Raw genomic sequence first — 110,903 nt, forward strand, 5'->3', positions numbered from 1 at the left:
AGTTATAAAACATAGTTTTAAAGCTTTGGCTAACATAGGAAATAAAGAAGCTTTCAAAAAAGAACAGAAAGAAGTAGGTATTTATAAGGATGCTATAACACATGCTAAAAATACTAAACAAACACTAGAACGCATAAGGGCTACTTTAACAAAAATAAATCTCCCCTTCTTCATTTCTTATTACTACTCCTAAGAATATATCGCAAAAAAGCAAGCGAGGATCTGTAGAAAGATAAATAATAATTACTCGAAGCTGGTAAATGTATCGATAATCGTTCACTAGGGTATGCCATTAACCGAAAACCAACAAGCCGCCTTAATCTCGTTTATTTTCAACTGCGGGGCTGGGGCATTTCAAGCATCAACATTGCGGCAAAAGCTAAACCGAGGTGAATATGCAAACGCTGCTAACGAGTTACTGCGATGGATGTGTGCTAAAGGCGGTCTTAAGCTGCAAGGCTTAGTGAAATGTCGGCAACATTATAGATTATAATTATTACTAATTATTAAAACTTCTGATTATTTCCTGTAATTCTCTAATAATACGCAATTTTATAATTTTTGCTGAGTGTCTTAAACTAAGAGATATTACAGGAAACCTGCTATAAATATTTATCAATTAAGCAGACATCACCGGAGAAGGAGCAAAAGATTTTGTCGGATAATTTCCATTTGCTTTCTCCAATTTTGCAAAATGAAATATACCAAATCCAATACTTGTTGGAATCATAATAATTAATACTCCCCAGTTTCCAAAGGTTTTTATTAAATGAGGAAAATCAAAAGAGCTAATAACATACATACAAGCAGCTGATACAGCATATGTAAGGAAGTAAAGTGTTTAAAGATTGGAAAATGTCTAAAACAATTTGGTACAGCCGGCATAACATTAAGGGCAAAAGCCATGATAAGTGCTTGAATATAAATTAATAATATTTCCTAATACCTAATTACAAATCAGAGGAATATCTAATATATTAGACCAAACTTTATCCCAACCTTTTGCATGAGAAATATTAGGCAAAGTTTGCTTTTTTACACACGGTGAGTTACTTGTTTTTAAGTAAAGTGCTGCTATGAAAGGTGGGACTCTTTTGTCATCCATACCGGAGAGATGTAATTGAGGGATATTATTAACCTGTTTTGCATAATTTATCGGGTTTAAGGATTTAACTAAGTAACCACGATAATTATGATATTTATCAAACTTTTTAGTATCTAAATTACCGGCAATCGTTATAATATCTTTAACATTACTATTTTGAGCGGCAATTAATATTGTAAGCCCGCCGCCACCGGAGAAGCCGACTAAGCTAAATTTTTGTCCGTTATTGATAATATTTATGACATTGTTAATTGAATCTACGACTTCCTGCCCCATTCTTTTATCTAACCAATAATCGCTAATGCATTTTGAGTTCATTTCTAAAGGAGTATATTGGCAAGGTCTTGCTATATAGACAATATTCGGTCTTTTATCCATTGTAGCAAGCTTTAAGAGCATAGGATTAACGGGAGTAGGGTTGTCGGAATTAGCAGATCCATCCGTAAGATGTCCATCTCCCTCAATATAGAATACAAAAGGTAGGTTACGGTCGGTAATACGCTGATAAGTCGTAAGAGTAAAATCACCACCGTTTACTAGCCTCATCTGAAAGTTATTTTGAGTTGCTATATATTGCGAATGCTTCACCCTGCTAGCTACATCATGAGTAGTAGAACACCCTGAAAGAAATATTGATTAAAAATATTATTGCCCAAATAAAATTTTTCATAACAATTTTGATTAAAACGGTATTTCGTCGTCTAAGTCGCTATGGTCAAAGGAATGATTTTTAGTTTCAGGATGTTTATATTCGCTATGCCCTGAATCTTGAGTATGATTATTAGAGTTTTTACTATCTAATAATATTAATTGTGAATTAAAGTTTTGTAACACAACTTCTGTGGTATATTTTTCTTGACCTGAGTTATCATTCCACTTACGGGTTTGCAATGAACCTTCAATATATAATTTGCTACCTTTTGTGACATAGCGTTCTACAACAGATACTAACCCTTCACTAAATATCACTACTCTATGCCATTCAGTTCGTTCTTTTCGTTCGCTGGTAATGCGATCTTTCCAAGTTTCGGTTGTTGCTAAGGAAAGATTAATGATTTTTTTCCCTTCGCCCGTAGTTCTCATTTCCGGATCACGCCCTACATTACCTATTAATATTACTTTATTTAAACTACCTGCCATAGATTACTACCTACTTTAAAATATTATTATTGCAATAATAAAATAAAAGGGCCTATAATACTACAGGTTTTTTAAAAAATATCTCAAAATTTTTATAGTGAAGTGATTATGAACCAAGAATATATTAAGGTACGCGGTGCTAAAGAGCATAATCTAAAAAATATAAATGTTAATATTCCAAGGAATAAATTTGTTGTTATCACCGGTCTTAGCGGTTCAGGCAAGTCTTCTTTAGCGTTTGATACTATTTATGCAGAAGGTCAAAGGCGATATGTTGAAAGTTTATCTTCATATGCAAGGCAATTCTTACATTTACAAAATAAACCTAATGTAGAATCTATTTCCGGATTATCGCCTGCTATTGCAATTGACCAAAAAACTACTTCCAAAAATCCACGTTCTACGGTTGGAACTATAACGGAAATTTACGATTATCTTAGGTTATTATATGCAAGGGTGGGTATTCCTTACTCTCCGGCAACCGGTCTTCCGATACATAGCCAAACAGTTTCCGAGATGGTAGATATAATTAATGAACTACCTAAGGGTACGCAAATATATTTACTCGCTCCTATTGTTAGAGGACATAAGGGAGAGTTCAAGCGTGAAATTATGAATTTGAAAAAGCAAGGCTTTCAGAAATTAATAGTTAACGGGGAAGTTTGTGAAATTGATGATTTACCGAAACTTGATAAAAATAAGAAGCATAATATAGAAGTGATCGTTGATAGAATAGTTCTAGACGAAAGTTTAGGTAATAGACTTGCAGATAGCTTAGAGAGTTCATTAAATCTTGCCGAGGGTATTACTTATTTGGAAATTGTAGAATTACCGCCGGCAGTTAAGAGCGAGTTTGAAAAAAATCAGCGTATTACTTTTTCCGAGCAATATTCTTGTCCGGTATCGGGTTTTCAGCTTACTGAAATAGAGCCTCGAATCTTTTCTTTTAATAGCCCTTTTGGAGCATGTCCTAAATGTGAAGGGATAGGTAAGGAGTTTTTCTTTGATAGAGATTTAATAGTTCCGGATCAAAGAATTGCTATTAAAGACGGTGCAATAGTGCCTTGGGGTAGTACAGCTTCTAAATTTATCCTAGAGACATTAAAGGCTCTTGCCAATCATTATAAATTTTCTATTGAAGTACCTTTTGTAAGTTTATCACAAAATGTTAAGGATATTTTATTTGAAGGTTCAGGAGAGGAGGCAATAAAGTTTGAATTTCACGATGGTTCTAAAACGCAAATAATAAAACAACCTTTTGCCGGTATAATACCAAGTTTGCAAGAAAAGGACCGTACTATAGAATCGGTTTTAATTAAAGAAGAACTAGCTAAATTTAAGTCAGAGCATAAATGTACTGCTTGTTCAGGGTTTAGATTAAAAGACGAAGCATTATGCGTTAAAATAGCAAATTTTCATATAGGCGAAGTAGCAGGTATGAGTATTGCAGACTTGCAAAAATGGTTTAGTCACTTAGAAGAAAAATTAAATAAAAAGCAATTATTTATTGCTGAGCGTATACTCAAAGAAATTACCGAGAGATTAAAATTTCTTATGAATGTCGGGCTTGATTATCTAACGTTATCACGAGAAGCAGGTACTTTATCGGGGGGGGAAAGTCAACGTATTCGTCTTGCATCTCAAATAGGTTCAGGACTGAGCGGTGTTTTATATGTACTTGATGAGCCGTCTATTGGTCTTCATCAACGAGATAATACAAGATTAATTGAGACACTAAAAAGGCTTAGAGATTTGGGTAATACCGTTTTGGTAGTCGAGCATGATGAAGAAACAATATATGAAGCAGACCATATTATTGATATAGGACCGGGAGCCGGTATTCACGGCGGTCGTGTTATTGCGGAAGGAAATGCTGAAGAAATAAAGAATTTTGAAGAAAGTATCACAGGTAGGTATCTAAGCGGTCGTCAAACAATCAAAGTGCCGTCTGAAACAAGAGTAGGGCATGATCATAGGGCAATTGAATTACTTGGGGCGGTTTCCAACAATTTAGATAATGTTGATATCAAAATTCCGCTTGGTACTTTTACCGCTATAACGGGAGTATCGGGAAGCGGTAAATCAAGTTTGATGATTCATACTCTATATAAAGCGGCTCTAAAGCATTTAGAGCCAACTAGCAAAGTATTTCCCGGCAAATATAGAGAGTTAAAAGGACTTGAATATATTGATAAAATTATCGATATTAATCAATCTCCGATAGGTAGAACTCCTCGTTCAAACCCTGCGACTTATACAGGTGCCTTTACCCATATTAGGGATTGGTTTGTGGAATTACCTGAATCAAAAGCTAGAGGGTATAAAGTAGGCAGATTTTCGTTTAACGTTAAAGGCGGTAGATGTGAAGCATGCCAAGGTGACGGGCTAATAAAAATAGAGATGCATTTCCTACCTGACGTATATGTAAAGTGTGATATTTGTAATGGTCACAGATATAATAGAGAAACGCTTGAAATAAAATATAAAGGTAAATCTATTGCCGATATTTTGATGATGACTGTAGAAGATGCGATGCAGTTTTTTGAAAAAATACCGTTAATCTATGAAAAATTAATTACCTTAAATGAAGTGGGTCTAGGCTATATTAAAATCGGTCAGTCTGCTACTACTCTTTCAGGTGGTGAAGCACAACGCGTTAAGCTTGCTAAAGAATTATCAAGACGTTCAACCGGTAAAACGCTTTATATACTTGATGAACCGACTACGGGATTACATATCGACGATATCAATAAATTGTTAAAAGTGTTACATAAACTTGTTGATATGGGAAATACTGTTTTAGTTATCGAGCATAATTTAGATGTTATAAAAACTGCAGATTATATTATTGACGTCGGTCCTGAAGGTGGCGACAAAGGCGGTAAGATAGTTGTATGTGGCACCCCTGACGACATCGCTGCCTGTGAGGAAAGCCATACCGGTAGATATTTAAAGCAATATTTGGTGTGATCTAATATAAATAGCAAGTTACTCTATATAATTTGCTATTTGATGTATTTCTAAATTATCCTTAACACTCATCCCTTGATTTCGTTAAGAAAAATTAATCTAATCCTTGCTATTTTCTAAAAAATTATCATATTTTATGGTTATTACCATGTTTTATGGTTTTCTGTAGAATAATTATAAAAGAAGAAATTAATTTAGAAAAGGCCATAACAACCTTAGAAGAAAATGCTAAAAGTAATACCATGACTTTGAAAAAAGCTGGAATAAACCAAGACGATGCTGAAATATTATTGGCAAATATTCATTTATTATATAAAGAGGGTTTTAATAAAAAGTCTGTTTTTGAAAAAATACATAAGCAATATTTAAGTACAAATACACGCCTTAAAAAAATCTTATTAGTAAAGAACTATGTAAGGAAGTATTGCCATATTGTCGAAAATTGCTAACTTATATACGGAGAATGGCGGTTTAAATTCTTTAGAAATGGCTAAAAAATTATCTACTTACTTTGGAAATTTAAACGATATAAAAAGTTACTTAAAAACTGTTAATTATGATACAAAAGCAACAATAGAATTGAGTTTTCAATTTAATTTACCACAAACATTGTCTTCCCAAACATTAGAATTTTTTCAAATTTTAAATAAATCTGGAAGAGACTCATTATATATTTTCAGTAATGCACACTTACTGGAAAAAACTGAAAAATTTCAAAAAATTCTTAAAGAAAATAAATTAAATGATTTTCAGCGGATAACTAAAAATGATTTAAATAATTAGTAAATCAAGTAACTGAAATAGTAATTAAAGAATCTTATAAGTACAACGAAGAAGAATTATCAGAAGAAAATAAATTACATGCAAAAAATTTAGCTAATTTTTCTTTAAAAGGAAAACTAGATAATAATAGTTTTCAAAAAGCATTGAACTTTATAAAAGAATATTATGGTAAATTTAGTAATTCTTGCCAATCTATAGGACATGATTCCGAAAGATGTATTTTAGACGGTATGAGTAAAGCAAATGCCGGTTTTTATATAATTACGGATGATAAAGGAAATATAAGAGCTCAGTCATATGCTTGGCTTGCTGGAGAGGGAAAAAAGAATGAAGAAGCCACTTCTATGGTACTAGATTCATTTGAGCATTTAGGGAAAGAAGATAAATTATTATTTGTACCTATAATAAATAAATTGAGAGAAGCATTACAAAAACAAGCATTAAATTTATATGTAGGATGTGGCGGAAAAACTCCTAAACTTGATATAAACACTATACATCCAAAACCAATGGAGCAAGATTTTATATATGGCGATGCAACAAATGTTTATCCTATTACAAGAGAAGTACCAACAATAGAATTAAACTTAGGAAAAAATGCAAATGCTAATAACCAGGTTAATCAATATTCTACTATTGAAGAGCTAAAAACTGATAGTAAATTACTACAACAAATTATAATAAGTAAGCAAATTAACCGAGATTTAACAGAAGAGGAAATATCTTTGCTTAACATAGGTTTTACTTTTGCACAAATTTCGAATATAGAAAACGATAAACAAGAATTCTTTGTTGAAAATGACGATAATATAAAAAGTTTGACTGACGCCGGTGTTAGTGTGAAAGAATTACTTGCAATGGAACCAAGTCAGCAGAAACTCTTTATTGAAAATAGTTATAAGGTAAAAAGCTTATCTAAGGCCAGGCTCACTACGAAAGAATTGTTTAATGTGATAACATGCCAACAAGAATCAGGTAATACAAATGAAAATGATTGAACTCAGTTTGATAATACGGATCACAATGCATTAAAAGTAGAGGTGATAGGTGATGCTACAGAACAAGCTTAGGTGAGCGTGGAATACAATTCAAGTATAATAGAATTCTTGCATAACATAGCTAATAAGGAGAGATCCTTTTGGAGACAAATAGGTTATGCAATAATTCTAATGCTTATGGTCATGGTGGTGGGTATAGAAGCCTAGAGCAGAAAGTGCATTTGAGAATTCAGAGTTAGGAGTTATTTCATTTGGTATTCCGCTGCAACATATGTGACCGTTTAAGCATATCACTTGATCGGAATTTTTTATTACGGTAAATAAATCATGAGAAATCATAAAAACCGTAATATTGAGCTTTTTACGAATCAAATTAATAAGCTGATAAAATTCTTGTTGGCTTGTTACGTCTAAAGACTGTAATGGTTCATCTAAAATAATTAAGTCGGGATTATTAACTATTGAACATGCAAGAACTACCTTTTGAAACTGCCCTCCTGAGAGCTTAGAAATTTCTTGATCTTTTATATGTTCCAAATCAATAAATGAGTTAAGCTCTTTAATATTGTTATTAAAATTACTCGGTGCTAACAACTCTAAAAATTTTTTTACTGTAATAGGTAAATCAGGGGTTAATCCGAACTTCTGCGGTACATATCCAATTTTTAGTTTGGGATCAATTATAATCTCGCCGCTTGTAGGTTTTTCAAGTCCAAGCATTAATCGTACTATGGTAGTTTTACCTGCACCGTTAGGTCCGATTAAAGTAGTGATATTATTTTTTTTGACAGTGAAACTAACGTTATTTATCGGAAATTTATTACCGAATTTTTTAGATACGTTACGAAACTCGATTATAGGTTTTTGCATGTGTCAGTTCACTTCTGTCATCCCGTGGCTTAACCACGGGATCCAGTAATAAATACTAAAGTTATTAATGTTTTAAGTTATTTTTCTAGATCCCGTGGTTAAGCCACGGGATGACACAGTGGGCAATAAATAGCATTCATTAAATAGAATAAATGCCGATTAGTGCTGCCTCGGCAAGTAAATGTTTTTGCAGGGCTAATACTAAATCTTGCTTGCTAGCATTCTCATCAAGCTCAAGATAATCATTTAGAGCATATAGTTTAAAAAAATAACGATGAGGTTTGCTGGCAAGTGGACAAGGACCGCCGTATTTTTTTTCTTGCCAGCTATTATTTAAAATTTTAATACTACTATCTATTTGTCCTTCTGAAAGCTTAGTAATAGAAGCAGAAATATTATATATTACCCAATGATCCCATATACCGTGTGGCGGTGCTATTGCTACCGGTGCATCCGGATCATCCATTATAAGTGCAAAAGATTTAGTATCTGAAGGAGCATTACTCCATTCTAGATGCGGTGAAACATTTTGTCCTTTACAAGTAAATTTATCAGGAATGCGATCATTATGTTTAAATGCCGTACTATTATGAAAGTCATAGGTTGCTCCTTTTGTTATAACGTCATTGTGAGCAGCTATAAGCTGCGTGGCAATCTCATGAAATAATAAAATTCCTGAGATTGCTTCGGCAATTACTTTGTAATTTTCTTCACAATGACGTTTTGTCTATCAATTCACAACTTGCCATTGTCCGTCAGGTTGGCGGCATGCATTACCGTATGCTTTTTGTTGTTTTCCGCCTATTACAACTGTTTGAGTGTACTCACGGCAATATTGACCAGTGCTATTTCTATAAGTTTTATTAGGTGTTACGTAACCGTAATTGCCGTTATCCGGATTACGCCATTCTACGTTACTACCACTAGGAGCTGTTTCTAAAGCTCTCTGTGAGGTAAGCTCTGCAAGTCTTCTATCCTGCTCATCCATACCTGCACCGATTTGTCCACCAAGAACTGCTCCAAGTAATGCACCTACACCTACTCCCACAAGCTGTCCTGTGCCCTTACCGAATTGAGAACCAAGTAATGCGCCGCCAGCACCGCCAAGAAGTGTTCCTGTACCTTGTTTATTCATACCGCCCGGACCGTTACAGGCTTGTAACATAGAAGTTGCAAGAGCTATAATCATAATTTTAGATAATAGTTTCATATAATTCTCTCTATTAATATATAAATTAATCAGTATATGGTTTTTAGAATTTTGTAAAGCTAAAACTAGATTCTGTAAACAAAATTTAAATTATTTGTATTTTAAAATATTATTTTTAATTTTGTTCACAGAACCTCATTATAATTGAATTTTATATTTTCTTTGTTAAACTACAAATAAATTGGAAAGATTTGTCATGGATACTAATAGCCGTAATCGGTTAATAAAATCGGCATCTTATTTATCGGTTACTACGGCATTAATTATTTTAAGTATAAAATTATATGCTTGGGTTGTTACCGATTCGCAATCAATCCTTGCTTCTTTAATTGATTCAATGCTTGATATAACTTCTTCCTTTATTAATCTAATAGCTTTAAGATTTGCCCTGCAACCGCCGGATCATCATCATCGATTCGGGTATGAAAAAATGCAGGATTTAACAATTTTTTCTCAATCGATATTTTTCTTTGCTTCAGCTTTTTTTGTAGGCTTTTCTTCGGTTAAATCTTTATTTGAAAAAACAAAACCGGAGAATATTAGCGACGGTACTACTGTAATGTATGTATGTATATTCTTAACAATTATTTTAGTGCTTTACCAAACTTATGTAATTAAAAAAACAGGATCGGAAATAGTAAAAGCCGATAAGCTTCATTATTTCACAGACTTACTAACTAATGTTATAGTAATTATCTCTATAAATTTAAGTGATTATTTTTGGTTTGTTGACCCATTATTTGGTGTAGTTATTTCGTTATATATATTTCACTCTTCTTATTCTTTATTTAAAAAGGCATTTAAAAATTTAGTAGATCATGAATTACCCGAACAAGATAGACAAAAAATTATCTCGATAGTTAATAACCATTTAGGGGCAAAAGGTATGCACGAAATGAAAACTAGATATGCCGGTCAAAAAGCTTTTATCCAGTGCCATCTGGAAATGGACGGCAATATGTCGCTTTATAATGCTCATAAAATTAGCGATGAGATTGCCTTTGAAATATTGCAGGAATTTCCGGAGGCTGAAATAATTATCCACCAAGATCCTTTTGGAATCGAAGAACACGTAAATTACCGTGAATATATTGTTAGATAAAGAAGCTAATTTTAATAATTTTTTCATGGAGCAAGCTTTAAAACAAGCCAAGATTGCTTTTGATAAAAAGGAAGTCCCGGTCGGAGCGGTAATTGTAGATAGGTTAAATCAGAAAATTATTGCTAGTACCCATAACAATACGGAAGAAAAAAATAACGCTCTTTATCATGCTGAAATTATTGCTATTAATGAAGCATGTAATCTTATATCTTCTAAAAATTTAAATGATTATGATCTTTACGTTACTTTAGAACCTTGTGCTATGTGTGCGGCAGCTATAGCTCATAGCAGGTTAAAACGTTTATTTTATGGGGCTTCTGATTCCAAGCACGGAGCAGTCGAAAGTAATTTGCGATATTTTAACAGTAGTGCTTGTTTTCATAGACCGGAAATATATAGCGGAATTCTTGCCGAAGATTCGGGGCTATTAATGAAAGAGTTTTTTAAGAGGATAAGAACTGTTATTTCTAGCCACAGAATGACATAGAGGATTGCAAGAATGACATAAAGAAGTAAGAAAACATGCTAAAACTATTAACCCCCTATTATTTTAATAAATTATCAAAGGTTATAATACCTATATTAGCTATATCTACTTGCGTAATGATGATTATAGGTCTTTATTTAGCCCTCATAGTTTCGCCGGTAGATTATCAGCAAGGTGATTTTGTACGCATTATGTATGTTCATGTCCCTGCCTCTTGGATGGCTCTTGGTGTTTATGTTTTCATGGCAGCATGCAGCTTTAGCTGTTTAGTATGGAAAACTACTATTAGCTATTTGCTAGCTGTAGCTTCTAGTTACGTTGGGGCTACTTTTACTTTGATTAGTTTAGTAACAGGTTCTTTATGGGGAAAACCTATATGGGGGACATGGTGGGTTTGGGATGCAAGACTTACCTCCATGCTCATATTATTTTTATTATATTTAAGTTATATTATTATAGTGAATAGTGCGGATAATATAAGAAAGGCACAAAATCCTTCTTCTATTATTGCTCTTATCGGACTGATGAACATACCGATAGTAAAATTCTCGGTAAATATTTGGTATAGTCTGCATCAGCCTGCTAGTGTGTTAAGGCTAGGGAGTCCAACTATTCACTCTTCAATGCTAAAGCCTTTAATTATCATGTTTATTAGTTTTATATTATATTTTTTATTAGTATTACTTTTAAGAACTTCTATATTAATCGACAAAATCAAAAACAGATAATAAAATGACTTATGTTGTAACCGATGAATGTGTAAAATGTAAATATACCGATTGTGTTGAAGTATGCCCTGTAGATTGTTTTTATGAAGGTGAAAGGGAAGATGATTTTATGTTAGTCATTAATCCCGATGAATGTATAGATTGCGGCGTTTGTGTTCCTGATTGTCCTATAGGTGCTATTAAACCTGAATCACCGGGGTTAATAGAATGGGTAGAACGTGCAAAAGATTTTATAGAAAATAAAGGATGGAAAAATATTACCAAAAAAAAACCTGCTTTGCCTGATGCCGATAAATTTAAAGATGAGAAAGATAAGTTTAATAAATACATAGGTTCTGTGAAGATTTCTAATTGATTTGTTATTTTGAGATATTTTTAAGCGAAAATTAATAAGATTTTTTTGAAATAGGATTAACTATTCCTTCAAAACTCTTATTAATTTTCGCTTAAAAATATCTCAAAATAACAAATCAATTAGAAATCTTCACAGAACCTAAAATAACATGAATTAACTATATGTGTTTATTTTATCACAAAACTTAATAAAAGCTTTATTATTATGAATCTAGTTGCCAATTAAATATAGAACTAAAAAATATAATATGTTATATATGCCATTAAGATAATGTTTAATTATTTAATTTGAGGTGCTAATCATGAAAAAATTACTTTTAATAGCTGCTACAAGTGCAACAATTTTATCTTCTAGCGTATCATTTGCTGAGGGCATGGATCATGAGTGGTATTTAAGAATAGATACCGGTGCAGCAATGTTTAATGAAGAAAAGGATAAGGCAACCGGTGTTAAATTAAAATCTAATACAACTGTTCCAGTTGATTTAGGTATCGGTTATTATATTTCCGAAAACTTTAGAGCCGATTTAACTTTAGGTACTATAATCGGTGGTAAGTTAAAGAAATCCGGAGCTGCGACTAATGCACCTTTTACCGGTACTAATGTTTCAGCAAGCCATAAACCTACTATTACACGTTTACTTATTAACGGTTATGTAGATTTAACTAATTTTGATATGTTCGATGTTTTTGCTGGTGCCGGTGTTGGTCCTGCATTAGTTAAAGAAAAAATTACATATAATGGGATAACCGGTCTTTCATCTAACACTAAAAACAGAACTAATATTTCTTACAAGTTAACTTTAGGTACTTCTGCACAAATTGCCGACGGTGTTAAAGTAGAACTAGCTTATAGCTGGATAGATGATGGTAGAACAAAAAGTAAGAATGTAATTTATCAAGGAACAAGTGTACCAACCGGTGGTATGCGTTATCAAAGCCATAACTTAACAGCCGGTATAAGATTGGATATATAATGAACAAGAATATATTAATAGTTTTAGGTAATAACCTAATAGCATATCGTGGCTTAACCACGGTATCTAGAAATACAAAAAAAACTGGATCCCGGTGGTTAAGCCACAGAGTGAAATTAGATGACAACTCAGAAATGTCACTTAAAGCTGTTTTTTATCGAATTTAGGTAAAAATTGTAAAATTATTATCTAATATCGTTTTTACTAACAACTAATAAAATTTAAAGGAAAAATTTAACAATATGAAAAAATTACTTTTAATAGCAGCTGCAAGCACAGCGCTTTTAACTTCTGGTCTTTCATTTGCTGATTGCGATATGAATTCTTCTGTAGATTCATCTACTAATTCATCGATGTCATCATCTGTGGAAAATCAATGGTATTTAAAACTTAATGCCGGCGGTGTGATTTTTAACAAAACAAAACCTAAAGGAGCAGATTTTAAGTTAAAGTCTCATATAAAGTCTAATACAGGATTTACAGGTGAGATCGGTGCGGGTTACTATATCATGGATAATCTAAGAACCGATTTAACAATTGGAACGGTAGCAAGTAGTCATTTAAAGAAATCAAAAACTTATCCAGACGGTAATTCTTTCTCAGTAAAAAATAAACCTACTATTGTAAGTTTATTACTTAACGGTTATGTTGATTTCGTCGATTTAAGCATGTTTAAAGTATTTGCAGGTGCAGGTGTTGGTGCTGCTTTTGTAAAGGAAAAAATTAACTCTAAAGATATTAAAAATGGTGTAACTGACACTTTCAACGGTACTACTAAAAACAAAACTAACTTTGCTTATCAATTATCTTTAGGAACTTCATTTGAAGTTACACAAGGTGTAAAAGCTGAACTAGTTTATAGCTGGAGAGATTACGGTAAAACAAAAAATACCACCAAAACTATTGACGGGGATAAAGTTAAATTTGGCGGAACCCATTATAAAGGTCATAACTTAATGGCAGGATTAAGATTTGATATGTAATTAGTCTTAAATCTTTTTACAAGCTATTAATACGAAAAAGGAGTCTTTAATAAAGACTCCTTTTTTTGTTTGTATGTCTTGGTATTGCCTACGTGGATACTGAGACATCATGAGCTAAGCGACTGCAAGGTATTATCGCATGATTCAGCTTTTTCGTCATTGCGAGGAAAATTACGAAGTAATTGACGAAGCAATCCAGTCAAAAATTCTGATTTACAGCATTTTTATTATTTTTCCTAGATCCTACGGCTGCGGAGTTGTTGTATGGTTCGAAAAGCCCGTACGATATCATTCCCGCGGAAGCGGGAATGACATAAACTGAGCCAGGCAACAACACCTACAAGTTTGCGGAGTTATAGTAGAGATGGCATTGATATTCATGCCAACAAACTCTTAATCTAAAGACTCTTTTTGCCTTTATAAAACGTTACGTTCATTTTATGTATTGCTGCAAAGCCTAAATAAATTTTAATACGTTCTAGAATAATATCTTGATAATAAGGTAATTCTGCTGCAGTAGCATTATCTTCAGCTTGTATAAACAGCGTATTAATCTTTTGTTTTTTATAAGTATAGGTGGTGATTTTTAAAGGTAATGCTTTAGTGCTGAAGTTAAATCCGACTATTTTATTCCAGTTAATCATGATTTCAGGCAGCAATGGATGTTGTTTAGCAAATATACGTCTAACTATTTTATCGATATCCTCTTTAATGAGCTTCATTTTAATAAACTCTGCACTGTTAAAGTTATGACGGCTAAAGCAAGCATTATAGATATTACGGGAAAATGTAAAGATGTAACCGATATGATCATTAAAAATATATTACAAACTGCTATAATCGATACTACTTGTTTATGAGATTTACCTTTTTGTACTGCTTTTTGAAAAAAATGCTTTAAATGAGGCTGCCAAATTTTTTCTTTATTGAGTAGCCGAATTAATATGGTTAGCACTGCATCAGTGATGTAATATAAGCTAGCAATAGCACAAGCTATAAATAAATTAGTGCTTGTAAGAGCCAGCAGGAGCAAACAAAGACCCGTTAAGAATCCAAAACTAATACTTCCCACGTCTCCTAAAAATATTTTTGCCGGATGCCAATTAAATATTAAAAAACCACAAGAACAACCAAGAATAATAACATTTACACTAGCTATAAAATATGGATTATTAATAGTCGGAAATTGTAAAAAACATAATATAAGCATAGTGCTAGATAGATGGATAGATTCCACACAACTCATACCGTCTATACCGTCCATAAAATTATATATATTAATAAAACCGCTTAAAGCTATAACTAAAATAGAATATATTAGTATATGTACAGAGTTTAGCTGCGAAAAAAGAAAAATAGCAAAAGCTGCACAAATTAAGTGAACTATTAAACGAATTAGAATAGGTACGGCTTTTAAGTCATCTAAAAAGGAAATCGAAGCAATTGCCAATAATAACGGTAATATTTTTATTGAATTAACAAAGTTATTACTCATTATATATTCAAACCCGCTCAAAGCAATCATTACAACAACTACAATAGCAAGACCGCCGCCGCGCGGTGTTATCTTATCATGAGAACGACGGTTACTTGGTATATCAACTAAACCGATAGTAGGAAGATATTTAGTTAATATATATGTTAATATAGCGGTGGATATAAAAGAAAAAATAAATAATGTGCTGTAGCTATTTATATTCATAGGAACATATTAGATTTAAAACTATAATATTTACGGTTTGGCATTTCTCTACTATCTTATTTGTCATATGAATGTTGACTTTTGAAGGTTCAGGGCTACCGCTTGGATGATGATGCACAAGTATAAGGCTGCTTGCTTCTCGTTAAATAAAGCTCGTTTAATTATCTCACGTGGATATACCGCAGCTTGGTCTATAGTTCCTTGACTTAAAACCTCATCAGCAATTAAAATATTTTTCTTATTCAAAAATAATATACGCAATTGCTCGAGTCGCATATTGCTCATATTAACTGTTAAATAATCAATCCAAGAACTCCAAGAAGCACTAATATTTTTATTTATTATTTTTTGTTTCAATACTCTAATTTATTAGCTCAAGTAGAGCAAAATTGATATATAAATTTTCATTGGTGCCTTTAATACTAAGTAGCCTTTCCTTATCAAGGTTAATTAAATCCGTAATATCAAAATGATCAAGTAATTTTTTAGCAAGAGGTTTTATGTCTTTACGAGGGATAGCCGAAAATAACATTACTTCAAGTAATTCGTAATCAGAAAAATGTTCTGCTCCAGCGGCAACGAAGCGTTCTTTTACTCTTTTACGGTGACCTATATAATGATGCGTATCTATTTCATCATTACTAAATTCTAACAAATTATTTTCTAACATTCTTTATGTTTATTCAAATTATAAATAAGTAAAATGTTGCTGATGTCATTCCTAGCTAAAAGCAGGAATCCAGTAATCTTTAATGTCATCCTAGCTAACTTGATCACGGGATCTAGTCTTTTTTAATGCTTTTTGGATCCTGTGGTCAAGACACGGGATGACACCGAGTGCGTTTTTTGATCCACGCAACAATGTCCCGCGGGAATGACATAGATAGCCATACAACAAAATCAATTTTTATCCTACAGTTTAGTATGGAGGATAATCAAGTTTTTTAGGTGATAACGTAAATATTTCAAAACCGTCTTTAGTCACGCCTATAGTATGCTCAAATTGAGCCGATAATGATTTATCACGTGTAGTAACTGTCCATCCATCTAGTTTACTTAATATAGTGTCATAATTACCGGCATTTATCATAGGTTCAACGGTGAAAAACATCCCTTCTTCTAACGTTAGACCCGTGCCGCTGCGACCGTAATTTAATATTGATGGTTCGTCATGAAAAACTCTTCCGATACCGTGACCCGTATAATCTCTAACCACAGAATAATTATGTTTCTCGGCATAGCTTTGAATAGCATGTCCGATATCACCGAGTTTAGCACCGGGTCTAACTACTTCAATCCCTTTCATCATTGCATCATAAGTTACTTGAATAAGACGCTTTGGCTTAATTGCTACGTCACCGACATAATACATACGGCTAGTATCACCGTACCAACCGTCTAAAATTACCGTAACATCAATATTTACTATATCACCGTTTTTTAACGGTTTATCGTTTGGAATGCCATGACAAACCACATGATTTATAGAAGTACAAATTGATTTCGGAAAGCCTTTGTAATTTAACGGTGCAGGAACGGCATTATGAGAAGTAATAAAATTATGACAAAGGCCATTTAAACTATTAGTAGTGACATTCGGTTTTACGTGATCAGTAATAAAATCGAGCGTCTCTGCAGCTAATTTTCCTGCTGCCCGCATCTTTATGAAATCTTTTCCCGTGTGGATTTTTATGGTCATGAATTTTGGTTACCTTTCCCTCAAAAAAAAATATATTTTTCATAATACAAAATGGCTCTTTTAATGTAAATAACTTATCCTATTATTGAGAAGTGCTGTTATGTTACTTGATGTAGGTTTTGGATATTATATAATTGCTAATATAATTATTATTTAACATAATGGGTGTAGTTAGGTTATTTATTATTTGCTCTTTCTGTTATGGCTGCACATTCAACTCCTCATCCATTGCTTAAATTTATAGGTACAACAATTGCAGTACAATCTTTTTTCATGATTTCCGGCTTTTATATGGCTATGATTCAGAGCAATTATACAAGCAAAATAAAATTTTGGAAACGTAGATATTTAAGGCTTCTACTTATATCTTTTGTATTTTAGTTACTTTCTTCTTGCAGCAAAAATTTTCTTTTTTAAGGCAATTGTGTAATCTTCCATGAATTATTCTTAGTTTAATGGATTTATAGGAGATTCTTGGTCTTATAGATTCTTTCCTTCTGAACTTGCAGTTTTCTTAATTGGTAGTCAAGCATTTTATATTTATTCTAATCAAGAAATAAACGAAAAAAAGTCTTGGCTTAGTCAATTACTCTATTTATATATTATATTAATAATTATTACTTTTCCGTTTATCCCAATAGAGCCTCAACTAAAAAAATTACTTTTTTATTGTTTATTTGCTCTATCTTTAGGAAAAATATTTGACTTAACCAAAGATAATAAGTTAGACAAATTAATTGCTTTACTCTCTTACTCAATATATTGTTGTCATTTAATTGTCTTGTATAATATATTACCTGCTATTTCATATTGGGCTGATAATGGGATATTTCTTAATACGTTGGTTACTTTTATAACAGTAATAATTATTTCTTTATTGAAAAGCCTATAGAGTATTGTAGAAAAAGATATAAAACTCATAATTTAGCTTAATATTTAAAACTATGCTATATTACATAAATAAAATTCTTTCAAACAATAAGGTACAAGCGGTTATCTTAGGGATAATCGGGCTTGGGATTGTTACTGTTCTCACGTCATATAATATAGACGATCCGTCGTTTAACTCGGTCACAACAGATTACCATAGTAATTTAGTCGGAATTTTTGGCTCTTATTTATCGGATTGTTTATATCAATTTTTTGGGTTGGCTGCTTTTATCATACCGCTTGCTTGCTTTGTTTGGGGGAGAAATTGTTGGTATGGGAGATATCGCGGCTCATTTATCCGTATGTTTGTAATGTTGCTTGCTCTCGTTAGCAGTAGCACATTATTATCTAAGATTAAGCTAGAATTCATACCGGCAAATGCAGGTGGAGCTATCGGAATAATAGCTTCTAATTTTTTTGAGCGATTTACAAATCAACTATACTTATTATTAATATTTTTTACCTTTATTATATTAGTTGTTTTATTTGAAATTAAATTTACTTCTTTAAGTAATTTTATTATTAAGCTAGGTAAATTTTTAATCTATCGGATACAATCTTTTTTACATAATGTATTTTCAGGATTGTCGTCGATAAGATTATTCCCTACTAAAAACAATGATAAGATAAATATAACTTCTTCTTACCAAAAGCCTGTAAGTGAAAAAGTAAAATTTCCTGAAGAAGCGAGATCCGTACCTGCAAATCCTATAAAATTCTTTAGCAAACCTGTTAGTCCTAAAATATCTCAAAGCGAAATAGCAGAATTGCCGCCTATTTCGTTATTACGTGATCCTGAAAACCATCATGTAAAAGGAGCTTCTTCCTCAGAGCTTAAACAAAAGGCTGAAGAGTTATTAACCGTACTGAATGATTTTGGAGTTAAAGGGCAGATAATTAATATCAATCAAGGACCGGTGGTAACTCAATATGAATTTGAGCCGGCAGCAGGCACGAAAACATCAAGGGTAGTAGGATTATCTGACGATATAGCACGCTCACTATCTGCTTTATCAACAAGGATAGCAGTCATACCCGGCAAAAACGTACTTGGTATTGAGCTTCCTAATAAGCAGCGTGAATTCTTTTGCTTAAAAGAACTTATAGAGACCCCAGAATACCAAGACAAATCAACTTTATTGCCGTTAGTCTTGGGTAAAGATTTAGCAGGTAAGCCGCTGATTGCCGATCTTGCTAAAATGCCTCATTTATTAGTAGCAGGAACCACTGGCTCAGGTAAATCCGTCGGTATTAATGCAATGATTGTGTCGCTCTTATACCGCTATACTCCCGAAGAATGTCGCTTTATCATGATTGATCCGAAAATGCTTGAATTATCGGCTTATGATGGAATACCGCATTTGCTAACTCCCGTGGTAACCGAGCCTTCTAAAGCGGTAGTTGCTCTTAAATGGGCAGTTAAGGAAATGGAAAACCGTTATAGAATGATGAGCAATATCGGTGTTAAGAATATCGCAGGTTATAATGCAAAAATCTTAGAAGCGGTTAAAGAGAAGAGAGTAATTGAGCGTTCGATTCAAACTGGTTTTGACCCTGAAACAGGTAAGCCTATTTACGAAACCATTACAATGAACATGGAAAAACTGCCTTACATAGTGGTTATTGTTGATGAGATGGCTGATTTAATGCTAGTTGCCGGTAAGGATATTGAAATGCTGATTCAAAGGCTTGCTCAGATGGCAAGAGCGGCAGGCATCCATATTATTATGGCAACGCAAAGACCTTCTGTAGACGTTATTACTGGTGTCATTAAAGCCAATTTTCCAAGTCGTATTAGTTTTAAAGTTACCTCTAAAATCGATAGCCGAACGATTTTAGGAGAGCAAGGCTCCGAGCAGTTACTCGGTATGGGTGATATGTTATTTATGGGGAGTACTTCCAAGATAAGTAGGGTACACGGACCGTTTGTTAATGAAGCCGAAATTGAGCAAATTACGGAATATTTGAAAGAGAGCGGTACGCCTGAATATATCTCTGCCGTTACCGAGCAACCTGAAGAGGACGATAGTAGCATTGATATCGGTGACGGTACCTCTGATGAAGTGCTTTACAAAAAAGCTGTGCAGATAGTGCGTTACGAACGCAAATCTTCCATTAGCTATATCCAAAGGTCGCTTAGAATTGGCTATAACAAAGCTGCCAATTTAGTTGAGAAGATGGAGAAAGAGGGAATAGTCTCACCACCGAATCATACAGGTAAAAGAGAGATATTATTGCCTGAGAGGTAGGGTATTTTTTCGTCATGTGCTACGTAGCTGTAGGTGTTGTTGCATGGCTCTTATGTCATTCCTGCGAAAGCAGGAATGACATAAGAGCCATGCAACAAGGCCAACGCCGCTACGGAATGACATATAATCTATACATAACAATATCATCCTAAAATTATTAATTATAATAGACATATTAAAAAAGTTGCGTTAGAATTATAACACTTTTTAAGTGATTTAATTTTTATTAAGGTTTACATATGGCAAATATTTCTCCAAAATTATTTCAAAAAGCAATACAACAAGGTCTTAAAGCCGCTTTATTCACCACCTCAACCGCAGCGATAATGCTGAGTAGTAGTGGGGCACTCGGTGTTGCTGCAGGTGTTATTGCTACTAATAATGATGCAGCATTTAGTAATGATGTTGCTGCCAATAATTGGAATGAGATAACGGCTAGAGGGGTAGCTAATGGTAATCCTGCTGGCGGTCCTCAAAACAATTGGGCATTTACTTACGGTGGTGATTATACTATCACTGCAGATGTAGTCGATTGTATTATTAAGGCTATAAATGTTGCGGGTACTACTCCCGTAGGTCTAAATATTGCTCAAAATACCGTCGTTGGTTCGATTATAACGGGAGGTAACTTGTTGCCTGTTACTATTACTGCCGGCAAAAGCTTCACTTTAAATGGTAATAATGCTGTTGCTGCAAATCATGGTTTTGATGCTCCTGCCGATAATTATACAGGTTTAGGAAATATAACTTTAGGGGGAGTGAATGCTGAACTAATTATACAATCTGCAACCCCGGCAAAGATAACACTTGCAGGAAATATAGATGGAGGAGGTATAATAACTGTCAAGACAGATGCTGCCATTAACGGAACAATAGGTAATACAAATGCATTAGCCACGATAAATGTAGGAGCAGGTACAGCCACATTAGGGGGAGCGGTTATTAAAGCTACTACGACTAAATTAACAGATGCTGCGTCGGTATTAACCCTTACAAATGCAAATGCAGTATTAACAGGTGAGATTGATAACACCACAGGCGGTGATAATGTAGGTGTCTTAAATTTAAATGGTGCATTAAGTCAAGTAAGTGGGAATATAGGTAATACAAATGCATTAGCCACGATAAGTGTAGGAGCAGGTACAGCCACGTTAGGGGGAGCGGTTATTAAAGCTACTACGACTAAATTAACAGATGCTGCGTCGGTATTAACCCTTACAAATGCAAATGCAGTATTAACAGGTGAGATTGATAACACCACAGGCGGTGATAATGTAGGTGTCTTAAATTTAAATGGTGCATTAAGTCAAGTAAGTGGGAATATAGGTAATACAAATGCATTAGCCACGATAAGTGTAGGAGCAGGTACAGCCACGTTAGGGGGAGCGGTTATTAAAGCTACTACGACTAAATTAACAGATGCTGCGTCAGCAGTGACATTTACGAATCCTGTAGTGGTGACCGGAGCGCTAGATAATACCGGTAATGCAAATAATGGTATAGCAACGTTTACCGGTAATAGTACAGTAACTGGCAATATAGGTAATACGGCAGCATTAGCAACAGTGAATGTAGGAGCAGGTTTGCTACAAGTACAAGGCGGAGTGGTAAAAGCGAATGCAATAAACTTAACGGATAATGCGTCAGCAGTGACATTTACGAATCCTGTAGTGGTGACCGGAGCGCTAGATAATACCGGTAATGCAAATAATGGTATAGCAACGTTTACCGGTAATAGTACAGTAACTGGCAATATAGGTAATACGGCAGCATTAGCAACAGTGAATGTAGGAGCAGGTTTGCTACAAGTACAAGGCGGAGTGGTAAAAGCGAATGCAATAAACTTAACGGATAATGCGTCAGCAGTGACATTTACGAATCCTGTAGTGGTGACCGGAGCGCTAGATAATACCGGTAATGCAAATAATGGTATAGCAACGTTTACCGGTAATAGTACAGTAACTGGCAATATAGGTAATACAAATGCATTAGCCACGATAAATGTAGGAGCAGGTACAGCCACGTTAGGGGGAGCGGTTATTAAAGCTACTACGACTAAATTAACAGATGCTGCGTCGGTATTAACCCTTACAAATGCAAATGCAGTATTAACAGGTGAGATTGATAACACCACAGGCGGTGATAATGTAGGTGTCTTAAATTTAAATGGTGCATTAAGTCAAGTAAGTGGGAATATAGGTAATACAAATGCATTAGCCACGATAAGTGTAGGAGCAGGTACAGCCACGTTAGGGGGAGCGGTTATTAAAGCTACTACGACTAAATTAACAGATGCTGCGTCGGTATTAACCCTTACAAATGCAAATGCAGTATTAACAGGTGAGATTGATAACACCACAGGCGGTGATAATGTAGGTGTCTTAAATTTAAATGGTGCATTAAGTCAAGTAAGTGGGAATATAGGTAATACAAATGCATTAGCCACGATAAATGTAGGAGCAGGTACAGCCACGTTAGGGGGAGCGGTTATTAAAGCTACTACGACTAAATTAACAGATGCTGCGTCGGTATTAACCCTTACAAATGCAAATGCAGTATTAACAGGTGAGATTGATAACACCACAGGTGGTGATAATGTAGGTGTCTTAAATTTAAATGGTGCATTAAGTCAAGTAAGTGGGAATATAGGTAATACAAATGCATTAGCCACGATAAATGTAGGAGCAGGAATAACATTAAAAGCTGGAGGAAGCCTAGCTGCGAATAATATAGATTTTGGAGCCAGGAGTACTTTAGAGTTTAACGGACCTCTTGATGGTGGTGGTAACACAATCCCTTATTATTTTAAAGGAGCTATAGCAAACGGCAATAACGCTATATTAAATGTTAATACAAAGTCACTTACGGCATATCATTCAACTATAGGAACAGTTGCAGAAATCAATATTGGAGCCGGTAATCTTTTTGCAATTGATGCAAGTGCTGGTGATGTTACTATATTAAATGCTCAAAATATTAATTTTGGAGCTCTAGATTCTGCTTTAGTACTTTCTAACTTAACCGGAGTCGGAGCAAAAAATATATTATTAGCAGCTGATTTAGTAGCTCCCGGTGCTGATGAAGGTAATGTAGTCTTTGATGGTGGGGTTAATGGCCTGAATATTGGGAGTAATGTAGCAGGTGCCGCTAGAAATATCGGTGATGGAGGCGGTAATAAATTTAACACTTTATTTATTTATAATGCCGTTACAATAACTGACGATGTAAATTTAGAAGGTATACAGAACGTGCGTATTGAAAATAATGCAGATTTTACTAGTAGTACAGCATTTAATGCTGGTATTATACAAATAAACGATGCTACTTATACGATTGATGCAAATAATGGTAATTTAAATATACCGGCAGGAAATATTCAATTTGCACATGCGGATGCTCAATTAATATTACAAAATAGTTCAGGAAACGACCGTACGATCACACTAGGTGCGAATATAGACCCTGATAATGACAATGAGGGTGTAGTAATATTAAATTCTGTAACTGCAGGAAAAAAATTAACGATAGCCGGAGGCAAGACGTTTGGTGGAGCTCATAAGTTACAAACTATAGTTTTCAAAGGAGCGGGAGATTGCAGCGCGGCAGGTACCACTTTTAATACAACAAATATAGAGCTTGATATTACAGGTAAATTAGAACTTGGAGCTACTAAGGCAAATGTAGTTTTATTTAATGATGCTGTTCAATTAACTCAAACCGGTCATATTGGTGGTTTCTTAGATTTTAATGCAAAAAACGGTACGGTAACATTAAATAACAATGTAAGTGTTACGGGAGCAGTCCAAAATACCGGCGGTAACGGTACGTTAATAGTTTTAGGTGCAAGTAATCTTAATAGAGTAAACGGGATTGCTATGTTAAAAGTAGGTGCAGGAAATGTAACTATTGCCAAAGGCGGTAACGTTAAAATCGGCGAAATCCAAGGTACAGGCACAAATACTTTAACATTACCTGCAAACTTTAACTTAACAGGCAGCATAAATAAAACCGGTGGTCAGGCTCTGAAGCTAAACTTCACGAATGGCGGTAGTGTTAAAGGTGTTGTAGGGACTGCGGCTAATTCGGTTGGTGATATCACAACGGCAGGTGCTACAAGTTTTGCAAGCAGTGTTAACGCAAAAGGTACAGCGACACTTGGCGGTACTACAAGTTTTGCCAATACATTCACTAATACAGGTGCGGTTACTTTAGCCAAAGGTTCTATCACTAGTTTTGCTAAAAATGTAACAGCTACCAGCTTTGTAGCTAACAGTGCTACTATTAATTTCGGCAATAGCCTAGCCTTTAATAGTAATATAACAGGTAGCGGTACTACAATTACTTTAGGTGCAAATCACGTAACATATACTGGCACCGGTAGCTTTACCGATACACTAACCTTAAATACTACTTTTGATGGAGCAGCTAAGTCAGGTGGTAATATCTTAATTAAATCAGGTAGTACTCTTGATTTATCAGGGGTTTCAACTTTAGCACTTGTTGTTACTGCTACTAATTTCGACATGAATAATATAAGCCCAGATACAAAATATACGGTAATATCTGCAGAAACAGCAGGTGATTTAAAGCCTACTCCTAAAGAGAATGTTAAAATAACTATTAATAATGACAACCGTTTTGTTGACTTTACTTTTGATGCATCGACTTTAACGTTATTTGCAGAGGATATAGCTGCAGATATTATAGATGAAGATTTTGCACCGGGTGGACCGCTTGCAAATATCCCAAATGCTGCAAATATAAAGAAATCGCTTGAGTTAATGGAGGATGCTCCCAATGGTTCAGATGCACGTCAAGCTTTCAATAACTTTGGTCTAATGACACCGCTACAGGAAGCAGATGCTACAACTCATCTCATACAAGATGTTGTAAAACCTAGCGATACTATAGCTGCCGTTAATAATCAAGTTGTAGCGAGTAATATATCAAGTAATATAACTGCTCTAAATGCTAGAATGGATAAAGTACAAGTAGCGAATAAAGGTCCTGTTTCTTCCGGTGATGAAGATATGGATGCTAAGTTTGGTGCGTGGATAAGCCCGTTTGTCGGTAATGCAAAGCAGAAGATGTGTAACAATATAAGTGGTTATAAGTCTGATACAACTGGTGGCACTATAGGTTTTGACGGCTTCGTTAGCGATGATCTAGCACTCGGACTTGCATATACAAGATCCGATACTGACATTAAGCTAAAAAATAATAAAACGGGCGATAAGAATAAGGTAGAGAGCAACATCTATTCTTTATACGGTTTATATAATGTACCTTATGAAAATCTCTTCGTTGAAGCTATAGCATCTTACTCAGATAATAAGATAATAAGCAAATCAAGACGTGTTATTGCAACGGCACTAGAGACTGTCGGTTATCAAACTGCAAACGGTAAGTATAAATCCGAAGGCTATACAGGTCAGTTAATGGCTGGTTATACCTATATGATGCCTGAGAACATTAACTTAACACCGCTAGCTGGGCTTAGATATTCGACTATCAAAGATAAGGGCTATAAGGAAACCGGTACTACTTACCAAAATCTTACCGTTAAAGGCAAGAACTATAATACTTTCGACGGTTTACTCGGTGCTAAAGTATCAAGTAATATCAATGTCAATGAAATAGTGCTAACACCTGAGCTTTACGCAATGGTCGATTATGCATTCAAGAATAAAGTTTCGGCGATTGATGCAAGATTACAAGGTATGACTGCTCCTCTCCCAACCAACAGCTTTAAGCAAAGCAAAACAAGTTTTGATGTCGGTGTCGGTGTTACTGCTAAGCATAAAATGATGGAATACGGGATTAACTACGATACCAATATCGGAAGTAAGTATTTCACTCAGCAAGGTAGTGTAAAAGTTCGTGTTAATTTTTAATTAACCGTTCTATAATCATAAAAAAAGCCTATATAGTTTGACTATATAGGCTTTTTTGCTTTATAATGTAGTCTTGAGAAACGTCATTGCGAGGAGCGAAGCGACGTGGCAATCTCGTCAAATATCCTGAGATTGCTTCGTCACTTACTTCGTAATTTCCTTGCAATGACGATAAAAACTTAAATAAAAAATTATGTTAGATAATATTAGAAAAACTGCCGATAGTTTTATAATGCGGGTTTTATTCGCAATGATAGCTTTTGCTTTTGTCGGCTTTGGTATTAAAGATGTATTAAATGGAAGAAGAAGCGGCGATATTGTTACTTTTTCTCATGTGAAAAATATCTCCCAGGAAGATTTTTTGAGAGCAAAATCTTTAGAAATTAATTCTATAAGTAAGCAAACGGGAACAAGTTTAACGGATGAAGAAATAGCACAGTTAAATATTGATAACCGAATCCTAAAAAGGCTTGTTTACGATAATGTCTTAGATTATTTAGTGAGTTATTATGACTTAGATCTCAGTGATGATACAGTTAAAATTTTAGTTAAAGAATCACCGGTTTTTAAAAATGAGCAAGGTGTTTTCAATATAAAAATTTTTAAAACTTATTTTAGAAATTCTTATATGGATGAAGAAAAATATTTATTAAACTTCAAAGAAAAAGCTCTAAAAAATATTTTTGTTGGTACTTTTATAGAAAGTTTCTATGTTCCTAAAGTTATGACTGACAATATAGTAGATTATATGGCTGAAAAAAGAGAAGTAGAATTAATACAAATAGATTTACAAAATAAACCGAAAGATTTCCAAATCCCTACTCCTACCGGTCAGCAATTAAAGGATTTTTACCAAGATAATAAAACCGCGTTTGAGGTACCTGAGAAACGCAGCTTTTCTTATATTAAAGCTAATATTAAGGATTTAAAAGTCTCAGTTACTCAAGATGAGTTGTTAGAATTTTATAATGAAAATAAAGATGAATTCGGTGATCAAAGTTTTGAAGCGGTACAAAAACAATTACATGATTTATTAAAGGCTCAAAAAATCGACATACTTAATATGGAGTTTGCTAAAAAGCTGGAAGATGAGACGGCAGCCGGTTCTAGCTTAGTTGAAATTGCCGAAAAATATAAGCTACCGATACAAAACGTTAACTATATCAGTTATGCAGAGCTTATTGAAGATAAAATAATTGCTGAAAATGCCGATAGTATTTTTGAGCTTTCGGAAGGTGAATTATCTTATCCTATAGAAACAGAGGATAAAAGCTATCTTATATTGGTGGAATTAAAATCTATTCAGCCGGCAAAAATACCTGAATTTGATGCTATTAAAGAGCAGGTAAATAAAGCTTGGATAAAGCGGAATATTGCAGATGTAAACTTAAAAATTATCAAGGATTTAGCAAAGGAATATAATTCAGATCAAGAGAACATAAAAGAGCTTAAAGCTACCGGAATAAAAATAAGCAAAAAAAGCTATATTAGATCCGAGATGGAAAATGATCTAACACTAACTCCTGAAATATTATTATCAATTTTTAATACTACAATAGGAAGTAATACGCCTGTATTTCAAGTAGGTGATGAAGTATATTTTGCACATATTAAATCTAGCAGTGTCGATGAATTAACAGCTAAAAATATTCATGTCAATTCAGAAAAAAATATAATATATAATATTAAAAATTCTGTAATTGACGAGCTAATTAACTACACAATCATTCAGAATGATATGCAGGTAAAAGCTAATTTTAGTAAGTAGCGAAAATCCATCAGGTCATACCGTATCGTCATTGCGAGGAAATTACGAAGTAATTGACTAAGCAATCTCAGGATCTTTAATGAGATTGCCACGCAGCCTATGGCTGCTCGCAATGACGATAAAATAAGCCGCACATTATAAACAAAAAAACTATGAGCTTTAAAGATTTACCGGAGTTTTTAAAATTTTTAGAAAAAAACGGTGAGTTAAAGCGTATTGCTCTTGAGGTTAAAACTAACTTAGAAATTACTGAAATTAGTAGAAGAGTATTAGCACAAGGCGGACCTGCATTACTTTTTGAAAATGTTATAAAAGTCGACGGCATTAAGTCCGACATACCTGTTCTAACTAATCTTTATGCTAGTATAAATCGTATTTGTATGGGGCTTAAACTTAAGTCACCCAAAGAATTAAGAGAACTTGGCGTTTTACTAGCATTCCTTAAACAGCCGCAACCTCCTGCATCTTTTAAAGACACATTGTCAATGTTACCGCTTGCTAAGCGTATATTTGCTATGTCTCCTAAAACCGTATCAAAAGCAGCTTGTCATGAAATCGTCATTGACAAACCGAATATCAATATATTGCCGATCCAAAGATGTTGGCCGGATGATATTTCGCCTTTAATTACTTGGGGTATAGTATTTACTAGAGGTCCAACAAAAGATAAAATCGATAATTACAACCTTGGCATATATAGAATGCAGGTTATTTCAGAAAATAAGCTATTGATGCGTTGGTTAAAGTTACGGGGCGGAGCAGAGCATCATAAACGTTGGAAAGAAGCAAAAAAAGAACCTTTTCCTACTGCTATCGTTATCGGGGCAAATCCAGCGGTAACTTTGGCAGCAGTTATGCCGATACCTGAGAATATCTCGGAGTATAATTTTGCTGGTTTACTCGGTAATAAAAAAGTAGAGTTGGTACAATGCAAAACTATTGACCTCAAAGTACCTGCACATAGTGAAATAGTGCTGGAAGGCTATGTAAGTTTAGAGGAGTATTTACCTGAAGGTCCTTTTGGGGATCACACCGGATATTATAATGATGTTGAGGAATTTCCTGTATTTACGGTTACCGCAATAACGATGAAGAAAAATCCAGTATATTTAAGCACCTATACAGGAGCACCGCCTGATGAGCCATCAATCTTAGGTGAAGCATTAAATGAAATTTTTATTCCTATATTGCAGCAACAATTTCCGGAAATAGTCGATTTTTGGCTTCCACCTGAAGGTTGTTCATATAGAGTTGCGGTAGTATCGATTAAAAAATCCTATCCCGGTCATGCTAAAAGAATAATGCTTGGGATTTGGTCTTACTTACGGCACTTTATGTATAGTAAGTTTGTTATAGTTGTAGATGACGATATTGATGTTCGTAATTGGCAAGAAGTAATTTGGGCAATAGCAACAAGAAGCGACCCAAGGCGTGATACGAGCTTTATAGATAATTCCCCGATAGATTATTTGGATTTTGCATCTCCTGAGTCAGGCCTTGGTAGTAAAATGGGAATAGATGCAACCGATAAAATATACCCTGAGACAAATAGAAAATGGGGTAAAAAAATAGAAATGAGTCAGGAAGTTATCGACAAGGTTAATAGTATGTGGAATAGTTTAAAGATATAAGGTATACTCGTTTAATTTGAAAAATTGGCGTCGTTGTTTCATATTTTTTGATCCTCACGTACTAGTGTACGATGCGGTCCAAAAATATGAAACGCCTTGCTCTTTTCCAAATTAAACTTCGTCTACTGTTTATATTAATAGTGTTACTTTCTTTACTACTTTGCTTGATTATACTAATCCAGGCGAGCTTGGAATATTTTTTAATGAAGCTACGATTAACTACATTAAGGAAGATATAAAACTAAAAGGCTATTTTGATGGGTAATATTTATCAAATAGCTTTAGTTTACTAAGGGCTAATGATTTAATTTGGACGTTTTTTGTCAATAATTACTTACTCGGTAAAAAACAATGCCTTTTGATTTGCTATATTGGAATGCGGATCCTACTAACTTGCCGGCAAAAATGTATTAGGAATATTTACAAAATACATATTGCAATAACTGGCTAAAAGAGTCTAATAAAGAGGTACTCGGAACAAAAATAGCTCTTGGAAAAGTTGATTGTAACTCTTTTTTCGTAGCCGCAAAAGAAGATCATATAGCTCCATGGCGTTCAATATATGATGGAGTAAAATTATTAAACGGACATAAGATTTTTTGTTTCACGGATTCAGGGCATGTAGCAGGTGTAGTTAACCCTCCCGCTAGTGCTAAATATAAATATCGGTTTAATGACGACTTAAGTTTAAGTAGTCATGAGTGGCTTATGAAAGCTACGGAATATAAAGGCTCATGGTGGAATTATTGGCTTATAAAAAATAATGATAATAAGCTAGTAGATTCTTTAGATTATCAGAATCTAGAGGCTATTGAAGAAGCTCCAGGAAATTACGTAAGGAAGTAGGTGTTGTTTGTGGGGATACTAAATCGTCATTGCGAGCAGCCATAGGCTGCGTGGCAATCTCATGAGATTGCTTCATCAATTACTTTGTAATTTTCCTCGCAATGACGGAAAAGCCGATCTATGCAACGCCTAAAATATAAATAAGTCATGAAGAGAAAAAATAATAAATTTATAGAAATATCTATTGCCTTTATCTTGGGAATGGCTTTAGGTATTTATGGACAGAATCCGGATTATTTTACTAATCTAATAAGTCAAAAATCATTAGCTTTATCTACTCTGCAAATAAAGCATTACAATATTTCAGAGCTTTCAAGAAGTAAAGTTAGTACATGTTTTACTCCGCCTGCCGGTTGTACTAAGTTTATAGCCAATCAGATAGATAAAGCTGAAGAATCTATTTATATGCAGGCATACGGTATGAGCGATGCGTTAATTACTACTGCACTTATTAATGCACAAGCGCGAGGAGTAAAGGTTAGAATATTGCTTGATCGTAGTAATTTAAAGCAAAAATTTTCTAAATTACATGAATTACAACGAGCAAAAATTGATGTAGGTATAGATAAAGTACCAGGAATCGCTCATAATAAAGTTATAATTATTGATAAAAAGAAGGTAATAACCGGTTCGTTTAATTTCACGGCCGCTGCCGATAAACGTAATGCTGAAAATGTAATTATTATAGAAGATCAGGAGCTAGTAGAATCTTATTTACAAAATTGGTTAAACAGAAAGGCGAGCAACTGAGAGGAAATTCCACTATCTCATTCCCGCGAAAGCATGCATCTAGTAGCTAAAAGATATAAATAGATTTTAAACATTTTTGATGACATTCACTAGCTTGTTTGAAATCTTTAGAAGTTGCTGCTTCTTTAGTAGTATTCAAAATAGTATTAACATTATTTTGTATAATTTCGGAATTTTTCTTAAGCAAAGATTGCATGCTTTCTGTAGCAATTTGGTTAGTTATTAAAAGAATATTCATAGCTCTTTGCATTGTATTTGTGATAGATGCAAGATCTACACTAGGGATATTTTTCATAGAACAAATTCTGGATTCATATAGGATTTCATTAAATCTAAAAATTGTGTATTATTTCACATTATTCATTCTCCTAAAAAATTTTTTATGTTTTATAGGTTACGTATATGTAAACATAAACCCTCAATTCATGCTAACATTTATAAAATTATGAGTCAATAATTGTTAGCATTAAGAATAATATTAAAAATAGTTAAGTTTTTATAAATGTTAGATACATCAATTCAAGCATTAATAAATAAGTGGCAAAAATACCTCGTTTTGCAAAGAAATTACTCTAATCATACAGCAATTTCTTATAATAATGACCTTAAGCATTTTCTTGAGTTTATGAACTATTATAATTCAGAGCTTGTAACGATAAATCATATTAAAACCGCAGATATAAGATTAATCCGAAGTTGGCTTGCAAAACGTAACTGTGATAATTTTACCGCTTCTTCAATTTCACGTGGTTTATCTGCAGTAAAAAATTTTTATAGGTTTTTAGAGAAAACAACACAATTAAATAGTCATATAATTTTTTCTATAAAATCTCCTAAAAAGACTAAATTGTTACCAAAAGCTTTATCGGAAGATGATGTAGTAATATCACTTGAACATATTGAAGAATACGGGAATGTTAAGTGGGTAGAACTTAGAAATAAAGCCCTACTTGTCCTTATATATGCTTCAGGTCTACGTATATCGGAAGCATTATCAATTACGAAACTTCATCTACAAAATCTAGAATTTATAAGAATAATAGGTAAAGGTAGTAAAGAAAGAATAATTCCGTGGTTACCGATTGCTAAAAATTTAATTACCCAATATTTAGAATATTGCCATATAAGTTAGGTGATAATGAACCCATATTTAGAGGAAAGCAGGGTAAGAAATTACAGCCACCGGTATTTAATCGTGAATTAATTAAATTAAAGCATTTTTATGGTTTACCGCAGCATTTAACTGCTCATTCATTTAGACATAGTTTTGCTTCACATTTGCTTGAGCATGGTGCAGATTTACGCTCTCTTCAAGAGCTATTAGGTCATAAAAGTCTATCTACTACACAAAACTATACTAAAACAAGTATAAAACATTTAGAAGCTGTCTATACTACCGCATATCCAATTAAAAAATAAAATATATTAATATTCATAATCTTCTTGCATTAATTTTAAGTTATATATTATTTTAAAAACCTTATAAACATAATATATTAAAAATATATTAAAGTTAATATTGAGATATTAATATGCTAGAAATACCTAAATTACCTATGGGATATAAACCTTCTCAAGATGAAGAATATATGTGTCCTAATCACCTAGAATATTTTAGACAAAAACTTTTAAGATGGAAAGAGGATTTATTAAAGGAATCTCAAGAGACTTTAAATAATTTAAAGGAAGAAAATTTAAAAGAATCCGATCTTAACGATTGTGCTACTCATGAAACAGAAAGAGCTTTTGAGCTTCGTAGTAGAAATAGATATTGTAAATTAATGAGTAAAATAGAAGAAGCATTATCACGTATTAAAAATGGGGAATATGGTTACTGTGAAGAAACAGGCGACCCAATAGGTATAAAAAGATTAGAAGCACGACCTATTGCTGCATTATGTATTGAAGCTCAAGAGCGTCATGAAAATTATGAGAGAAGTCATTTGGATGAGCCTGGGAATTAAGTAGTTAGGTAATTTATGTGCGTGGATCGCAGGAATCCAAAAACATTTAATGCCACCCCGTGGCTTGACCACGGGGTCTAGAAAAACAAATTATTATATTAATAATTTTAGTATTTTTAACTAGATTCTGTGATCAAGTCGCGGAATGACAATAATTCATTTTTGCCGGCATGACACTTGAACATCTAAAACCTAAAGAAGTTAGAGCATTTACTGTTTCAAATAAAGGTAATCCCATAACATTTGAATATGAGCCGGAAATAAATGAGATAAAAGCTTCTGCATAACCGGAAATTTTACATCCGCCTGCTTTATCTATGCCCTCATCCAAAGAACAATAAAAATTAACCTCTTCCTCACTTAATTTTTTGAACTTAACAATAGTCTGAACTATTTTTTGTCTAACTGTAAGCTGATCATTCTCTTTTTTGATAATACATAAACCGGTATAGACACGATGACGACGCCCGGATAACATCTTAATACAATTCTTGACTTCTTCATAAGTAGTAGCTTTCGGCAATATTCTTCTACCTACTGCCGCTACGGTATCGGCAGCTATAATTATAGCTGATTCCTCTATTTGAGATGCAATTTTTATAGCTTTTTCGTAAGCAAGTCTCATGGCTAAGGGAGCGGGTAATTCACGCAAATTAGGTGTTTCGTCTATATCTGCCGGAATAATTTGTGAAGGGATAATCTTGATTCTGTTTAGTAACTCAATTCTTGCAGGAGATCTTGATGCTAATATAATCGGTAGGTTTTTTCTGTTCTGCTTCATACTTATAAAGACTAGTGACGATGAATCACACGACCCTTAGTTAAATCATAAGGAGTCATTTCTACCATCACTTTGTCTCCTAGTAATATTCTGATACGATTTTACGCATCCTACCGGAAGTATGAGCAATAATTACATGATCATTCTCAAGCTTTACTCTGAAAGTAGCATTAGGTAAAAGTTCAAGTACTGTACCTGTAAACTGAATGAGGTCGTCTTTTGACATTATAATTTATGTTTTTATGGTCGGGGCGGAGAGATTCGAACTCCCGACCCTCTGGTCCCAAACCAGATGCGCTACCAGGCTGCGCTACGCCCCGATCATTAATTATGCCTATATTATATACTCTATTATTCGTAGCAAATCAATTTGTTTATGTAAAAATTTATAGATTTTACCTAGAAAAAGTGGTTTTGTTAGGTTCTAAGCTTCATTGTGTCAGTCCTGTGGCTTTGTTGTATGGCCCTTATGTTCATGCCCGTGGAAGCGGGAATCCAGTCTTTTTTGCTGTCATACTGTGACTTGACCCCGATCTTGTATAACAGACTGTGTCCTGAGGTCCCGCAATCAAGTTGCGGGATGACATTAAAGATTACTGGATTCCTGCTTTCGCAGGAATGACTGTGCCAAATAACATAACTCTTGGACCGGTTATACCTGTTGATCTTACTAAAGAAAATGTCGGGCGCGTTGTAGATGTCCCTAACGCTATAAACATCACTTTAACAGGTACACCAGTTACAAATGCACAAGCACTTGCAACGGTTCCTCCTTTTGTTCCAGGACCAGGAGAAGCACCAGGGAATACTTACTATTTTAACAGCTTTAATTTTAACGATTTAGCTAGTACTTTGATTTTTCAGGCTAACATCACTTTTTCCTCCTACTGGTGATAATAGAATCGCCTTTATCTCAGGTCCAGGTAGTATAGTAACTTCTGTTCAAGGCCAGGCAGATCTTACATTACAGATTGACACTGACTTTCAATTTAAACATCCAAGTTGGATTAAGGCAAAACTTTTAATAGTGCAAATAATCAGCTACTTAATTTTGTTACTGATACTTCACCAGCCGCAGGTCTTTACGTTAATGAAGTTATGGATATACAACCTATAGAAAATAGTATCAAGTTTGGCGGCCAAAATGCTACTTATGACGTAAGTAATGAATCGCCAAATGCTGAAGAATTTGTGGCTAGCTTCAACCTAGTTCCAGCAAATGATGTAGATGGTCAATTAAGAGTACACGTGGATTCCGGTAGCCGAGAAATTGCACTTAATGCAGATAGCGGTAATGGAACAGGAGAGACAATTTAACACAACAGTTATTACAGGACAGACTGATTTTAAAGGGTCTGCAGGTACGGTTAACGTTAATGATACCGGTACTTTAGCAGTAGTGACAAGTAGTGCAGCAACTAACAGTAATTTAGTATTTTTAGGAGGCGGTAACGTTACCGGAGTCATAAATAATATTGGAGCAATTACTGTTAATGCAGCAGGTAATAAAACGGTTATCTTGCAAAAAAGTATATCCACTACTTCTTTAACACTTGGTAACAATGCTGTGGCGAATTTACAAGACTCGCTTACAACAAGCGGTAACGTGGATTTTACCAATGGCGGTGTTTTAGAGTTTTCGGGAGCAAATCCTGCAGGTTATTTACTTAACAGCCAAATCAAAAACGGGAACACAGGAACATTAAACGTTTATACTACCGGTACTACTTTAACGGCTACTGATTCAAGTATAGGTATGGTAAACACAATTAATATCGGGCAGGGAAATGCAGTTGCAGCATTTACGATAGATGTATCTAACAAGGCTTTAACGCTAGGAAGTGCTATTAATTTGAATAATACTAAATCTGTATTTGGTTTAACTACTAGCAAAAATCAACCTTGATGCATTAAACGGTGATTTTCCATTAGATGCACCAGGTGTTACATTCGTGAATCCCGCATCTGTTTTAAAGTTAATGACTACCGTAGCTAGTGGCAAGAACAGTACTATAGAGTTAACAGGTAATATAGAGCAAGTTGTTCCAAATACCGGTGTAGTTGAGATAAATGCAAGAAATGCTAATACCAAGTTAACAATAGATGGTATGGCTAATAAGTATGATATCGGAACAAAAGCAAATCCGGTGAGTACAGTACAACTTACAGGGTACGGAACACTGGTAATAACTGCTCTTAATACCCCAAATATCGACGTATCCGTTGCAAAAGTTGCTATAGGATCAGTTTGGATCAAATGTTTTTTTCTCGACTCCTTCCGGTCCTATTAATAGCGAGCTTGGGGCTGTATTGACGGTAATATGAATTGCCAAAATAATGCCGGTACCGTAATATTTGCTAGTGATATAGAAAATAATATAACATCAGCTATTACCGGTAATATAACAAGTACCGGAGGTACTAACGGTACTATAGGTACAGTTGACGGTAACGGAAACTCAACGAATACAATTACGAACCTTGCAATGTTAAAAGCGGGTGTTGACAACAACACCGTTACGATTAACGCCGGCGGTAATATGTCAATTGCTGAAATCCAAGGAACCGGCACGGGTAATATAGTGTTTACTCAAGTAACTAATTTGGTGGTATTAACATCACATGTGGTAAAGCTGTGGATTTAATGTTTACCGGTCCAAGCAGCGTTAGTGGAGCTATAGGTAGTAGTACTTCAAAAGTGGGTGATATAACTATTAGCGGTGATGTATTAAATTGTACCGGAGGTATTAATGCAGGATATGTAATATTAATAAATGGTGGCGACATAAAATTTAAGGGAACAACGAATAGTTTAGATATTGCTGAAGGATCAAGATTTTCTCTTTTTGCTTTTAAATCCTAAGGATAGAGCATGGTAATTTTTGATGAATTTACCGCTATTACTTATTCCGGTAGTATAGGTACTAAAGGAATGGTCGATATAGTTCAAATAGACGGGGGTGATGTTACAATTCAAGGTACCGTGAAAACAGGCTCGATTTCATTTACTACTGCTCCGTCTGCAACTTTAAGCCTTAATAATACAAGTATAATAAATGAATCAATTACGACCACAGGTAATAAAATCCATACTCTTGCAATATCAAATGATTTAACAACTGGAGCTAGCGGTAGTGGTTCAGTAGGTTCAGACTCAAATTACCTTAAAACCGTTCAGTTCAACGGTGTAGACAGTAAAATCACAATCGATAGCAAAGATTTTTTCTCGAGTATAACAACCAAGACTAAATAATCAAGGTACGGCAATATTTAACGCTAATAATGGTTTGACCGATGATTTAGGCGGTGAGAATTTAAACCTTAAACTAGTTCAGTAGTAATAAAGGCACGGTAAAAGGGGATAGCTATGCTAAAGATATTACTATTGATGCCGGTAAATCAGCGGTATTTACCGGTTATAACAGTAGAAGTTTAGACATTCCGTCAGCCACGGTCGGCGGTGTTAAAGTGCCAAGAGCAACAACAAAATTTCATTACAAAACAAAAATCGTTTCAGAGAACTTCAAAGGGAGCAGCAGCAACTCTTCAGCGGAATACACTAATGCTGCACTTGTACAAGCACCGATTAACTACGGTAGTCATAAATTCAATGATGATGTATGGTTACAAAAAGCGGTAATAGGCACTAATGCTGTTACTTTTGCACCGAAGAAAACCGCTTTTATTGCATCGGATTTAGGAGCAAATACTATAAGTTGCCGATCAAGCAACAATGATGTTTACCTGTGATAATACTAGCGTAAATGTCGGGGGCAATATCTCAGGAAGTAATATAACTTTCGATCTTGGTAATAATAAAGTTACTTATACAGGCTCTGCTACTCCTACCGGTGAGCTTATTATAAATGTCTTCTATGATACTATAAATGCAGGGCAAACAGGCAATGCTAATAGCGGTCAAGTAGTTGGGGGTTATAATGATCTATGGAAAGAACTTCATTTTCACCGATGGCAGGAATCAGGCTTACTAAGATTAAAGATTCCGGTTATCAGGAATACGGTACTGCTTTCCAAAACCTAACTATTCAGAAACGTCAATATAACAAGGTTGAAGGTATACTCGGCGGTGAAATTAAGACAACCTACTATAAGGATGAATTCATAATTAGACCGCAAATTCATGCCTTTATTAATTACGATTTCAAAGGTAAAACACCGGCAATCGTTGCAGATCTTAACGGTTTTAATGAGCCTCTACCGGTACCGCCACCTAAACCTACTAAAGTACTATATGATTTAGGGGCAGGTGCAGTAATTAAGAAGGGTAGAATGGAGTACGGAGTGCATTACAGTCGGAACTTAGCTAAAAAATACCATGCCCAGTTCGGTACGCTAAGACTTAAAGTAAACTTCTAAAAACCCGCATCAATTAAGAATAAGGATTTTAAAATCCTTATTCTTAATTACACACCGAATAGCGGATTACTATATAATCAGCTGTTTGCATAAAATTAAATAATTAAGTTGAATTTATATAAGGATTATTATATTAATATTTGTAATTATTTTTCAGGAACTGCGATAGTTTTTATGGTAATTGCATGTAGTTTTTTATTTAATATTTCAGACAGGGCGTTTTTTACTAATTTATGTTGATTAATTAAAGAAAGTCCATTAAATTGAACGTCTGATATTTCTAAGGCATAATGGTCTTGATCTCCTACTAAATCAGTAATTTTCATTGTACTGTTCGGAAATGATTCTTTAAGTATTTTTTCTAACTCTTCTACAGATATTGCCATTATTTTATCAATATTAATTTAAGTATTAATTAAAGTTTTTTTGCTTAAAGTAAAGCTTTATGTGAATTTTTATTATAGAATTTTAAACATTCATTGATAAAATCGACTCTTATGCATATAATAATTAATATTATTATGTCATTTATTAGTTATTATGAAAAAAGAAACTGAAGAATTAAAATTATTTATCTTAGAATGTTTAAGTGAGAAAAAAGCAGAAGATATTGAGAAAAAAGCAGAAGATATTGAGGTAATTGATTTAACAGGAAAACATAAATTAGCCGATTATATTATATTTGCTAGCGGTCGTTCGACTAAAAATGTTGGAGCAATTGCTGAATATGTAGCTTTAGAATTAAAAAATAATGCTGGTATAAATAGTAATATTGAGGGGCTTGGTAAATCAGAATGGGTACTAATAGATGCAGTACTATTTTAATTAATATTTTTTATCCTGAAGTACGGGAGCATTTTAAGTTAGAAGAAATTTGGAAAAGATGAACGATCATATTCTTATTAACGTTATAATTTTACTCGGTACTGCGGTTTTTATCGTGGCTATACTTAAGCGTCTTAGATTAAGTCCGGTACTTGGTTACTTAATTGCCGGAGCTACAATAGGTGATCACGGTTTAAAAATCGTAACATATGACCAAACTAAGTTACTAGGTGAACTTGGTGTAGTATTTCTATTATTTGCGATAGGACTTGAGTTATCCTTCGAGCGATTAAAAGCTATGAGACGATATGTATTTGGTCTCGGTAGTTTGCAAGTTTTAACAACCGCTATAGTAATTGCCGGTGCAATGGTGCTTATAGACGGCAATAGTAGTGCGGCTATTATTACCGGCGGTGGTCTGGCCCTTTCATCTACGGCACTTGTTATGCAGGTTATTGAGGAAAATCGTAGTCAATCAACGCAAATAGGAAGAGTTTCTTTAGCTATTCTGTTACTACAAGATTTGGCCGTAGTGCCATTGCTTGTGATAGTTCCGTTACTTGCCGGTAACAATAAAGCCTCGCTTGCAGCGGCTCTTGGTATTGCACTCTTAAAAGCCGTAACGGCCTTACTTACAATATTTATTGTCGGTCGTGTTTTTCTTCGTCCTGTATTTTCATTCATTTCATCAGAAAGTAATAATGCAAGCGAGTTACCTATTTCGATGACTTTGTTAATAGTACTTTCTGCTGCTTGGGCTACCGAAACATTTGGTTTATCTTTAGCTCTAGGAGCATTTGTTGCCGGAGTATTAGTTGCGGAAACTGAATTTAGATTGCAGGCAGAGGAAAGTATTTATCCTTTCAAAAGTTTATTTTTAGGATTGTTTTTCATGACCGTGGGTATGAATATCGATGCCCTAGAAATGTATGAAAAAATATCTCATATTCTTACTTTATCTATTGCTTTAATAGGTATAAAAACCTTAATCATAACGGCTTTTTGTATTTTATTCGGTTTTAATAAAGGAGTTGCTTTTTATTCAGGCTTATTATTATCGCAAGGTGGAGAGTTTGGTTTTATATTATTCAGTTTAGGTAAAGATAGTGGAGTATTAGAAGAAAGTACTGCCGATATATTATTACTCGTAGTTACTTTTACTATGGCACTTACTCCATTACTCGCAGCTTTAGGACAAAAGATTGCCGAGAAAGTTGATAAAGGACTTGGTAAAACTCCGACTCAAATGATTGAGCTTGGGGCAAGAGATTTAACAAACCATATTATTATTGCCGGACTCGGTAATACCGGTAAAATGGTAGCAAGAGTTTTGGAAGCGGAAGGTATAAGTTACGTAATACTTGATTTAGATGATGATAGAGTAAAAGAAGAGCTATCAAACGGTTTGCCGGTTTTTAAAGGTGATGTATCGCAAGCCGATACTTTAAAGGCATTAGGTACGGAAAGAGCATTCGCTATAATACTTACTATGAATAATCAAGTAACTATCAAGAAATCGCTTAAAACAATTAGCGGTAATTATCAGGATATACCGGTTGTCGTTAAGTTAAAAAATTTAAAAAATGCTAGAGAGTTTTATGATTTAGGTGCCACAACTATTATTCCAGAAAGTTATGAGACTGGATTACAAATAGGTGGAACAGTCCTAAAAAATATAGGTATTAGCGAGCAGGAAATTAATAGAATAAAAGTACAATTTAGGCTTGGTAATTATATAATAGAAAAAAAAGAGGATGCTTTATCTGAAGCGGAAGATAATGATTAAAATTCTTATTACTTTAATTATTGTAATATTATCAACAACAATTAATGCTGATAATAAAAAATTGCCTATTCCGAGATTTGTTTCAATAAAATCTAATGAAGTAAATGCAAGGAGCGGACCAACTACTAAATCTACCGTAGAATGGGTTTTTGTTAAAAAAGGCGAACCGGTAGAAATAACTGCAGAGTACAAGCAATGGCGACAAGTACGTGACATTAACGGTGAAGGCGGTTGGATACATTCAAGCGTTTTATCAGGTAAAAGATCAGTAGTTATTACTTCTGATAAGGAAATAGAACTTACCAAATCTGCAGGCCCTAAAAGCCGAGTTATAGCAAAATTAATGCCAAAAGTTCGTTGTAGTTTAAAAAAATGTAAAAAACAATTCTGCCAAATTACATGTAAGGATTACACAGGTTGGATTTCCAAGAAAGTAATTTGGGGAGTGTATGATGATAATGATAGGTATTAATAGGCTTCTTGCATAACCTCCTTCTAAAGGTAATTTGTACGTCAATCCGGTACTCGCATCCTCACGTACTTTTATGTACGCTACAGTGCTGTGTTCCGTGTTTTCTTCAAGTTCCTCTTTATTAAGATAGGTGATGCAAGAAGCCTAGTACCGATAATAAATTGTAAAAGTAATTTACTATTTGAAGTTAATTTGCTATGTATAAAAGTTTACCAAAGATATAATTATTTATCCAAAGATATTTAGATGGTACAAATGATGTCGCATTTAAAAAATTATTTAGCGCTAAAGTAAAATTAATAAATTTATTGAACTCTCTTCTTAGGTTATTGCAAGGAGATAGAATCATAGATTTAAGCTATATAACTACTGAACAGTTACCTTTATTTCTTGAAGGGCAAAAAAGTTTGTTCGATCTACAAGTTAAAGATGAAACTGGTAGATGGTATATAATCGAGATGCAGCGTAAAATGGAGAAAGATTATCTTAATAGAACGCAGCTTTACAGTTGTTATACCTACGTTAGTCAAATTAAGAGGGTATGAAACATAAGGATTTATTGCCGGTAGTAATAATTTCTATCATAGGAGCAAAAGCTTTGCCTGATGAATTGCCGTATATTAGCTATCATCATATAAAAGAAAGTAATACCCATAAACAATATTTGTTTTCATTAACTTATGTATTTAATTGAACTAGGGAAGTTTAAAAAAAATGATCTTAAAGATGATACCGATGAATGGTTGCATTTATTAAAATATGCTTCGCAAGAATAAGAACCACCAAAAGAGATTAAAAATGAAATTGTGTTATCGGCATATACAAGTTTAGAGCAATATAAATGGACAGAACAGGAGCATGATGATTATTTTAGAGCTGAAATGGCTATATAAAAAGAAATAGACAAGTTTGAAGAAAAGTTTAATGCCGGGATGGAGAAGGGCATAGAGAAAGAGAAAATTGAAACTGCAAAAGAAATGCTAATAGAGAATGAACATATAGAGAAAATAGCACGATATACTAAGCTTACAATAGAAGAAATAAAAAAGCTACAAGCAGAAAAATATAAAGTATAGATATTTAAAGCAAACCACCTTACCCGAACGTTCTCTTAAAATTAGAGCAAGGCTTAATTGTATAGTGCAGCAGGTTTTAGATATTGCACAGGAAAAATCGCTATGATTATCTTGTACGGCTCTTTTGCTGGAGGAGATTGGGTACGTGATCTACCTTACGGCTATCATAGCGATACTGATATAATTCTGAAAAAAGGTAAATATAAAGTATACACTGTTTTAAGATTAAAAGATAATATAATATATATATAAGATTAGAAAACACAGGAATAATAAACCCTAAGCAAATTATTCCGTATGATTCAAGAATATCGATAATTCTAGAGTCAATAGAGGAAATAAGTAGGCAGTTAGAAAAAGGACGTTATTTTTATACCGATATAAAAAAAGAAGGTATTCTTTTATATGATAGCGGTGAATTTATACTTAGCGAGGCTAAAGATTTACCTTGGAGCGAGATGAAAGACATCGCTAAAGATTATTATGAATATTGGTTTGGTAGAGGTAAAGGTTTTTTAAAAGGGGCAACTACTTATTTAAACGATTTGGAGTATGTTTTTTATCAGCCTTTGCCCTTTATCAAGCTACGGAAAGTCTTTACAGTACTATTTTATTAGTTTTCTCAAACTACAAACCTAAATTACATAATTTACAAGAACTAGGTAGCATGGCAGGAAATTATGACAATGAATTATGGAGTGTATTTCTTCAATTAACCGAAGAACAAAAAAAGTGTTTTGAGCTTCTTGAAAAAAGCTTATGTTGATGCAAGATATGATAAAAACTATAAAATTACTAAAGAACAGCTGCTTTGTCTTATTGAAAGAATAGAAAAATTAAAAGAAATCACCGCAAGAATCTGCACAACAAGAATTAATCCGTAAGGATTGAGTGTCATTCCTAACTCAGCATTACCTGCGTGGATACCGAGTCATCATTGCGAGCGACTGCAAGGAGTGTGGCAATCTAGCAAAAATAATAAAAATCTAAATATTAGCATTTTTAACTGGATTGCTTCGTCAAAACTTGCAGTTTTTCCTCACAATGACGGGGGCTTTTAAAGATATCTATAGTTATTGAGCAATGCCCATCAAGGTTTTAGTTTAAAGATTGATATAAATATAGTATAATATAAAACTTTTTATAGTATATTCGATGAACTGCAAAAATTGGCTGAGTCGTTCTACGAGAGCTTCGGTTCTCGTGTATTACGTTATACGCAGCTCATCTTGCTTTGTGAACTCTTCGCTCTTTTTGCAGTTGATCTTCGTATACTAGGCTTTTAGTTTAATAGATAGATATATATATATAAAATTATGAGTAAGAAACTTTATATTAAGACCTACGGATGTCAGATGAATGTTTATGACTCCGTTAAGATGCAGGATTTGCTTTATCCCTTTGGCTATGAACCTACTGAAAATATTGAAGAAGCAGATGTTATTATTCTAAATACTTGTCATATCAGAGAGAAAGCAGCCGAGAAAACTTATTCTGAACTCGGTCGTATTAAGAAACTACAAGATACCAGAACAAAACAAGGTTTAAGTTCTGCAATAATAGTTGTATCCGGTTGTGTTGCACAGGCGGAAGGGGAGGAGATTTTTACAAGAACTCCTTATGTTGATATTGTTGTCGGTCCGCAATCTTATTATAACCTACCGGAATTAATCTCAAAAGTCGTTAGACACGAAAAGCACTTAATCGATCTTGATTTTGTTGAAGAAGCAAAATTTGATCAGCTACCTGAGCAATTATATCCGCAAGGAACAAGTGCCTTTATATCGGTACAGGAAGGGTGCGATAAATTTTGTACTTTCTGTGTAGTACCTTATACTAGAGGTGCTGAATTTTCAAGAAATGTAGAGCAGGTTTACAGAGAAGCACTAAAAGTAGTTAGTAGCGGTGCTAAAGAAATTATGTTACTTGGACAAAATGTCAATGCATATCATGGTAAAGGTCCTGCAGATAAAATATTTAGTCTAGCCGATTTACTCAAACATCTAGCACAAATTCCCAATTTAGAGAGATTACGTTATACCACCTCACACCCGATAGATATGAATGATGATCTAATAAAGCTGCACGGCACCGAACCTAAATTAATGCCGTTTCTACATCTACCGGTGCAGTCAGGTTCAAATAAAATATTAAAAGCCATGAACCGCAAACATGATTGGGAATATTATTTTGATATAATTAATCGCTTAAGAGAAGCAAGGCCCGATATAGTTTTATCCTCTGATTTTATTGTCGGGTTTCCCGGTGAAACAGATGAAGATTTTGAGGATACGTTAGATTTGGTCCGCAGAGTAAAATACGGTCAGTGTTATTCGTTTAAATATAGCCCACGTCCCGGCACACCTGGTGCAACTAGAACCGACCAAATACCTGAACATATAAAATCAGAGAGATTAACTATATTACAACAAGAACTCATGGCTCAGCAACTAGCTTTTAATGCAAGTTGTGTTGGTAGTACTATGAAAGTTCTATTTGATCGCAATGGTAAATTCGACGACCAGATAATAGGTAAAACTCCATACATGCAGTCCGTATATATCCAAAACCCTAATAAATCTTTACTTGGTAAAATCATTGATGTAAAAATTACTAAGGCTTCACTTAATAGTTTAACCGGCGCAATATTATAAGTCATGTATAAATCTCTTCTTTTTTGTTTAAAAATTTTTGTCTTCCTTATTTTAGTAGGTTGCGGGATTACTGCTTATATAATATACCACTATTCACGTGATTTGCCTGATTACTCACAGCTTGCACGTTATTACCCACCGTCGGTAACGCGTATTTATTCCCGTGACGGCAAATTAATGGAGGAGTACGCTTTTGAACGTCGTGTATTTGTACCGATTAATAGCGTACCGAGTTCGCTAATAGAAAGTTTTATTGCAGCTGAGGATAAGAATTTCTATAACCATCCCGGCGTTGATTTGCTTGGAATAGTTAGAGCGGCATTTTTAAACATATCTAATTATTTACATCATAGGCGTATGGAAGGAGCGTCTACCATTACTCAGCAAGTGGTTAAAAATTTTCTGCTAACTAACGAAGTTTCTCTTGAACGTAAGATTAAAGAAGCGATTCTTTCTTATATGATTTCAAGAGTATTTACTAAGGATCAAATTTTAGAATTATATCTTAATCAAACATTTTTTGGTCGTGGTGCATACGGTGTTGCGGCAGCTGCACAAAATTATTTTAATAAATCCGTAGAGGAACTTACTATTGCAGAATCAGCGTTTATTGCGGCACTGCCTAAAGCTCCTTCCGAACTTAATCCTAAGAAAAACTATGCTAGAGTAAAAGCTCGTCGTGATTACGTAATAGCACGTATGTTTGAAGATGGTTATATAACAAGAGACGCTGCGAAAGAAGCTATGGATAGCCCGATAGTTTTACGTAAACGAGCTAAGGAAGAAACTGTTACGGCAGATTATTATGCTGCACAGGTCAGAGAAGAAGTAATTAGGATGTTAAATAGTAAGGAAGAATTTTATACCGGAGGTCTTACTATCATTACTTCTTTAGATGAAAAGATGCAGCAATTAGCTGAAAACTCTCTAAGAAAAGGTCTAAGGGAGTTTGATAGAAGGCGTGGTTTTAGAAAGCCTATAGCTAATATTTCTCTTGATAATTGGCAAGGAGAGCTAAAAAAACTACCGACTCCTCCATCGCTTTTAGAGTATAAATTAGCTGTAGTTCTAGATGTAGCTGATAATCATGTAGAGATTGGACTTATAGATGGCAGCAAATCTAAGATGCATATTGCTGAAATGAAATGGGCAAGAAGTAATCTTAAATCAGTTAAGACCTTGCTTAAAAAAGGTGATGTGATAGTGGTTGAGGCTATAAAAGAGGGGTATGCTCTTCGTCAGATTCCTGAAGTAAACGGTGCTATTATGGTTATGAACCCAAATACCGGACAGGTACTTGCAAGCGTCGGCGGTTATGATTTTTCCACAAGTAAATTTGATAGAGTAACTCAAGCACTGCGTCAACCCGGTTCTTTGAGTAAAACCTTTGTGTATTTAGCAGCTCTTGAAAACGGTGTTAAGCCGAATCAGATTTTTAATGATGGACCTATTGAGATTTCGCAAGGTCCAGGGATGCCTAGTTGGCGTCCTAAAAATTATGAGGGTAAGTTTTTAGGTGAAATCACTATGCGTACTGGTCTTGAAAAATCTCGTAATCTTATAACCGTAAGAGTTGCAACTGCCGTAGGACTTACAAAAATCGTTGATATAATTAAGCGTTTCGGTATTAATAATGAACCAAAAAAAGTTTACTCTATGGTACTTGGTTCAATTGAAACCACACTTAGCAGAATGACTAATGCTTATGCAATTATTGCTAACGGCGGTAAAAAAGTGGAGCCTCATTTTGTAGAATTAATTAAAGATCGTAACGGTAAAATTATTTATAGGCGAGATGATAGAGAATGTCTTGCTTGTAATGTTTCGGATAGTAATTTAGATACCGCAATATTAGAAATACCGAAAGAATATATCTATAGAGTTACGGATGAAGCTAGTGATTATCAAATTATTTCGTTTTTAACCGGAGCAATAGATAGAGGTACCGGTTATGCTGCGAAGAAGTTAGGGAAAATTATCGGCGGAAAAACCGGTACTAGTAACGATAGTAAAGATACATGGTTTATAGGTTTTACACCCAAAATAGTAGTCGGCAGTTATGTGGGTTATGATACACCGAAAGAGCTTGGCAAAAGAGCAACAGGTTCAAACGTAGTATTACCGATTTTTATTGATTTTATGAGTAATGCTTATAAGGATAAGCCATCGCTGCCTTTCAAAGTTCCAGATTCAATTAAGCTGATCGCCGTAGATAGAGCAACTGGTAAAATTACACCAAGCGGTACTGTTATAGAAGCATTTAAAGTAAATAATGTTCAGATGCTTGAGAATGAAGATATGATTGATAATCAAGATAATAATGATATTTTTGATTATGTACCGAGTAAGGAAGATCAATCTCAGGAAATTTACTAAACTGTATAATTAGTTTAAGCCAATGTCATTCCCTGTGCTCGATGTCATGCAACAAAACCACCTATTTTTATTTTTTAACCTATGAAAAAAATTATTTTATATCTCACTGCCCTAATATCACTTATTATACCTTTTATAACTCTTACCTTTTAAAAAAGGATATGCTGACTATCTTGAAGTTTGGAAACAATCCCAAACACCTAAAGATTGGATGAAGAATAGCTGTGTTTGGTATTCTCAGATTATTACTAAAGAATTAGGTATTGAAAAATTTCGTGATTATGTAACATAATTTGATTATGGTAATCGTGATATTTCAGGAGGAGATAAAGAAAAGAATAACGGTTTAACTAATGCATGGTTTTCTAGTTCTTTAAAAATTTCACCGTAAGAACAATTAGCTTTTCTTCAGAAACTAGCAGAGAATAAATTGCCTGTAAGTGTTCAAGCCCAAGAAATGACTAAAAATATTTTGTTTATTGAAGATTTTGTAGATTGTTGGAAGCGTTACGGTAAAACCGGCAGCGGTAATAAACTTAGCCAAGATAGAACTGTAAAGTTAAAGGATCGTAAAATCGGATGGTTTATAGGTTGGCTAAAAAAAAATGACAGAACAGTTTTCTTTGTACATTTCATTGAAGATAATAAAAATTATGATTCTTATGCAGGGCAACGTTCTAAAAAAGCAGCGAAAGAAAAGCTAAAAGAATTGATAAATAAAGAATTGAAATAAATCTCAATTTTTATTTTCGAGGAACAACCAACAGTGAATTTGCTATTGGTTGTTGATTAAAAAGCAATACTATAGGTTATCTATACTAAAGTACCTTCTTCTTCATAGGAGACTCCGGTCATATCTACCACAGCATGATCATTATCAAGTAGAGTGTTATTTTCAGTAGTAACATCTTCATTAATTTCAGCAGCAAGTTTTTCAGCTTCAATTTCATCAATATATTGTTTTAGTTTAGCTTTTGTTGCGTTTTTATTTCTAACATACCAAGTTACCCCTACACCTATTATAACAGCTATGGAGGCAACTACAGCTGTACCAATGCTTATATATTGAGCAACCAAGGAATTATCGTTATCACTCTCATCAAACATATTTTCTTGAGAGTTGTAAGTTGTATTGAAAGCGTATTAGTAAGGTTTGCTACGGTGTTATTAATTAAATTTATTCCCGTTTCAGTCCAACTTTCAGTGTTATCGGAAAAGATTGATTCAGCAATTTTGGCAGTAGAGCTTGTTATTGTGTTATTAATCGGATTAGCTGCTATTTCAGATAAGTCTTTTGTTATGAGTTTTAATAAGTTTTCTATTGTGCTAGTACCTTGAGTAGTGCTAGATATCGGGTTAGATATTAAAATCCTTTATTTCTGAAGAAATTCCATTCAAATTATTTCCTTTAAGTGCCTCAAATATTTTGCCTCCTTTACTATAACCTATAGTAATAGGGTTATTAGTTGCTGCAGTATTAAGTATATACTCAATAGTAGGGTTTTAAATTTTAGTATAATTTTGTGGATCAAAATAATAACGAAAATTTTCTTGACATATTTTCATCAATACTTCCTCATAAATAAAAGTATTATCACCTTGTTTTTTTAATATATAATCTCGTATATCGTCTCCATTATCATTAATTGCAGTAATAATAGCCTCGTCTATAGTTAGTTAACGCTTTCTTTATTTTGAAAAACCCTCTAAATATTAGGTTCATGATATCGCTATTTAATAATTCAATTCCTTTGCTACACTCCATCGCTGTCATATTGTTTTTAGGACAATTCGATACAATTAAATTTTGTGTAGTATATATAATAATTTTCTCCGTTATATCCTAAGCATATTATATTCTTGATCTCCAATTGTTGCTCTTGCTGTAGTAATTCTTGCCACAGTGGTTAAAAATGAAGTTAATTGATGTATCATTTTGCTATTCCTTTGGATTTTTAAAATTGAAGGGCATAATCAGCAGTACTTATTTGATAGTCAAGAAATTATTAACAAAAATTAATAATTAATATATAATCATTGCAATTAGGTGAAATTATATAAATTTCAATATCGCTTGAAGTATCTAAAGAAATGTTATAAAGTCAAAAAGTTCATAGAAATTTAAGGGTATTATGCAAGAGTAAAAGCTTTAGAACAAATTTTAGCAGATAGCTATGCTTTATATTTTAAAACACAAAATTATCATTGGAATGTAGAAGGAGCAGAGTTTAGAAGTCTACATTTATTATTTGAGGGGCAGTATGAAGATTTAGCTGAAAGCTTAGATGAGCTTGCTGAAAGAATAAGAAGTTTAAATGCTAAAGTTCCCGTATTATCAGATTTAATAAAACTTGCATCTATAGATGAGGCAAATCTAAACGCAACAGCAAATGAAATGCTTAAAAGTTTAACAAAAGATCAAGATATTATTAGAGATACATGATATAAGGGACTCAAAGTAGCACAAGCAAAGGGCGATGAGGGTACAGCCGATATGATTATTGGACGAATTAAGGTACATGAAAAGAATAGATGGATGCTGAAGAGTAGTATACTATAGTGTCATTTCCATTTTCGTCATTGCAAGCGACTGAAAGGAGCGTGGCAATTTCAGGAGATAGTGTATGATTCCTGAGATTGCTGCGTCGATGCTTGTGCATCTCCTAGCAATGACGTTAATGCTCATAACAAACAAACTAACAAAATAAAAATAAAATGGAACAATATGATGTAGCCGTTATAGGCGGTGGTCCAGGTGGATATGTTGCAGCAATTAGAGCAGCACAATTAAAGAAAAAAGTTGTATTAATAGAAAAAGAGCATTTGGGTGGGGTATGTCTTAATTGGGGGTGTATACCGACTAAATCCCTGCTTAAATCTGCTGAGGTTTTTGAATATATAAAACATGCTAAAGATTATGGAATTGATGCTAAAGGTGCTGAAATCAACATTAAGAAAATAGTCGAACGCTCAAAAGAGATTTCAAATAAGCTTGCAGGCGGTGTTAAGTTACTACTGAAGAAAAACAAAGTGACCGTGATAGACGGAGTAGCAAGTCTTGCAGGAAATAAGGTAATAAATATAAATGATAAACCTACAGTAAAAGCAGGAAATATTATTATAGCTACCGGCGCAAGATCTAGGGTTTTAAAAGGCTTTAAGCCTGACGGTAAACAAATTTGGACTTCTAAAGAAGCTATGATACCGCAGCATGTGCCGAAATCTATGATTATTGTCGGCTCAGGTGCAATCGGTATAGAATTCGCTTCGTTTTATAATAGTATTGGTGTGGATGTTACCGTAATTGAGGCACATAATAGAATATTGCCTGCTGAAGATATGGAAATTAGCGGAATCGCTCATAAGAACTTTGAGAAGAAAGGTATAAAAATTATTACAAATTCTAAGTTAATTAAGCAAACAAAATCAAAAGATAAGATAGAAGTTGAGTTAGAGTTAGCAAATAAAACACAAAAATTACAAGCTGAAATTTTACTTATGGCAGTAGGTATTACAGCTAATACGGAAAATTTAGGTCTTGAGAAAACAGAAATTAAAGTAGAAAACGGCTATATAACTACTAACGGGTTAATGCAAACTGCGGCATCAGGAATTTATGCTATAGGCGATGTAGCAGGAGTGCCTTGTTTAGCTCATAAAGCAAGCCATGAAGGTATTATTGCAGCGGAAAGCATAGCGGGCTTAAAACCGCATGCTATTAATAAACATAATATTCCTGGTTGCACTTATTCTTCGCCGCAAATAGCAAGAGTCGGTTTGACTGAAGAAGCAGCAAAAACCTTAGGTTATGAGCTTAAAATAGGCAGATTTCCTTTTGTAGCTAACGGTAAGGCTTTAGTAAGTGGTGATAGCGATGGCTTAATTAAAACTATATTTGATGCTAAGACGGGTGAGTTGCTTGGAGCTCATATGATAGGTTCGGAAGTTACGGAATTAATACAAGGATATGTGGTTTCAAAAAATTTAGAAGGAACTGAGTTGGATTTAATTAACACTATCTTCCCGCATCCGACTTTATCGGAAATGATGCATGAATCAGTATTCTCTGCTTATGATAGGGCAATACATATATAATACTCGATGAACTTCAAAAATTGGCTACGTCGTCTTATAAGAGCTGTGGTGCTCACGTATTAAGTATATGCTCTGCTCCTCGCCTTATAGACTCCTTGCTCTTGTTGAAGTTGATCTTCGTATATACGTTTCATTTTACTTCGGAGATATAAATTAAGAAAATGAACAAAGGTAATTTAATCGAGAATTATGCAGTAGCGTTATTTAATAACGCTATGGTTGATAATGTACAAGATAAGATCTTTGAAGAAATTACTTCTATAAACCGTATAATTACCGATAATTTTGATATTAGAGAGTTCCTATTTTCTCCTATAGTAAATAAGAACGACAAAATTAACGCAATCAATTCATTAGCAAAAAATATCAAAATTAGCACAATAGTACAAAATTTTTTATTGTTATTGGTAAAAAATTCTCGTACTGCTATTTTATCTAATATAGTAGATGCTTATAATACTTTACTATATGAAAGTAAAAATATAAAGATAGTTCAGGTTATTTCTGCAAATAAGTTACAACCTAAAGAGCAGGATTGGATTAAATCTCGTATAGAAAAAGAATTAAATCAAAAAACAGAAATATTATTTGATATAGATAATACTATTATTGGTGGTATTGTAATTAAATATGATAGTATGTTGCAAGATTACTCAATAAAAGGTAGTTTAGAGAAAATAACGAAAGCTTTAAAGACAGTTAATATTGCTGCATAGATATTTATATAGTCATTGCGAGGAAATTACGAAGTAATTGACAAAGCAATCTCAGGATATTTTATGAGATTGCCATGAGGCCTACGGCTGCTTGCAATGACGACTCGGTATCCACACGGGCAATGCTCGTTCGTAATGACAAGAAAATTAGGAGACATAAACCACATGAAACTAAAGCCTATTGAAGTAGCTGAAATATTACAAAAGGAAATAGCTAATATTAATTGCTTAAGTGAGCTTGAGGAAGTAGGGCAGGTAATAACCGTCGGTGACGGTATAGCCCAAATTTACGGTCTGGCTAATGTAAAATCCGGTGAAGTAGTAGAATTTAAATCCGGTGTTAAGGGCCTTGTTTTAAGCTTGGAAAACGATAGTGTCGGTGCTGTAATTATGGGGGATGATAACCAAGTACAGCAAGGTGATAATGTCAAAAGAACTAAAGAAGTTTTAGAAGTACCGGTAGGAAAAGCTTTGCTTGGTCGTGTTGTTGATGCTCTAGGTAATCCTATTGACGGCAAAGGCGATATTGCAAGTAAAGAGTACAGACATATCGAGATGAAAGCTCCGGGGATAATAGAAAGAATGAGCGTGAGTGAACCCGTACAAACCGGAATAAAGGCTATAGATTTGTTAATCCCAATAGGTAGAGGACAAAGAGAGTTAATAATCGGTGATAGGCAAACCGGAAAAACGGCTATAGCCGTTGATACTATTATTAATCAAAAACAAGTTCATTCACTTACTAATGAAAGTGATAAAATTTATTGTATTTATGTAGCTATTGGGCAGAAAAGATCAAATGTTGCACAAATAGTAAAAAAACTAGAAGATGCCGGAGCCATGGACTATACACTCATTGTTTCGGCTACTGCTTCAGAAGCTGCAGCTCTTCAATTCATTGCCCCTTATTCTGCCTGTAGTATGGGCGAATATTTTCGTGATAACGGCATGCACGCACTTATTATTTATGATGATTTAAGTAAGCATGCCGTTGCATATAGACAAATCTCATTATTACTTAGAAGACCTCCCGGGCGAGAAGCCTATCCCGGCGACGTGTTCTATCTGCATTCAAGGTTGCTTGAGCGTTCTGCTAAAATGTCAGAGGAAAAAGGCAGCGGTTCACTTACTGCTCTTCCTATAATTGAAACGCAGGCAGGTGACGTATCCGCATATATCCCAACAAATGTTATTTCAATTACCGACGGTCAAATTTTCTTAGAAAGTGAGCTATTTTATAAAGGCGTAAGGCCTGCCGTTAATGTCGGTATTTCGGTAAGCCGTGTTGGTTCTGCAGCACAAATAAAGGCTATGAAGCAGGTAGCAGGTTCGGTAAAGCTAGAGCTTGCTCAATTTAGAGAACTTGAGTCTTTCTCGCAATTTGGATCAGATTTAGACCCTGCCACTAAAGCACAAATCGATCACGGTAAAAGATTAGTTGAGATATTAAAACAAGCTCAATATAATCCTTTTCCGGTAGAAGAACAAATCGTAAGTATTTATGTCGGAACTAAGAAATATTTAAATGATGTCCCGCTTCAGAAAGTAAAAGAATTTGAAGATAAAATGCTTACGGAGATAAGGTTAAATAAAAAAGATATTTTGGAATCAATAAAAAACGAGCAACGTATAACCGAAGAAACCGAGCAGAAACTGAAAGCATTTTTAGAAAACTTCGTTAAGGAATTTGTTAAATAAGATGATGTTGTTTTTGTGTGGATACTAAATCGTCATTGCGAGTGACTGAAAGGAGCGTGGCAATCTCAGGATGTTTGACGAGATTGCAACAAAGCTTCGTTCCTCGCAATGACATAAAAATACTAAATAAACATGTCAAATTTAAAGCAGTTAAGAACTAGAATTAAAAGCGTTAAATCTACACAAAAGATTACTAAAGCAATGCAACTAGTATCAGCTTCTAAAATGGCAAAAATAAAGAGTCAAATAGCCAATTCAAATTTTTATATTGAGGCTATTAGTAACATGATGTCTGCTATATTATCAATTGATATGTATGAGTTATCTATAGAAGAGCAGAAATTTTTTAATACCGTGCCGAATAAAGCAAATTTATTGATAGTTATGACATCACAGCGTGGTTTATGCGGAACGTTTAATTACAATATAATTAAGCAAGTTAAGAATGATATTAAAGAGTTAGAAAATAAAGGCGAACAAATAAAACTTATCATTATTGGAAAAAAAGGTTACGAAGCACTAAAAAGGCAATATGTAAATTATATTGATAGTTATTTTGAGTTACCCAAAATTCATGATGAAAATCTGATGCTACAAGTAAAACAAAAAATTATGTCGGCAGTAGAAAATCTAGAAGTTAGTAATTGTGTTGTATATTTTAATAAATTTAAGAACGCAATGACTCAAATTATGACTAGACAACAGATTTTACCGGTAGCAAAATATCAGGATGATTCTATGATAGATAATCCTATAGTTAATTTAGTCGGATTCGGATACAAGGAACGAGGAGCGAAGCCTATAAATAATAGGAAAGCGACGAGTGACATAGTAGGCGAGTCCAAATCAATTGACTATAATTATGAATATGAGGGAGAGAATCTCATTTCTAATCTAATTAATTTATATGTGAATTCCCAAATAAATTATGCTTTACTACAAAGTAGAGCAAGTGAGGAGGGAGCTAGAATGACCGCTATGGAAAATGCAACAAATAATGCTAATGATTTAATAAGCAAGTTAGTTTTAAAGCTAAATAGATCAAGACAGGCTATTATTACTACGGAATTAATAGAGATTATAGCCGGTTCAGAAGCGGTTTAGATATACTCGTTTAATTTGAAAATTGGCGTCGTTGTTTCATATTTTTTGATCCTCACGTACTAGTATGTACGCTGTCAAAAAATATGAAACACCTTGCTCTTTTCCACATTAAACTGCGTCTATCTATTCTTCATTTTATTCGTAGTATATTTTTTAACAAAAGAAAAAATCATGATAAAGAATATTGGAAAAATTACTCAGATTATTTCAGCGGTAGTGGATGTAAAATTTACGAATAACGGTGAGTTACCGGAAATTTTAAATGCTCTAGAGTGCTATAACGATAAACAAAGGATAGTACTGGAAGTAGCACAACATATAGGTGATGATACGGTGCGTTGTATTGCTATGGATTCTACGGAAGGGTTAGTGCGGGGTGTAGAAGTAATAGATACAGGCAGTCCTATTCGTATTCCTGTAGGTACTGAGACGCTTGGGCGTATTATGAATGTTGTAGGTGAGCCGATTGACGGTAAAGGAGATATTAAAAGCTCAAATATTTCTTCTATATATAAGCCTGCTCCTGATTTTACCAATCAGTCAACCGAGAGTAATATATTGGTAACCGGTATTAAAGTTATTGATTTACTTGCTCCTTATACTAAAGGCGGTAAAATAGGACTATTCGGTGGTGCAGGAGTCGGTAAAACCGTGCTTATAATGGAGCTTATTAATAACGTAGCTAAAGCACATGGCGGTTATACGGTATTTGCAGGAGTAGGTGAGAGAACTAGAGAAGGTAATGATCTTTACCATGAAATGATTGACTCGGGTGTTATTAACCTTGCAGAGCCTGAAAAGTCAAAAGTAGCTTTAGTTTATGGACAAATGAACGAGCCGCCGGGAGCAAGGGCAAGAGTTGCGTTAAGCGGTCTAACCATTGCGGAGAGTTTTAGAGATATGAATGAAGGGCAGGATGTTTTGTTTTTTGTAGATAATATTTTCCGTTTTACTCAAGCAGGTTCTGAAGTATCGGCGTTACTCGGTAGGATTCCGTCAGCGGTAGGGTATCAGCCTACTCTTGCAACCGATATGGGCGAACTACAAGAGCGTATCACCTCTACTAAGCACGGCTCAATAACTTCCGTGCAGGCTATATATGTACCGGCAGATGATTTAACTGATCCTGCTCCTGCTACTTCTTTTGCACATTTAGATGCTACAACAGTACTTAGCCGTCAGATAGCCGAGTTTGGGATTTATCCAGCAGTTGATCCGTTAGATAGTAATTCGCAGGTACTTGATCCGATGATTGTCGGTGAAGAACATTATAGTGTAGCAAGACAAGTGCAGCAGGTTTTACAAGCTTATAAATCGTTGCAGGATATTATCGCTATTTTAGGTATGGATGAGCTATCCGAAGAAGATAAACTAACCGTGGCACGTGCTAGAAAAATACAGCGTTTCTTATCGCAGCCTTTCCATGTCGCTGAAGTATTTACCGGAGCTGCAGGCAAATTTGTTAATCTAGCTGATACTATCGCAGGCTTTAAAGGACTTGTAGAGGGTCAATACGATGATTTACCGGAAGCTGCTTTTTATATGGTTGGAACTATAGACGAGGCTATAGAGAAGGCGCAGACGTTGAAGTGACGTTGATGTCATTCCCGCGTAGGCGGGAATGACATAGTAAGTTTACTATATTATTCTATGAACGCAACAATTCTAGTCAAAATAATTACTCCTTTAAGTATTGCATTTGAAAAGCAAGCTAAAATGGTAACAATGCCGGGTGAGGATGGTATGTTTGGAGTGCTGCCGAGTCACGTTCCGATGATTGTGAGTTTAAAAGCCGGTTTAATGCAGGTTTATATAGATGATATGCATAAATCCGAAAACACTTATCTTATTTCCGGCGGTGTAACCGAAGTAACGGCAAATTATATTAATATAGCTACGGAAACGGCTATTAACGTTACGAATTTAAGTGAAGCGGAAATAGCAACTAAGCTTCTCGATCTTCAAAAAACTTTATCAGATCAACATTAAGTTGTTTAAAAAATCTACGTTTTGGGATAAGGTTATTTTAATGTCATTGCAAGGCTTTTTTCCGTCATTGCGAGGAGCGAGAAGCGACGTGGCAATCTTGTCAAACTTCCTGAGATTGCCACGCAGTGTTAAGGCTGCTCGCAATGACGATGTTCATTCCACATAATCAAGTGAGAAACAAATGTCAAAAGTACATAATTCAGAATATATACAAGAGTTATCAGTCGATAATACTTCATACAAAATTTACGATATAAATAAAGCGGTAAGCGATATCGATCTTCCCTTAAAAAAGCTTCCATATAGTTTAAGAGTATTATTTGAGAATGTATTACGTTCTAATGGTTCAAAGCAAAGCTTACTTGTATTTAAAGAATGGCTAAAAACTAAAAAATCTGATGCGGAAATAGATTTTATGCCGGCAAGAGTTTTGATGCAGGACTTTACCGGTGTACCTGCTATTGTAGATTTGGCGGCTATGCGTGATGCGATGAAGAAAATAGGAGGCGATCCGTTAAAAATTAACCCGCTTATTCCTGTTGATTTGGTAATAGACCATTCCGTAAGCGTTGATTCTTATGCAGATAAGGATGCATTCAATAAAAATGTTCAAATGGAAATGAAACGTAATATAGAGCGTTACGCATTTCTTAAATGGGGGCAGCAAGCATTTAATAATTTTAAAGTAGTGCCGCCGGGTACGGGTATTTGTCATCAGGTAAATTTAGAATATTTAGCAAAAGTCGTGTGGCATAAAGACGGCACCCTTTATCCTGATAGTCTAATTGGAACGGATAGCCATACAACTATGGTAAACGGTTTATCGGTGCTTGGTTGGGGAGTCGGCGGAATAGAGGCAGAAGCTGCCATGCTAGGTCAACCTCTTACTATGATCCTGCCGGAGGTAATTGGGGTAAAACTAACAGGAAAATTAACAGGTATAGCTACCGCAACCGATTTAGTTTTAACCGTTACCGAGATGTTGCGGAAAAAGAAAGTAGTAGGTAAATTTGTCGAGTTTTTCGGTGAGGGTCTTAAAAACCTAACGATTGCCGATCGTGCTACTATTTCTAATATGTCGCCTGAATATGGTGCTACTTGCGGCTTTTTCCCGATTGATCAAGAAACTATAAAATATCTAGAGCTAACAGGTAGAGAAAAAACGCAAATCAGATTAGTAGAGCAATACGCAATCGAGCAGAATCTTTGGTATGATTTTGAACATGCGGCAGAATATACCGAGGTTTTAGAGCTAGATTTATCTATGGTACATAGTTCACTTGCCGGTCCAAAACGTCCGCAAGATCGAGTAAACTTAAACGATGTAGCAAGTAATTTTAAATATGAATTACCGAATTTTGCTTTAGAAAATAAAGACATTGATAAAAAATATGCCGTAGCAAATCAGAATTACGAAATCGGTAACGGCGATGTGGTAATTGCAGCAATTACTAGCTGTACTAATACTTCTAATCCTTCGGTTATGATTGGCGCAGCACTTCTTGCTAAAAAAGCACTAGAACACGGGTTAAAGGTAAAACCTTGGGTTAAAACTTCTCTTGCTCCTGGTTCAAAAGTCGTAACGGAATATTTGAAGCTTAGTGGTCTTGATAAATATTTAGATGAATTAGGGTTTAATCTAGTAGGTTACGGTTGCACTACTTGCATCGGTAATTCCGGACCTCTAAATCCAGAAATAGAGGAAACTATTAACAAAAACGGGCTAGTTGTTGCTTCTGTTTTATCTGGTAATAGGAATTTTGAAGGGCGAATTAATCCGCTTACTAAAGCAAGCTATCTCGGCTCGCCTATTTTAGTTGTAGCATATGCACTTAGCGGCACTCTTAATATAGATCTAACAAATATGCCTATAGGAGAAAATATTTATTTAAAAGATATTTGGCCAAGCAAAGAAGAGATAGATGAAGTTATTGCAAATTCAATTAATTCCTCTATGTTTATAGAAAAATATTCTGATATATTTAGTGGAACGAAAGAGTGGAAAGATTTACAGGTTAATAATAGTTCTACTTATAACTGGAATAAGAATAGTACCTATATTAATAATCCACCTTATTTTAAGGATATAGGCAGCAAGAATAATATACAAGATATAAAATCTGCAAAAATTCTAGCAATTCTCGGTGATTCTATTACTACCGATCACATTTCGCCGGCAGGTAGTATTAGTAAAACCAGCCCTGCTGCTAAATATTTAACGGACCATCATATAGAGCCTCTAGATTTCAACTCTTACGGATCACGTAGAGGAAATCATGAAGTAATGATGCGTGGCACATTTGCTAACATTCGTATAAAAAATGAGATGTGTAAAGGTGTAGAAGGCGGGTTGACCATAAACCAGTTAAGCGGCACGCAGCAAACTATCTACGATACAGCTATGGACTACAAAGCTCATGATGTATCGGTAGTGATTTTTGCAGGTAAAGAATATGGCAGCGGCTCATCTAGAGACTGGGCAGCAAAAGGACCTGGGTTGCTTGGTGTAAAGGCAGTGATTGCCGAGAGCTTTGAGCGAATACATCGCTCAAATTTAGTAGGTATGGGTATTTTACCGTTAACTTTTACCGGCAATAATACAAGATTAGATTTAAAGTTAGACGGTTCAGAAACTATTGACATTACAGGCTTAAGCGAGAATATAAGCTCTTATAATCCTGTTAAATGCGTGATAAAAAAACAAACCGGTGCAATAAGAACAATCGATTTAATATTGCAAATATTTACGGATAATGAAATAAATTATATAAAGCACGGCAGTATTATGCATTTTGTGGTAGAGAGTTTGAAGGGGTAGTTTGCTGGTATCGTCATTGCGAGGAAATTGCGTAGCAATTGTACGTAATCTTGGGATTTTGTTATTATTTCATGAGATTGCCACGCAGCCTACGGCTGTTCGCAATGACAACTCAGATAGCCATGCAACAACGCCACACGGGAACGACATAAAGAGGTAAAAATATGGACAAGCATCTTAAAGAATATACCGAGAGCGGTAAGAAAAATTTAATTGTGGTATATATATTATATTTATGCGGGATCGTAGCTCCGATATTGTCGTTAATCGGGGTATTTTTTGCATATCTTAACAAAGATAAAGGCGATAACTTTGCAATTAGTCATTACGTGTTTTTATTTCGTACTTTTTGCCTTGGGGTTCTTGGGTGGATTGTATGTTTTATATTTACGTTTATCATGATTGGAGTAGTACTATACTTTATACTCGCTGTTTGGTATATACTTCGTGTTGCCATCGGTTTTAAATATATGATAGAAGACAAAGCATCCCCAGACCCTATGACTTATTGGATAAAATAAAAATGATAAAGCTGAACGTAGACGGCTCTGAAATAGAAGTATCAGAAGGTAGCACCGTTTATCAAGCCTGTACACAAGCAGGAAAAGAAATCCCTCATTTTTGTTATCATGAGCGTCTAAAAATCGCTGGTAATTGCCGTATGTGCTTGGTTGAAATGGAAAAATCACCAAAGCCTATAGCTTCTTGTGCTATGCCGGTAAGTAACGGTATGGTTATTCATACCGATACGCCTATGGTAAAAAAAGCACGTGAAGGGGTGATGGAGTTTTTACTGATTAACCATCCTTTAGATTGTCCTATTTGTGATCAGGGCGGAGAGTGTAATTTACAGGATCAGGCTTTCAGATACGGCAAAGGTACTAATAGATTTCACGAAAATAAGAGATCTATTAAAGATAAATATATAGGACCGCTGATTAAAACAGCTATGACTAGATGTATACAATGCACAAGATGTATTAGATTTGCGAGCGATATAGCGGGAATAGAGGAAATGGGAGCTATTCACCGTGGAGAACACATGGAAGTAACTTCATATTTAGAGCAAACTTTAGATTCCGAAATTTCCGGTAATATGATCGATATTTGTCCCGTCGGTGCTTTGAACTCTAAGCCTTATGCTTTTAAAGCTCGTAAATGGGAGCTAAAACATACCGCTAGCATTGGAGTGCATGATGCCGAAGGCTCTAATATTCGTATTGATAGTAGAGGCGATGAGGTAATGAGGATATTACCTCGTGTTAATGAAGAAATAAATGAAGAGTGGCTTTCGGATAAGAATCGTTTTAGTTATGACGGTTTAAAATATCAGCGCTTGGATCGTCCTTATATCAGAAAAAACGGTAAGTTAGTAGAAGCTAGCTGGAGTGAAGCTTTAAAGACAGTAGCGGATAAAATAAAATCCGTAAAACCAGAAAAGATTGCTGCTATTGCTGGTTCTCTCTCTTCTGTCGAAGCAATGTTTATGTTAAAAACATTATTGCAAAAGCTTGGCTCTAATAATTACAGCGTTAATCAGTTTGACTATAAACTAGATACCATGCAGCGAGGCAATTATTTATTTAATACTACTATTGCAGAGATAGAAAAGGCTGATTTATGTTTGCTAGTCGGAGCAAATCCAAGGCAAATAGCTCCAGTATTAAATAGTAGAATAGGTATGCGAGTACGTGCCGACTCACTAAAAGTAGCAAGAATAGGTGGGGGGCATAACCAAACCTATAAAATTCAGGATTTAGGAAGTGATATTAAGATTATTGAGGAGCTAGCCATTGGTACTCATGAGTTTACGAAAGCCTTAAAAGCAGCAAAATATCTGATGATTATAGTAGGTGACGGTGTATATGCAAGAGATGACGGATATGCTATATTGTCGCTTATTCATAAGATAGTGACTGAATATAATATTATGCGTGATGATTGGAAAGGTTTTAATATATTGCATAATCACGCTTCTATAGTTGGCGGTCTTGATATTGGTTTTAATACTCCTATTAAGCTCGAAGAGTTGGAACTCGCTTATTTACTTGGAGCGGACGCCATCCCATTTGATAAGCTGAAATCGACTTTTATAATATATCAAGGACATCACGGGGACGCAGGTGCTAGCAGTGCTGATGTAATTTTACCTGCGGCTGCTTATACCGAGCAGAGCGGAATTTACGTAAATTTAGAAGGTAGACCGCAAATAGCAGAAAAAGCAGTATCGCCTGTAGGGGTAGCTAAAGAAGATATAGAAATTATTAAAGAGCTTGCCGGTTATCTAAAAATAGATATCGGAATGGATAATTTGCAAGAAGTAAGAGTAAGGCTTGCTAAAGAATATAAGGTATTTGCTAGTATTGATAGAATTATAGAAAATAAATTTAGTAAGTTTAGCTCTAAAGATAAGTTATCAAAAGAGCCTATCACTGCAGAACCTATTAATTATTATATGACTGATGTGATTAGTAAAAATTCGGTCACTATGGCTAAGTGTGTTGAGGCTAAGGAAGCAAGAGACGAGGAGGCGGCATGATGAAAAATATGCTATTCTCACCCCGTATGTTATTCCCGCAAAAGCGGGAATCCAGCTCTTTTTTTGTAAATTATTTTCTGGAGTCCCACTTTTGCGGGAATGATATAATAAGAGTACAATCATGCTAGAACTCTTTTTTGAATATATTTTTCCGTTAATTATCATCGCTCTAAAGGTAGTTGCAATTACTATCCCTTTAATATTGTGTGTTGCGTATTTAACATATGCAGAGCGTCGTGTTATTGGATTAATGCAGCTTCGACGAGGACCTAACGTTGTCGGTCCGTTTGGATTACTTCAGCCTATTGCCGATGCGGTTAAGCTCTTATTCAAAGAGCCGATCATTCCAACCAATTCCGATAAAATATTATTTATTTTAGCACCGATGATAACTTTTATATTAAGTTTAATCGGCTGGGCAGTTATACCCTTTGCAAAGGGCGTAGTTCTGGCAGATATTAATGTAGGTGTTTTATATATTCTTGCTATTTCTTCTTTAAGTGTTTACGGCATTATTATTGCTGGCTGGGCTAGTAACTCAAAATATGCTTTTTTAGGAGCTATACGTTCCTCTGCCCAAATGATTTCTTATGAAGTGTCAATGGGGCTGGTTATTATTACCGTGCTACTTACTACCGGTACTCTCAATTTAAGTGAGATCATTGAAGCACAAAGAACAATGCCGTGGTGGATTGATTTAATGTTACTACCTATGGGTGTCGTGTTTTTTATCTCGGTGCTTGCCGAAACAAATAGATTACCTTTTGATTTACCTGAAGCAGAATCGGAGTTAGTTGCTGGTTATAATGTTGAATATTCCTCTATGGGATTTGCTTTATTTTTTCTAGGTGAATATGCTAATATGATATTAGTTAGTACAATGACTACGACTTTCTTTTTAGGAGGTTACTTGCCGCCCTTTAATATATCGTGGTTAGATTGTATTCCGGGGTTCTTTTGGTTTGTATTTAAGGTCGGATTCTTATTGTTTTGTTTTTTATGGATTAGAGCGACCTTACCAAGATATCGCTATGATCAATTAATGCAACTTGGCTGGAAAGTATTTTTACCTCTAACTTTATTTTGGGTAGTGTTAGTATCAAACGTGCTTGTTTATACAGATAATTTACCAAGTATTTAGGTGTTATTGTCATTGTTGCTTGATCGGTTTACCCGTCATTGCGAGGAAATTACGAAGTAATTGACGAAGCAATCTAAGGATATTTGACGAGATTGCTACACAGCTTACGGCTGCTCGCAATGACGACTCGGTATCCATGCGGGTGATGCCCTGTAGAAATACATCGATCTTTAATATATAATTTTTATGATAAACTATTTAAAATCGTTTTTTCTATATGAGATAGTAAGGGGGATGGCTTTGACTTTAAAGTATTTCTTTAAGCCCAAAGTTACCATAAATTATCCTTATGAAAAAAGCCCTGTTAGTCCAAGATTTAAGGGTGAACATGCCTTACGTCGCTATGAAAACGGTGAAGAACGTTGCATTGCATGCAAACTCTGTGAGGCGATTTGTCCGGCACAAGCGATAGTAATTGAAGCGGACGAACGAGAAGACGGCAGCAGGCGTACTACTCGTTATGATATAGATATGACAAAATGCATTTATTGCGGATTATGTCAGGAAGCTTGCCCTGTAGATGCAATAGTTGAAGGTCCTAATTTTGAGTTTGCAAGTCTAACTCATACCGCACTTATTTACGATAAGGAAAGATTACTGCAAAATGGCGATAGATGGGAACAGGCACTCGCTAGTAAACTACACAAAGATTACGAGTATAGGTAATATACTCGTTTAATTACTCTCCATTTATTCGGAATATATACGTATATTATGCTATTGTGATTCTGTTAATAGGTTCATTTCAAAAAAGTTAAATTAAAAAAATATATCATGAAAATTCGAACCTTGCATTCGAGATTTCATAAACCTTTGTAATTTAATTATTGCTTTTCTTTTTTTTTGACTTTTATTCTCTTAATTATAAAAACTAAAAAATTATGTTTATAAAACAGATTTATAGTATGGTAGTTTGTTTTGTTACTACTATAGTTTTATTGATAACGCTCTCTATTACATTTAATGCATTCATTCCTACCGGAATAAGAGGAACTCATAAAATATATAGTACTAATGAGCAATATTTAAAGCTAAAATCATATTATAAGGATTTATATGAACAATTAAAAGGGTTGCCTCTAAAAGAGCTAGAAGACAAGAGAATTAGTTATAAGAATAATATATAGAAGTTACTAAAACAAATGCTGTAAGTACAATAATTAATTGTTCAATTGGGATTATAGTTAGCCTTATATTTTTTATTGTACATTGGGAGATTTATAAAAATACGCAAAACAATAATAATTAATCAAGCTGTAATATCTGTGCAGATTTTATAGAGCTTTCTAGATGAGAGGATAGAAGAACAATACCGCTGCTATTTGTTTTCATGACAATTAGATTATTGAGTAAATCCCTATTTTCTTTGCTTAAGTTAGTGTCAACTTCATCAAGTAGCCATAAGTCAGATTGGCAAGCAATAAGTCTTGCTATGGCTACGATTTTCTGCATTCCGCTAGACAAACTATAGCATTTTTTATCTAATAAGTCGTGTAATTTGAAGTAATGAATAGCAGCATATAGGGTTTCAGCGGAATTATAAATTTCTGACCAAAATTTTAGATTCTCAAAAACAGTCATTTCTGATTTTAGACCTAAATTATGACCGATATAAGTGCAGTAAAGTTTAGCGATATTGTTAATATTACAGTTTCTATAGTAGATATTACCGCTACTCGGTTGCATAATTCCTGCTATCATTCGTAGCAACGAGCTTTTCCCACAACCGTTAGCTCCTTTTATATATGTGATAGAAGAAGGAAGAAAAGTAATATTTAGATCAAATAAGTTTTTAAATTGTAATTGATGAAGTGATAGCATGTCCTTGTCATACCGTGGCTTGACCACGGTATCCATAAAAGCAATTCAAAATACTAATAATTTTACTAGATATCGTGATCAAGCCACAGTATGACATCTGTTGCATTTAATTTTCATGATGCTCTTCTGGTATGGTCCCAGTTAATTCTGTATTATCTTGTTGATTATTATGACCAATTCCAAGTTTCTCACGAGCATCGCTTCAAGCTTCTTTATGATCTGATGCATCAGGATTTACCACATGACTTATATCTATGCCTGTTACCTTATTAGCTTCTTGACCTAGTTTTTTAGTTGCGTTGTTTAATTCATGGTTTGTTTTTTAGTTTCTTTTGCTATTTTTTCATATAAATCTCACTTTTAAGTTCTATAATTAGAGTAGCATTTATATTTTTTGTAAGCAATTAAAATTTTACCAGCAAATTTTCCACCGATAAGCTAAATACATTTAAAATAGAACTCGGCATTAGACCAAAGTAAATAATTAATAATATTAAAGGAGCTATTGAGATTATTTCGTATTTATATAAATCTCTGAAATGCATAATTTCTTTATTGGTAATTTCACCGAGCATTACTTCTTTGTATAATTTCAGCATGTAAACCGCCCCGAAGATTATGCCGAGAGCTGCTATAAAGGTTGCTACTACATTCACCTTATAAATCCCAAGCAGGCTTAAAAATTCTCCAATAAATCCACTAGTTCCGGGTAACCCGACAGAGCCGAGCATTGCAATCATAAAAAATGCGGCAAGCACCGGCATTTTACTTGCCACACCACCATATTTAGCTATTTCTTTTGTATGTAATCTTTCGTACAAAGTACCGACTATTAAGAATAGACATGAAGAAATCACGCCGTGGCTAAGCATCTGAAATATTGCTCCGCTAACTCCGGCTTTAGTAAAGCTAAAAATACCTATCGTAACATATCCCATATGTGCAATAGATGAATATGCTATCATCTTCTTCATATCTTTTTGAGCAAGCGCAACGAGTGATGCATATATTATAGCAATAACGCTAAGGTAAATTACGTAAATTGCAAATTCTTGTGATACACTCGGACATAGAGGTAGTAATACTCTTAAAAAACCGTAACCGCCGAGTTTTAGCAAAATACCGGCAAGAATAACCGAGCCGCTGGTTGGAGCTTGTACGTGTGCATCGGGTAGCCAAGTATGAAAAGGAATCATAGGGATTTTAACGGCAAAAGCAATAAAGATAGCCCACCATAAAATTTGCTGAACAAATAATGGAATATTATCGGTAAGTTGAAAGAGATAGGTTAAATCAAAGCTATGCATTTTGCTATAAATATAAATTAATGAAAGCAGGAAAAATACAGAACCAAAGAACGTATATAAGAAGAATTTAAGAGCTGCATATATTCTATTCTTGCCACCCCATACGCCGATCATAATATACATCGGCACTAATATTGCTTCAAAAAACAGATAAAACAATAGTAAATTTACCGAGGTAAATGCCCCTATACAAAAAGATTCCATTAATAAAAAACATACCAAATATTCTTTAATATATTTTTTAATGGTAAATAAGCTTCCAATTATACAAATAAGAGTAAGAAAAGAAGTTAGAACCACAAAAAATATTGATATACCGTCAACGCCTATATGGAATTCAAGCCCGATCTTATCAAGCCAAGCGTAGCGTTCAACAAATTGATAAGCGGGGTTTGAGGAGTCAAACTCTATTAAAATATAGATAGTTGAGATGAATGTTAAAACAGAACTAAGCACTGCAACATACATTACATATATCGGTTTATCTGCTTTTTTACTTTGACTAATAAACAGCAAAATATATAGCACGCTTATTAGCGGCAGAAAAATACTGATAGATATAATAGGTAATTCTAACATTCTTTAAGATTTTATGAGTTTTTTTCCGTCATGGCGAAGCAAATTACGAAGTAATTGACGAAGCAATCTCAGGAATTTGTTATTATTTCATGAGATTGTCACGCTCTTTACATTCGCTCGCAATGATGGTTTTAGTTTTTAACGCAAATAACATCAGTACATTATGTTTTTCCAAACAAAATAACTAATTGTTACAACAATGAATGATACTATATACAAAGCATAATTAAAAACATATCCTGTTTGTATTTTGCCGGTAAGAACGCTAAAGCAATTAACGACTCGTGAAAAACCGTTCGGTCCAAAACGATCAATTATTTGCTGATCGCCAAGATAAAATAAAGAAGCTAAACAGTTAATAGGTTTCACAATTAAGCAATTATATATTTCATCGAAGTAATATTTATTGCGTAATATGTTGGAAATTAATACAAGGGGTGTCATCCCGCGGTTTGAACGTAGGATCCAGGCGTTTTTAATATTTTTACTGGATTTCCGCTTTTGCGGGAATGACATAACAGTGCTTGACTTATATAAGTAAATCCCAGTAACAATCCCCACTATACCGACTGCCATAGGTAGTAGCTTAATATATAAAGGCGGGTGGCTAATTAGTAATTTATAAATATGTAAATTAAATAGGCTTGCATGGAAATAACCGTTTGGTTTGTCCATAGCAAGTAAATAATAGCCGATCATACCGCTAAAAAAGCTCCCGGCGACAAGTAATATAAGTGGATTATTCATTACTTTAGCCGGTTCGTGAGCATGCTCAAAAACATCTTTTGCTAGCTTAGTTTTGCCATGAAATACCAACATAATAATCTTCATTGAATAAATAGCGGTAAGTATTGCTGCTGCTATTCCAAAAATAAACATAAACGAGCCGCTACTATAAGCCGCTTCTAAAATCGAGTCTTTAGAGTAAAATCCTGCCAAAGGATAAATCCCTATTAGTGCAAGTGAGCCGATTAAGAAGTTGCCATAAGTTACCGGCATTTTATTTCTTAAATCACCCATTTTAAAAATATCCTGCTCGTGAACGGCATGTATTACGCTGCCGGCTGATAAGAATAATAAGGCCTTAAAAAAGGCATGAGTTACTAAGTGAAATATTCCGCTATTATAGGCAGATACTCCGCACGCCATGAACATATAACCAAGCTGACTGCAAGTTGAGTAAGCAATAATCTTCTTTATATCGCTGTGCATAATAGCAATGCTTGCAGCAAAGAGACAAGTAACACCGCCGATAATCGTAATAAATTGTAGAATTAAAGGGCTATATTCAAATAAATACGAGCAGCGTGCTACTAAGAATACTCCTGCCGTTACCATGGTTGCTGCATGAATAAGTGCAGATACCGGAGTCGGTCCTTCCATCGCATCAGGAAGCCATACATGTAAACCGATCTGTGCAGATTTACCCATACAACCGATGAATAATAATAAACAAATAATGTCTAGAATGGAAAAATGTAAAAATATTTTTATATTAGATAATAATTCTGCAGATGACAATACATCTTTGTAATTTGCCGAGCCACAATAAACAATAATCGTCATTACACCTAAGATAAAAGCAAAATCGCTGGCTCTATTTATTATAAAAGCTTTAATCGCTGCTTTATTGGCTGATTCTTTTGAATACCAAAAACCTATTAGTAAATATGAGCAAGCGCCGACGCCCTCCCAACCGAAAAATAACTGTAAGAAATTATCGCTAGATACTAGCATTAACATAAAAAAAGTGAATAAAGAAAGAAAAGACAAGAAGCGTATAATCCCCTTATCTTCGGCCATATAGCCAAGCGAGTAGATATGCACGATGCTTGACACCCATGTTACGGCTATAAACATTATGCTAGTTAGCTGATCGATATAAATCGACCAATTTACTTTAAAATTTCCAACCTCAATCCATGGTAATAATTTAATATGGATTATATTCCCGTCTAAGCCTGCATCGTAAAATATTATTAATGAGAATAAGGCAGATAAAGATAAAAAGCCGGTTGCAATTACTTGCGCTAATTTTTTGTCTATTACCCTTACGAATAACCCATTTATTATGCTAGATGCAAGCGGTAACATGATGATCATTATAGAAATATTTTGATACATCATTATCCCCACATCTGATTAATGTCGGTAATTTCAATGGAGCCTTTATTACGGAAATATATTAGTAATATTGCAAGCCCGATTGAGGTTTCGGCAGCTGCTACGGTTAAGATTATAATACTAAAAATTTGTCCCGATAATTCTTGCATATATACGGAAAATGCAACAAAATTTATGTTAACTGCAAGCAGCATTAACTCAATAGACATTAATATATTGATAATATTTTTGCGATGCATAAATAATCCAAACATTCCGATAGTAAAAACTAAGCTGCTTAAGATTAAATAATGATTAAGCGAAATATATTCATTCATATTTAATATTCTCAACACCTTTATTTAGAATAGGCTTTGTCATTAATATGGTATTTTCTTTATTGTGAAGTAGTTGTTTTGATATATCTTGACGTTTTACTCCCTCACGCTTCTTTAGTGTTAACGTAATACATGCAATCATAGCGACAAATAATATAAGGCCCGCCATTTGAAACGGTAGCATAAAGTCTGTGTAGAGTATGCCTCCTATTGCTTTAGTATTTGAGATATTATTTGTTATGACAAACGATACATTGGAGTTGAAATTAATATTTTTAGTACCAAGTAAAATAATTATTACTAAATCGGCAAACATAATCAAAGCTATAAAAATACTTAAAGCTAGATTTGCTTTTAGCTGCGTTATTGTCTTATTAAAGTGCATATCTAGCATCATTATCACAAATAAGAATAATACTGCTACAGCTCCAACATAAATCACTATCAGCATCATAGCTAAAAATTCTGCTCCAAGCAAAATCATAAGCCCTGCACCGTTGATAAATGCAAAAATTAACCATAATACCGAATATACGGAATTTTTGCTTAAGACAACGCATAAGCTACTGATAGTTATTAATGTTGCAAATAAATAAAAAAATATAGGCATGGTGTTTATATAGGTTGTGTCTTATCTCTATTTTATCCTCGTAAAACTCGTTTTACAACATTAGGTTCTTTCTCAATAATCTTAAGAAGTAATTTTGCAGCTCCGGTAGGTAATCTTCTGCCTTGTTCCCAGTTTCTTAAAGTTGCAACACTCACTCCAAATGTTGTAGCAAATTGTTGTTGTGTTAATTTTAACTTATCTCTTGCTTCATGCACGTCTATATTAGATAATTTTATATCATGTTTATTTGCTTTTAATTTTCCTTTAGTGTATAAAACAGCCTCTTGCATTCCAATTAATATACTTTTGTTTGTTTGATTAGTATTTTTATTATCATTTTTGCCTCGTCCGACATATAATTTTACCAATTCTTCAGTTAGTTTTTTTAATTCATTACAACTATTATGATTAATATTTTCCATCTTACTTTTTATAAAACCGGTTATTAAAAATACCGGCATATTTTCATTGTAGTAAAAATAAATTATTCTTATACTGCCACTTTTACCTTTATTATTACTACTTAAAGTAAATCGTAACTTTCTTATACCTCCAGTGCCTTTTATTATATCACCTTGGTCAGGATTAGCAGCAATGTAATGTATTATTTCAAAGCATTCTTTTTCATTTCAATTATTCTTAGCGAATTTTTGAAACTCTGGAAGCTCAACAACTGAAATCAGTTTTTTACTCATAATAATTATACGCCATTGGCGTAGGAGAATCAATAAATAATTTTTGTTTAGTATCATGGATACCGTGGCAAGACCACGGTATGACAGAGTGCAAATTGGCTACACCAACAAAGCATTAGAAGAAAATTTCTTGATCATCGGAATAAATAAGCTTTCTAGTTCTTTGCGTATTTCTTCCTTGTTTTCTACTTTTTGACCTTCTTTACTTAAAGTTAGCTCGCCTTTTTCTACATGACCAAGTACAGCCTCAATGATTGCTTGTTTATCATGTTTACCATCCATATATCTAAGTGCAAACTTCTCAAAGAAATTAACGCCGATCGGTTCGTGTTTTAAATTTGTAACCCACATAGAAGGTGTATTGGTTGCTTGATGTATCACCATTTTTGTTGTTTTAGGCTTATCAAGCTCAGGGTTATTTCGATGCTTCTGATTTGTAATACTAATATAACCTTGTAGTACTAGCTTCATTGCATTATTTAAAAGCTCAGCTTTGATTTCGTTTAATTTAGTATTATGTAGCTTTTTATTAGCTTCAGTGGTTATTTTCTCAAAGCTTAACGGATTATTTAGATTTTCGCTGAAAGTGTATAAAATAGCTTTCATATAAGGCGAACTAGTTGTTAAGTTGGAGTCTTGATTGCCGTTTAAGAAGAATTTTAAATTTTCGGAAGCATTATTAAGATCTACTTCTTTGAGTGGTTTTTCAGGCACTATATTAAAGATTATATTAAATTTCGTTATATCATCATTGTTAATACTTCTATTAATTTTCACATCACTATGACATAGTAAAGTGGTTCTAAAACGACGATTCGTAATGAAATCCATATATTGTTCGGTTCTAACTATATCGTTTACCGCTTTTAACTGCTCTACTACTTTCGGCGGCATATTACCGAGATACATAGTCGAAAGATTACAATCGGCTAAATATTGTAAATTGTGCTTTCTTGCTTCATTCATAAATTCATAGAAGTAGAATTGAGCATTTTCTTCTTCTAGATGATCATGACGTAAATAATGATCGGTTTGTTTAGCAAGTAGCCCTGCTTCGGTTTTTAATGCTTCTGCATAAGGAGTTTTAGAGTTTTCTAAGCTATCCTTCACAAATTCTAGGAACAATCTAGATTGAGCTATTCTATCCCGTACATTTGCAAATGAGCTAGAATGATACATCATCATATCTCTAATAGTACGGACCATATTCCAGCCAGGGAGGGTATTATAGCTAATATATGCTATTCCGTTTGGACTAAGATTTTTATTACAAACTTCAAAAATTTTATCTCTAACGGTTTTTGGTACCCAAGAAATTACGCCATGGCAAATTATATAATCAAACTTACCGAAAGAATCGTTAATGTCGGTTATCGAACAATGATAGAATTCTATATTTTTTAATCCTAGTGCTTTAACATTTTTATTTGCTTCGTCAATTTGTACCTTAGACAAATCAACCCCAACAAAATAAGCTTTTGGATAAAGAACTGCATGTGGTATTAAATTACCGCCTGCTGCACAACCAAGCTCTAATATTTTTGCATTCTCGACTTCAGGAGCATTTACACCGAAAAGAGTTGCAAGTGTACTTAAGTGATAAGGATTTGTAAGAGCATATGGGTAGCTTTCATACGGTACTTCATCATAAGTGTTATGATCTGAAACCGCACCGTTAACAACGGATTGTGCGGAATGTGTTTTTTTTGCCATCTTATCATGACCGTTAGGGGTAGAAGAAGAGTTAGTAGCTTTTGGAGACATATTTTTTCCTTATATAGTTGAATTATTCGTGTCATCTCGCGGGATGACATTGTAGCTTTCATATAAATCATAGAATTATTAAAATGGCAATCTATAAGTAAATCCTACGCCAAATTCTCCAACGGCTATAGTTTTTTTGATAGGCTTTGCTGGCACGAATTGCCCCGTTTTCATATCAAGTGTATCATAATTAATTCTTACTCTATATGCCGTTTGTAATTTTGCAGTTGCATCAATACTTAAACTTGAAGTTACATCTTGTGAAATTCCAAGACCTGCTTGCCAAGCAACACAATTTTTATGAGTTTTTCTTACTTTAAAATAATCGCTATTTATAACACTCCACCTAGAAGAGGTAGGCTTAACTTTTACTTGTGCTATTCCACCTCCAAGTATTACAAAAGGTGTGCAAGTTTTTATTTTTTCTAAATCATAAATAAGATTTAGCATATATATATTTGATAATACGGTAGTATTACCTGGGGTTTTAGGAATAGTGAGACCATTACTTAAATTTTGCTGAGGTAATACGTAATGCAGACGATATTTAGGGTGATAAGTTGCTGAGCATTCAATAGCTATCTGTGGATATATTATATAGCCTATTTTCCCACTATACATACTTGATTTTTTTAAAATTATTTTGGTATTTGAGTGTTTATGTCGGAATTTACTAACGACCGGTTCAACTATTCCACCTTCTGCTCCTATATAGAACCCTGTTTCTTTTGCGCAAGCAATGTTATTAAAAATGATGATAGTAATAAAAAATGATTTTAGTAATTTAGTCATTATAATTGCAAAATAAAAAAATATTATATACCCCCTTTATTAATGGTCAATCATATTTTTCCTAATTATGGAAGCAATTATACCAAATAGTAATAAAGTAATAGTTACAGTTAACGCAACATATGCCGGAATCGCTATATAATGATGAATAAATATTTTAAAGCTGATAAATATTAAAATTAAAGCCAAAGAATATTTTATATAACTGAAACGTTCTACAATTTCTGCTGAACAAAAGAATAACGCTCTAAGCCCTAAAATAGCAAAAATATTTGAAGTATAAATTATATAAACATCATTAGTAATTGCGAATATTGCCGGTATACTATCTATAGCAAAGACTAAATCTATTGCTTCTATCAGTACTAGAGATATAAAAAGGGGGGTGCAATATAGTTTGTTATTACGTTTAACAACAAATTTATCCCCTTCAAGGTTAGGGGTAATATTTAGATTTTTTATTATTGACTTGTAAATATAAGAATTCTGTATATCAAAAGTTTTATGTGATACATAGAAAGTTTTTATACCTGTAGTAATAAGTATTACGGCAAAAATATATAATAACCAGGTAAATTTATTTATAAGAATAATACCGCCGTAAATCATTACGGCTCTGAATATTATTACGCCTATTATACCGAAAAATAAAACACGATGTTGATATTGCCCGGGAATTTTAAAAAATTGGAACATAATAGAGATAACAAAAATATTATCAAGTGACATAGCTTTCTCAATGAGAAAGCAAGTATAATATTCACGAGCATGATCTGCTCCCGTATTATAGTAAACATAGATACCGAATGAACAAGCTATTACAAGATAGAAAAGACTAAAAAGTATGCTTTCTTTAAAACTCATTATGGTATTTTTTTTGTGTATTATTCCCAAATCGAGAATCAGTAAAGCAGCGATTACCGTATAAAAAATAATCCAACTCATTTATTTATCTCTTCATTTTATATTGCATGTGAAAATATAGTCCTCCATCAAACATAACTCTTAGCTGGAATCTTATAGTATTTTCTCCTTGTTTTAAATAACGCTTTATATCAATCGGTAAATTTTTAGCTTGTAATGCTTGACCTTGGTCATTTCCATTGTTACAGTACCTTTTCTCATCTAGAGAATCAACGTTAGTAGGGAGGCTAAGTAACTTTGTGCCGTTGACATATATTAATGTGCAATCATCATACCATAAATCTTTTACTTCAAAATACTCAATATCGTCCATTATTGCATCTAAAGTTACTTTGAATTCTACAGTATGCAATATTGTATTGTCCGGTTTATTTGCTGCAGCTATACTTGCTCCATCCTTTGGAAATGCCATAATGCTCCCATGTGGTACCGGTTTTTTGTTGAAGATATAGTCACCTATTTTAGTTACCGGATTATAAGGGGTCTCAAGTAATTGGTCTGATGGAAAGTCGTTATAACCAACTTTTATAGGTAATCCTTTAAATTCTCTACAGCCGACATTGTGGCCTAAAGGTTCAAACTCGACAACCTTTCTATCAAAATATGATAAACAATAGCGTTCTAAAGGTTTATTAGGATCAATAGGTATCCAATTCGTCGGGCATTTTCCTTTTGCAAGTTCTCCTATATCGCTTTCAGGCCATTCTGCATTACCGTGATTGTTACCGGAAGGAGCTTTCTCTGTGCTAGGAATTTTAGCACAAGTAGGTACTAATATAGGAGCACAAAGATTTAGCTCTTGCCAAGTTTTATCTCTTACATCCTCAGTCTCAGCTTTATATGTCGGCTCAGGAGGAGTATTGTTATCTCCTTTTGTATATGTCACTGTATAATATTTTGAAGGATCTACCGGTACTAATATTGGTCCTATGTTAGGTTTCGGCTCGATTCTATCTGTATAATCCCTACTTAAAACACATATAGGAGTATTAGCCTTATCGTTATTGGTATAGCATTTACTCGGAATCTTATTTATATTGCAAGTATAAATTGTAATACCTCTTCCTGGACCTGACACTGTTTCTTCTAGAGTACAGCGCGTTAGATCTGTATCTTTTTTACATAAGCCAAGATTTGGATATTTAACGTTATATTTATTTTTAAAATCTTTACAATTTATAGTATCGTTGTTGTTGAGTTTAGCAAGTACACAATTTATTGAGTCATTATTGTAACCGTGCATAGGTGATCCATCAGGTAAAGTAGGACGCGGCATAGGGTTACAATGTTGGAAATTTTTCGGCATCAAGCAGGTATGCGTTCCACCTTGGATATATTTACCGTTTATATATTCTAAATATTTTAAATATACCGCACTTGAGTCAGGATTTCCATTACTATCATAAGGTGCTTTATCGTCTTTATATTTACCGTGAATAGTCAACTGATTTAGAGCATTCTCTCCTGAAAACGGCATAGCAATATATTTATCTTCCTTTGGATCTTTAGGTATAAACGCAACGGAAGAACTATACTTATAACCGGCAAGCATTACTATGCTTTCGGTGTCAGTGGGGTTGGGAGGTGGAGGTCCGGCGTATGCTAACGGCGTTACAAGAGTGCTTGTTTCATCTATGATATTGTCGCCTTCTCTTACTTGTACTGATGCAACGAATTGCGGTTTATAATAAGCATCGTTGGGATTGCTATTATTAGTACAGGTAATTCCGGCATATTGCTTTGCACATTCATAAGTAGCTAAGCTGTAAGAATGATTTACTCTCGGTACGCAATCTATTAAACTACCGGACTCAAATAAGCAAATATTATTAGGATTTTGCTTATCGTCTTCGGTATTACTAATAGAGACATAAAGCTTTCTATCTTTACCGTTATTGTCTTTTAAGATGACATCTGTCTTTATAGGCATTAAGCTAGTTGTATCTTGCTTTTGTACCTCAGGAAATTTTACGCTTACATCCTTAAATTCGCCGATATTAACTCCCCACACTTTTTGACAGGTAGTTGAATTAGAACTTGGACAGTCCGGTATATCGCTTATGTAGTAATCGCTGGGTGTTTCTACATTTCCAATTTTCTGCGAATATACTATTCTAAATCCCTCATTACAACCGTTAGCCGTAACACTACATGGCGTAGAAATTTCTGTATTAATACATGGAGTGTCGCCTGAAGTATTCTTACACGATTTAATTAAATCTTTAAAAGCCGTATTAGTATGAGTAATTTTTGCTGAAGAAAAATCTATATTACGTGGTTCTACACAAGTTTTGAGGTCAGAGCGAGAACTCGTGCAAAGCGGAACAAGATTGCTAAAGCTAACACGTATGGTATTATTAACAATATTGTTTTTAACATTAATATTAGATGGCACTACACAAGCTGGACTAGTAGAAGATTGGTCAAACTGGCCGCTTGCATCTTTTATGCTACATACATTATGAGCACTCGCATTAATGCTAATATAATCTAAATTTGGACAATATGGTGGTGGAAAAGGCCCCAAAGGTAATTGTACACAACCAAAAGAATAGCTATCTACAGAACCGTTTAATGACCCAAGTGCTTCAATAATTTTTATTATTAAAGTAGGAAAAAAATTAAAAATCTTTCCTATTGCATTAAGTATTGATTGAAGTACTTTTATAAATTCTGAATTTTGATCTATCATACCAAGAAGCTGACCTAATAAACTTGGTAAACTTGCTCCTTTTATCGTTTCAACTAAAAATTTTAATACTTTTGCAATAGGGCTAAGTTCGTTAGTGTGATGAAGAGGTTGACGATTAGGATTCCAGTCCACCGGATCAAGATGTACACCGGAATCTGAAACAAGGTTAACAAGTCCAGGATCGCTATAAGCACAAAGTTTAGGAGGTTTTAAGGTAACTATTTTTCCGTCTACACCGATTATCTTATTATCAGTTTCTGTATAACCGACTTTATTGAGATGTACTCCATCGGTATAACCTGGATCTGCAGGGGAAGGTGGGGCATTTATTCCGGGAGGTGGAGGCATATCCGGTACGGCAATTCTAGCACAGACTCTAGTTAGAGGTATACCGTAACCTGTAGGCCATAATACACATTCTCCATCCCAATTTAAAGTAGAGTTTTGGTGCCAACAAGCTATGGCATTACAGCTTTGAACTCTAATACGAATTTTTGGAGTAAAGTAACTACTATCAGGGGCTTCTTCCGCACATCTATTGAGTAAAAAACCGATAAATGTACCTGGGTAATCAAATTTTAATAAACAAGTATCATTATTACGGCCGTCGCTTTTATTCCAAGGAGGACATAATGTGCCTGGTTTAAAAGGTCCTCTTGGCTTTGCATTGATGCCTCCATCCTTATTCCAAATTTCCGTTCTCTCACTTTGACCGCAATTACATGGATCGTTAAGACAAGTGACTATATCATCCCAAATAGATGCATATACATTAAATGAGAAAAATGAAAATAAGAAAAATAGTAAATATTTTTTTAACACTTTGAGTATTCTTTATGCTCGTTGTTTTTATAGTTCATAATAAATTATTGTCATCCCACGAGCTTGTAGCGGGATCCAGTCCTTTTTAATTTTTTTGGATCCCATAATAAATCACGGGATGACAGAGTGAAATATTAGTCCGTATTTAACTCATTATATAGGTAATTAACCCAATTATCCGGAGGACCTTGGTGTTGTTCAAGTATTTTTTTATAAATATCCATTTCCTCCTGTCTGCTTGATAAAATACGGACAACTCCTATTAAAGCGGCAATACTTAATTCAGAAGCTATCGATTCATTATCCTTACTAATTAAGAACATTCTTGCAGAAAGTATTAGCTGTGATAATTTTTTTATTTCCGGCTCGCTTAAACCTAAAATTTTATCTAAATCTTCTATTTTAACTTCAGATGGTAGAATAATTTTAGTATTAATTAAATCAAGCCAAGGTTTTATAGTATATTTTGGATATGACTTAAGATAAATAAAATTGAAATTACTGACGAAAATACCGTTATTTTGAGACAAATTATTATAGATTAAATTTATATTATCATAATAAATCTCAGGTCTATAAAGTTTATCAAAATTATCGGCAGCAAATATTTTAGGTTTTGTGCCAACTAGACTTAAATGATAAGTAAGAGCATAAATTGCTGCTGCACTAATACTTTGGTGTTTCTGTAAATTATTATTAAATTGTTCTAAAAATTTTCTCTCCGTCGGGTAAAATTGTTTAGAAAACGGCTCATCAGAAAGTTTATATAAATTAAACCCTATAACTTGCCCTTCTTCAATGTTAAGAGACGATCCGTCAAATAATCCGGAATATAATTGTTCTTCGGTAAAAACTTTAAGTTATCAAGTATTTGTATTCCTCCTTCCTCCTTAAAATCTTCTAATTTTAAAATATCGGAAAAAATACGTTTTTCTTTTTCAATTGATAAAATTTTATTTTTTAATTTCTCTAGAAAGGATATCTCTATTTCGCTAAGAGGTGAAATATAATGACCACTGATTAATTTTAAAAATTCTAAAATGAATGCTTGTGATTTTTCTGTATCATCTACTAAAAATGGATTGATAATTTGTTTGTCCGGTTCTAACCATTTGCCTTCTATTGCCTCGATAAAAATTTTAGAATCATTATTATTAGAGATATAAATTATTGTTGGATCGTATTTAGTCGATTCTGATATTAAAAAGTTCAATAATACGGTTTTGCCGGTTTTCCCCGTACCAAAGATGCAAGTATTACCTTTATTCGTTTTATCATGAAAATTCATGAAATATGGAGTACCTTTCTCGGTTCGCAGTAAAGTTATAGCCTTACCCCAAGGATTATATTGATTACCGAGTGTAGTATTATGAAGAGCGGTAAGAGAAGCAATATGCTCTACGGATAATGGCGACATTTTACGTATAAAGGCAAAGTTAGCAGGTAATTGCGACCAAAATATTTGCTCAATATTAATATCTTCTTTTACATGAATAATACCAAGTTTAAAAAGTTCGGTTGATGCTTTAGCTACGGCTGCATCTAGTTTATTTTCATCTTCTTCTATAACGGCAATTGAAATTTGCTGATTACAAAATTGAAAATCTAAATTAGCTGCATCAAGCTTATTAATCCCTTTGTGATTAAGTAAAGTTGAGTCGTTAGTAATTTTTAGAATATAATCTTGACCACGCAATTTGGATATTACTTGTTTTTTGCTAACAAAGTAAAATATTTCAGTTATTATTAATTCAATCGGTAACTGTAAAAATTTATCCAGTGTATTAGAAGGAGTTTCATGATATTCTTTTATAGATAGTAAAGAAGCGAATTTATTATTTTGCTCATGATCCGTAACTACCACTTTATCACTTCTAATTGTATAAATACTTCTACCTAGTGCATCGGATAAATCTATTATAGGTACCAAACAATCATTATTATTAAGGTTAGCTATTCGATTATATAAAAATAAAGGATTAGAAAAAACATTATCATTTTCAAATATTATACCGAGTTTTTCAGCACCAAATTCGTTTAAATCATTTAAAATATTATTAGTGATATTGTCTAATTTTTGAAACGCTGCATCTAAGTAGTTATTTTCAAAATCAGTAATTAATTTATTAGATAAAGAATTTATTAAAGAGTTAAAATTTGTGATGTTAACTTTAGCAGAATCATGTACTATAGATATATATAAAGTATTAACGAATTTATCATTCCAATGGTTTTTTCTTTGCCATAGGGTATGAATATTTGCCGGTAATAATTTTTTGTAAGGAGTTGAATCGTCTAAATTTTGTTTTTCTCGTATTGTATGTAGCCAAAAAGCAAAATTATAATCGGTTATATTCTTTTTTATAGAAACTCTAACCATTTCACGTAAATTTTGTATGTTATCACTTATTTTCTCTGAGGTAATGCCGTGTATTTTGATAATTTGTAGTAATTTACCGTCTTTGGTAAGTAAAGTATTTTCATTATAATGACATGCTATAGGTATAAAATTAGGAGCATTATAATTATATATATCTTTGTCAAATTTTCGTAAACCACTAAACACAAATAACCTGAATTTAAATTATCGTTTTGTATACTCGTTCAACTTGGAAAAGAGCAAGGAGTCTGTAAGCCGAGGGGCGGAGCGTATACTTAATAAGTGAGTATCCGAGGACTTACAAAGACGACGTAGCCAATTTTTCAAGTTGAACTTCGTATAACAACTCTTCATTTCACAGGAGTATATACTAATGAACTTTGCCTGTGTGGATGCTAGAGTCGTCATTGCGAGCAGCCGTAGACCTCTACTCGATGTCATTCCCGCGAAAGCGGGAATGACATAAGAGCCATGCAACAAAGCCAATTTAACAACAACTAGAAACTTTACCTTATTATCTATCTTTAATAAACAATTATTCACTATAGGCAGTGATTTTTTGTAATCCTCCCATGTAATTTATCAAGACATCCGGTATAGTTATTGAGCCATCTTCATTCTGATAATTTTCAAGTATTGCAACCATAGTTCTTCCGATAGGTAATCCTGAAGCATTTAAAGTATGAACTAAGGTAGTTTCGTTACTGCCGAATTCTTTATATCTTGCTTTCATTCTACGTGCTTGAAAATCTCCACAATTAGAACAGCTAGCAATTTCACGATATTGCTTTTGTCCCGGAAGCCATACTTCTATATCATAGGTTTTTTTTGCCGCAAATCCCATATCTCCGGTGCAAAGTAACATAACACGATAAGGAAGATTCAGTTTTTGTAAAATAGTCTCTGATGCATTAGTTATATATTCATGCTCATTTTTTGATTCTTCAGGGGTAGTAATAGATACTAGCTCAACTTTACCGAACTGATGTAATCTAATCATACCTCTTGTATCTCTACCGCTACTACCTGCTTCTGATCTAAAGCACGGGGTGTAAGCAACATAACGCATCGGTAATTTTTCTCTTGGTATAATAGTATCGGCGACTATATTTATTAAAGATACTTCTGCGGTTGGAATTAGTCTGTAACCATTGGTTGTTACAAAAGACTCTTCGGCAAATTTAGGTAGTTGTCCTGCATTATACATAGCATTATCTCGCACTAATACCGGAGGTGATATCTCAAAGAAATCCCACTCTTTAGTATGAACATCAACCATAAAATTAATTAAAGCACGTTCTAGCTTTGCTAAATCACCTTTTAACGTTACAAATCTAGTTCCAGAAATTTTAGCAGTTTGTTCAAAATCCATTAAATTTAATTTTATACCTAGTTCAAAATGCTGTTTATTCAAAGCATTTGGATTTGTCTCTCCGTAAGTACGAACTAATTTATTCATACTTTCATCCATTCCGTAAGGTACTTCTTCGTCCGGAATATTAGGAAACATATTTAATAGTTCATTTAATTCGTTATTATTATTTAGATCCTGTTCAAGTGCTTCCAACTTCTCATTTATATGTTTGACATCTCTTTGTAACCCTTCAAACTCTTCGCCGCTTTTAGAGGCCATATTACCTAAAATCTTTGATTTTACCTTACGTGCATGCTGAAATTCTTGAATTAAACTCGTAATTTTTCTTTTCTCTCCGTCGAGCATAGCAATTTTACTAGACATAGGTTCAATAAATCTTTGGCTAAGCTTTTGATCGAACAATTCTTTATTTTCTCTAATCCATTTGATATTTAACATTTAGTGTCCTCAGTTTTTCTATAAAATTACATATCATTATTGAAGTTTCATATAATAAAAGTAGCGGTATTGCAAGAGCAAACTGGCTTAAAATGTCAGGAGGCGTTAATATTCCTGCAATAATAAAGTTAATTACCACGGCAATGCATCTTTTTTGCTTAAGTGTTTGTACCTTAACTATTTTTAGTATATTTAATATCATTATCACAACTGGTAGCTGAAAGGCAACGCCAAAAGCAATAATTAAATGAATAACTAAATTTAGATACTCGCTAATTCTTGCTTCCAAAACTATCGGTACTATCATATCACGTTTTTCAAAACTAAGAAAAAAATTCCAAGCTTTCGGCATTACAAAGTAAAAAACAAAAATACTACCGCACCAAAATAAAATAGGCGACATAAAAAGAATAAAAGCGATAATTTTTTTTTCATGGCGGTGTAACCCGGGACTGATAAATAAATAACACTCCAAAGCAATTATAGGTATAATAATAGTAAAAGCAGTAAAAGCTGCAAGTTTAATATAGGTAAAAAATGCTTCTGTAAGCCCTGTATAAATTATATTTCGTACCGTATCACCGCTTAGCTTAGCAAGCGGTTTTAATAAAACACTATAAATATTGTCGCTAAAATAATAGCAAATAGCAAATATAATTATAAAAGCAGTAAATATTCTAAGAAGCCTTGTTTTTAATTCTAATAAATGTTCTTGAAAACTATATAGTTTCATAAAAATTCTGACTCTTCATTTCGCAGAAATATATATATCAATATTATAAACTTTTTTTAATAATTGTCATATCTTTTTAGAAATATTCACAAAGCCTAGTTTCTTTCTATATATTTTATAAAATATCGGGATAAATAACATGCTAAACAGAGTATTACCTAAAAAGAATACAGGCCAAGTAAGATATTTTGCACAAATACCGCCAAGGCTAGCTAGAATAATACGGCTAAGCGAGCTAAAAGATGCAATAATAGAATATTGTGTGGCAACAAATTCACTATTGCAAAGGCTAGCAAAGTAGATAGAGATAATAGTTCCTGCAAAGCCTGCACAAAAATTTTGTACTGTAACAGTTATTATAAATGTCTTTATATCATAGCCGATAGTAGCAAGAATCATAAACATAAGAGGTGATAATAATTGAGTAACTCCACCAATTAAGACACTATGAAATATACCAATTTTTGCAGCTAAAACGCCGCTTAAAGCTCCTCCGACGATCATGATTAGTAACCCGTAAGCTTTGTAAATAACGGCAATTTCATGAGTAGTAAAACTTAAATCGAGCAATAAAGGCGAACTCATAGCCATAGGTATAGAATCTGCAGCCTTATATAAAAAGATAAACAATATAATTAGCAGTAAATATTGCTGTTCATTTTTTAAGGAGATAATACTTTTTTTAATCACTTCAAAATATTGTTGTAATCCTATTAAATTAGTAGTTGTATGGTATATTTCTTTTGATGGTGGTTCTTTGATACATAAAATTACTATAGGTCCAATTAGAGTAATGAATAGAGCAAATTTATATACTGTATTCCAGCCGAAAATAATTGATGAATATAAAGTACCGACGCTGCCAAGTAACATACCTAAACGAAACCCTATGCTACTAAAGGTAAAAGCCATTGAAAGCTCTTCTTTAGATGTAGGTCTCTCAATTCTATATGCATCAAGTACAATATCTTGTGTAGAACTGCAGAATGAAATAATAAATAAGATAATTGCAGTAATATATAAGTTATTACAAGGGCTTATGTTTAAGAACCCCGTCATCGCTAGGATTAAAAATATTTGTGATACCAATGCCCAGCCACGCCTGTGACCGAATTTAGAACATAAAAAAGGTATAGAGTATTTATCTATAAAAGGTGACCATATGACCTTTAAGCAATACGGAAAGGCAGCTAGTGATATCGAACCTATTATATCAGTGGTGTATTTTGCTTCGGATAATTGATATGGAACTGTAAAAAAAATTAAATTGAACGTAAGACCGGAAATTAAGCCTAAAAGTAAAATACCGATTAAATATGTATTGTTATTTATGTCATTCTTGCATGAATTGATCTTAAACGTCATTGTGAGGAAAAACTGTAAGTTTCGACGAAGCAATCCAGTAAAAAATTCTGATTTACAGAATATTCTATTATTATTTCTGAATTGCCACCACGCTCCTTGCAGTTGTGGCTTTGTTGCATGTCTTACTTCCACCTCTGTCATCCCGCAAGTTTGTAGCAGGACCCAGTTAAAAATACTAATATCGTTAGCATTCTTAGTTGTTTTTTGGGTACCGTGGTCAAGCCACGGTATAACGCCGAACACGTTTTTTGAGCAATGCAACAACGCTTTCAGTCGCTCGTAATGACGATTAGGTACACACGCAATAATGCCTCGCAGGAATGACATAAAGGAATGATTAAAAATTTTGTACACGAAATCTAATAGCTTTAAATAGTTACTTAATATTTCATTTTTAGGGAGTAAGGAGCGACTTTGGAAAATATTTTACCGACTACCGGTATTTTAGTTACAATAGTGCTGATTAAGAAAAAGGAAGGAATAACATTTCCTTTAACCATAATTAATTGCTGCTTGGTATCAATATTACCTGTCATAGTAAAATCAAAGAACGGTCCATGTGCTTCCGTATCAAAAATTGTAATTATATTTCCTCTATAATTAAATTTACCTCTCATATCTTCAAATAAAATATTTTTATTATTAGTGATTGAACTAAGAAAACCCGGCAACGAAACAAAGGAAACAAGCCGTGTTAAAAAAGGAGTATCGACTACCGTAAAATGTTTTATAGAAAATTTGCCGTCTAATATTGGCACTATTTCACCTTTTTTTACTTCATATCTTTTTGTATTTAAGTTGATGTTAATTTGACCGTTTTGCATAGTGGTATACATTCCGAGTCCCTTAAGTAATGCTCCGGCATTATCGGATTCAATGAACCATTGTTCAAAAGTTTCCTTAGCGGTAAGCGACATCTTAACTTTTTTATTATCAATATTAGCATTTAGAAAGCCGGAGAAACACCGCACTTTATCACATTTAATTGCTAAATCAAGATTACCTAGAATTATATTATTCTTTAAAAGTATTTTTGATATATTAGTTTTTAAATTAATATTACGTGTAGAATCTCCCGCTTTTTCTAAAAACTGCATCATATTAGCATTTGATAAATCTAATCTGTTTCCATAAAGTGCCGTATTAAGATTATGGTTATCTATGATTATTTTTCCTTTTAAATCCGTATGATTATGTTTAACAGAGGCTAGATTAATATTATAAATATTTTTCTTAATTAAGGCATTACCGTTAATTTTTAGATTATCCTGCCCTGAAAGGTTAAATTCAATATTTCTATCGAAATTTTTATCATTTAATTTAGTATATAAATATAAATTGGCTTTTTTATATAATTTTTTATGAATAGATACTTTATCTATATAAAATTCTAAATTATTAAGATTAGAATTAACGGTAATAAAACTCTCATTATTATGCTGTTTTTTATACTCAAAATTTAAAACGGTGCTGCCTGAAATTAATTTAAATACTCCAAATCTTTGATTATTTGCTGCAATATTGCTTTTTATTTTAAGTAAACACTCATTATTTTTATCCGATATATCATGATCATAAGTAAAGCTGCTTGCATAATTATTAATGTTACCTTTACCGCTAATATTTAGTTTATTATCTTTAAAACTACCTTTGGCTTCACCGTTTTGTAATAGGATATTATTATCTAATGTGTTAAAAGAGATATTTGTTAATGTCGACAAAACATTATAGCTATTAGGGATGTTGGGGCTAATAGGAATTATTAGCTCTATTATTGAATTTGCCGTTCCTTTGATTGTTTTAAGATCAATATTTTGAGCTTTAATATTTTGATATGCATCATTTGGAACAAAGGCAATTAAGTCATTAATTTCACCTTTAGCAGTAGCATTAAACACAAATTGTGATTTATCCAGTCCTTCCCATTTGAAAGTCATAATACCGTCTGAAACGACACTTTTACCGCTATATGCTTCATTAATTAGAAATTTTATTTCCGGTCCTGAAATGATTATATTAGTATCAACTTTAGTCAAAGGCGGTAAATCTGTATGATATTTATATTCAAAATTCGAGATATGTAAATTTGCTTTTAAATTATCTTCTACTAAAATATTTTTTTTTAAAAATTTTTTATCTAATTTAATATTTAATTCTCCGTTTTGGATGTAACCTTGTTTTATATGTTCTCGTAAATATGAGATTATAGGATTATTCGGAATAATTTTTTCGACTGTTTGATAAATTATTAAAGGCATATTTGCGGCAGCTGCACTTGCATCGATATTTTTATCGGTTATTATACCGCTTAGTGATAAAAAAGCTTTGTCCCCAAAGGTGAGTTTGCAATTAACGGTCTTTGGATTATTTTTAGAATAGGTGGTTTTATATGAGCATAAAGCATTTCCTAGAGGTAAGTCTGCTCCTTGCTCATCAGTTAAGATATCACTTTTTATTGAAGTTAGTCGTATGTCGGTTAGGGAATCTTTTTTAATTATATTTAACGAATAATCACCGGTCGTTGAAGTATTTATAATCTCTTCATCGTTATTTGAAATTACGGAAATTTTATCGATATTAAAATTAGCCTCTATTAACGAATTAGAGAAGAAATTTTTGAAATTAAAGAAAAGATTAAAATCGTTAATTTCTCCTCTAGCATATCTATAAGACTTAAGGAAATTTTATCTATGGATAATCGGTTTTCTTTAAATTCTAAATTATGTAGTACAGCCTTTATATCATTTTTACTTAAATAAAATTCAATTATTTTTTTCAAAGGTTCATTTAAGTGTCCTTTATTTGCACTATAAACAGTTAGAGTTATAGCCAAAGATAATGAAATCAGAATTATAAAAATACTAATAAAGGTTTTTTTAATAAAATTCATTTGAGCTTGTAAATCTATTGAAATATGATAAAAGCTTTATATACTCGGATAGAACTGCAAAAATTGGCTACGTCATCCTACAAGTACTCCGGTACTCACGTATTAAGTATACGCTCTGTTCCTCGTCTTGTGGACTCCTTGTACTTTTTGAAATTGAGCTTCGTCTATACTACTCTTCATTTATTTGAGGTATACACTTGGAATATAACGTATAATTTAAAAATTTAATATAAAAATCACAAAAAATTATGAATATTACATTTATCGGTAGCGGATATGTGGGATTAGTCTCAGGTATTATTATGGGCTATTTAGGTCATAATGTTACTTGTCTTGATAATGATGAGGTTAAAATATCCAAATTAAATAAGCAAATATTACCGATTTATGAAGCTAAACTTGATGAGTATCTTAAGCAAGCTTTAGAATCTGATAGGTTAAAATTTACAAATATTTATAATAATGAACTTCAAAATGCTGATGCAATATTTATTACGGTCGGTACACCTTTAAAATGTTTGGGAGAAGCGGATTTAAAATATGTTTATGATGCTATTGATAAAGTTTTCGAGCATATAAATAAAGATTGTTTAATAGTCATAAAATCTACCGTTCCGCCCGGTAGTTGCAGTAATATTATAGCTTATTTAAAATCAAGAGGCTTTTCATTTAATGTTGCTTCTAATCCTGAGTTTTTAAGAGAGGGTAGTGCGGTAGAAGATTTTTTATATCCTGATCGTATAGTTATCGGTGTAAATAATAAAGAATCAGAGGAAATATTGCGAAAAATTTATGCACCTTTACAAGGTGCAAAGTTTGTGGTTACCGATTTAGTGACGAGCGAACTTATTAAATATGCTTCAAATAGTTTCTTAGCTACCAAAATTGCTTTTATTAATGAGATGGCTGATTTATGTGAAAAAATCGGCGGTAATATTAAAGATTTATCTAAAGGTGTAGGACTTGACCAAAGAATCGGTCAAAATTTTTTAAATGCAGGACCTGGTTTTGGCGGTTCGTGCTTTCCAAAAGATATTCTAGCGTTAAATAATCTTGTAGAAAATCATTATATAGATTGTAGGATTCTTAAGGCAGTAATTAAAAGTAATAAGCAGCGTCCAAGTAATATGGTAGATAAAATAGCTACTTTGTTAGACGGAGATTTAAAAGGTAAAAATATAGCAATTTTAGGCTTAACATATAAAGCAGGAACAGATGATGTAAGAGCAAGCCCTGCCATCGCAATTGTAAAGATCTTATTAAATAAAGATGTATATATTAAAGCATTTGATCCTATCGGTCTTGAAAATGCTAAAAAGAATTTGGAACATAAAAATTTGCTATATTTAGATTCAGCAGTTGACGCCTGTAAATCAGTAGATATTATAGTTATTGCAACTGAATGGTCAGAATTTAAAGAACTTAATTGGCAAGAAATTTATGATTTAGTAAAATCGCCTATAATCATTGATCTTAGAAATATACTAGATAATGAAGCAATGAAAAAAATCGGTTTTAGATATTATGCAGTCGGAAGTAAAATTTAGTCTTGTCGTTAAGGCTTCCGATGTTATGTCCGCGTAGGCGTGAATCCAGTACTTTAAAACTTTTTAAAAGTTCGATTTATCTCGCTTTACCCTGGATTTCCGCCTACGCGGACATAACATAAAAAGTCTACGGGGATGACATAAGGAGTCATACAGTAAGACAATAAACTTTAACATTAATTTAAAATGCGACCTGAATTTATTCATTTAAGAACTCAAAGCTCTTATTCTTTTCTAGAAAGTGCATTAACGATTGAGAAGGTAGTAGAACTTGCTTCATCGAATAAAATGTCTGCTATTTGTTTGGCAGATAAGGGAAATTTATTCGGCTCATTAGAGTTTGCATTATGTGCAGTAAAAAAAGGACTGCAGCCGATACACGGAGTTATTCTAAATATAAAATACGATATAGATATTTTTGCTCAAATTTTGCTTATAGCTAAAGATGAAACTGGTTATAAAAATTTACTCAAACTATCAAGTCTTACTTTTATTAAAAATGATCGTAAGATATGCGATCACATTGATTTTGAAGATTTAATCGAATATCAAGAAGGATTAATAGGATTATGCTGTTATACCGACGGTATTGTCGGAAAATGCTTGCTAGCTCGCAACGAGGAGCAAGCGATGCTGTTTGCACGTAAATTACAGGAAATTTTAGGAGATCGTTTTTACTTTGAGATTATGAGACATGAGATACCGGAAGAACAGTTTATTGAGGATAGTTATATTAGAATTGCTGCCGAGCTTGCTATTCCGCTTGTTGCTACTAATAAAGTTTTGTTTAGTGAGAAAAGCATGCATGATGCACATGATGTATTGTTATGTATATCAGCCGGTGTTACTAAAGAATATTTGGATCGAAAAACAGTTAGCGAAAATTGTTATTTTAGATCACCGCATGAGATGATAGAGCTTTTTTCCGATTTACCTAGTGCCATCCAAAATACCGTGAATTTAAGAGAGCGTTGTTATTTTGCCGCACATGCAAACCCGCCGATGCTGCCTAATTTTGCCACCAAAGATATTAGTGAAACGGATTTAATTAAAAAAGATGCAAAAGAAGGGTTGCTTGCAAGGCTTGCTACAAAGTTTAAATCTGAAAATATTTCGTTAGAGAATCAAGAAGAATTGAAAACCGAATATTTTGCTCGTCTTAATTATGAGCTGGATATTATCTGTAATATGAATTTTGCCGGTTATTTTTTGATTGTATCTGATTTTATTAAATGGAGTAAAAAAGAGGGTATTTTAGTCGGACCGGGTAGAGGATCGGGAGCAGGCTCGGTTGTTGCTTGGAGCTTGCTTATTACTGATCTCGATCCGATTAAATTTGGCTTATTATTTGAAAGATTTTTAAATCCTGAACGTATTTCAATGCCTGATTTTGATATTGATTTTTGTCAGGAAAGGCGTGAGGAAGTAATTAATTACGTACGTTCCAAATACGGTAATAATAGAGTAGGACAGATTATAACTTTCGGTAAGATGCAGGCAAAGGCTGTAATTAAGGATGTCGCTCGTGTTCTTAGCTTACCTTATAAATTCGCTGATTATCTAACGGAGCTTGTCCCTTTTAGTGCAGTTAATCCAGTTAGCTTAGAACAGGCAATGCGTGAAGTTCCGGAGCTTGCAAATGCCGCTAAAGGTAATGGGCTGTATAATTTAGACGGTGAAGCGGAGTTAATTAAGCTAGTGCTTGATACTTCGTTAATTCTTGAGGGGCTGCATAGGCATTCCTCAACTCATGCTGCAGGAATCGTAATAGCAGGTACTGATTTAGTCGATATAGTACCGGTATATAAAGATGCTAACTCCGATATGCTGGTAGTCGGTTATTCTATGAAATATTCTGAGATTGCCGGTTTAATTAAATTTGATTTTTTAGGGCTACAAACCCTAACGGTTATTACCGATTGTAAGAAACTGCTTAAAGAGCAAGGGATAGAAGTAGATTTTAACAATATGACGTTTGATGATAATAAGACTTATCAAATGTTGTGTAAAGGTAAAGGAGTCGGCGTTTTCCAATTTGAAAGTATCGGGATGAAAGATGCACTTAGACGCCTTAAACCTGATTCTATACATGATTTGATAGCTCTTGGTGCGTTATACCGTCCTGGTCCTATGGAAAATATTCCTACCTATATAGCTTGTAAGCATAAATTACAACAGCCTGATTATTTACATGAGCTATTGAAACCAATCTTAGAAGAAACTTACGGAGTGGTGATATATCAGGAGCAGGTACAAAGAATTGCTCAGGTTCTTGCAGGTTATACACTAGGAGCTGCCGATTTACTTCGTAGAGCAATGGGTAAGAAGATAAAAAAAGAAATGGAGGAGCAGGAAGCAATTTTTGTTAAAGGAGCAATTGCTAATAATATTTCGGAATCTCAAGCTAAATCCATTTTTGCAACCGTGGCTAAATTTGCCGGATACGGTTTTAATAAGGCACATGCTGCGTCTTACGGTGTTATTTCATACCAAACTGCATATCTTAAAGCTAATTATCCTGCTGAATTTTTAGTAGCATGCTTAAATCTTGAATTGAATAATCACGATAAAATTAATTTATTTTTACAAGAAGCAAAAGATAACGGCATAAAAATTATTGCACCTAATATTAATATTTCTGAAGGGTATTTTAGTGTAAAGTTTTCGGACACTGTCATCCCGCATAGTGTAAAGCCTGTCATACCGCAACTTGATCGCGGTATCCAGGAAATTTCAAAAGATACCGTGGTCAAGCCACGGTATGACATCGCGGGTGCAATAATCTTTGCCTTAGGTGCTATTAAGGGAGTTACGCCGAATTTCGGTAAGTTAGTAACGGATGAGCGAAAAGCAAGAGGGGCGTTTAAATCAATTACTGATTTTATTGAAAGATTACCCCCCAAATCTATTAATAGTAAATTATTGGAAAATTTAATCAAGTCAGGCTGTTTTGATGAGCTGCATGATAATCGATTGCAATTATTGTCAAGCATTCCAAAATTGCTTTCTTATTCAACTGCATATCACGAAGAGCAGGAATCTAATCAATTTAGCTTAATTAAAGTTTCTAGTTTAAGTCCAACTATTTTAGTATCAAGCGATTATGCCGATAAAAATACTTTAGCCTTTTATGAATTTGAGGCTATGGGTTTATTTATCTCTAATCATCCTCTTACGGAATATCAAGAAATATTTAGTCGTTTAAATATTTTAAATACTGCGGATTTACATAATAACTTACCTGATGGTACTAACCGAGTAAATCTTGCCGGTGTAATACAAAAAAAGGATTCTCGTATGTCGGCAAGAGGTAGGTTTGTGACGCTCGTGCTTTCCGATCCTGAGAATATCTTTGAACTTAGTATTTTTAGTGAGGAAGTTTTAAAAGATTATGTACATTTACTTGATGTTAAAAGTTTGGTAGTTGTTAATTGTGACATAGTTAAAGATGAGGGAGGAATAAAACTAACGGCAAAAAGCTTTTCATCAATTGAGGATGCAATTAATAATAAACAATTTGAACTACAGTTTTATCCACAAAATCATGAAGAATTACGGCAGATAGTAACCTTGCTTGCAGCTCGTATAAATAACGAAGATCAGAGTAATGCTAAAGCTACAATCTATTTACAAAGCGCAGATGTAAAGAATTTTATAGCAAAAATTACATTACCTGAAAAATTTTTGCTCCAAGGGCAAGATTTTGAGATTTTAAAAGGATATAGTAAATAGTGTAGTTGTTGCGTGGTTCGGTTTTCCGCTGTCATTCCCGCAAGGCATTGTTGTGTGATACCGGGTCGTCATTGTGAGCAGCCATAGGCTGCGTGGCAATCTCATGAAATAATAACAAACTTGAGATTGCAGACGTACAATTACCTCGTAATTTTCCTCGCAATGACGAAAAAACCGAGCCATGCAACAAAGCCTCGCAGGAATGACATCGAAACCTTGAGTCAACTTTTTATAGGCAATATCTGAATTGACGGTAAAATGAATCTATAATTGAGTAATATTCTTTGATGTTTTTTTACCGCTAAATACTGCATTATTATTTTTATTATCGCTAAGTTCCATATATTTTGTTAGTCGATGTTTGTCTGCTATTAACTTTGCTTCTTTTTCTAAATTGATATTTTGCTCAAGATTTGGGGCTTTAATTAATTCTTTAAGATAATTACTTATGGATTTTAATCCCAATTTTCTCGTTAATTTACTTAAATACTTATAAAATTTATTTTTGATAGTTTGTTTTTTAGGTTCTGAATTTTTATTGCATGTATTATCGGTTTTAACTTCTTATTTTTTATCTTCTAATACTCCTGTATTATTAGGTAGATTTTTATTAACTTCAGTTATTAGTGCATTTACTAAATTTTGTTTTTCTTCTTTAAGTACAGCGTCATTCAAAAAGCTTGATACAGGCGAATTTTTTGAGTATATTATATCCAAGTTAAGGTTAGTAGTTTCTTGTTTTTCTAAGTTCAGGAGCGGTATATTAATATGCGCGTTTTTTGTTTCAATTATAGGTGAGTCTCTTAATTTATTCTCTCCAAAAATATCTAGAGTTTGCTGTGTAAATTCATCTACTAATTTTTGAGCTTTTATAGGTGTTATTTCTTCATTAAGTTTATTTTTACTATAAATCTTTGACCATTTGAGTGATTTCTTCAGATGCTTTTGCTTCCGGTATAGTCATTTTGTATTTTTGTGCCATATCTTTTATGACATTATCCAATTTCTTATGTTCTTCCGATAGCTCTAGCGGTTTAGGGTTAGTATTACTTTGTTTCATTTGTTGGAAAATATCTATGCCGGGCGGTTTGCTATTTTCGTTTGTATTTGTGCTTTGATAAGTATATTTACATTTTTATCATTTAAGCATTTTGCTGATAGCTCTTTAATGATTTGTTCTTTATTAGATTTATATAATCTATAATTTTCTAAAACTTTTTTTGAGGGAGCGATTTCATGATCTTCAAAACAAGTTTGGATATGGTTTATAACAGGCTTAAAAAGATCCTCGGTAATAGGTAAATCAGTGTCCTTATAGGGAAATACAGTAGATAAAAAATCTACTAGATCAATCTTGATATACTTTAAATTAGATTCTTCAGCAACTTTATTAAATCACTTTTCTTTTGTGCTTGGTGTATGCCCTTCATTATAAAAAAAAGTATCAAAATAATTAGTAGCTGAATTGGCAATATCTTTTTGAAATTAATTTTGATAAGTTGTATTTGAGATACTTTGTTCTTTTATTAAAGGTATATTTAAGATATTTGCTAAATTTTTTTGTTCACTTTCTAAGTTTGATATTATTTGTGATACTTGATTTTGTGTAATAAAATCATATATTTCACGAAATTCTGAATCCGGTACATTGTCTCTTAAAGCTTCTCTTATTGACCTGCTACTACAATTCCCTAAAGTTTGTCCGGTAACTGTTCTTCTTGAATCAGCTGTTGGATTAATCAATTGCTCCGATTTGAATCTGTTGATTTCGTTATTATGAGCTTTTATTGCTTCTATTTCATTTATAGATAATATAGAAAATATATTATCTTTTATTTCTTTATCTGTTTGATTTTTGAGTGCATATTTAATTGAGCTGAATTTTGCTTTACTTCTTGCTTCTATTGTTTCATTTATTTTAGAGAATTGATCTTTTGGTGTTTGATTTAGCTTTGAATTATCTGCTCTTACCCCAGCACCGGCATTATATATATATACGATAATTTTTTCCGTTTTCTTTAGAATATTTTATAACATTTGCATGTAATCCTGTATTAGTAGGAGCATTAGAATATGATAAATATGCTTCTCCGGTTTTTTGCAGTTTATCATATATTTCATCTGTAGTTTTTTCTAAAAATTTTTTTAACTGTTCTGCTGGTGGTAATTCAGTTGAGCTAGTTAAATTACGTAAAAAGGATTGCTTATAAATCTCATCTAAGCTATCCATAAAATGGTCTAATTTTTTACCTGTATTTTCGTCAGGATTTAAAGCTTTATACGCTAGCCCTTATAAAATGAACTGAGCCTAAATTATAATCTTTTGTGGATTTATCATAGGTACGGGCATCGTCAAGCATTTCGCAGTACTGAGTTGCTTTTGCTTCATACTCATATTTCCGTATGTTATTTAAGGCTTGAGTGATATTGTCATAATGTTCTTTCAGCTTATTTTGGTTATTCTCTTTTAGAGCAGTATTTGTAAGTTGATTATCATAATTTTCTAAGTTACCGAACTTTCTATCATTATTTATATTCTCAGCTATATTTTTAACTAATTAGTTAAACAGGGATAAAAATAATCATGTATTACGAATAAATAAATGTCAATAATTACTCACCTCAATATATTTACTTTATCTAATTGTTCCCATGTAAAATTTGCGTCTTCTCGGCCGAAATGACCGTAAGAAGCCGTTTTTTGATAACATGGAGTGCGAAGCTTAAGATGTTTAATAAATTCTTCCTGGACGCATATCAAAATACTGTGTTATGAGCTTAGTAATTTGTTCGTTGCTTAATGTGCTAGTACCGCAAGTTTCAGCATAAACAGATACGGGAGCAGCTACGCCTATTGCGTAGGATATTTGTATTTCACAGCGATCGGCAAGTCCTGCTCCTACTATATTCTTAGCAATATAGCGTGCCATGTAAACAGCCGATCTATCTATTTTTGTTGGATCTTTTCCAGAAAAGCAACCGCCGCCGTTTCTTGCCATTCCTTCATAGCTGTCCACGATAATTTCCCTACTGGTTAAACCGCAATCTGCAACGGGACCGCCTATAACAAACCGACTCGTCGGATTAATTAGGTATTTAGTGTCTTGATGAAGTAAATTGCTTGGTAATGCCTGTTTAATAATTTCTTCCATTACTGCTTCAATCAGGTCTTTTTGTTGTATTTCCGGATGATGCTGAGTTGATAAAACTACTGTATCAATGGCAATTTGTTTGTTATTTTCATATCGTAACGTGACTTGAGATTTTGCATCGGGTCTAAGCCAAGACAAGACATTTTGTTTACGTAAATATGCTTGCCTTTTCATTAATAAATGAGCGTAGTAAATTGGTGCGGGCATGAAACTATCCGTTTCATTACAGGCATAACCGAAAACCATACCTTGGTCTCCTGCACCTATTTCATCGTCATTTGCATTGTCAACACCCATAGCTATATCGGGTGATTGTTTAATGATAGCTGAAATTACTGCACAACAGCTACCGTCAAATCCATAATTTGGATTATTATAGCCGATTTCTTGTATCTTGCTACGTACTATTTGCTCAATATCCACATAGGTACTAGGCCGCTCACTAGAACTAGACCGGTTGTTACAAATGTTTCACAGGCAACACGACCGTTAGGGTCTTGTTTTAGAATCTCATCAAGTACCGTATCTGAAATTTGATCGGCAATTTTGTCCGGATGCCCTTCAGCAACTGACTCAGACGTGAATATAAAATTTTTCATACATTACGCTCCTTTTAAAATTCTTCAAATGTTATATTAATATATGATTTTTTATATGCTTATTTTATCAAATATGTATGTTGTATTATATGTTGAAGTTATTTTTCTGGATTCCAGCTTTTGCGGAAATGACAGCAAGTCATGCAATAGCGCCGCCTTTAGCTAGGAATGATACACCTTCAATGAATTTCCATCCAGTTATTACCTGCTCTAATTTCGGTTATAATCGGTACATCCATATTAGTAGAATTTTCCATGATTGTTTTAATAATAGGTGTTATAATTGCTACTTCATCAATCGGTGCTTCAAATAGTAATTCATCATGAATTTGCAGTACTAATCTTGTTTTAAGTTTACGTTTTTCTATTTCTTGATCTAGATTGATCATAGCAATTTTAATTATATCGGCATTAGTTCCTTGAATCGGAGCATTAATAGCCGCACGTTCTGCGAATTGTTTAAGCTTTTTATCATGAATTAGAGGTACAAAACATTTTCTGCCAAAGCAATTTGTGACATAGCCGTTGCTACTTGCAAAAGCTTTTGTTTGCTCCATATATTCTTGCACTCCTTTATATTCAGCAAAATATTTCTTGATATATTCGGATGCTTCGCCGTTAGTAACGTTTAATTGCTTAGCAAGCCCAAAAGCACTTATACCGTAAATGATACCAAAATTTATAGCTTTTGCTTTACGCCTATGTTCGCTAGTTAGTTTGTGTTTTTGTAAGTTAAAGATCTGACAAGCAGTTAGAGTATGGATATCGTCTTTATTGATAAATGCTTGTTTTAGTGCATCTATATTTGCGATATGGCTTAATATTCTAAGCTCAATTTGAGAATAATCGGCAGATATTAATTTATAACCTTCTTCAGCAATAAAAGCTTGTCTGATTTGATTCCCCTCACTAGAGCGAATAGGTACATTTTGTAGATTAGGTTCCTGTGAGCTAAGTCTTCCTGTAGTGGTAGAAGTTTGTAAAAATGTCGTATGTACCCTATGTGTTATATTATCTATCTGTTTCGGCAAACTATCGGTGTAGGTATTCTTTAATTTTGTCAGTTGCCGCCATCTTAATAACAAATCTGCAATATTATATCCATGCTCACTAAGTTTTTCTAGTATTTCCGCTCCCGTTGAGTAAGAGCCTGCTTTAGCTGAAGCTTTACCGAAAGGTAATTGCATTTTTTCGAACAAGATTTCTCCTAATTGTTTGGGCGAACCAATATTAAATTTAGTTCCGCTAAGAGCAAAAATTTCTTCTTCAAGTTTTAGAATTTCTGTTCCAAATTCAGCGGATAATTGTTTTAGGTAATTAGCATCTACTGTAATACCCACTTTCTCCATTTTATCTAAAATAAAACAAATAGGTAAATCAATGTTGCTATAAAGTCTAAAGGTTTTGTTGTCTTTAAGCTCCAATATAGTTTGCTTATAAAGTGCGATAAAGTTTATTACTATTTTTGCTGATTCGATAATTATATTTTCTATCCAAGTTTCTTTCAAAACTTCTTTAAATAAATTTTTCTGTGATAAACCGGCAGATAACGCATACTGCATTAATTCTAAATCTTCTATAGCCGTAATGTCATGAGATTGGTTTGCATAAAATTTAAGTAGAGGTTTAAGAGAGTAAGTAATTTTTTTTATGGATTTATCGATTAGTAAATTGAATATTATATCCGAAAACCAGTTGTTATTAGTTTTAGTATTATAAGAAAATAGATCATGAGAAGTATTTGAAATTTTAATAATATAGCTTTGGTTTTGCAGTGATAAAATAAAAGCAAGATTAGCTCCTTTATGCTGTAATAAATATATCCCGAATATTCCTATTTTCGTGGCTTCTTTAGCAAAGTCTGCTAACTCATTAGCATTATTAATTTCTTTTATTTCTGTTACTTTATTATCTGCTATCTCTTTGTGATCATTAATTTTAATATCCAATAAATTTTCTACTCTTGTATATAAAGATCTAAAACCGTATTCCTGTAAAAATCCTGTTAATTTATCGCTATTTGGAGGTGACCATTCTAAATTATTTAGCTGAAAATCTAAATCAACATTAGAATTAAGCCCTATTAACTGCCATGAAATTAACGCCGCTTCTCTTGAATTTTGTAAAGTTTCACGTTGTTTTACGCTTGAGACTTGGTCTAAAGAGTTAAATATATTTTCTACAGAACCAAATTGCGTTATAAGACTACTTGCAGTTTTTGGTCCAATAGATGGCACACCCGGAATATTATCCGATCTATCGCCGATTAAAGCCATTACTTCACGTAATTTATCAGAAGTAGTGCCAAATTTTTTAACCACATCATCTTCCGTAATATATTTCCCTTTTAACGGATCATATATCTTGATGTTTTCAGTCATTAACTGCAATAAATCTTTATCGGAAGAGATAATGACTACATGTTCGCCAAGTGCAGCAGTTTTAGTAGCAAAGGTTGCGATAATGTCATCGGCTTCATAACCGTTCTTCTCTAGAATAGGAAAATTTAAGTTACTTGCAACATCACGAACTAAAGGTAATTGTACAATTAAATCTTCAGGGGGTGGAGGGCGGTTAGCTTTATAGTCGGGATAAATCTGATGGCGAAAATTTTGCCCGCCGCTATCAAATACTACAGCGACATGTTTAGGCTTAAAGTCGCTCAGTAATTTTAGCAGCATTGAAGTAAAACCGTAAAGAGCACCGACAGGCTCGCCTTTTGGTGAAGTTAAAGGCTGTTGTGCATAATAGGCTCTAAAAACAAATCCGTATCCATCTATGAGCAATAAGGTATTTTTTTGAGTCATTTTATGATTTTATTTTTAATTAGATCGTCATTGCGAGGAAATTGCATAGCAATTGACGAAGCAATCTCAGGAGTTTATTATTACTTCATGAGATTGCCGTGCAGCCTACGGCTGCTCGCAATGATGACTCAATATTCATGCGGGCAATGACGTAGCAAAACCTCACAACCCCAATAGATTTCTAGCAAAATCATGTTGGTTAAATATTTTTAAGTCCTCTATCTTCTCGCCTATACCGATAAAGTATAAGGGTAAATTAAATTTTTGTACTACTCCGACAATGACGCCCGCTTTAGCACTGCCGTCTAGTTTAGTCACGATAAGCCCCGTCAAATTAGTAGCATCATTAAAATGTTCTACTTGGTTATAAGTATTTTGTCCGGTAATAGCATCAACGACTAAAACGCTATGAGTGGGGGCATTCTCGTCTAGTTTTTTTATAACTTTTACAATCTTAGACAGTTCATCCATCAAATTTTTCTTATTATGAAGCCTACCTGCTGTATCAATAAAAAGTATATCGATATTTTGTTTTATCGATTCTTCCATCCCGCGATAAGCAACACTCGCAGGGTCAGCCGATTCTTCACCGGTAATAAGTAGTGCATTTGCTCTATCTGCCCAAGTACTTAGCTGATTTACGGCAGCTGCTCTAAAAGTATCGCAGGCTGCAACTGCTACTTTTTTCCCTTGTGCTGAGTACATTGCAGCAAGCTTACCTATAGTCGTGGTTTTACCTGCTCCGTTAACACCGCAAACTAAAATTACGTTTAATTTATTTTCGCTTAAAGTAAAAGGAATTTCTGATTTTGATAGCTGCTGCTCTATTAATTTAGCAAGGGCTTCTTTTACTGTATCACTATCTATTTCTTTGTCAAATTTTACCTTTTTAAACTCTTCAATAATATTAGTTACTACCAAAACACTCATATCACTTGAGATAAGTAGCTCTTCTAGCTCTTCTAGAGTTTCTGCATCTAATTTTTTCTTGTAAAATATTTTGTCGATACCTTCCGATATTTTATTAGAAGTTTTAGATAAACTTTGTTTTAATTTACTAAATATCGAAATCATATTAGATAGTTTTTTGTTTTATGGGTGTTGGTGTTACGCCTGCGTGAGTATCAAATCGTCATTGCAAGGAAATTACGTAAGTAATTGACGAAGCAATCTCAGGAGTTTGTTGTTATTGCATGAGATTGCCACACAGCCTATGGCTCGCAATGACGATTAGGTATCTACACAGATAAGCCATCTTGCAATTATGATTAAGGTACTTATCTCTTTTTCTTATTTTTGCTTTTGTTTTTATTTCCGTCAGTGGTTTTATTGAATCTACCTAAATTTTTAACAAATTTTTGTAGTCCGTTAAGTTCCGTTCCATATGTCCTAGTATATTCATGGACTATTTCTATATCTTGTCTATGAGAATCATCTATTACTACTACTTCCTGCATAAAATTACTAGCATCAAACGTAATTTTTACTATCTTCTGCTTTTCAACTTTTGGATTAAGCCAAGCTCTTTGAGACATAACTCTTTCAACATAATACCAGGTATTTTGGGAATATTCCGGTACTATAGTAGGCGTACCTATTAACCCTACGATTTCTGTTTTATTTAGTTTTTTAGACTCTAATTTTACAAGTTCCGAATCATCTATGGATTGCCCTCTATTTTCGATAGTTTTGCAGCCGCTTAAGGAAAAAAAGGCTAATATACTAAAAATGTATGTTATAACAATTTTCATAAGTTTAATTTTATCTAGATTTTATTACAAGATTATAATATACTGCTTCACTAATTTGACAAATACTTTTTAATTTATATTTAGAGAGGCTAATAATGGCAGTTCCAAAGAAAAAAACATCAAAATCAAGACGTAACATGAGACGTTCACACTTAGCACTTGGCAAAGTTAACGTAATAGTTGATTCGCAAACCGGTGAATATAAGCTTCCTCATCACGTTTCTTTAGTCGACGGTACTTATAATAATCGTCCAGTAGTAACAAAGAAAATTAAAACTGAAGAAGTAGCCTAAAAGATTTATGACCTGTAAAATTATTGGTTGCGGCGGGTATCTTCCTTCAAAAATAGTTAGTAATGACGAGCTTGCAAAATTCGTAGATACTAACGATGAATGGATTAGAACAAGAACAGGTATTACGCAGCGTCATATAGCAGGTGATACAGAATATACTTCCCACCTTGCTTTAAAATCAGCTGAAAAAGCTATAGCAGATGCAGGGATATCGGTAAATGATATTGATTTAATTATTACATGTACTACTACTCCCGATAATAGCTTCCCTTCGGTTGCCTCTAAGCTTCAAGGTTATCTTGGTTTAACTAATATACCGTCTTTTGATTTACAAGCAGTATGTGCCGGCTTTGTTTATGGTTTACAAGTAGCAAATTCTCTTATCTCATCAGATAAATATAAAACTATTTTGCTTATAGGAGCCGAGAAAATGACGTCGTTATTAGATTGGAATGATAGGACTACTTGCGTTTTATTCGGTGATGGGGCCGGTAGCGTAATATTACAGCGTAGTAGTGATGATTCCGGTTTAATAGATAGTAATATCTTCTCAAGCGGGGCTGATTATGAAATATTATACACAAACGGTGGTGTAAGTATGAACGGTATTGGTGGCAAAATAGTTATGCAGGGGCAAAAATTATTTCGTCATGCAATAGAAAAAATGCAACAATCTATAAAAGATTTACTGCATGCTAATCAATTCAGTGTAAGCGATATTGATTATTTTATACCTCATCAAGCAAATATCCGTATTATAAATAAACTCGCTGAATTATTAAATATAGAAGAGCATAAAGTAGTGAAAATCGTAGACAAACATGCTAACTGCTCTGCTGCTTCTATTCCGCTTGCTTTGAGTACTCTCAAAGCATCAGGCAAAATAAAAAAAGGTGATATTCTACTATTTTCAGCTATCGGTGCAGGTCTTACTTGGGGTAGTGCATTCATTAGATGGTGAATATACTAGTTTTATTAGACATCTTCGGAAACTCTACTGCTAGAGGTAATTTGTACGTTGATCCTGTACTCAAATCCTCACGTACCTCTATGTACGCTGCGGTTCTGCGTGCCGTATCTCCTTCAAATTCCTCTCTATAAGCGAGTTTCTGAAGATGTCTATTTGAAAAATTGGCAACGCTACTTATTTGCTTATAATCCTCACATATTATATATACGCTGCGGTTATAAGCTTCAAAATCGATTCCTCTTTTCCCCATTAAACTGCATCTATCTATTGATCCAAAGTATATACTTGTATTATAAAAATGATATTTTTACCACATTATATACATGAGTAATTGCATTTTATAATATTTTAGCCTTTAAACTAATAAAATAATGATATATACTAACTCACATAGCTTTTGGTTAGTTTAGTTTTATGGCTAGCTAAAATGAATTCAATATTAATAAATTATAATCTCAAGGAGTTTAATTATGAAAACAAAAATTACATTAGCTTTTCTTGCATTATGTGTGCTTGCAGGGTGTACTACAACAAAAAGAGCACCACAATTTGACGGTAATATGAACCAAGGTGAAGAAACTTCATTAATGAAAGATTTCGAGAAGCATGCAGGAAATGCGGTATGGTTTGCTTTTGATAGCTCTGCTTTATCACCAAAGGCTAAAGAAGAACTAGAGAGACAAGCTTGCTGGTTATCAAAGCATCCTGAAGTAAAAGTTACTGTTGAAGGACATTGCGATGAAAGAGGTACCAAAGAATATAATTTAGGTTTAGGTGAAAGAAGAGCAGCAGCAGCGAAAAAATTCTTAGCTCATAAAGGAATCGATCATAACAGATTAAATACAATCTCTTATGGTAAAGATAGACCTGCTATGATGGGTAATACTGAAGAAGCTTTTGCTTATAATCGTAGAGCTGTAACAGTTGTACACCACTAAAATTGCCGAATTTACTAATTATAGTATCCTAAAAGGTCGAGTTTACTACTCGGCCTTTTTTTATTTGATGTTATTATTGCGAAAGCGTTGATGTGTGGATACCAAATCTTCATTACAAGCCATAGGCTGCGTGGCAATCTCATGAAAGCACAACAAACTCCTGAGATTGCTTCGTCAATTACTTTGTAATTTCCTCGCAATGACGAAAAAACTGAACCATATTGCCCTGTTTTTTAGGCGATACCTCAAAAATATAAAAATTTTACTAGACTTAATTGCATAATAATTATATAAGTTTCAAATGAAAAGGGGCTGTAGCTCAGTTGGTTAGAGCACGCCGCTCATAACGGTGTGGTCGTAGGTTCAAGTCCTACCAGCCCCACCACACAAATGCTTATTTAAATTCGCATGAATTTATAATGATTAATCTAAAAACACTTTCTTGGTATCTTACTAAATTATATTCTAAGTGTTTTTTTATTATATTATTTCTTTTAATCGGGCTATTAATTATCTCAAATGTTTTTGATCTTTTACAAAAATTCAAAAATATTTATGTTCCTTTTAGTTTTTTTTGGAGACTTATCTTATATAAGATTCCTTATTTACTAGGTCAAGTATCTTCGTTAATTAGTTTTACCGCTATGTTATTTTTTCTTAGAAATCTAACAAAAAATAATGAATTAACGGCTATGTTATCTAGCGGTATTCATATTTGGCAAGTGCTTGTTATTCCATGTATTGTAACTTTAATGTTAGGTATAGTTTTTACGACTATATTGAATCCTATCGGTACTATAGGCTTACAAAAATATGAGTTATTAGAAGCAAAACTAACTAAAAAAGCCTTGAGTGAGGGTATAATATCTAAATCAGGCTTATTATTTTTTGAATCTTTAAATGATGAAACTCAAATTATCCAAACACAATTTATTAATGTTGCCGAGAAAAAATTAAATAATATTACAATTTTATTTGTTGATCATAATAATTCTTTTTTAAAGAGAATTGATGCATTATACGGTATTATTGAAAATAAAATGTTACATTTAAATAGAGTTAAGGTTTTCACAAAAGAGGAAACTAAGGCTTACAATAATTTAACTATGCAGACAAATTTATCAATTAATAGTTTAGTAAATAAATTTATTCGTCCCGAAATGGTTTCTATTTGGGCTTTACCTAAATTAATTAATGAATTATTAAATTCAGGTTTACCGGCTATTAATTATCAAATTTATTATTACAAGCAATTATTTAAGCCTATAATGATGATGGCAACCGTAATTTTAGCAAGTTGTTTTATTAGTCTTAAACAGCGTGATAATTCCCAAGAAAAAATACTGCTATTAGGTTTATTTTCAGGTTTTATAGCATATTCGTTATCAGAAATATTATTAAAAATACTTACTTATAATAATTTGTCTTTAATTGCTGCTATTTTATTACCTAGTATGCTAATATTTTTTATTAGTAACTTTATTATGTTACATTATAAAGAAATTTAATATAGACGAGGTTTAATTTGAAAAATTGGCATCATCGCTTCTCATTGTTGATCCTCACGTAGTATTCTACGCTGCGGTCAAAAATTCCGAGGCTTCTCGCTCTTTTCCAAATTAAACCTCGTCTATATTAATTTTATTTACTATGGGACTGTTTATTTTGTTAACTATTCTATAGAAGTGTTTTTAGAATTTAGAGAGAAAAAATAAAATGATAATGAAATTTTTGGAAGGGTTTTCTTCCGGTATGGCAATAGATCTTGGTACGGCAAATACTATTGTCTATAAAAAAAATTGTGGAATTGTTCTAAGGGAACCTTCTGTTATTGCATTAATAAAAAAAGACGGTGCTTTTGTGCCTTATGCTTATGGTCATGAAGCAAAAATGATGCTTGGGCGTACTCCTACGGATATTGAAGCAAAAAGACCTTTAAAAGATGGTGTTATTGCCGATTTTAAGGGTGCAGAGGAAATGATAAAGTATTTTATTAGAATGGTACATAATCGTCGCTCTTTTTTTGGGCCGACAATTGTTATTTGTGTGCCTTCCGGTTCTACGCCGGTTGAGCGTCGTGCTATCCAAGAAGCAGCAGAAAGTGCAGGGGGTAGGGATGTCTATTTAATTGAAGAACCTATGGCGGCAGCGATCGGAGCAGGGCTACCAGTAACGGAAGCAACCGGTTCGATGATTGTTGATATTGGAGGAGGCACTACCGAAGTTGCAGTTTTGTCACTAGGGGGTATAGTATATGCAAGGTCGGTAAGAGTCGGCGGTGATAAGATGGATGAAGCTATTATCTCATATATAAGAAGGCACTATAACCTATTGATAGGTGAGGCTACTGCCGAAAAGATAAAGCAAGAAATAGGTACGGCTTATGTAGATGAAAATGCTGAGCCGAGAAAGATGGAAATTAAAGGACGTGATTTAATTTACGGTATTCCTAAAGAAATGATATTGAACGAAAGACAAATTGCTGATAGTCTAATTGAACCGGTAAGTCAAATTGTTGAAGCGGTCAAAGTAGCCTTAGAAGCAACACCTCCTGAATTATCTTCAGATATAGTTGATAAGGGAATTGTTTTAACAGGCGGCGGCTCATTATTACGAAATCTTGATTTTGTTCTTAGTGAAGCCACTAAATTGCCAGTAATAGTTGCAGATGATGCCCTCTCTTGTGTTGCACTTGGAACAGGAAAAGTACTTGAAGATTTTACAAAGCTAAAACATGTACTATTTAAACAGGATTAAAAATGGCAATACTTGCAAATAGAGTAAAAAATTCTTCAAATTCATTAGAATTAATAAGCATAATATCAAATACTCTTAAGCGTTTTTTTGTTATATTTGGGCTTGGATTGTCTGTATATTTATTTTTTAATACACCTAAAAAAATATCTAGTATATCACTTGAAGTAACCGGTAGTATAGTATCAACCGGTTTAGCAGTGTATGAAGATATATTTGAATATATAAATTCAATAACACAAAAATTTGTTTATTTTCAAGATTTAGAACGAAAAAATATAGAACTTAAACTTGAGATAGCAAGATTACAACATTTACAAAGTGAAGTAGAATTGGTAAGAGCCGAAAACATTGCATTAAAAGATTTGTTAACGATTGCTGAGGAAGAAGAATTTGAATATATTACTACTAAATTACTGAGTGTTTCCTTTAATCCCTTTTCTAGAACTGCTTTGATTTCTGCAGGTAAAAAGCAAGGCATTGAACCTGATCAAATCGTTGTTAATTCAGGCAAATTAGTAGGAAAAGTAATAGAAGTGAGTAATAATTATGCTAAAGTAATGTTAATTAGCGATGTTAATTCTAGAATACCTATTAAGGCTAATTCTTCAAGAGAACAAGGTATTTTAGCAGGTAATAATAATAATAGTAAAATTTTATACTTGCCTAACAATCATTTAGTACAGAAAGATGAGGAGATAGTAACCTCTGGATACGGTAATATTTATCCTGCAGGTATTTTAGTGGGCTATGTGTCTAAAGTGACGGAACATGATGTTATGGTAAACGTAGCAGCTGATCTATCTAAAACGGAATTTGTACAAGTATTATTGCCTAAGGAGTAATTTCTGTTTTTTTTGTACTCTATGTCATTACCGCGTAGGCATTGTTGCATGGACCGGTACAATCCCATGTGTGTCACCCTGTGGCTTGACCACGGGGGCCAAACAACAATAAAAAATACTAGTAACAAAGCTTTTCCGTGTAGGTGGGAATTCAGCAAAATAACTTTAATATTGCTACAGAAGTTATATATTTGATAAAATAACCATATAAAAACTTGTTTTTATATGGTTTTACTAGATTTTTGCCTACGCGGGAATGACATTGAGTAGGCTTTTCGATCCATGTAACAAGGCTGGTAATACTCGACACACTTTGTATATATCTATCCTTTATTTATTCAGAGGTTATTAATATGGCACTTGCTACTAAAGTAAAAGAATTTTTAGAAGAAAAATTAAAACAAGAAAAGATAGATCGTAAATATCTTGCCGAAGTCACTAATATCCCTTATACGACTATTAGCAGAATTATGAGAGCGGAAGCTAATCGTGAATTCAACCCTGAAATAGATACTATTTTAAAAATAGCAAAATATTTTAATTGTACTATGGATGAGGTAATAAAAAGAAAAGTACAGAATAATTCATAAAGCTTGATACAAGCGAATTTTGCATGACTCGCCTGTACTCACGTAGTTTACCTACTGCTTTCGCAGGCGCGCATTTAAATTCATCTTGTCTAAATCTTTCTGAAATATGCTGTACCTACGAAATAAAACATAAAATATGACAACAAAAAATAAAAGAGTTCTTCAGAAATGCGCTTATAGAGAGGAATTTAAAGGAGACATGGAACGTAGTACCGCAGCGACGTCTAAATTACCTCTAGAAGTAGAGCTTTCGAGGAACTCTAAAGGACTGATTATAATTTTATCTTCCCCTTCAGGTACAGGTAAGTCGAGTTTAGCTAAAGCATTATTGAAAATAGATAATAATTTGCGTTTATCTATTTCTGCAACTACAAGAAAACCACGTTTAGGAGAAGTAGAGGGCATAAACTATTACTTTAAGACCGGTCTAGAGTTTGAAGAATTAGTTAAGCAGAATAAATTCCTTGAATATGCTAAAATATACGATAATTATTACGGTACGCCTAAAGAATATGTCGAAATGTTATTAAATCAAGGCTTGGATGTTTTGTTTGATATTGATTGGCAAGGAGCAAGGAGTATTAAGAAAAATGCTACTAATGTTGTTGCTATATTTGTATTGCCTCCTAATATTGAAGTATTGGAACAACGCTTAAGAAATAGAGCGACCGATAATGAAGAAGCAATAAAATTACGTATGCAGTCGGCACAAAACGAAATATCACATGCTAATGAGTATGATTATGTAGTGACTAACGATGACTTTGACCGGACGCTTAAAAAAATACATGCGATTATAGTTGCAGAACGAGACAAAGCGTTTTGACTTTGTCGTTGTTTCTTTCTATACTGAGAATTAGAAGTTATGTTTCTAATTTTCATGGTACTAATTTCAATGCTTAGAAAACAATTCCTTTCATCAATAATAAAACATTTTAAAACTCATAAAGTTTGTGCCTTGTTAGGACCAAGGCAGTGCGGAAAAACTACACTTTCTAAACAATTCGTAGAAGCTTATAATATTCCTAAAATCAATATTTTTGATCTTGAAAATCCTTTAGATTTAGCAAGATTAAATGAACCGATGCTTGCTTTGTCTGATCTAAAAGGATCTGTTATTATTTGAAATTCAGTATAAACCGAATCTATTCCCTATTTTAAGAGTTCTTGTTGATAAAACTGATATTAAATTTTTAGTACTAGGCAGTGCATCAAGAGACTTAATTAAACAAGGTTCTGAAACACTAGCAGGTAGAATAGGTTATATTGAAATGACACCGTTTACCTTATCTGAAGTGTCAGGTACTCAGCAATTATGGATACGCGGCGGATTTCCTTTATCATATCTTGCAGATGATGAAGAGTTAAGTGCTTTATGGCGTCAGAATTACATTAAAACATTTTTAGAAAGAGATATACCAAATTTAGGTTTTACAATTCCGTATATGCAGTTACGTAGGTTTTGGTTAATGCTTTGCCATTATCACGCTAATATATTGAATGCTTCAGAACTTGGAAATTCTTTATCTATCTCATATCATACCGCAAAGCATTATTTAGATATTTTAGAGGGAACTTTTATGATCCGTATTTTGCAGCCTTTGTATGAAAACCTTAAAAAAAGACAAGTTAAGACTCCAAAAATCTTTTTTAGAGATAGTGGAATATATCACGCTTTATTAGGCTTAAATAATTATGAAGCTTTAAGCACTCATCCTAAAATGGGTGCATCATGGGAAGGATTTGCCTTAGAACAAATTATTAGATATTATAAAGCCGAACCCGAAGAATGTTATTTTTGGTCATCTCATAATGGAGCGGAAATAGATCTTTTAATTTTTAAAAATGGAAAACGTTTGGGGTTTGAAATTAAATATACAAATACACCGAGTATTACAAAATCAATGCGAATATCTTTAGAAGATTTAAAACTTGATCAAATTAATGTAATATTTCCAGGTGAGATTAGCTTTAAATTGTCAGAAAAAATACAGGCAATAGGTCTTTCGAGCTTAATTCAAAATGATACAAAAGCTGCAACTATATAGTTACAGCTTTTAGAATGTTATATTATTTCACATCCGCATTTAGAAGTTTTACCGGCAAGTTTGATATCTTTGGAAGCATTATCCACACAATTACCTAAATCTTGATTATATTGGTGGATTTGACTACTCGCTTGCATAGCTTCTTTAAACATTGCGTCATGTTTTTGCTGTTGCTCTTCAAATTGTACTTTTGCAGCTTCTAAAGCTGCTTTTTTTTGTTCAGGAGTTAAATTTTTAAATTTAGACATATAATTACTAATTTAGTTAAATTCCTCTCGTTTTATTATTTGTAACTTTAATATTAGGAGTACGAGCAGGAAATAAACTCCTAGTATTAGTATCTTTTACTTGTGTTTGTCCTCTGATTTTATTAGCTAAAGATTTAGTTTTATCCACGTTAATTTTATTTATTACTTTATTATGATGATCTATATCCTTTATAACGCCGTCTGTCTTAATTGCTTTATGCTGATTTTTTAGAACTATATATTTTTCATATGCATCTAAATATTTTTCTGGTTCTTTTTTATAACGCTCTTTAATATTACTTCCTAATTTCTTTATTTTATCTTTATTTATGTTGTGTTCTTTTTCATGTTTAATAATTTCTTGATCTAATATTTTTTTACTATTTTCAATCTTCTCTACATGTGCCTTATGTATTTTTAACATTTCTTGGTGAAATTCTAATTCTCCTTTTAATTCTTTAACTTTTTGGGGTGCTAAGCCTTTTTCTTGTAATTGTTGTGATAAATTCGTTATTGTTTTATTTAATTCATTTAATTCTGTATGTGCTTGTTTGTGTTCTTCAGTTATTTTTTTATAGTTTTTATGTAATACTTTATACGCTTGATTTAGTTTAAATATTTCTTCATGAGTTAATATTTCACGATTTAACTCTTCATGATCAATAATGTTTTCCTTTTCCAGTTTATTTATTATCTTATCTAAACGTTTATTACTTTCTTCAATTCTTTTAGTATCTTTAGTAATATTTTTTATAAATTCATTATGCAAATTATTTGTAGAAGTCAAGATTTGATCTTACAGACACTATAAATTTTGTACTTGATTGTCAGTTAAGTTTTGACTGTCAGATATGTAATCAAGATACAAGATTTCATTATTCTTTTCAACAGCTAATTTCTTACTATCCTTAAAAGTTTGCATAGGAGTTTTTCCATAACAATATTTACCGGAATGAGGTCTTTCATTATTAAAATGCTCTAACCAAATATCAAGATCTAATTGTAGATCATCAAGATCTGTATAAATCTTTTTCCGCATTGCTGTATCAAAGAATTCTTGTTTCATGGTTTTATTAAAACGCTCACACATACCGTTTGTTTGTGGAGAATATGCCTTAGTTGTAGTATGTTCTATACCTTCTATGCTAAGAAATAACTCAAAAGCATGATGCTCTATATTCCCCTTATATTCTGACCCACGGTCTGTAAGAATACGAAGTATTGGTATTCCTTGGGTCTCGTACCATGGTAACACGCGGTCATTCAGCATATCAGCAGCAGTAAGAGCTGTTTTATCAGTATATAGTTTAGCATCTGCTACCCTAGTATAGCTATCAATAAATACCTGAGAATAAACCTTACCGATACCTTTAAAATTACCTACATAGTATGTATCCTGACATCCTAGATAACC

Annotated in this window: 93 protein-coding genes, 2 tRNA genes and 17 pseudogenes (1 of these 112 only partly in view); 67 read left to right on the top strand and 45 right to left on the bottom strand. The window is 33.5% G+C overall.

Going from position 1 to position 110,903, the window contains the following annotated elements; genetic code table 11:
* Both RAT170B_RS11525 and RAT170B_RS04425 read left to right on the top strand, forming a co-directional pair.
* Positions 1-193, top strand: the 3' portion of a protein-coding gene (locus tag RAT170B_RS11525) for a hypothetical protein (RefSeq protein ID WP_261368705.1). 26 nt of this gene lie to the left of the window's left edge; the window shows 193 of its 219 coding nt (coding positions 27-219); its start codon lies off the left edge, out of view; the stop codon is at positions 191-193.
* A gap of 93 nt (positions 194-286) precedes the next feature.
* Positions 287-493, top strand: a complete 207-nt coding sequence (locus RAT170B_RS04425) for a lysozyme (protein ID WP_014014874.1) — start codon at positions 287-289, stop codon at positions 491-493.
* A 126-nt stretch (positions 494-619) separates the two neighbouring features.
* Here the strand turns inward: RAT170B_RS04425 and RAT170B_RS11530 are convergent.
* The 3 genes and pseudogenes from RAT170B_RS11530 to RAT170B_RS04440 all read right to left on the bottom strand — a co-directional run bounded on the left by RAT170B_RS11530 (position 620) and on the right by RAT170B_RS04440 (position 2,245).
* Positions 620-906, bottom strand: a pseudogene (locus tag RAT170B_RS11530) (hypothetical protein).
* 40 nt (positions 907-946) lie between these two features.
* Positions 947-1,775 (bottom strand): annotated as a pseudogene (locus tag RAT170B_RS04435) (alpha/beta hydrolase family protein).
* A gap of 11 nt (positions 1,776-1,786) precedes the next feature.
* Positions 1,787-2,245, bottom strand: coding sequence for a single-stranded DNA-binding protein (locus RAT170B_RS04440; protein ID WP_014014871.1), 459 nt, complete (start codon positions 2,243-2,245; stop codon positions 1,787-1,789).
* Positions 2,246-2,353: 108 nt separating this feature from the next.
* Between RAT170B_RS04440 and uvrA the strand changes: the two genes are divergently transcribed.
* The 4 genes and pseudogenes from uvrA to RAT170B_RS11535 all read left to right on the top strand — a co-directional run.
* A complete protein-coding gene (uvrA, locus tag RAT170B_RS04445) occupies positions 2,354-5,215 on the top strand; it encodes an excinuclease ABC subunit UvrA (RefSeq protein WP_045805702.1) in 2,862 nt (953 codons plus the stop codon).
* Between the two features lie 155 nt (positions 5,216-5,370).
* On the top strand, positions 5,371-5,664 hold the full coding sequence (locus RAT170B_RS04450; RefSeq protein WP_014014869.1) for a hypothetical protein: 294 nt from the start codon (positions 5,371-5,373) through the stop codon (positions 5,662-5,664).
* Positions 5,648-5,998 (top strand): hypothetical protein, encoded by a 351-nt coding sequence (locus tag RAT170B_RS04455; RefSeq protein WP_045805703.1) that lies wholly within the window; start codon positions 5,648-5,650, stop codon positions 5,996-5,998. The genes RAT170B_RS04450 and RAT170B_RS04455 overlap by 17 nt, the downstream gene beginning before the upstream one ends.
* Positions 5,999-6,141: 143 nt before the next feature.
* Positions 6,142-6,345 (top strand): annotated as a pseudogene (locus RAT170B_RS11535) (hypothetical protein); the annotation flags it as partial.
* An 819-nt stretch (positions 6,346-7,164) separates the two neighbouring features.
* Here RAT170B_RS11535 and RAT170B_RS04470 read toward each other — a convergent pair.
* From RAT170B_RS04470 to RAT170B_RS04480, 3 genes are all read right to left on the bottom strand, one after another.
* Positions 7,165-7,866 (bottom strand): metal ABC transporter ATP-binding protein, encoded by a 702-nt coding sequence (locus RAT170B_RS04470; RefSeq protein WP_014014864.1) that lies wholly within the window; start codon positions 7,864-7,866, stop codon positions 7,165-7,167.
* A gap of 139 nt (positions 7,867-8,005) precedes the next feature.
* Positions 8,006-8,485 (bottom strand): YbhB/YbcL family Raf kinase inhibitor-like protein, encoded by a 480-nt coding sequence (locus RAT170B_RS04475; RefSeq protein ID WP_045805704.1) that lies wholly within the window; start codon positions 8,483-8,485, stop codon positions 8,006-8,008.
* 111 nt (positions 8,486-8,596) lie between these two features.
* Positions 8,597-9,076, bottom strand: coding sequence for an RT0821/Lpp0805 family surface protein (locus RAT170B_RS04480; protein WP_014121135.1), 480 nt, complete (start codon positions 9,074-9,076; stop codon positions 8,597-8,599).
* 196 nt (positions 9,077-9,272) lie between these two features.
* Between RAT170B_RS04480 and RAT170B_RS04485 the strand changes: the two genes are divergently transcribed.
* The 6 genes from RAT170B_RS04485 to RAT170B_RS04510 all read left to right on the top strand — a co-directional run bounded on the left by RAT170B_RS04485 (position 9,273) and on the right by RAT170B_RS04510 (position 13,707).
* Positions 9,273-10,178: a cation diffusion facilitator family transporter gene (locus RAT170B_RS04485; protein ID WP_014014861.1), complete on the top strand. Its 906-nt coding sequence runs from the start codon at positions 9,273-9,275 to the stop codon at positions 10,176-10,178.
* Positions 10,159-10,665: a nucleoside deaminase gene (locus tag RAT170B_RS04490; protein WP_045805705.1), complete on the top strand. Its 507-nt coding sequence runs from the start codon at positions 10,159-10,161 to the stop codon at positions 10,663-10,665. Before RAT170B_RS04485 ends, RAT170B_RS04490 begins: the two co-directional genes overlap by 20 nt.
* A gap of 35 nt (positions 10,666-10,700) precedes the next feature.
* Positions 10,701-11,393, top strand: a complete 693-nt coding sequence (locus RAT170B_RS04495) for a heme ABC transporter permease (protein WP_014014859.1) — start codon at positions 10,701-10,703, stop codon at positions 11,391-11,393.
* A 4-nt stretch (positions 11,394-11,397) separates the two neighbouring features.
* Complete coding sequence (locus tag RAT170B_RS04500) at positions 11,398-11,748, top strand: ferredoxin family protein (protein WP_014014858.1); 351 nt, start codon at positions 11,398-11,400, stop codon at positions 11,746-11,748.
* A gap of 301 nt (positions 11,749-12,049) precedes the next feature.
* A complete protein-coding gene (locus RAT170B_RS04505) occupies positions 12,050-12,724 on the top strand; it encodes an outer membrane beta-barrel protein (RefSeq protein WP_014014857.1) in 675 nt (224 codons plus the stop codon).
* A gap of 242 nt (positions 12,725-12,966) precedes the next feature.
* A complete protein-coding gene (locus RAT170B_RS04510) occupies positions 12,967-13,707 on the top strand; it encodes an outer membrane protein (RefSeq protein WP_045805706.1) in 741 nt (246 codons plus the stop codon).
* A gap of 398 nt (positions 13,708-14,105) precedes the next feature.
* Here RAT170B_RS04510 and RAT170B_RS04515 read toward each other — a convergent pair whose 3' ends face one another.
* The 5 genes and pseudogenes from RAT170B_RS04515 to map all read right to left on the bottom strand — a co-directional run bounded on the left by RAT170B_RS04515 (position 14,106) and on the right by map (position 17,108).
* Positions 14,106-14,429, bottom strand: a complete 324-nt coding sequence (locus RAT170B_RS04515) for a DUF721 domain-containing protein (protein WP_014014855.1) — start codon at positions 14,427-14,429, stop codon at positions 14,106-14,108.
* Positions 14,426-15,409 (bottom strand): MraY family glycosyltransferase, encoded by a 984-nt coding sequence (locus RAT170B_RS04520; protein WP_045805707.1) that lies wholly within the window; start codon positions 15,407-15,409, stop codon positions 14,426-14,428. The genes RAT170B_RS04515 and RAT170B_RS04520 overlap by 4 nt, the downstream gene beginning before the upstream one ends.
* Positions 15,396-15,766 (bottom strand): annotated as a pseudogene (locus RAT170B_RS04525) (JAB domain-containing protein). Before RAT170B_RS04525 ends, RAT170B_RS04520 begins: the two are co-directional and overlap by 14 nt.
* Before the next feature lie 4 nt (positions 15,767-15,770).
* Positions 15,771-16,079: a UPF0758 domain-containing protein gene (locus RAT170B_RS04530; protein WP_014014852.1), complete on the bottom strand. Its 309-nt coding sequence runs from the start codon at positions 16,077-16,079 to the stop codon at positions 15,771-15,773.
* Positions 16,080-16,328: 249 nt separating this feature from the next.
* Positions 16,329-17,108: a type I methionyl aminopeptidase gene (gene map / locus RAT170B_RS04535; protein WP_010977838.1), complete on the bottom strand. Its 780-nt coding sequence runs from the start codon at positions 17,106-17,108 to the stop codon at positions 16,329-16,331.
* 944 nt (positions 17,109-18,052) lie between these two features.
* Between map and RAT170B_RS04545 the strand changes: the two genes are divergently transcribed.
* The 6 genes from RAT170B_RS04545 (at position 18,053) to pld (ending at position 31,176) form a co-directional block, all read left to right on the top strand.
* A complete protein-coding gene (locus RAT170B_RS04545; protein WP_045805708.1) occupies positions 18,053-20,287 on the top strand; it encodes a DNA translocase FtsK in 2,235 nt (744 codons plus the stop codon).
* Positions 20,288-20,526: 239 nt separating this feature from the next.
* Positions 20,527-26,181: an autotransporter outer membrane beta-barrel domain-containing protein gene (locus RAT170B_RS04550; RefSeq protein WP_045805709.1), complete on the top strand. Its 5,655-nt coding sequence runs from the start codon at positions 20,527-20,529 to the stop codon at positions 26,179-26,181.
* A gap of 193 nt (positions 26,182-26,374) precedes the next feature.
* Positions 26,375-27,949 carry a SurA N-terminal domain-containing protein gene (locus tag RAT170B_RS04555; RefSeq protein ID WP_014014848.1) on the top strand — a complete coding sequence of 525 codons (1,575 nt, stop codon included), beginning with the start codon at positions 26,375-26,377 and terminating at the stop codon, positions 27,947-27,949.
* A gap of 152 nt (positions 27,950-28,101) precedes the next feature.
* Complete coding sequence (locus RAT170B_RS04560) at positions 28,102-29,580, top strand: UbiD family decarboxylase (protein WP_014014847.1); 1,479 nt, start codon at positions 28,102-28,104, stop codon at positions 29,578-29,580.
* A gap of 708 nt (positions 29,581-30,288) precedes the next feature.
* Complete coding sequence (locus RAT170B_RS10810; protein WP_024704383.1) at positions 30,289-30,426, top strand: hypothetical protein; 138 nt, start codon at positions 30,289-30,291, stop codon at positions 30,424-30,426.
* 147 nt (positions 30,427-30,573) lie between these two features.
* Positions 30,574-31,176 (top strand): phospholipase D, encoded by a 603-nt coding sequence (gene pld / locus RAT170B_RS04570; protein WP_045805710.1) that lies wholly within the window; start codon positions 30,574-30,576, stop codon positions 31,174-31,176.
* Positions 31,177-31,222: 46 nt separating this feature from the next.
* On the opposite strand, the gene RAT170B_RS04575 is transcribed toward pld, so the two are convergent.
* The gene (locus RAT170B_RS04575; RefSeq protein WP_014419962.1) at positions 31,223-31,471 is read right to left on the bottom strand and encodes a phasin family protein; all 249 of its coding nucleotides are present in this window, start codon (positions 31,469-31,471) and stop codon (positions 31,223-31,225) included.
* A gap of 207 nt (positions 31,472-31,678) precedes the next feature.
* Between RAT170B_RS04575 and RAT170B_RS04580 the strand changes: the two are divergent.
* Positions 31,679-32,595 (top strand): annotated as a pseudogene (locus RAT170B_RS04580) (tyrosine recombinase XerC).
* 113 nt (positions 32,596-32,708) lie between these two features.
* A complete protein-coding gene (dksA, locus tag RAT170B_RS04585; RefSeq protein ID WP_045805712.1) occupies positions 32,709-33,140 on the top strand; it encodes an RNA polymerase-binding protein DksA in 432 nt (143 codons plus the stop codon).
* A gap of 133 nt (positions 33,141-33,273) precedes the next feature.
* On the opposite strand, the gene RAT170B_RS04590 is transcribed toward dksA, so the two are convergent.
* The 3 genes and pseudogenes from RAT170B_RS04590 to RAT170B_RS04600 all read right to left on the bottom strand — a co-directional run bounded on the left by RAT170B_RS04590 (position 33,274) and on the right by RAT170B_RS04600 (position 34,241).
* Complete coding sequence (locus RAT170B_RS04590; protein ID WP_014014841.1) at positions 33,274-33,921, bottom strand: Maf family protein; 648 nt, start codon at positions 33,919-33,921, stop codon at positions 33,274-33,276.
* A gap of 11 nt (positions 33,922-33,932) precedes the next feature.
* Positions 33,933-34,147: pseudogene (gene infA / locus RAT170B_RS04595) on the bottom strand (translation initiation factor IF-1).
* A gap of 17 nt (positions 34,148-34,164) precedes the next feature.
* A tRNA-Pro gene (locus RAT170B_RS04600) sits at positions 34,165-34,241 on the bottom strand.
* A 304-nt stretch (positions 34,242-34,545) separates the two neighbouring features.
* Between RAT170B_RS04600 and RAT170B_RS11540 the strand changes: the two genes are divergently transcribed.
* The 9 genes and pseudogenes from RAT170B_RS11540 (at position 34,546) to RAT170B_RS04650 (ending at position 38,298) form a co-directional block, all read left to right on the top strand.
* Positions 34,546-34,815, top strand: a complete 270-nt coding sequence (locus RAT170B_RS11540; RefSeq protein ID WP_261368706.1) for a hypothetical protein — start codon at positions 34,546-34,548, stop codon at positions 34,813-34,815.
* Positions 34,816-35,019: 204 nt separating this feature from the next.
* Entirely contained in the window at positions 35,020-35,238 is a 219-nt protein-coding gene (locus tag RAT170B_RS10500) for a hypothetical protein (protein WP_045805714.1), read from the top strand.
* Positions 35,201-35,827 (top strand): hypothetical protein, encoded by a 627-nt coding sequence (locus tag RAT170B_RS04615; RefSeq protein WP_261368707.1) that lies wholly within the window; start codon positions 35,201-35,203, stop codon positions 35,825-35,827. The genes RAT170B_RS10500 and RAT170B_RS04615 overlap by 38 nt, the downstream gene beginning before the upstream one ends.
* 73 nt (positions 35,828-35,900) lie before the next feature.
* Complete coding sequence (locus RAT170B_RS04620; protein WP_261368708.1) at positions 35,901-36,212, top strand: hypothetical protein; 312 nt, start codon at positions 35,901-35,903, stop codon at positions 36,210-36,212.
* A 30-nt stretch (positions 36,213-36,242) separates the two neighbouring features.
* Positions 36,243-36,566 (top strand): hypothetical protein, encoded by a 324-nt coding sequence (locus RAT170B_RS04625; protein WP_261368709.1) that lies wholly within the window; start codon positions 36,243-36,245, stop codon positions 36,564-36,566.
* Positions 36,566-36,784, top strand: coding sequence for a hypothetical protein (locus RAT170B_RS04630; RefSeq protein WP_045805715.1), 219 nt, complete (start codon positions 36,566-36,568; stop codon positions 36,782-36,784). The genes RAT170B_RS04625 and RAT170B_RS04630 overlap by 1 nt, the downstream gene beginning before the upstream one ends.
* 9 nt (positions 36,785-36,793) lie before the next feature.
* Positions 36,794-37,174 carry a hypothetical protein gene (locus RAT170B_RS10505; RefSeq protein WP_261368710.1) on the top strand — a complete coding sequence of 127 codons (381 nt, stop codon included), beginning with the start codon at positions 36,794-36,796 and terminating at the stop codon, positions 37,172-37,174.
* A 215-nt stretch (positions 37,175-37,389) separates the two neighbouring features.
* On the top strand, positions 37,390-37,671 hold the full coding sequence (locus RAT170B_RS04645; protein ID WP_045805716.1) for a hypothetical protein: 282 nt from the start codon (positions 37,390-37,392) through the stop codon (positions 37,669-37,671).
* A pseudogene (locus RAT170B_RS04650) lies at positions 37,658-38,298 on the top strand (autotransporter outer membrane beta-barrel domain-containing protein). The gene RAT170B_RS04645 and the pseudogene RAT170B_RS04650 overlap by 14 nt, the downstream one beginning before the upstream one ends.
* 146 nt (positions 38,299-38,444) lie before the next feature.
* Here the strand turns inward: RAT170B_RS04650 and RAT170B_RS04655 are convergent.
* Positions 38,445-38,684 carry a BolA/IbaG family iron-sulfur metabolism protein gene (locus RAT170B_RS04655; protein ID WP_012151363.1) on the bottom strand — a complete coding sequence of 80 codons (240 nt, stop codon included), beginning with the start codon at positions 38,682-38,684 and terminating at the stop codon, positions 38,445-38,447.
* Between the two features lie 154 nt (positions 38,685-38,838).
* On the opposite strand from RAT170B_RS04655, the pseudogene rsfS reads away from it, so the two are divergent.
* The 12 genes and pseudogenes from rsfS (at position 38,839) to RAT170B_RS09815 (ending at position 48,220) form a co-directional block, all read left to right on the top strand.
* A pseudogene (gene rsfS, locus RAT170B_RS04660) lies at positions 38,839-39,185 on the top strand (ribosome silencing factor).
* Positions 39,182-40,909: a cation:proton antiporter gene (locus tag RAT170B_RS04665; protein ID WP_045805717.1), complete on the top strand. Its 1,728-nt coding sequence runs from the start codon at positions 39,182-39,184 to the stop codon at positions 40,907-40,909. Before rsfS ends, RAT170B_RS04665 begins: the two are co-directional and overlap by 4 nt.
* The gene (locus RAT170B_RS04670; RefSeq protein WP_045805718.1) at positions 40,902-41,381 is read left to right on the top strand and encodes an SH3 domain-containing protein; all 480 of its coding nucleotides are present in this window, start codon (positions 40,902-40,904) and stop codon (positions 41,379-41,381) included. Before RAT170B_RS04665 ends, RAT170B_RS04670 begins: the two co-directional genes overlap by 8 nt.
* Before the next feature lie 308 nt (positions 41,382-41,689).
* Positions 41,690-41,926, top strand: coding sequence for an Rpn family recombination-promoting nuclease/putative transposase (locus tag RAT170B_RS11550; RefSeq protein WP_261368713.1), 237 nt, complete (start codon positions 41,690-41,692; stop codon positions 41,924-41,926).
* Entirely contained in the window at positions 41,923-42,075 is a 153-nt protein-coding gene (locus RAT170B_RS11555; RefSeq protein WP_261368714.1) for a hypothetical protein, read from the top strand. The genes RAT170B_RS11550 and RAT170B_RS11555 overlap by 4 nt, the downstream gene beginning before the upstream one ends.
* A gap of 238 nt (positions 42,076-42,313) precedes the next feature.
* Positions 42,314-42,457: a hypothetical protein gene (locus RAT170B_RS11560; protein WP_261368715.1), complete on the top strand. Its 144-nt coding sequence runs from the start codon at positions 42,314-42,316 to the stop codon at positions 42,455-42,457.
* Positions 42,458-42,514: 57 nt separating this feature from the next.
* On the top strand, positions 42,515-42,709 hold the full coding sequence (locus RAT170B_RS10515; RefSeq protein WP_045805719.1) for a hypothetical protein: 195 nt from the start codon (positions 42,515-42,517) through the stop codon (positions 42,707-42,709).
* 635 nt (positions 42,710-43,344) lie between these two features.
* A complete protein-coding gene (locus RAT170B_RS10520; RefSeq protein ID WP_186786285.1) occupies positions 43,345-43,518 on the top strand; it encodes a hypothetical protein in 174 nt (57 codons plus the stop codon).
* Positions 43,519-43,773: 255 nt separating this feature from the next.
* The gene (miaB, locus tag RAT170B_RS04695; protein ID WP_045805720.1) at positions 43,774-45,111 is read left to right on the top strand and encodes a tRNA (N6-isopentenyl adenosine(37)-C2)-methylthiotransferase MiaB; all 1,338 of its coding nucleotides are present in this window, start codon (positions 43,774-43,776) and stop codon (positions 45,109-45,111) included.
* 3 nt (positions 45,112-45,114) lie between these two features.
* On the top strand, positions 45,115-47,487 hold the full coding sequence (locus tag RAT170B_RS04700; protein ID WP_045805721.1) for a penicillin-binding protein 1A: 2,373 nt from the start codon (positions 45,115-45,117) through the stop codon (positions 47,485-47,487).
* A 208-nt stretch (positions 47,488-47,695) separates the two neighbouring features.
* A pseudogene (locus RAT170B_RS12405) lies at positions 47,696-47,779 on the top strand (penicillin-binding transpeptidase domain-containing protein); the annotation flags it as partial.
* A 165-nt stretch (positions 47,780-47,944) separates the two neighbouring features.
* The gene (locus RAT170B_RS09815) at positions 47,945-48,220 is read left to right on the top strand and encodes a penicillin-binding transpeptidase domain-containing protein (protein WP_186786290.1); all 276 of its coding nucleotides are present in this window, start codon (positions 47,945-47,947) and stop codon (positions 48,218-48,220) included.
* Between the two features lie 80 nt (positions 48,221-48,300).
* On the opposite strand, the gene RAT170B_RS09820 is transcribed toward RAT170B_RS09815, so the two are convergent.
* Positions 48,301-48,594: a hypothetical protein gene (locus RAT170B_RS09820; RefSeq protein ID WP_014014824.1), complete on the bottom strand. Its 294-nt coding sequence runs from the start codon at positions 48,592-48,594 to the stop codon at positions 48,301-48,303.
* 1,033 nt (positions 48,595-49,627) lie between these two features.
* Here RAT170B_RS09820 and RAT170B_RS08810 point away from each other — a divergent pair.
* From RAT170B_RS08810 to RAT170B_RS04780, 13 genes and pseudogenes are all read left to right on the top strand, one after another.
* A pseudogene (locus RAT170B_RS08810) lies at positions 49,628-50,047 on the top strand (Dps family protein); the annotation flags it as partial.
* Between the two features lie 155 nt (positions 50,048-50,202).
* Positions 50,203-51,582, top strand: coding sequence for a dihydrolipoyl dehydrogenase (gene lpdA / locus RAT170B_RS04725; RefSeq protein WP_045805724.1), 1,380 nt, complete (start codon positions 50,203-50,205; stop codon positions 51,580-51,582).
* Positions 51,583-51,743: 161 nt separating this feature from the next.
* A complete protein-coding gene (gene atpH, locus RAT170B_RS04730) occupies positions 51,744-52,298 on the top strand; it encodes an ATP synthase F1 subunit delta (RefSeq protein WP_045805725.1) in 555 nt (184 codons plus the stop codon).
* 165 nt (positions 52,299-52,463) lie between these two features.
* Positions 52,464-53,996 carry a F0F1 ATP synthase subunit alpha gene (gene atpA / locus RAT170B_RS04735; RefSeq protein ID WP_045805765.1) on the top strand — a complete coding sequence of 511 codons (1,533 nt, stop codon included), beginning with the start codon at positions 52,464-52,466 and terminating at the stop codon, positions 53,994-53,996.
* Between the two features lie 132 nt (positions 53,997-54,128).
* A complete protein-coding gene (gene atpG / locus RAT170B_RS04740; protein WP_045805726.1) occupies positions 54,129-55,100 on the top strand; it encodes an ATP synthase F1 subunit gamma in 972 nt (323 codons plus the stop codon).
* A 171-nt stretch (positions 55,101-55,271) separates the two neighbouring features.
* Positions 55,272-56,693, top strand: a complete 1,422-nt coding sequence (atpD, locus tag RAT170B_RS04745) for a F0F1 ATP synthase subunit beta (RefSeq protein ID WP_045805727.1) — start codon at positions 55,272-55,274, stop codon at positions 56,691-56,693.
* Between the two features lie 57 nt (positions 56,694-56,750).
* Positions 56,751-57,089: a F0F1 ATP synthase subunit epsilon gene (locus tag RAT170B_RS04750; RefSeq protein WP_014121111.1), complete on the top strand. Its 339-nt coding sequence runs from the start codon at positions 56,751-56,753 to the stop codon at positions 57,087-57,089.
* Between the two features lie 181 nt (positions 57,090-57,270).
* Positions 57,271-59,907 carry an aconitate hydratase AcnA gene (acnA, locus tag RAT170B_RS04755; RefSeq protein WP_045805728.1) on the top strand — a complete coding sequence of 879 codons (2,637 nt, stop codon included), beginning with the start codon at positions 57,271-57,273 and terminating at the stop codon, positions 59,905-59,907.
* A 164-nt stretch (positions 59,908-60,071) separates the two neighbouring features.
* A complete protein-coding gene (locus RAT170B_RS04760) occupies positions 60,072-60,428 on the top strand; it encodes a DUF4870 family protein (RefSeq protein ID WP_045805729.1) in 357 nt (118 codons plus the stop codon).
* A gap of 2 nt (positions 60,429-60,430) precedes the next feature.
* Positions 60,431-62,446 (top strand): NADH-quinone oxidoreductase subunit NuoG, encoded by a 2,016-nt coding sequence (gene nuoG / locus RAT170B_RS04765; protein WP_045805766.1) that lies wholly within the window; start codon positions 60,431-60,433, stop codon positions 62,444-62,446.
* A 121-nt stretch (positions 62,447-62,567) separates the two neighbouring features.
* Positions 62,568-63,587, top strand: a complete 1,020-nt coding sequence (gene nuoH / locus RAT170B_RS04770) for an NADH-quinone oxidoreductase subunit NuoH (protein WP_014014813.1) — start codon at positions 62,568-62,570, stop codon at positions 63,585-63,587.
* Between the two features lie 186 nt (positions 63,588-63,773).
* The gene (gene nuoI / locus RAT170B_RS04775; protein ID WP_017442668.1) at positions 63,774-64,253 is read left to right on the top strand and encodes an NADH-quinone oxidoreductase subunit NuoI; all 480 of its coding nucleotides are present in this window, start codon (positions 63,774-63,776) and stop codon (positions 64,251-64,253) included.
* Positions 64,254-64,468: 215 nt separating this feature from the next.
* Positions 64,469-64,714, top strand: a complete 246-nt coding sequence (locus tag RAT170B_RS04780; RefSeq protein WP_045805730.1) for a hypothetical protein — start codon at positions 64,469-64,471, stop codon at positions 64,712-64,714.
* 118 nt (positions 64,715-64,832) lie between these two features.
* Here RAT170B_RS04780 and ccmA read toward each other — a convergent pair whose 3' ends face one another.
* From ccmA to RAT170B_RS04860, 15 genes and pseudogenes are all read right to left on the bottom strand, one after another.
* Positions 64,833-65,408, bottom strand: coding sequence for a heme ABC exporter ATP-binding protein CcmA (gene ccmA / locus RAT170B_RS04785; RefSeq protein WP_045805731.1), 576 nt, complete (start codon positions 65,406-65,408; stop codon positions 64,833-64,835).
* A 404-nt stretch (positions 65,409-65,812) separates the two neighbouring features.
* Positions 65,813-67,294, bottom strand: coding sequence for an NADH-quinone oxidoreductase subunit M (locus RAT170B_RS04790; RefSeq protein WP_045805732.1), 1,482 nt, complete (start codon positions 67,292-67,294; stop codon positions 65,813-65,815).
* A 153-nt stretch (positions 67,295-67,447) separates the two neighbouring features.
* A complete protein-coding gene (gene nuoL / locus RAT170B_RS04795) occupies positions 67,448-69,421 on the bottom strand; it encodes an NADH-quinone oxidoreductase subunit L (protein WP_045805733.1) in 1,974 nt (657 codons plus the stop codon).
* A complete protein-coding gene (nuoK, locus tag RAT170B_RS04800; protein ID WP_012151334.1) occupies positions 69,421-69,735 on the bottom strand; it encodes an NADH-quinone oxidoreductase subunit NuoK in 315 nt (104 codons plus the stop codon). Before nuoK ends, nuoL begins: the two co-directional genes overlap by 1 nt.
* Positions 69,728-70,345, bottom strand: coding sequence for an NADH-quinone oxidoreductase subunit J (locus tag RAT170B_RS04805; protein ID WP_045805734.1), 618 nt, complete (start codon positions 70,343-70,345; stop codon positions 69,728-69,730). The genes nuoK and RAT170B_RS04805 overlap by 8 nt, the downstream gene beginning before the upstream one ends.
* Before the next feature lie 32 nt (positions 70,346-70,377).
* Positions 70,378-70,839: a helix-turn-helix domain-containing protein gene (locus RAT170B_RS10530; RefSeq protein WP_261368723.1), complete on the bottom strand. Its 462-nt coding sequence runs from the start codon at positions 70,837-70,839 to the stop codon at positions 70,378-70,380.
* Between the two features lie 300 nt (positions 70,840-71,139).
* Positions 71,140-72,804, bottom strand: coding sequence for a methyltransferase regulatory domain-containing protein (locus RAT170B_RS04820; protein ID WP_045805735.1), 1,665 nt, complete (start codon positions 72,802-72,804; stop codon positions 71,140-71,142).
* Positions 72,805-72,882: 78 nt separating this feature from the next.
* On the bottom strand, positions 72,883-73,596 hold the full coding sequence (locus RAT170B_RS04825) for an outer membrane protein (protein ID WP_045805736.1): 714 nt from the start codon (positions 73,594-73,596) through the stop codon (positions 72,883-72,885).
* Positions 73,597-73,635: 39 nt separating this feature from the next.
* Positions 73,636-74,541: a TerC/Alx family metal homeostasis membrane protein gene (locus tag RAT170B_RS04830; RefSeq protein WP_045805737.1), complete on the bottom strand. Its 906-nt coding sequence runs from the start codon at positions 74,539-74,541 to the stop codon at positions 73,636-73,638.
* 4 nt (positions 74,542-74,545) lie between these two features.
* Positions 74,546-78,034: a hypothetical protein gene (locus tag RAT170B_RS04835; RefSeq protein ID WP_045805738.1), complete on the bottom strand. Its 3,489-nt coding sequence runs from the start codon at positions 78,032-78,034 to the stop codon at positions 74,546-74,548.
* 134 nt (positions 78,035-78,168) lie between these two features.
* Positions 78,169-80,600 (bottom strand): annotated as a pseudogene (locus RAT170B_RS04840) (VirB4 family type IV secretion/conjugal transfer ATPase).
* 349 nt (positions 80,601-80,949) lie between these two features.
* Positions 80,950-82,227: a serine--tRNA ligase gene (gene serS, locus RAT170B_RS04845; RefSeq protein ID WP_045805739.1), complete on the bottom strand. Its 1,278-nt coding sequence runs from the start codon at positions 82,225-82,227 to the stop codon at positions 80,950-80,952.
* Positions 82,205-82,960, bottom strand: coding sequence for a twin-arginine translocase subunit TatC (tatC, locus tag RAT170B_RS04850; RefSeq protein ID WP_045805740.1), 756 nt, complete (start codon positions 82,958-82,960; stop codon positions 82,205-82,207). The genes serS and tatC overlap by 23 nt, the downstream gene beginning before the upstream one ends.
* A 66-nt stretch (positions 82,961-83,026) precedes the next feature.
* A complete protein-coding gene (locus RAT170B_RS04855) occupies positions 83,027-84,679 on the bottom strand; it encodes an MFS transporter (protein WP_261368716.1) in 1,653 nt (550 codons plus the stop codon).
* 26 nt (positions 84,680-84,705) lie between these two features.
* Positions 84,706-87,215 (bottom strand): annotated as a pseudogene (locus tag RAT170B_RS04860) (AsmA-like C-terminal region-containing protein).
* 248 nt (positions 87,216-87,463) lie between these two features.
* Here RAT170B_RS04860 and RAT170B_RS04865 point away from each other — a divergent pair.
* Positions 87,464-88,762 carry a UDP-glucose dehydrogenase family protein gene (locus RAT170B_RS04865; protein ID WP_045805742.1) on the top strand — a complete coding sequence of 433 codons (1,299 nt, stop codon included), beginning with the start codon at positions 87,464-87,466 and terminating at the stop codon, positions 88,760-88,762.
* A gap of 186 nt (positions 88,763-88,948) precedes the next feature.
* Entirely contained in the window at positions 88,949-92,494 is a 3,546-nt protein-coding gene (dnaE, locus tag RAT170B_RS04870; RefSeq protein WP_045805743.1) for a DNA polymerase III subunit alpha, read from the top strand.
* Between the two features lie 264 nt (positions 92,495-92,758).
* On the opposite strand, the gene RAT170B_RS04875 is transcribed toward dnaE, so the two are convergent.
* Complete coding sequence (locus RAT170B_RS04875) at positions 92,759-92,959, bottom strand: hypothetical protein (RefSeq protein ID WP_024704371.1); 201 nt, start codon at positions 92,957-92,959, stop codon at positions 92,759-92,761.
* Positions 92,960-92,999: 40 nt separating this feature from the next.
* Here RAT170B_RS04875 and RAT170B_RS10535 point away from each other — a divergent pair, with 40 nt between their 5' ends.
* The gene (locus RAT170B_RS10535; protein WP_186786286.1) at positions 93,000-93,359 is read left to right on the top strand and encodes a hypothetical protein; all 360 of its coding nucleotides are present in this window, start codon (positions 93,000-93,002) and stop codon (positions 93,357-93,359) included.
* Between the two features lie 39 nt (positions 93,360-93,398).
* On the opposite strand, the gene RAT170B_RS10540 is transcribed toward RAT170B_RS10535, so the two are convergent.
* From RAT170B_RS10540 to RAT170B_RS04910, 8 genes and pseudogenes are all read right to left on the bottom strand, one after another.
* Positions 93,399-93,554, bottom strand: coding sequence for a hypothetical protein (locus RAT170B_RS10540; RefSeq protein ID WP_167535736.1), 156 nt, complete (start codon positions 93,552-93,554; stop codon positions 93,399-93,401).
* Positions 93,555-93,979: 425 nt separating this feature from the next.
* Positions 93,980-94,237 carry a hypothetical protein gene (locus RAT170B_RS04880; RefSeq protein ID WP_014014792.1) on the bottom strand — a complete coding sequence of 86 codons (258 nt, stop codon included), beginning with the start codon at positions 94,235-94,237 and terminating at the stop codon, positions 93,980-93,982.
* Positions 94,238-94,461: 224 nt separating this feature from the next.
* A pseudogene (locus RAT170B_RS04885) lies at positions 94,462-94,724 on the bottom strand (hypothetical protein).
* Positions 94,725-94,770: 46 nt separating this feature from the next.
* A complete protein-coding gene (locus RAT170B_RS08840) occupies positions 94,771-95,040 on the bottom strand; it encodes a hypothetical protein (RefSeq protein WP_082068668.1) in 270 nt (89 codons plus the stop codon).
* Positions 95,041-95,111: 71 nt separating this feature from the next.
* Positions 95,112-96,245 (bottom strand): annotated as a pseudogene (gene metK / locus RAT170B_RS09835) (methionine adenosyltransferase).
* Between the two features lie 179 nt (positions 96,246-96,424).
* Positions 96,425-99,052: a DNA polymerase I gene (gene polA / locus RAT170B_RS04900; protein WP_045805745.1), complete on the bottom strand. Its 2,628-nt coding sequence runs from the start codon at positions 99,050-99,052 to the stop codon at positions 96,425-96,427.
* Positions 99,053-99,214: 162 nt separating this feature from the next.
* Complete coding sequence (ftsY, locus tag RAT170B_RS04905; RefSeq protein WP_014014789.1) at positions 99,215-100,126, bottom strand: signal recognition particle-docking protein FtsY; 912 nt, start codon at positions 100,124-100,126, stop codon at positions 99,215-99,217.
* A gap of 203 nt (positions 100,127-100,329) precedes the next feature.
* Positions 100,330-100,803 (bottom strand): outer membrane protein assembly factor BamE, encoded by a 474-nt coding sequence (locus RAT170B_RS04910; RefSeq protein WP_045805746.1) that lies wholly within the window; start codon positions 100,801-100,803, stop codon positions 100,330-100,332.
* A gap of 95 nt (positions 100,804-100,898) precedes the next feature.
* On the opposite strand from RAT170B_RS04910, the gene rpmF reads away from it, so the two are divergent.
* Both rpmF and RAT170B_RS04920 read left to right on the top strand, forming a co-directional pair.
* Positions 100,899-101,096 carry a 50S ribosomal protein L32 gene (gene rpmF, locus RAT170B_RS04915; protein WP_045805747.1) on the top strand — a complete coding sequence of 66 codons (198 nt, stop codon included), beginning with the start codon at positions 100,899-100,901 and terminating at the stop codon, positions 101,094-101,096.
* A 7-nt stretch (positions 101,097-101,103) separates the two neighbouring features.
* Positions 101,104-102,057: a beta-ketoacyl-ACP synthase III gene (locus RAT170B_RS04920; RefSeq protein WP_014014786.1), complete on the top strand. Its 954-nt coding sequence runs from the start codon at positions 101,104-101,106 to the stop codon at positions 102,055-102,057.
* Here the strand turns inward: RAT170B_RS04920 and RAT170B_RS04925 are convergent.
* The gene (locus tag RAT170B_RS04925; protein ID WP_045805748.1) at positions 102,047-102,316 is read right to left on the bottom strand and encodes a palindromic element RPE1 domain-containing protein; all 270 of its coding nucleotides are present in this window, start codon (positions 102,314-102,316) and stop codon (positions 102,047-102,049) included. The genes RAT170B_RS04920 and RAT170B_RS04925 overlap by 11 nt on opposite strands.
* Before the next feature lie 220 nt (positions 102,317-102,536).
* Here RAT170B_RS04925 and pal point away from each other — a divergent pair, with 220 nt between their 5' ends.
* The 8 genes and pseudogenes from pal (at position 102,537) to RAT170B_RS04965 (ending at position 109,241) form a co-directional block, all read left to right on the top strand.
* Positions 102,537-103,004 carry a peptidoglycan-associated lipoprotein Pal gene (gene pal, locus RAT170B_RS04930; protein WP_014014784.1) on the top strand — a complete coding sequence of 156 codons (468 nt, stop codon included), beginning with the start codon at positions 102,537-102,539 and terminating at the stop codon, positions 103,002-103,004.
* Positions 103,005-103,312: 308 nt separating this feature from the next.
* Positions 103,313-103,389, top strand: a tRNA-Ile gene (locus tag RAT170B_RS04935).
* Between the two features lie 34 nt (positions 103,390-103,423).
* Positions 103,424-104,512: an LptF/LptG family permease gene (locus RAT170B_RS04940; protein ID WP_010977765.1), complete on the top strand. Its 1,089-nt coding sequence runs from the start codon at positions 103,424-103,426 to the stop codon at positions 104,510-104,512.
* 208 nt (positions 104,513-104,720) lie between these two features.
* A complete protein-coding gene (locus tag RAT170B_RS04945; RefSeq protein WP_045805749.1) occupies positions 104,721-105,761 on the top strand; it encodes a rod shape-determining protein in 1,041 nt (346 codons plus the stop codon).
* A 2-nt stretch (positions 105,762-105,763) separates the two neighbouring features.
* On the top strand, positions 105,764-106,603 hold the full coding sequence (mreC, locus tag RAT170B_RS04950) for a rod shape-determining protein MreC (RefSeq protein ID WP_014014783.1): 840 nt from the start codon (positions 105,764-105,766) through the stop codon (positions 106,601-106,603).
* A 353-nt stretch (positions 106,604-106,956) separates the two neighbouring features.
* Positions 106,957-107,193 carry a helix-turn-helix domain-containing protein gene (locus RAT170B_RS04955; protein WP_014014782.1) on the top strand — a complete coding sequence of 79 codons (237 nt, stop codon included), beginning with the start codon at positions 106,957-106,959 and terminating at the stop codon, positions 107,191-107,193.
* Positions 107,194-107,329: 136 nt separating this feature from the next.
* Positions 107,330-108,019: a guanylate kinase gene (gene gmk / locus RAT170B_RS04960; RefSeq protein WP_014014781.1), complete on the top strand. Its 690-nt coding sequence runs from the start codon at positions 107,330-107,332 to the stop codon at positions 108,017-108,019.
* A gap of 69 nt (positions 108,020-108,088) precedes the next feature.
* Positions 108,089-109,241, top strand: a pseudogene (locus tag RAT170B_RS04965) (ATP-binding protein).
* A 17-nt stretch (positions 109,242-109,258) separates the two neighbouring features.
* Here the strand turns inward: RAT170B_RS04965 and RAT170B_RS04970 are convergent.
* From RAT170B_RS04970 to RAT170B_RS04980, 3 genes and pseudogenes are all read right to left on the bottom strand, one after another.
* A complete protein-coding gene (locus RAT170B_RS04970) occupies positions 109,259-109,489 on the bottom strand; it encodes a hypothetical protein (RefSeq protein ID WP_045805750.1) in 231 nt (76 codons plus the stop codon).
* A gap of 16 nt (positions 109,490-109,505) precedes the next feature.
* Positions 109,506-110,267, bottom strand: a pseudogene (locus tag RAT170B_RS04975) (hypothetical protein); the annotation flags it as partial.
* A 27-nt stretch (positions 110,268-110,294) separates the two neighbouring features.
* Positions 110,295-110,903: pseudogene (locus tag RAT170B_RS04980) on the bottom strand (IS481-like element ISRpe1 family transposase); the annotation flags it as partial.

Origin of the sequence: Rickettsia argasii T170-B (assembly GCF_000965185.1) — a bacterium.
Lineage (GTDB): Bacteria > Pseudomonadota > Alphaproteobacteria > Rickettsiales > Rickettsiaceae > Rickettsia > Rickettsia rickettsii.

What these genes read in the sequence shown, in the direction of transcription:
- uvrA (WP_045805702.1), top strand. Translation starts at nt 2,354, where the DNA reads ATGAACCAAGAATATATTAAGGTACGCGGTGCTAAAGAGCATAATCTA.
- nuoG (WP_045805766.1), top strand. Translation starts at nt 60,431, where the DNA reads ATGATAAAGCTGAACGTAGACGGCTCTGAAATAGAAGTATCAGAAGGT.
- RAT170B_RS09820 (WP_014014824.1), bottom strand. Translation starts at nt 48,594, where the DNA reads ATGTTTGATGAGAGTGATAACGATAATTCCTTGGTTGCTCAATATATA.
- RAT170B_RS04830 (WP_045805737.1), bottom strand. Translation starts at nt 74,541, where the DNA reads ATGAGTTGGATTATTTTTTATACGGTAATCGCTGCTTTACTGATTCTC.
- RAT170B_RS04450 (WP_014014869.1), top strand. Translation starts at nt 5,371, where the DNA reads ATGGTTTTCTGTAGAATAATTATAAAAGAAGAAATTAATTTAGAAAAG.
- RAT170B_RS11560 (WP_261368715.1), top strand. Translation starts at nt 42,314, where the DNA reads ATGGAGAAGGGCATAGAGAAAGAGAAAATTGAAACTGCAAAAGAAATG.
- RAT170B_RS04790 (WP_045805732.1), bottom strand. Translation starts at nt 67,294, where the DNA reads ATGTTAGAATTACCTATTATATCTATCAGTATTTTTCTGCCGCTAATA.
- RAT170B_RS09815 (WP_186786290.1), top strand. Translation starts at nt 47,945, where the DNA reads ATGACTAAAAATATTTTGTTTATTGAAGATTTTGTAGATTGTTGGAAG.
- RAT170B_RS04865 (WP_045805742.1), top strand. Translation starts at nt 87,464, where the DNA reads ATGAATATTACATTTATCGGTAGCGGATATGTGGGATTAGTCTCAGGT.
- lpdA (WP_045805724.1), top strand. Translation starts at nt 50,203, where the DNA reads ATGGAACAATATGATGTAGCCGTTATAGGCGGTGGTCCAGGTGGATAT.
- RAT170B_RS04925 (WP_045805748.1), bottom strand. Translation starts at nt 102,316, where the DNA reads ATGGGGAAAAGAGGAATCGATTTTGAAGCTTATAACCGCAGCGTATAT.
- RAT170B_RS04560 (WP_014014847.1), top strand. Translation starts at nt 28,102, where the DNA reads ATGAGCTTTAAAGATTTACCGGAGTTTTTAAAATTTTTAGAAAAAAAC.
- RAT170B_RS04485 (WP_014014861.1), top strand. Translation starts at nt 9,273, where the DNA reads ATGGATACTAATAGCCGTAATCGGTTAATAAAATCGGCATCTTATTTA.
- RAT170B_RS04700 (WP_045805721.1), top strand. Translation starts at nt 45,115, where the DNA reads ATGTATAAATCTCTTCTTTTTTGTTTAAAAATTTTTGTCTTCCTTATT.
- RAT170B_RS10500 (WP_045805714.1), top strand. Translation starts at nt 35,020, where the DNA reads ATGGATATACAACCTATAGAAAATAGTATCAAGTTTGGCGGCCAAAAT.
- RAT170B_RS04470 (WP_014014864.1), bottom strand. Translation starts at nt 7,866, where the DNA reads ATGCAAAAACCTATAATCGAGTTTCGTAACGTATCTAAAAAATTCGGT.
- nuoH (WP_014014813.1), top strand. Translation starts at nt 62,568, where the DNA reads ATGCTAGAACTCTTTTTTGAATATATTTTTCCGTTAATTATCATCGCT.
- miaB (WP_045805720.1), top strand. Translation starts at nt 43,774, where the DNA reads ATGAGTAAGAAACTTTATATTAAGACCTACGGATGTCAGATGAATGTT.
- pal (WP_014014784.1), top strand. Translation starts at nt 102,537, where the DNA reads ATGAAAACAAAAATTACATTAGCTTTTCTTGCATTATGTGTGCTTGCA.
- RAT170B_RS04820 (WP_045805735.1), bottom strand. Translation starts at nt 72,804, where the DNA reads ATGTCTCCAAAAGCTACTAACTCTTCTTCTACCCCTAACGGTCATGAT.
- RAT170B_RS04480 (WP_014121135.1), bottom strand. Translation starts at nt 9,076, where the DNA reads ATGAAACTATTATCTAAAATTATGATTATAGCTCTTGCAACTTCTATG.
- RAT170B_RS04920 (WP_014014786.1), top strand. Translation starts at nt 101,104, where the DNA reads ATGACCTGTAAAATTATTGGTTGCGGCGGGTATCTTCCTTCAAAAATA.
- RAT170B_RS04655 (WP_012151363.1), bottom strand. Translation starts at nt 38,684, where the DNA reads ATGGCAATATCTGTAGAAGAGTTAGAAAAAATACTTAAAGAATCATTT.
- RAT170B_RS11555 (WP_261368714.1), top strand. Translation starts at nt 41,923, where the DNA reads ATGAAACATAAGGATTTATTGCCGGTAGTAATAATTTCTATCATAGGA.
- RAT170B_RS04515 (WP_014014855.1), bottom strand. Translation starts at nt 14,429, where the DNA reads ATGAAGCTCATTAAAGAGGATATCGATAAAATAGTTAGACGTATATTT.
- RAT170B_RS04940 (WP_010977765.1), top strand. Translation starts at nt 103,424, where the DNA reads ATGATTAATCTAAAAACACTTTCTTGGTATCTTACTAAATTATATTCT.
- RAT170B_RS04615 (WP_261368707.1), top strand. Translation starts at nt 35,201, where the DNA reads ATGCAGATAGCGGTAATGGAACAGGAGAGACAATTTAACACAACAGTT.
- RAT170B_RS04590 (WP_014014841.1), bottom strand. Translation starts at nt 33,921, where the DNA reads ATGAAGCAGAACAGAAAAAACCTACCGATTATATTAGCATCAAGATCT.
- RAT170B_RS04630 (WP_045805715.1), top strand. Translation starts at nt 36,566, where the DNA reads ATGTTTACCGGTCCAAGCAGCGTTAGTGGAGCTATAGGTAGTAGTACT.
- RAT170B_RS04505 (WP_014014857.1), top strand. Translation starts at nt 12,050, where the DNA reads ATGAAAAAATTACTTTTAATAGCTGCTACAAGTGCAACAATTTTATCT.
- nuoI (WP_017442668.1), top strand. Translation starts at nt 63,774, where the DNA reads ATGATAAACTATTTAAAATCGTTTTTTCTATATGAGATAGTAAGGGGG.
- RAT170B_RS04530 (WP_014014852.1), bottom strand. Translation starts at nt 16,079, where the DNA reads ATGTTAGAAAATAATTTGTTAGAATTTAGTAATGATGAAATAGATACG.
- RAT170B_RS04425 (WP_014014874.1), top strand. Translation starts at nt 287, where the DNA reads ATGCCATTAACCGAAAACCAACAAGCCGCCTTAATCTCGTTTATTTTC.
- RAT170B_RS04945 (WP_045805749.1), top strand. Translation starts at nt 104,721, where the DNA reads ATGATAATGAAATTTTTGGAAGGGTTTTCTTCCGGTATGGCAATAGAT.
- RAT170B_RS10810 (WP_024704383.1), top strand. Translation starts at nt 30,289, where the DNA reads ATGAAAGCTACGGAATATAAAGGCTCATGGTGGAATTATTGGCTTATA.
- RAT170B_RS04510 (WP_045805706.1), top strand. Translation starts at nt 12,967, where the DNA reads ATGAAAAAATTACTTTTAATAGCAGCTGCAAGCACAGCGCTTTTAACT.
- RAT170B_RS04910 (WP_045805746.1), bottom strand. Translation starts at nt 100,803, where the DNA reads ATGAAAATTGTTATAACATACATTTTTAGTATATTAGCCTTTTTTTCC.
- RAT170B_RS04805 (WP_045805734.1), bottom strand. Translation starts at nt 70,345, where the DNA reads ATGCCTATATTTTTTTATTTATTTGCAACATTAATAACTATCAGTAGC.
- RAT170B_RS04545 (WP_045805708.1), top strand. Translation starts at nt 18,053, where the DNA reads ATGCTATATTACATAAATAAAATTCTTTCAAACAATAAGGTACAAGCG.
- atpG (WP_045805726.1), top strand. Translation starts at nt 54,129, where the DNA reads ATGTCAAATTTAAAGCAGTTAAGAACTAGAATTAAAAGCGTTAAATCT.
- dksA (WP_045805712.1), top strand. Translation starts at nt 32,709, where the DNA reads ATGCTAGAAATACCTAAATTACCTATGGGATATAAACCTTCTCAAGAT.
- nuoK (WP_012151334.1), bottom strand. Translation starts at nt 69,735, where the DNA reads ATGAATGAATATATTTCGCTTAATCATTATTTAATCTTAAGCAGCTTA.
- RAT170B_RS04555 (WP_014014848.1), top strand. Translation starts at nt 26,375, where the DNA reads ATGTTAGATAATATTAGAAAAACTGCCGATAGTTTTATAATGCGGGTT.
- dnaE (WP_045805743.1), top strand. Translation starts at nt 88,949, where the DNA reads ATGCGACCTGAATTTATTCATTTAAGAACTCAAAGCTCTTATTCTTTT.
- RAT170B_RS04500 (WP_014014858.1), top strand. Translation starts at nt 11,398, where the DNA reads ATGACTTATGTTGTAACCGATGAATGTGTAAAATGTAAATATACCGAT.
- pld (WP_045805710.1), top strand. Translation starts at nt 30,574, where the DNA reads ATGAAGAGAAAAAATAATAAATTTATAGAAATATCTATTGCCTTTATC.
- RAT170B_RS04670 (WP_045805718.1), top strand. Translation starts at nt 40,902, where the DNA reads ATGATTAAAATTCTTATTACTTTAATTATTGTAATATTATCAACAACA.
- RAT170B_RS10540 (WP_167535736.1), bottom strand. Translation starts at nt 93,554, where the DNA reads ATGAAACAAAGTAATACTAACCCTAAACCGCTAGAGCTATCGGAAGAA.
- RAT170B_RS04440 (WP_014014871.1), bottom strand. Translation starts at nt 2,245, where the DNA reads ATGGCAGGTAGTTTAAATAAAGTAATATTAATAGGTAATGTAGGGCGT.
- RAT170B_RS04970 (WP_045805750.1), bottom strand. Translation starts at nt 109,489, where the DNA reads ATGTCTAAATTTAAAAATTTAACTCCTGAACAAAAAAAAGCAGCTTTA.
- atpD (WP_045805727.1), top strand. Translation starts at nt 55,272, where the DNA reads ATGATAAAGAATATTGGAAAAATTACTCAGATTATTTCAGCGGTAGTG.
- atpH (WP_045805725.1), top strand. Translation starts at nt 51,744, where the DNA reads ATGAACAAAGGTAATTTAATCGAGAATTATGCAGTAGCGTTATTTAAT.
- rpmF (WP_045805747.1), top strand. Translation starts at nt 100,899, where the DNA reads ATGGCAGTTCCAAAGAAAAAAACATCAAAATCAAGACGTAACATGAGA.
- RAT170B_RS04665 (WP_045805717.1), top strand. Translation starts at nt 39,182, where the DNA reads ATGAACGATCATATTCTTATTAACGTTATAATTTTACTCGGTACTGCG.
- polA (WP_045805745.1), bottom strand. Translation starts at nt 99,052, where the DNA reads ATGACTCAAAAAAATACCTTATTGCTCATAGATGGATACGGATTTGTT.
- RAT170B_RS04825 (WP_045805736.1), bottom strand. Translation starts at nt 73,596, where the DNA reads ATGACTAAATTACTAAAATCATTTTTTATTACTATCATCATTTTTAAT.
- ftsY (WP_014014789.1), bottom strand. Translation starts at nt 100,126, where the DNA reads ATGATTTCGATATTTAGTAAATTAAAACAAAGTTTATCTAAAACTTCT.
- RAT170B_RS04955 (WP_014014782.1), top strand. Translation starts at nt 106,957, where the DNA reads ATGGCACTTGCTACTAAAGTAAAAGAATTTTTAGAAGAAAAATTAAAA.
- mreC (WP_014014783.1), top strand. Translation starts at nt 105,764, where the DNA reads ATGGCAATACTTGCAAATAGAGTAAAAAATTCTTCAAATTCATTAGAA.
- RAT170B_RS04750 (WP_014121111.1), top strand. Translation starts at nt 56,751, where the DNA reads ATGAACGCAACAATTCTAGTCAAAATAATTACTCCTTTAAGTATTGCA.
- gmk (WP_014014781.1), top strand. Translation starts at nt 107,330, where the DNA reads ATGACAACAAAAAATAAAAGAGTTCTTCAGAAATGCGCTTATAGAGAG.
- RAT170B_RS04625 (WP_261368709.1), top strand. Translation starts at nt 36,243, where the DNA reads ATGAATTGCCAAAATAATGCCGGTACCGTAATATTTGCTAGTGATATA.
- nuoL (WP_045805733.1), bottom strand. Translation starts at nt 69,421, where the DNA reads ATGATGTATCAAAATATTTCTATAATGATCATCATGTTACCGCTTGCA.
- RAT170B_RS04760 (WP_045805729.1), top strand. Translation starts at nt 60,072, where the DNA reads ATGGACAAGCATCTTAAAGAATATACCGAGAGCGGTAAGAAAAATTTA.
- RAT170B_RS04495 (WP_014014859.1), top strand. Translation starts at nt 10,701, where the DNA reads ATGCTAAAACTATTAACCCCCTATTATTTTAATAAATTATCAAAGGTT.
- tatC (WP_045805740.1), bottom strand. Translation starts at nt 82,960, where the DNA reads ATGAAACTATATAGTTTTCAAGAACATTTATTAGAATTAAAAACAAGG.
- RAT170B_RS04575 (WP_014419962.1), bottom strand. Translation starts at nt 31,471, where the DNA reads ATGAAAAATATCCCTAGTGTAGATCTTGCATCTATCACAAATACAATG.
- ccmA (WP_045805731.1), bottom strand. Translation starts at nt 65,408, where the DNA reads ATGCTATCACTTCATCAATTACAATTTAAAAACTTATTTGATCTAAAT.
- RAT170B_RS04550 (WP_045805709.1), top strand. Translation starts at nt 20,527, where the DNA reads ATGGCAAATATTTCTCCAAAATTATTTCAAAAAGCAATACAACAAGGT.
- RAT170B_RS04780 (WP_045805730.1), top strand. Translation starts at nt 64,469, where the DNA reads ATGTTTATAAAACAGATTTATAGTATGGTAGTTTGTTTTGTTACTACT.
- acnA (WP_045805728.1), top strand. Translation starts at nt 57,271, where the DNA reads ATGTCAAAAGTACATAATTCAGAATATATACAAGAGTTATCAGTCGAT.
- atpA (WP_045805765.1), top strand. Translation starts at nt 52,464, where the DNA reads ATGAAACTAAAGCCTATTGAAGTAGCTGAAATATTACAAAAGGAAATA.
- map (WP_010977838.1), bottom strand. Translation starts at nt 17,108, where the DNA reads ATGACCATAAAAATCCACACGGGAAAAGATTTCATAAAGATGCGGGCA.
- RAT170B_RS04520 (WP_045805707.1), bottom strand. Translation starts at nt 15,409, where the DNA reads ATGAATATAAATAGCTACAGCACATTATTTATTTTTTCTTTTATATCC.
- serS (WP_045805739.1), bottom strand. Translation starts at nt 82,227, where the DNA reads ATGTTAAATATCAAATGGATTAGAGAAAATAAAGAATTGTTCGATCAA.
- RAT170B_RS04620 (WP_261368708.1), top strand. Translation starts at nt 35,901, where the DNA reads ATGACTACCGTAGCTAGTGGCAAGAACAGTACTATAGAGTTAACAGGT.
- RAT170B_RS10505 (WP_261368710.1), top strand. Translation starts at nt 36,794, where the DNA reads ATGGTAATTTTTGATGAATTTACCGCTATTACTTATTCCGGTAGTATA.